We start from the raw sequence: 113,821 nt of genomic DNA, 5'->3' as shown, positions 1-113,821 counted from the left end.
GGCCCACAACCAGACATCCAGCCGCACGGCGGCCACGGGTGTTGCGTCAGTCATTCTGCTTGCCCAGCTCCACGGCGTTGGCCGGTCGTCGATTCAGCGGTTGCGGTGCGTCCGGATTGCCACGGCAACCGGTGCCACCGATCAGTACCGGTACCCCGGCGTCCAGATCGCGGCGCTGGCTGCCAACCTGGCACTCGGGTCGGTCCATCGGCCGTACCTGGGCATCCCCCAGGCGGTCCGTACTCGAACATGCGGCCAGTGCACCGGCAATCAAGAGCGCAGTGCAGGAGCGCGCCCATACAGGCACGGTGGGAAGGGTCCGAAGGCGCGGATGAAACGGGTGTGGCATGGCGATATCCCGCTGACGGGCGTGGTGCTAGTGTGCCGCTCCCAGAGCCTGATCTCCAGAGCACATGGCCAAAGCGCCGCTTGACCTGACCACCGGCCCGATCGGGCGCAACCTGTTCCTGTTCGCCCTGCCGATCCTGGCCGGCAACATCGCCCAGTCACTGAACGGCTCGGTGAACGCGATCTGGGTTGGGCGCTTCCTTGGCGAGGCGGCGCTGACCGCCACCGCGAACGCCAACAGCATCATGTTCTTCCTGATCGGCTCGGTGTTCGGCATCGGCATGGCCGCCACCATCCTGATCGGCCAGGCGATGGGCGCGCGCGACCTGCCGCAGGCGCGCCGGGTGATGGGCACCAGTGCCACGTTCTTCATCGGGCTCTCGGTGGTCATCGCCATCGCCGGCTGGTGGCTGTCGCACCCCCTGCTGGCCGCGATGGGCACGCCCGCCACGTCGCTGCCGCTGGCCGAGGCCTATCTGCGCATCATTTTCCTGGCCATGCCCACGCTGTACGCGTTCGCTTTCCTCAGCTCGGCGCTGCGCGGCGTCGGCGACTCGCGCACGCCCTTCCGTTTCCTGCTGCTGTCGGTGGTGCTGGACATCGGCTTCAACCCGCTGCTGATCTTCGGCATCGGCCCATTCCCGGCACTGGGCATCGCCGGTGCCGCGTGGGCCACGCTGATCGCCCAGACCGTGTCGCTGCTTGGCCTGCTGCTGTACATGCGCAACAAGCGCCACGTGCTGTGGTTGGGCCGCAAGGACATGGCGCTGTTCAGGATCGACCCGGAGATCCTGCGCGCACTGGTGGTCAAGGGCATCCCGATGGGCCTGCAGATGGTGCTCATCTCCCTGTCGATGATCGTCACCGTGAGCATCGTCAACGGCTACGGCACCGATACCGCCGCTGCCTACGGCGCGTCGCTGCAGTTGTGGACGTACGTGCAGATGCCGGCAATGGCGATCGGCGCGGCCTGTTCGTCGATGGCCGCGCAGAACGTGGGCGCCGGCAACTGGAGCCGCGTGCGCGGCACCGCGCGCAGCGGCGTGCTCTACAACTTCCTGCTGACCGGCGCGCTGATCCTGCCGCTGATCCTGCTCGACCGCTACACCCTGGCGCTGTTCCTGCCCAGCGGCAGCGAAGCGCTCGACGTGGCCCGCCACCTCAACCACATCGCGGTGTGGTCGTTCCTGTTCTTCGGCGTGAACTTCGTGATCTCCGGCGTGGTGCGCTCCACCGGTGCGGTGATTCCGCCGCTGTTGATCCTGGCGGTGTCGCTGTGGGGCATCCGCGTGCCGTTCGCCGAGGGCATGCAGCCGTACCTGGGCGCTGACGCGGTGTGGTGGAGCTTCCCGGTCAGTTCGTTCTTCGCGATGCTGCTGTCGCTGGCCTACTACCGCTGGGGCGGCTGGCGCAAGGCGCGCATGCTGCCCGCCCATCGCGGGGAGTTGGCCGCCCCGTCGGAAGTCCCCTCGATGCCGCCGTCGCCGGTGGCCGATCCGGACCCGGCCGCCCCCACCCGCCCGTAACTGGATCGCGAAACGCAGACGGCCACCCGAAGGTGGCCGTCTGTTGGGCAGGTACCGACCCGGAGGCCGGTACACCACGCCGGAATTACTGGGCGGCCTTCGCAGCCAGGCGGGCAGCCTTGGCCTGCGCAGCGGCAGCCAGATCTTCCTTGATGCGGGCAGCCTTGCCTTCCAGGCCACGCAGGTAGTACAGCTTGCCGGCGCGGACCTTGCCGCGACGCTTCACTTCGACCGAGTCGATGATGGCGCTGTGGGTCTGGAAGACGCGCTCGACGCCGTAGCCGTGCGAGATCTTGCGGACGGTGAAGGCCGAGTTCAGGCCGGCGTTCTTGGTGCCGATCACGACGCCTTCGTAAGCCTGCACGCGCTCACGGTTGCCTTCCTTCACCTTCACGTTGACGACGACGGTGTCACCCTGGCTGAACTTCGGCAGTTCACGGGTAATCTGGGCGGATTCGAAATCCGAAAGAATGGTCTTGTTCAGCTTGCTCATGGGTGCACCGATAGTGTTCGGGTGGTCGTGTCGTTCGACAACGTGGGCTCATGCAGTCACCGGACTGTGCTGCACGTTTTTTGTAGGGATTCCGCCAACCAGCCCCCAAGAGGGGCGATGGCAATCCCGCATTCTAATCCAGGAAACGCCGCCACGCTAGGGGGCGGCATCTCCGCTGTGGGCCTGCCGGGCCTGCTCGAGCAGGAGCCGGTCGGCCTTGGACAACCGGCTTTCGTCCAGCAGGTCCGGGCGACGCAACCAGGTCCGCAGCAGCGACTGCTGGCGGCGCCAGCGGGCGATGGCGGCATGGTTGCCCGAGCGCAGCACATCGGGGACCGTGCCCCATTCATGCTGTGCCGGATGACTGTAGTGCGGGCAGTCCAGCAGCCCCTGCGGGCCTTCGAAACTGTCCTGGGCCGCCGATTCGGCATCGCCGAGGGCACCCTCCTGCAACCGGGTGACGGCATCGACGATCACCGCCGCGCCCAGCTCGCCGCCGGACAGCACGTAGTCGCCGATCGAGATTTCCTCGGTGACCTCGGCCGCCAGGAAACGCTCGTCCACGCCTTCATAGCGCCCGCACAGCAGGATCATGCGCGGCAGTGCCGCCAGTTCCCGCACCTTGGCCTGGGTCAGCGGCTGGCCCTGCGGGCTCAGATAGATCACCGGCGCCGGCGCCGGGTCGGCCGCCTTGGCGGCCGCCAGGCAGGCGCGCAGCGGCTCGATCAGCATGACCATGCCGGGGCCGCCGCCGAACGGACGGTCGTCCACCCGGCGGTAGTTGCCCTCGGCGTAATCGCGCGGATTCCAGCCATGCAGGTCGAGCAGGCCGCGTTCGGCGGCACGGCCGACCACGCCCAGCGCGGCCGACTGCGCCATGAACTCGGGGAACAACGTGATGACGTCGATACGCACCGGCGTCAGAACTCCGGATCCCAGTCGACGATGACCAGATTGGCCTCGAAATCCACCGACACCACGAAGTCCGGCTGCACGAACGGAATCATCCGCTCACGGTCGCCCTGCACCACCACCACATCGTTGGAGCCGGTCGAGAACAGGTGCGACACCCGGCCCAGCTCGACGCCCTCGACGGTGCGCACCTGCAGCCCTTCCAGATCGACCCAGTAATACTCGTCGGCCTTCGGGGGCGGCAGCGCGCTGCGCGGCACACAGACTTCGGTCCCGTACATCGACTCGACCACATCGCGATCGGTGACATCGGGGAACACCGCGACCAGATGCTTGCCGGACTGACGTCCGCGCGCCCCGGTCAGGGTGCGTTCCTGGCCGGCGGGCGACCGCAGGATCCAGGGTTGATAGTTGAAGATGGCGGTACGCGGCTCGGTCCAGGACTCGAGCTTGATCTCGCCTCGCACACCAAAAGCGCCGACAATCCTGCCCAGCAGGATGCGGCGCTCGGTATCTTTCATCTGAATAGACCGGTGGGCCGCGGCAGGCGCGGCCCTTCAGGATCAGGCCGCAGAGGCCTGGGCCTTGGTCGCTTCCTTGTACAGGTTGCGGACCTTGTCGGTCATCTGGGCGCCGTTGGCGACCCACTTGTCGACCAGCGGCAGGTCCAGCACGATGCGGGATTCCGCACCCTGGGCCACCGGGTTGTAGTAGCCGACGCGCTCGATGTTGCGGCCGTCACGGGCGCTGCGCGAGTCGGTCACGATGATGTGGTAGAACGGACGCTTCTTGGCGCCGCCGCGGGTCAGTCGAATCTTGACCATGATGTTGCTTCCTCAATTGCCCAGTCGCCAGGATGGCGCGGTAAGCCGGCGATTATAGCGGCGCACCCGGGCCATTCCAAGCCTGCCCCGGCCGGAAAAGCTGAACAGCCCCTTTACCCGGCGGTTACCCGCCCAACGGCTGCCACGGCACCGCCGCCAGGACGGCCCGCGCCCGCGCGCACAGCGCCTCGGAGTCCGGCAGCACCCGCCCATCGATCCGTGAAATCGGCCAGACCCCGACCGAGTTGCAGGCGAACGCGCCGCTGAACCCGGGCAGCGCCGCCAGCTCGACCGGCCGGCGCTGCTGGTCCCCGTTCCATCCCGCCTGCAGCAGGCGCTCATGGGTGCCGCGCAACGCCGGCGCCTGCGGCCACACCAGGGTGTCGCCGGCGGACAGGCCGATGTTCCAGGTGGTGCCCTCGCTGATGACACCCCCGTCGCCGACGAACAGTGCATCGTCGGCTCCGGCCTGCAGGGCCGCACGGCGATGCTCGAACAGTGGAAACGTGCCCACGTGCTTGAGGTGCGGCAGGTCGCGCTGGTAGCGCACCGTGCGCAGACAGCGCGAGGCCGCCGGCAGCGTCACCGGCGCGGCAACCGCGATCAGCACGTCCACCGGTACCGCCTGCAGCGGCTGGCGGAAATCGAAGCAGTGCGAATACACCGTCACCCGCAGCGATGCATCGCGCACGCCCGCAGCGTGCAGCGCGTGCCACATCCAGGCCTGGACCTGGGCGGTATCGAGCGTGCTGGCGAACAGTTCCTGCGTCCCCTGCTGCAGCCGCTGCAGGTGCAGGTCCAGCCCCTGTACGGCCCCGTCGCGTACCTGCAGCGAGGTGAAATGGCCGTAATTGGTCAGTGCGCCGGCCAGGTCGTCGGCACTGGCAGACAGGCCGTTGCAGTACAGCTTCATGCCAGCAGCGCCCGGGCCTGCGCCCACATCTGCGTGAGCACCTCGGCTGCGGGGCGGGCCGGCGCCATCCACGCCGACTGCCCGGCCCAGGCCTGCATCGCGTCGAGGCGGTGCTCCCGGCTGGCCTGCGCGCGCATCGGCGCGGTGAGGCCGCGCTGCACCGGATATGGCCGCGGCGGGGGCGCGCCGGGGGCCGCCGCCGCGCGAACATAGGCAGTGGCCAGACCCCGGCCGAGGCGGCCGCTGAAGGCGCGCGTCGGCCAGGTGTCTTCCGGTTCGGCGGCGGCCAGCGCCTGCGACCAGGCCGGATCGAGCGCGCATTCGGGCGTGCGCAGGAAGGCGGTGCCTACCTGGACCGCGCTGGCGCCCAGCATCAGCGCGGCGGCAACGCCGCGGCCATCGGCAATGCCGCCGGCCGCGATCACCGGCACCTGCAGGTGGTCAACCAGCCGCGGCAGCAGCGCGAACAGTCCCACCTGCTGGCGTTCGGCCGCAGCGGGATCGAACGCACCGCGATGGCCACCGGCTTCACATCCCTGCGCGACCACCGCATCGGCACCGGCGGCCTGCGCCGCCAGCGCCTCGGCCAGCGTCGTCGCACAGGCGAACCAGGCAATGCCCACGTCCTTCAGCCGCTGCACCTGGGCGGCGGAGAACACCCCCATGATGGTGGAGGCAACCGCCGGCCGCGCCTGGATCAGCGCGTCGAACTGGGCATCGATATCGGCCGGGCTGGCGTCACCGGCACTGGCCGGCACCTCCGGGCCCCATTGCGACAGAAACGCCCGGGTCGCCGCCTCGCCGTCCGCATCGCGCGCGGGCAGCGGATCGGGAATCCAGACATTGACCTGCGCAGGCCCGCTGGACCGAGCGCGGAAGTCGTCCATCCACGCCACGATGTCCTGCGGCTGGGACAGCACCGCGCCCATCGCGCCCATGCTGCCGGCCGTGGCCAGCGCCGCCGACAACGGCACCGGGCAGGCACCGGCCATCGGGGCGAGCAGGATCGGCGCCTGCAAGGCAAAACGCCGACAGAAACTGTCGGCGCGTTCGAGGATCGGCGAAAGACTCACGCGCGGCGCACCTGTAGGGTCAGACCCGGCCAGCATACGCCGCACCGCCCTGCCCGGCATGCACGCCGGCAGGAGTCAGCGCGCCGACACCGCGTAGGTGCGGACCAGCTGACTGTCCATTTCTTCGTTGAACGTGAAGGTGACATAGCGCGCGTCGTCGGCGGCGAATTCTTCGTCGACCACGGCCCGGCCGATCTCGGTGCCATCGGCATCCAGCGCGCGCGCCACCAGCCTGCCCTTGAACGGCTTGTCGGCCATCACGTACACCGCTGCGTCCTTGGAGCCCATGCCACGGCTCTTGCCCTGGGTCACGGTCAGGCCGCGTGCGGCCAGACCCGGGTCGGTCTGCAGCGTCACGCTCATGCGCTTGTCCACGCCCTCACCCAGGCCGGCGACGAAATCGGCGGCGGTGCCGCTGATCGCACTGCCTGCCTTCTGCGACATCGACGTGTCGTCCTTGCAGGCGGTCAGCGCCAGGACCAGCGCCACCACCACGATCGACTTGTTCACGGGCATTCCTTTGAGTGATCCAACAGCGGGCTAGTCAAGCACCCCGGCCCAGACGCTGGCAAGAGGCAAAAGCGCACGCGGGTGACGCGTGCGGCCATTTCGTAGAAGCAGAGGCGGCGCGGGGCCCGAAGGCCGGCCGCGCACAGGGCACTCAGCGGAACGGCAGGCCGCCGCGGCCGCCCATCGCGCCCATCATCCCCTTCATGCTGCGCATCATGCCCTTCATGCCGCCGCCGGCCATCTTGCTCATCATCTTTTCCATCTGCTGGAACTGCTTCATGAGCTTGTTGACGTCGGCCGGGGTCAGGCCGGAACCGCGGGCGATGCGGGCGCGGCGCGAGCCGTTGAGCAGGCCCGGATTGCGCCGTTCCTTCTTGGTCATCGAGTTGATGATGGCGATCATGCGCGGCACTTCCTTGCCCTGGCTGACCTGCTGCTTGAGGTGCTCGGGGATCTGGCCCAGGCCCGGCAGCTTGTCCATCAGCCCGCCGATGCCGCCCATGTTCTGCATCTGCTCGAGCTGGTCGCGCATGTCGTTGAGGTCGAACTTCTTGCCCTTGGCGACCTTCTCGGCCAGCTTGGCCGCCTTGTCCTTGTCGACCTGCTGCTCGACCTGTTCCACCAGCGACAGCACATCGCCCATGTCCAGGATGCGGCTGGCCAGACGATCGGGGTGGAACACGTCCAGGCCGTCGGGCTTTTCGCTGACGCCGACGAACTTGATCGGCTTGCCGGTGATGTAGCGCACGCTCAGCGCGGCACCGCCGCGGGCATCGCCATCGGTTTTGGTCAGCACCACGCCGGTCAGCGGCAGCGCTTCGCCGAAGGCCTTGGCGGTGTTGGCCGCGTCCTGGCCGGTCATGGCATCGACCACGAACAGCGTTTCAGCCGGGTTGACCGCTGCGTGCAGGGCCTTGATCTCGGCCATCATCGCGTCGTCGATGGCCAGGCGACCGGCGGTATCGACCAGCAGCACGTCCACGAAGGACTTGCGCGCATCGTCGATGGCGGCACGGACGATGGCCTCCGGCTTCTGGTCGGCGGTGGACGGGAAGAACAGCACGCCGACCTGGTCGGCCAGGGTCTTGAGCTGCTCGATCGCGGCCGGACGGTAGACGTCGGCCGACACCACCATCACCTTCTTCTTGCGCTTTTCCTTCAGGTGCTTGGCAAGCTTGCCCACCGTGGTGGTCTTGCCCGCGCCCTGCAGGCCGGCCATCAGGATGATCGCCGGGGCCGGCACGTTGAGGTTGAGGTCGGAGGCGGCCGAACCCATCACCGTGGTGAGCTCGTCGCGCACCACCTTGATCAGGGCCTGGCCCGGGGTCAGCGACTTGAGCACTTCCTGGCCGACCGCGCGCACCTTGATGCGCTCGATCAGGGCCTGTACGACCGGCAGCGCGACGTCGGCCTCGAGCAGGGCGATGCGGACTTCGCGGGTGGCCTCGCGGATGTTTTCCTCGGTGAGGCGACCGCGGCCGCGCAGCCGCTCGATGGTGCCGGAGAGGCGCTGGGTCAGGGACTCGAACATGGAGGCAACCTGTTCAGAACGAAAGACAAAGAGACCGACAGTATAGCGGGTCCGCTGCGGCCGCCGGATCGCCGCTGCGGCCTGTCGCCGCAGGCATCGCCAGCATCCCGGGGGTATGCGAAACTGACACGATGACAATCGTTCTCATCGCCACCCTGCTCTACCTGACCGCGACCGGCCTGCTGGTGCGCGCGGTGAGCCGCGATGACGGCCCGCGCTCGCCGGCCTGGTTGTGGCCGGCCCTGCCGGCGATGCTGCTGCATGGCAGTTACCACGTTCTGGTGGCCATGCGCACCAGCGGCGGACCAGACATGCACTTCTTCGCGGCGCTGTCGCTGGTCGGGCTGGGCATGGCCTGGCTGACCTCGCTGGTGGCCGCCCGGGGCCGGATGGCCGCACTGGGCGTGCTGGTGTTCCCGATGGCCGCGGCGGTGCTGTGCATCTACCACGGCTACGGCCATGAGCCGAGCCGCCCGCTGGGCTGGCAGCTCGCCACCCATGCCTGGATGGCGCTGCTGGCCTACGCCACGCTGAGCGTGGCCGCGCTGCTGGCGATCATGCTGTGGCTGCAGGAACGCGCCCTGCGCCGGCGCGACTTCCGGCCCTGGCTGCGTGCGCTGCCGCCGCTGGCCGACCTGGAAGCGCTGCTGTTCCGGGTGATCACCGTCGGATTCGCCCTGCTCACCCTGACCCTGGTCACCGGCGTGCTGTTCGTCGACGATCTGCTGGCGCAGAAGCTGGTGCACAAGACCGTGCTCAGCATCCTGTCGTGGATCGTGTTCGGCACGCTGCTGATCGGCCGCCGCCGCTATGGCTGGCGCGGCGCCAAGGCCGTCCACTGGACCCTGACCGCGATGGGCCTGCTGCTGCTGGCGTTCTTCGGCAGCCAGTTCGTGATCGAACTGGTGTTCGGCCACGCGCGCTAGTCGCCTACAGCGGTTCGGTCAGTTGATCGCGCAGGCGGCTGCCGCGCTGGGTGGTCATGTCGTCCACGCCCCAGCACCCATCGCCGCGCTGGCGTAGCGACAGCAGGACGCGGTACGGCTCACCCCATACCGCATAACGCACCTCCACCGTGGCGACGTCGGCGGCGCTGCCCGCCACGCGCGCGAACGCGAACGGCGCGTCGATCTCGCCATCCTGGCCGTCCAGCCACGGATCGCTGTCCAGATGGCAGATGCCCTGCTCGCGCTCCTGGCAGTCGCGCTCCTCGGCGAACAACCTGCCCAGCGCGGGCGTCAACACCTCCGCCGGCGTCGCCAGCAGGCCGTCCATGCTGGCCTGCTGGAACCGGCGCGCCACCACCACCGGGTCGTCGCACACCTGCCCGGCCTGCGCTGTCGGCGCGCAGAGCAGCGCCACTGCCAGGCCACCACACACCCGCGTCCACTGTGACATCCGCATACCTCGTCTCCTTCCCTGTCGATGGGCCGGGCGCCCCGTTGGCGCGCCCGGCCCGGCCATCACAGACCGTAACGCTCGATCACGTCCAGGTGGCGCTGCGCGTCCTGGTCGCAGGCTTCGGCCAGGCGCAGCCAGCACAGCTGGTGCGGCCACTGCGCGGTCGCGTCGAGCAGGAACCGGTGCAGGTCCAGCGACGGCTGTTCCTGCGGCTGCGCCACGGTGAACAGCACGCCCGGCAGTGGCACATCGTCGCCTTCGGCATCGGTGAGCTGGTAGTCGTCCGGACTATGCGTCCACAGCTTCCAGCCACGGGCCTCGACCGCCTCGGCGAAGGCACTCCACGCGTCTTCGCCCGGATGCACGCCATCCACCAGCCAGCTGCCCGCATAGCCACCACTTTCAAGCAGATGGACCTCGGCATAGGTGGGCATGAAGCGCTCGCGCTCCTGCTCGTCCTCCGGCGCCGGATGCACCAGCTCGGCGTCGAACACCACCCAGTCGTCCACGCGCTGGCGGCGGTTGGCCGGCGCGTTCTCGACAATCCGCGCGGTGACCGGGCCGGTGCGGCGCGCATAGTATTCGATCGGCTCGCCACCGTCGGTGCAGCGGATGATCACCCAGCCGAAGGATTCCTCGACCGGGCCGTCGGTGCTGTCCAGCTCCATGCCGATGGCCGCTGCCGAGCCACGCACGGCCGCCCAGTCGCGGGCGGCACTGGCGGCGGTCATGTGATCCCAATGCGCGCTGCGCGGTTCCTCCAGCACCTCGGTGAGGTGGCGGTACTGCACGGCGGCATCCTGGAAGCGCTGCATCGCCATCAAGGCCACGCCCAGCAGGTTGCGCGCACCATGCGACTGCGGCGACAGCGCCAGCAGCGCGCTGCACGCCTGCTCCAGCGTGGCCCAGTCGGACAGCTTGTGTGCCATCTGCGCCTGGCACCACAGTGCGAACACCGGCACCTGCGCCTGGTAATGCTGCATCAGGCGGTCCAGCCCGGCCTGGTCGCCACGCTGCACCAGCAGGCGCAGGAGCGAGTACGCCGGGGCGGCATCCTCATGCGGGTGGCGCTCGACAAACGCCCACAGCAACGCGATGGCCTCTTCCTCCGCACCACAGGCGTTCAGCGCCGAGGCGGCGACATCCAGCATGGCTGCGTCGTCGGGACGCTGCTCCACGCCCTGCAGAAGCCATTGCGCCTCGCGCTCCGGATCACGCCCATCGCCCTGCTCGCCCTGTTCAACCAGCCAGTCGAGCAGGCCTTCGGCAGGAACAGGCAACGCGGCGGTGCTGGGAGCGGCATCGATCCGTGCGGCCATCGCGGCGATCGCATCGCTGGCGCCGCGGTCCTGGCGCAGTTGGCCCACGTGCTGGCGGGCCAGTGCCAGGTGACGGCGCGCGGTCCACACCGCACCGCGCTGCAGCGCCATGTCCACGCACAGCCCGGCGATTTCGATCACGAAGCGATGTGCACCGACCTCGGCGTAATGCGCCAGGGTCGCGTTGAGGCGGCGCCCCAGATCCCAACTGTTGCGCTCGGGCGCATTGCGCACCAGCAGCGCCACGGTGTGCGCCCACATGCGACGGTAATTGGGCGACAGCTGGTTGAACGGTACCAGCGATGCCAGCGCCTCCTCGTCGCGGCCCAGCTGCGCCAGTGCCCACGCGCGCGACAGCTTGCGCGGAACAGTGCAGTTGGCAGGCTCGTAGTCACCTTCGGCGTCCACTTCGGCCTGTCGCACATCGATCAACGCCAGCGCCTCGGCCGCGCGGCCGCTGGCGAGCAGGATCTTGATGCGCATCTCCGGGAAGCTGTCGTATACCTTGCCGCCGTGCGCCAGCACGGTACCGGCCTGCACATCGAGATAATCCAGCGCGCCCTGGCTGTTGCCGTCATCGAGCAGTGCATCGGCCTTCTCGCAGCTCAGGCACTGGAAGCACGCCCAGCTCGGATTGATCCGCGCCAGCGTTTCCTCGCAGACCTCGATGCGCTCGGGCACCCAGCCGGGGCCATCGATGTTGCCGTAACAGGCCGCCAGGTCCTGGGTCACGCAGATCGACTGCGGGCACTCCACCGTATCGGCACGGTGGGCGCGTTCGAACAGCGCCACGGCGTCGCCCAGCGCCGACTCGCCTTCCAGTCGGTTGCCGACGCGGTTGCGCATGTCCCAGTGGCCGACAAACACCTCCAGCCACGGATTGCCCAGCGTTTTGCCCAGCGCACGCGCTTCGGGCAGCAGGGCATCCACGCGGTCCATGCGCAGTTCGCAGACCTCATCGGTCAAGCGCGTCAGCAGCTGCGCGCTCTGCGCCTGCCCGGCTTCGCCGAGATCGTCCTGCAGTTTTTCAACCCAATTCCAGATATCCATGCGGTCGTGCCGTCCTGTGGTGCGTAACGTTGAAGAAAGGGAGGGTCAGCGCGCCTGCAGCATCTGCTGCAGGGCATCGGCGATGTCGCCGAACGCGCGGTTGAGATCGGTGCTGGCCGCGCCGCCGTCCTGTGCGCGGCCCTGCGCGCTGACGATCACCTTCAGCGAGCGCAGCAGGCGTGCAGCGGACGCGGCCTGCGGGTTGCCGGCGCGCATCGCCGCCAGCAGCGCCTGCACGGCGGGGTTGTCCAGGTTGAGGTAAAGGCGCGACGGGGCGCGCGCCACGATCCGGGCGGTGAACTGTCGCGCCAGCCGCAGCGCGGCCATCGACACGCGCTTGTCGTTCTCGTCGTCCTCCAGACGGCGTTTCAGCTCGGCCTCGCGATCGGGCACCACCACCACCGGCAGTTCAGACGGGCTGAAATGCGCCGGCAGCAACTGCTCGCCGTCACCCAGATGGGTCTGCAGCCAGTCCATTTCGGCATCGGGCAGCGTATCGGTGCGGAACAGCGCGCGGTTGCCCTGCTCGGTGCCCAGCTCCACCAGGCGCATGCCCTTGGCCTGGGTCCAGCGGCGAAGGAACGGCACCACCGCGTAACGGTTGCCATGCGCCACCGGCACGCCCATCGCACGGAACAGCATTTCCTCGAACCCGCCGCCGCTGTCCAGGATCACGTGGACCGCACCGCGCGACGGCAGTTCGCTGGCCTTGATGTCACCCTGCGAACTGGGCACGCGCACGTGTTCGAGCAGCAGCTGGAACAGGCGGTCGTCGCAAAGCGACGCCCCGAGCAGCGCTTCGTTGTGCCGCACCAGAATGCGTCGCCATGCTTCGGGCTGCTGGCGTGCGATCTCCACCAGCCCATCGATCAGGGCCTCTCCCAGCGCATGCTGCACGGCGCTGTAGGTTTCATCGCGCTGCAGGTCTTCGCGGCTGGCGGTGGGCGTCAACCGGCTCGATTCGATCACCCCGCCGATGAAACCGGCCCACGGTGGCAGCAGATCGCGTGCGTCGTCGTCGAGCAGCATGCCGCGCACGAACACCGAGAGATTGCGGTTGTCACTGGTGCCGTAAGTGGCACCGTCCTGTACCCAGAGCAGGCCCACCGCATCGCTGCCGCCATCGGCGCGCAACGGCATGCAGGCGATCGGCTCGAAGCTGCGTTCGAAGTGCGCGGCAAACTCCAGGCCACGGCGCTGCGCCTGCAGCGGGTGCATGACCACACCGGCCTGTGGTCGCCACGGCGGCGGCTCGGGATTGATCGCGCGCGCATCCTGGCCAATGTGGATCGGCTCCCCCAGCAACGCGCAGTACCGGCCGAGGATGTCGCGCAGGTTCTGCTCCTGCGCCAGATGCACGTAGCTGCTGTGCAGCTCGAGGATCACCTCGGTCCCCACCGCACGGGCCGGCATCGGTGACACCGTGTACTGCTCGGCATTGCTGGACACGTAGCAGTGGCCCAGCGTCGGCTGCTGGTAGGAGGTGGTGCGCACGGTGACCCGGCGTGCCAGCACGAACGCGGACAGGAAGCCCAGCCCGAACATGCCGATCAGCCCCTCGTCGTCTTCACCCGCCTGGCGCAGGCCACGGGTGTAGCCCACGCCGACCGTGGCCAGGTAATCGTGGATTTCCTGCTGGGTCAGGCCGGCACCGGTATCGATGATGCGCACGATGCCGTTGACGGCATCGCCATGCACTTCAATCCGGCCCGGGTCCTGCCAGTCGGCCTGCTCCAGGCGCCGCCGCACCAGTGAATCGTGCGCGTTCTGCACCAGTTCGCGCAGTGCCACCACCGGGGTGGAATACAGATGCTTGCCAAGGACAGTCATCAATCCGTTGAGGTCGACACCGGCGCGACGGATCTCGCTGGCGCCCTGTACATCCAGGGGAGTCTCTTGCATGTAATCGTTTTCTCTGGCGGGCGCACCCCGGCCGGGATGCGCGCTGGAACGAGGATTTCGGGAAAGGAAACCTAGCACAGCCCGGCCACGCATTGCCTGCGCGGCGCGGGCGTCGGAAACAGCCCGTTCAGATCGCGTCGATGGCCTCGGACAGCCGCTCCACCGCGATCACCTCCATGCCCTTCACGCTTCCGGCCTTGGGCGCATTGGCTTTGGGCACGATGGCGCGCTTGAAGCCATGCGTGGCGGCCTCGCGCAGCCGGTCTTCGCCATTGGGCACCGGGCGGATCTCGCCGGACAGACCCACCTCGCCGAACGCGATGGTCTTTTCGGCCAGCGGGCGGTCCTGCAGCGAGGACAACACCGCCAGCAGCACCGGCAGGTCGACCGCGGTCTCCTGTACGCGGATGCCGCCGACCACATTGACGAACACGTCCTGGTCGCCGACCAGGACGCCGCCGTGACGGTGCAGCACGGCCAGCAACATGGCCAGCCGGTTCTGCTCCAGGCCCACCGCCACCCGGCGCGGGTTGGACAGTGGCGAGGCGTCGACCAGCGCCTGCACTTCCACCAGCAACGGCCGGGTGCCCTCGCGGGTGACCATGACGCAGCTGCCGGGCTGGCGCGTACTGCCACCGGACAGGAAGATCGCCGAGGGATTGGAGACTTCCTTCAGCCCTTTCTCGCCCATCGCGAACACGCCCAGTTCGTTGACCGCACCAAAGCGGTTCTTGAACGCGCGCAGCAGGCGGAAGCGGCTGCCGCTCTCGCCTTCGAAATACAGCACCGCATCGACCATGTGCTCGAGCACGCGCGGGCCGGCAATGCCGCCCTCCTTGGTCACGTGCCCGACCAGGAACACCGCGGTGCCGGTTTCCTTGGCAAATCTGACCAGCCGGGCCGCGCTTTCGCGCACCTGGCTGACCGAGCCAGGTGCGGCGGTCAGCGATTCGGTCCACAGCGTCTGCACCGAGTCGGCAACCATCAGCTTCGGCTTGGCCACGCTGGCATGCCTGAGGATCGCCTCGATCCCGGTCTCGGCCAGCGCATTGACCCCGTCCAGCGGCAGATCCAGACGCACCGCCCGTCCGGCCACCTGCGACAGCGACTCCTCACCGGTGATATACAGCACCGGCAAGGACGCGGCCATCTTCGCCACGGCCTGCAGCAGCAGGGTGGATTTGCCGATGCCCGGATCGCCGCCGACCAGTACCACCGCGCCCTCCACCAGACCACCGCCGAGCACGCGGTCGAACTCGCCGATACCGGTGCTCACCCGCAGGTGTTCGGTCTGCTGCACATCCTTGAGCGCCATGATCTGCGGGGCATCGACCTTGCCGGCCCAGCCCGAGCGTCGCGCCGCCGGCGACTTGGCGGCGGCGGCGCTTTCCAGCACCACCTCGCCAAGCACGTTCCAGACCCCGCATTCGGTGCACTGGCCCTGCCACTTGCTGTATTCCGCGCCGCATTCGCTGCAGACGTAGGCGGTGAGCCTCTTGGCCATGTCCACTTCCACTTCATCGTCAGGCGGTCAGGATAGCCGAGCCGCGTCGCAGCATCCGAGACGCGGCGCGCACGGACCTAAAGAATCCGGCGCCGGTGCCGATACCCCGGCGCACTCCTGCACCCCCTCCGCTCCCCAGGTTTTCTTTCATGTCCGGCACCTACAGCCAGAGTCTTGTCGTGTTCTCGCTGCTGGTCGCCATCCTCGCCTCCTACACGGCGCTGGACATGGCCGGCCGACTGGCCAGCACGCAGGGGCGCGTGGCACGCTGGTGGCTGGCCGGCGGCGCCGTCGCGATGGGCCTGGGCATCTGGTCGATGCACTTCATCGGCATGCTCGCCTTCGACCTGCCGATTCCGGTCGGCTACGACCTGGCGATCACCCTGTACTCGCTGGCCGTCTCGGTCGGCGCCTCGGCCTATGCGCTGTGGCTGGTCTCCCGCCCGCACCTGCCCTGGGCGCGCCTGGGCGCCGGCGCGGTTCTGATGGGCCTGGGCATCGCGGCGATGCACTACCTGGGCATGGCGGCACTGCAGATGCAGCCGGGCATCACCTACGATCCCCTCTGGTTCACCGCCTCCATCGTGATCGCCATCGCGGCCTCCGGCGCGGCATTGTGGATCGCCTTCCGCCTGCGCGGCGAACAGCGCCGCCCGTTCCTGCTGCGCGGCGCCGCCTCGCTGGTGATGGGCCTGGCGATCGTGGGCATGCACTACACCGGCATGGCGGCCGCCAGCTTCCCGCCCGGCAGCATCTGCGGCGCGGCCTATGGCGAGGGCATCGACAGCAAATGGCTGGCGGTGCTGGTGATCGTCACCACACTGGCCACACTGGGTATTGCCCTGATCGCGTCCGTGTTTGATCGCCAGATGCGCACCCGCACCGGCCTGCTCGCGGACTCGCTGGCGCAGGCCAACGAAAAGTTGATCCAGGCTGCCCTGCATGACCCGCTGACCCAGTTGCCGAACCGGATGCTGCTGCAGGACCGTATCGAGCAGGCGATCGAGAAGGCGCGTCGGCGCCAGTTCACCTTCGCGGTGATGTTCTGCGATCTGGACGGTTTCAAGACCATCAATGACGCCTACGGCCACCAACTCGGCGACAAGCTGCTGATCCAGATGAGCCAGCGCGTGGCCGCGCTGCTGCGCGCCCAGGACACCTTCGCGCGTCTGGGCGGCGACGAGTTTGTCATCGTGTTCCAGGTCGACGCGCCGGAAGATGCCGCCGTGGTGGCCGAGCGCATCATCGCCACCATCGCCGAACCCTTCGTGATCGACGCGCTGGAGCTGCAGGTCAGCGCCAGCCTGGGCATCGCGCTGTACCCGGCCGATGCCACCAGCGAACGCGACCTGATGGCGCATGCCGATGCCGCCATGTACCACACCAAGGAATCCGGCCGTAACGGCTATACGTTCTTTACGCAGTCGCTCAACGTCAGCGCCAACCGCCAGCTCAAGCTGCTGCAGGAGCTGCGCAAGGCCGTGATCCGCAACGAACTGGTGCTGCACTACCAGCCCAAGTTCCCGGCCAACGGCCAGGCCCTGACCGGTGCGGAGGCACTGGTGCGCTGGCAGCATCCGGAGCTGGGGCTGCTGTCACCGGATGCCTTCATTCCGTTGGCCGAGCGCAGCGGGCTGATCCTGCAGATCGGCGACTGGGTGCTGGACCGCGCCTGCGCGCAGCTGCGCCAATGGCACGACGCGGGCCACGCGGACTGGTCGATGGCGGTCAATCTCTCGCCCCTGCAGTTTGGCTCCAGCACCCTGCTCGAGACCGTGCGCGGCACGCTGGAGCGCCATGCGCTGGCGCCGCGCTGGCTGACCCTGGAAGTGACCGAAACCACAGCGATGAAGGACGTCGAGGCCAGCCTGCAGATCCTCCACGGGCTGACCGCAATGGGCGTGAACATTTCCATCGACGACTTCGGCACCGGCTATTCCAGCCTGCTGTACCTCAAGCGCATGCCAGCCACCGAGCTGAAGATCGACCGGGCGTTCGTGCATGACCTGGAAGAAAACGCCGAAGACGCGGCGATCGTCTCCTCGATCATCGCCCTCGGCCGCTCGCTGCAGCTGCGGATCGTCGCCGAAGGCGTGGAAACCGACGGCCAGCGCCAGTACCTGAGCGATCTCGGCTGCGATCTGCTGCAGGGCTACCACCTCGGCAAACCCGTGGGTGCCGAGGAGTTCCTGCGGTTGGCGCGCCCCGCGTGAGGGGCTGTGGCGACCGGCGGTCGGCACCTACAGCCGCCACCGGCCTCCCTCGGCGTATGCGACACCCGGGGTAGAGCCGACCGTTGGTCGGCTGCCCTTCGCTCCGGCACCGGCACCGCCCCCTCACCCAACGAACAGAAAGGCCGCCCGGAGGCGGCCTTTCTGCATGCCGGGGTCCGAAGACCTCAATGCATCATATGCACGTTCATGTTGTGCATGACCCACAGCGAACCGGCGACGATGATGCCGATCACCACGACGGTGAAGGCCGCCGCGCTGACGTTCCAGCGCTGTTCGGAGGAGCGGTCCAGGTGCAGGAAGAACACCAGGTGCACCAGAATCTGCAGCACCGCGGTGATCACGATGATGATGCCGGTGGTCAGACGCGGCAGGTCGCCGTGCATGACGGCCCAGAACGGGATGATGGTCAGCACTGCAGCCAGCAGGAAACCGATCAGGTACGACTTGACGCTGCCGTGGCTCTCACCGCCGGCGCTGTGGCCGTGGTCGTGTGCGTGATTGTCATGTGCGGACATTACAGCGCTCCATTCAGATAGACGACGGAGAACACGCCGATCCAGATCAGATCCAGGAAGTGCCAGAACAGGCTCAGGCACGCCATGCGGGTCTTGTTGGTCGGGGTCAGGCCGTTCTGCTTGATCTGGATGAACATGATCAGCAGCCACAGCAGGCCCGCGCTCACGTGCAGACCGTGGGTACCGACCAGCGCGAAGAACGCCGACAGGAACGCACTGTGGTCCGGACCGTAGCCCTGATGGATCAGGTGGTTGAACTCCCACACTTCCATGACCATGAAGCCGAAGCCCAGCAGCCAGGTGATGGCCAGCCACAGGTACATCTGGCCGACCTTGTGCTTGTGCATGGCAATCATGCCCAGACCGAACGTCAGCGAGGACACCAGCAGCAGCGTGGTTTCCCACGCCACGAACGACAGTTCGAACAGGTCCTTCGGACCCGGGCCGCCGTTGGTACCGCCGGACAGCACGATGTAGGTGGCAAACAGCGTGGCGAAGATGAGGCAGTCGCTCATCAGGTACACCCAGAAACCGAAGACGGTATTGCCGCCGGTGTCGTGGTGCTCGTGGTCATCATGGCCGTGGGCCGCCGCATGCGCGGCGTGCCCGTGGTTCATGGTGTTGGGGATAGTGCTGCTCATGCCTTCAGCTCCGATTTCACCAGGCCCTGCGCCACCAAGTGGCGACGGTGCTCATTCTCGATCCGCTCCACTTCGGCGGCCGGCACGTAGTAATCCACGTCCTTGTCGAAGGTGCGCCAGATGAAGGTGCCGATCATGCCGATCATGCCCACGATGGCCAGCCACCAGATGTGCCAGATCATCGCAAAGCCGAACACCAGGCTGAAGGCGCCGATCACCACACCGGTGCCGGTGTTGCGCGGCATGTGGATGTCGGTGTACCTGGCCGGGCGTTCCCACGCCTCACCACGCTGCTTGCGCTCCCAGAACTCGTCCAGTTCGTTGACGCGCGGCAGCGAGCCGAAGTTGTAGAACGACGGCGGCGAAGAGGTTTCCCACTCCAGCGTACGGGCATCCCACGGGTCGCCGGTCAGGTCGGCGGTCTTCTTGCGGTCGCGGATCGACACGGCGATCTGGATGACCTGGCACAGGATGCCGGCACCGATGATGAAGGCACCAAACATGGCGATGATCAGCAGCGGCTGGTACTCCATGTTCGGGTAGCTCTGCATGCGGCGGGTCATGCCCATGAAGCCCAGGATGTACAGCGGCATGAACGCCACATAGAAGCCGATGAACCAGCACCAGAACGCGCGCTTGCCCCAGGTTTCGTTGAGACGGAAGCCGAACATCTTCGGCCACCAGTAGGTGATGCCGGCGAACATGCCGAACACCACGCCGCCGATGATGACGTTGTGGAAGTGGGCGATCAGGAACAGGCTGTTGTGCAGCACGAAGTCGATGGCCGGGATCGCCAGCATCACGCCGGTCATGCCGCCGATGGTGAAGGTGACCATGAAGCCGATGGTCCACAGCACCGGGGTGGTGAACTGCACGCGACCGCGGAACATGGTGAACAGCCAGTTGAAGATCTTCACGCCGGTGGGAATGGAGATGATCATCGTCGTGATGCCGAAGAAGGCATTGACGTTGGCACCCGAGCCCATCGTGAAGAAGTGGTGCAGCCACACGATGAACGACAGGACGCCGATGCACGCCGTCGCGTAGACCATGCCCTTGTAGCCGAACAGCGCCTTGCGCGAGAACGTGGCGATGACTTCGGAGAACACGCCGAATGCCGGCAGAACCAGGATATAGACTTCCGGGTGACCCCAGATCCAGATCAGGTTGATGTACAGCATGGCGTTGCCGCCACCGTCATTGGTGAAGAAGTGCGTGCCCAGGTAACGGTCCAGGGTCAGCAGCACCAGGGTGATGGTCAGCACCGGGAAGGCGGCGATGATCAGCACGTTGGTGACCAGCGCGGTCCAGGTGAACACCGGCATCTGCATCAGCTTCATGCCGGGGGTGCGCATCTTCAGGATGGTAATGAAGAAGTTGATGCCGCTCAGCGTGGTACCCAGGCCGGCGACCTGCAGGCCCCAGATGTAGTAATCGACACCCACCCCTGGACTGTATTCCTTGCCCGACAACGGCGGGAAGGCAAGCCAACCGGTCTGCGCGAACTCACCCACGCCCAGCGAGATCATCACCAGGCCCGCGCCCGCCACGAACAGCCAGAAGCTGAGCGAGTTGACGAACGGGAAGGCGACGTCGCGTGCGCCGATCTGCAGCGGCACCACGACGTTCATCAGGCCGGTGATCAGCGGCATCGCCACGAAGAAGATCATGATCACGCCGTGGGCGGTGAAGATCTGGTCGTAGTGATGCGGCGGCAGAACGCCCTCGGCACCGCCGGCCGCCATCGCCTGCTGCACACGCATCATGATCGCGTCGGCAAAGCCGCGCAGCAGCATGACGAAGGCGACAACGAGATACATCACGCCGATCTTCTTGTGGTCGACCGAGGTGAACCACTCTTTCCAGAGATAGCCCCACAACTTGAACTTGGTGATCAGGGCCAGCAGCAGCAGGCCACCGATGCCCGCGCCGATCAGCGTGGTGATGATGATCGGGTCGTGCGGGATGTCGGCAAATGTCAGTTTACCCAACAGATTCATGCTCATTCTCCCGAGCCGCCGTGGCCGGTGTGACCGGCGGCGGCGTGCTCGTCTGCAGTGTGTTCGGCATGCGCGTCGGCGGCGCCGGCCGCATGGCCGGCGTGCGCGTCGGCAGCGTCATGACCCTCGGCCATGCCCGGCATGGCGTGGCCTTCGTGGCTTTCGCCCTCGGCGCCGTCATGCTTCATGGCCTTGTGGTCGTGCTTCATGCCGTAGTGCTGGTTGTCGCCCATGTGCTTGGCGATCACCCAGTCGAACAGGCCAGCCTCGACGGTGCCGTAGTAGGTCACCGGGTGCCAGTCGTGGTTCTTCTCGGCGCCCAGCGCGTTGAACGCGGCCTTGTCCAGGCTGCCACGCTCGGCACGCACCTTGGTCAGCCACGCCTGGTACTGCGCGTCGGTCACCGAGTGGGCACTGAAATGCATCTTGCTGAAGCCCGCGCCGCTGTAGTGCGAGGACATGCCCGGGAATTCGCCGGTCTCGTTGGCGATCAGATGGAGTTTGGTCTCCATCGCCGTCATCGAGTAGATCATGCTGCCCAGGTGCGGGATGAAGAATGCATTCATCACCGAATCGGACGTGATCTTGAAATTCAGCGGGGTATCGACCGGGAAGGTGATCTCGTTGACCGTGGCGATCTTCTCTTCCGGATAGATGAACAGCCACTTCCAATCCAGCGAAATGGCCTCGATCACCACCGGCTTCTTGTCGGAAACAAGAGGACGGTACGGATCCAGCGCGTGCGAGGAGCGCCAGGTAAGGACCGCCAGCACCAGCACGATCATGCACGGAATCGACCACACCACCACTTCGATCGCGGTGGAGTGCGACCACTTCGGCTCATAGCGGGCCTTGGTGTTGGACGCACGGTACTTCCACGCGAAGGCCAGGGTCATGACGATGACCGGCACGACGACCAGCAGCATCAGCACGGTAGCCGTGATCAGCAGCGTCTTCTCATCGTGGCCGATCTGGCCCTTGGGGTTGAGGATGGCCGAGTTGCAGCCCGTGAGGAACACGGACAACGCAAACAGCAGGCCCGGACGCAAAAAGCGTCCAAGGGGTTTCAACGGAATCATCGGTCGATCCAATTGCGTAGGGAATGCAGGTCAGGCCCGCCCCACCCCGGCCAAAGCCGGTTGTGCCGGTCCAGGGGGACGGGCACAGGGACGTTCTTGTCAGCCCTCTAATTTTAGGCCGTCACGCACCATTTAAGAAAGGCATTGACAATGATCCAGCGCAGAAAAGCCCTGTTTTGGGCTGCGACACGTTGTCGCACCGCGCGCAGAGCGCCCGGATCGGGGGCCGGCACCTCCACTCTGTTCAGGTATAGACACGTTGTCCAGCCCCCTATGAACGGAGTCGATTCTTCCGCCGACTCCCGGCTACAATCTTGACGCTTTGTTAACAGGGGACCCCGATGCACCACCAGGATGCAGCAACCTCCGTTGCTGCCAACGCGCATGGACCATACCGCGCAGACATCGACGGCCTGCGCGCGATCGCAGTCGTGGGCGTGCTGCTGTATCACGCATTTCCGACACTCCTGCCCGGCGGTTTCGTCGGCGTCGATGTCTTCTTCGTCATTTCCGGCTTCCTGATCACCCGGGTGATCCTGGATGGGCTGGACCAGTCCCGCTTCAGCATCGGCGACTTCTACGCCCGTCGCGTGCGCCGCATCTTCCCGGCCCTGCTGCTGGTCCTGGCAGCCTGCTTCGCGTTCGGCTGGAAGACCATGCTGGCCGAGGACCTGGCCCATCTCGGCAAGCAGACCGCCGGGGGCGCCGGGTTCATCGCCAACCTCGTGCTCTGGAGCGAAGCGGGCTACTTCGACATCGCGTCGGCCAGCAAGCCGCTGCTGCATCTGTGGTCGCTGGGCATCGAAGAGCAGTTCTACCTGGCCTGGCCGCTGCTGCTGTGGGCGGCCTGGCGGATGCGCCTGCCGCTGATGCCGGTCATTATTGCCACCGCCGTCGCCTCCTTCCTGGTGAACCTGCACTATCAGAACGGCAATCCGACCGCCGCGTTCTACTCCCCTCTGTCGCGGGCCTGGGAACTGATGATCGGCGGCATGCTGGCGCACTGGAGTTCGGCGCAGGGTGCCCGTGAGCGGACGTGGTGGGCGGCCCGCCTGAGCCGTTCCGGCGTGGCGATGCCGGCCGAGACCGCGGCGCGGGTGCGTGCCTGCGCTGCATGGGTGGGCGTGGCCCTGCTCGTGATCGCGATGCTGAGCATCCGGTCGACCATGCCGTTCCCGGGCGTGCGCGCCCTGCTGCCGACCTTGGGCACCGCACTGCTGATCGGCGCGGGTCCGTCCACCCCGGTAGCGCGCTGGATACTCTCCAGCCGGCCCTTCGTGTGGATCGGCCTGATCAGCTACCCGCTGTATCTCTGGCACTGGCCGCTGCTCACGCTGGCCCGCAATGCCTACGGCGACCTGAGCACGCTGGACCGCGCCGGCCTGCTGCTGGCCAGCGTTGTCCTCGCCTGGCTCACCTGGCGCCTGGTCGAGCGGCCGCTGCGCTCCTCGCGGCGCGGCGGCCTCAAGGTCGCCGCCCTGCTGGTGGGCATGGCCATCATCGGCGTCCTCGGCTACAAGACCTGGAAGAACGCCGGGTATCCGTCGCGCTATCCGGAAATCATCCAGCGCGCCACCGAGTACGACCTGGAGGCGTATCGCGCCGGCCTGCGCAACCACATCTGCTTCATGGAGATGGGCGAGAACGCAGACAAGTACGCGCCCGAATGCGTGGATCAAGGCACCCAGCCGCTCTGGGTGCTGTGGGGTGACTCGTCTGCGGCATCGCTGTACACCGGCATTCGTGGTCTGCAGCAGCGCAGCGGGAAGATGCGCCTGGCGCAGTTCACCTCGTCGGCGTGTCCGCCGATGGCCGGTTTCGCAGGTCCCAATCCGGCCTGCACCTACAACAACGACTGGGCCTTGGCGTCGATCGCGCGGCTCAAGCCCGACACCGTGCTGATGGCGGCCATGTGGCATGAGTATGACAAGGCCAATCTGCCTGCCACGCTCGCCCGCCTGAAGGCGCTTGGTGTGCGCCGCGTGGTCATGCTGGGGCCGCCGCCGTCCTGGAAGGACACCCCGTCGCGGATCGTGTTCAATCTCTGGCGCGATGACCCGCTGCATGCCACCCCGCCGCCGCGACTGGATTACACCAAGTACGGCATGGGCCAGGATGCCGCTGCCGGTGGGGCCGATTACCGCACCGCCACGGCCGAAGTGCTCCTGCGCGATCTCGCCAAGCAGACCGGCGTGGAGTACATCTCGCTGACCGAGGTGCTGTGCAACGAGGATGGCTGCCTGACCCGCTCCGACTCCAAGAGTGGTGAGACGTTCTACCTGGATATCGTGCACCTCACGCCGGCCGGCTCGCGTTTCACCGCAGACCTGATCGCCAAGCAGTTGCTGCAGGACTCGCCCTGACGCCTGACGCACAGGCACCCGTTGTCCCGACGCACGCGGCCGCTCCGTCACTGGAGCGGCCGCGTGCGTTCTGCGGGGCTATCCGGCAGGCGGCGGAACCGCGTTCGGGCATGGCGTGCCTGCCGCGAAATGTCCCAGATTGCGCAGCGTAATCTGCGCGATCTCCTGCAGCGCCTCGGCGGTGAAGAAGCCCTGATGGCCGGTCACCAATACGTTCGGGAAGGTCATCAGGCGCTGGAACACCTCATCGTCAATGATCTCACCGGAGCGATCCTGGAAGAACAGCGCGCTTTCCTGCTCGTATACGTCAATGGCCAAGTGGCCGAGATGGCGCGACTTCAGCGCATTGATCACCGCGTGGGTATCGACCAGCCCGCCGCGCGAGGTGTTGATCAGCATCGCACCAGGCTTCATCGCCGCCAGCGCGGCCGTGTCGATCAGATGATGGGTCTGAGGCGTCACCGGGCAATGCAGTGACACGATGTCCGAGCGCGCCAGCAGCACCTCCAGCGCCACGGACGCACCGATCGCCTCGAAGGCGGTGGACGGACACGGGTCGTGGCCCAGCACCGTGCACCCCATGCCGTGGAAGATCCGCGCGGTGGCCAGGCCGATCTGCCCGGTGCCGACGATACCCACCGTTTTGCCATGCAACGTGCGGCCAAGCAGGCCATCGAGCATGAAATTGCCGTCGCGCACACGGTTGTACGCGCGATGCGTCTGGCGATTGAGCGTCATGACCAGCGCCAGCGTGTATTCGGCCACCGCCTCGGGGGAATACGCCGGCACGCGCGCCACGAACAGGCCCAGCCGCTGCGCCGCAGCCACATCGACGTTGTTGAATCCCGCGCAGCGCAGCAGCAGCGCGCGCACGCCCTGGGCATGCAGCGCCTCCAGTACCGCCGCATCCAGACGATCGTTGACGAACACACAGACTGCTTCGCAGCCCTGCGCCAGCGCCACCGAGCGTACATCCAACGCGGCGTCGAAATACAGAAACGCAAAGCCGGCGTTCCCGCCATCACGTGCGTTGGCGGCATCCAGGAACAGACGGTCGTAGGGGCGTGTGCTGAAAACGGCGATCTTCATCGGGAGCTCGGTGAGTGGGCCCCTGCCACGATAGCGCGGAAGCGCGTGCCCGGGCCGCTCAGATTCCCGTGTTGAAGGTCACCGGGATGCGCAGCGTGATCTCGTCCACGTCCGTCACCGCCCGCGTCGGGGTCACATGCCAGCCGCGCGCGGCCTGCAAGGCTGCGCGATCGAGCTCGGGGTGGCCGCTGCTCTCGGCCACGCGCGCGTCCAGCACCCGCCCGCCGGCGGACATCCTGAGCATCACCACGACCCGTCCATCGGGCCTTTCGCCGCCCTGCATCGTGGGATAACGCGGCGGATGGCGGCGCGCCTGCGCCGACAACTGCGCCCCGAGCGACTGCGCCGGATTCAACTTCGGCGGCGGCGGCGTGGTACCGACCGGGAACGGCGCGACATCCTCCGCAGGAGGCGGCGCCTGCACGGTGACAGGCGCCCTGAACACCACCTCGACGCGCCTGCGCTCGCCGCCCTTGGGCACCTTGGTGGCGCTTCGCCAGCCGCGCGCGCCATATCGGGCCGCCTGGTCCAGGTCCGGGTTGCCGCTGCCGGTCTCTATCAGTACCGACGTCACCTGCCCGTTCTCCCAGACATCGAGCACCAGCACCGCACGCGTGTCCGTGACGATACCCGGCGGGCGCAACGGGATGCCCGGTGGCGTCACCTTGAATCCGGCGGCGGCCAGATCAACCTGCACCTCGCCACGATCGCGGCGCGGCATCGGCGCAGGCGGTTCGGGCGGCGGCCGCAGTGCCAGTCCCGTACGCTCGATCAATAATCCAGCCGGCGGCATCGCCCGCTCGGCATGCACGTCGTGACGCGGCGTGCGCCCGGTCGGCACCTCGATCACCCGCTCGGCGCGCGGCACCGCATCCGGCCCCTGTGCAGGCGCGGGATCGGCGGCGGGCGTCCCGATCAACAAGGCCGCACGCGACGCCAGAATGTCCCGTCGGGTCGACGACCCGCTCCCGGCCAGCGTGGACATGGTCAAGACATCGCTGCCCAGCATCAGCGTGTTCACGTCGAATGCGCCGGCATCGGCGCCGACCATGCGCTCGCGCCCTTCGAGCATGCCGGCGATCACCAGCGCACCCAGCGACAGCTCTTCGTCCTTGTCCAGCACCGTTGCCGCGTAGGCTTCCCACAGCCGCCGGTCCATCGGCGCATAGGCGAACAGCACCTCCTGCAGCGCATGGACCCGCCACAACCGTCGCTCCATCGCGGCATCGGACTCGGCATCGACGGCCGCGTCACGGCCCAACCACCGCGATACCGCCAGCGTCCTGAGATCGATCGCCATCAACCGCAGCGGCACGTTGATGTTCGACGCAGACTGGTCCCACATCTGTTCCAGCAGTTCCACCTGCCGCGCTTCCAGCGTCTGGATCTGCTCGGCGGAGGCCGGATCCGGGGCCGGGGCCGGCACGCGTCGTCCGCGCGCATCCCGACCGCCGACGTTCAGCTTGCCCAGCGCCTCCACGGTGTCGTTGTAGGCCAGCCGCAGGCGCTCATAGGCGGCCGCATCCTCCGCCACCCGGGGCGGGTTGCGCGCCCAACGGTGCAGCTCCTCAAGCAGCGCATCGGCGCCCTGACGATCACCGCGCGCCGCGGCCCGTGCGGTCTCCTGCACCTTGGCCACCATCTCGCGTTCGAAGTGGGCGCGCGAGTACCAGTGCGGCACGCGGCCATGCTGTTCCGGCGCGTCCTCGGCCCGTTCCACCGGCGCGGCGTTGCGGGCGGCCCGTTCCGGCGACAGGCCGGTGGCAAAGAAGATCAGGAAGAACACGAAGCCCAGACCACCGCCGGCGAGCAGATAGCTCAACGCGCGGTCCTGCCACGCCACGCGCAGGAACGACAGCACCGACACCGTGCCGCCCAGCAGCACCGCCGTGCGGAACGCCGCGCGGCCGTCGCCCAGCGGGCCGGTGGCCAGCAGGTGCCCAAGCCATGCGATAGCCCCGTACACCAGCGCGCCAGACCAGCCCCAGAAGGGCGACAGCCCGATGAACACCACCATCGCGATGATCAGGATCGCGATGACCTTCATGGCCGTCTGCTCAGGATCAGCACCGGCACGAACAGGACGAAGACCAGAATCGCGACACCCAGCATCACCAGATGCATCCCCAGCGGCAGGCCGTCGGACATCGACGGCACCGCCAGGTCCGCGTAGCGCCGGAACGCCGGCATGCCCCACCCCATCACCCAGCCCAGCAGCAGGGTGCCGATCACCGCCATCGTCGCCCGCGTGCCGATGCCGGGCAGCGTGCTGGCAGTGGCAGCCTGGCCCGCCTGTCCTGCCGGAACCCGGGCGGCGGCCGTGGCCCCCTGGGCCGCAGGGGCGTTGCCCGCCGGGCGCCGGGCCGGCTGCCGCCGCTTGCCGCCGCTGCCGGCCTTGCGCCGCGACTGCGCCTTGGCCGCGCGCGCAGTGCCGGCCAGCAGCCCCGCGCGCGCGCAGGCCGCACAGGGCATGCCGGCGAAGTGCTGATGCGCGGCATCCTGGCTGCATTCCACCAGGTGCCCTGCACTGCGCCGCGCGTAGTCCAGCAGCAGCGTGGCCCATTCCTGCGCCGACGGCCGGCGGCGCGCCTGGGTCGAGAACGCGCGGTCGAACATCTCGCGCAACGCCGCCGGAAACGCCTCATGGCCGCTTACCGGCGACGGCAGCATCTGCGCATGCGCCTTGCGCCCGTACGGGTACAGGTTCGCGGCGATCCGCCCTGGCAGGTCGCTGGGCAGCGCCGCCCCCTTCGGCCGCCCCGCATAGGGGTGCAGGCCCGAGTTGAGCAGCTGGAACACCATCACCGCCAGCGCAAAGCGGTCCTGCGCCTCTTCGGCACCGGCGCTCACGCCGCGCTGCTGGAACTCGGCGGCCAGGTAGTCCGGCGTGACCTGCCCCGCCGGAAAGCGCTCACCCTTGCCCTGGATGCTGAAGCCATCGCAATCGAGCATCGCGATGTACAGCGCATCTCGGTAGAACCGCACGTTGAGTGGCTTGAGGTCCACGACATAGTGCTGGCGACGGTGCAGCGTGGCCAGCATCGCCGCCAGATTGGCGGCCAGGGTCATCTTCGCACCGAGCCCGGTCGGCAGGCCTTCCGCACGCGCCTGGCGTTCCTGCAGCACATGCTCCAGGTCGCTGGTGGCCGACACATCCAGAATCGGCATGGTGAACCCTATGAACTGCCGCGCGCGGTCGCGCAGCAGGCTCACCGGCCAGGCGATCTGCACCAGCCGCTGACCGTTCTCTTCCACCGCCGGCAATTCCGGCTGCAACTCCAGCATCGCGCGCAGCTTGCGCTCGTACACCGGCGCATCCTTGCTGGAGTGGTACAGCTTGGCCACTTCCTGCGGCCGCTCCTTCAGCAGGAACACGCTGCCGGCGCCACCGCTTTTGAGCAGCCGCCCCAGCGTCAGCGGTGTGCCGCGCTGGTCGTAAATCGTGTCGCCGCTGCGCGTCGGCATCGGCTCAGGCCGGCAGCGCCACGAGCAACGTCTTGTCGTCGCCGGTGATCTGGTCGGTCCGCGGGTCCGCCAGCGTCGCGTGCAACGCGTCGCTGCCGTGTTCGCTGTCCACGCCGGCGAGATAGCGGAGTACTGGTGCAATGAAGGGCGGGAACAGGCTGTCCCCTGCGCGCGTCATCGCAAACGGCTGCACGCCGTCGGACATCAGCACCAGCGCCTGCACATCGCCCTCGAAGCGGGTCAGCCGCAACTGCTCGCGCCAGTTCGCACCGGTCACGAACCAGGTCTCATTGGCGTATTCGCCATTGGCCGGCAGCGAGACCGCATCGGCCATGCCGCCATTGAAGGCGCAGGCCGCCACGCCATCGCCGACGTGGAAGAACCAGCCGCCGCGCGCAGTGGCGATGGCCCCCACCAGCGTGCAGGCGTGGTCGGAGAGCGTCAGCCGCTGCGCCGCCGCCACTGCCGCCAGCTGTTCGCGCGCGTCGTCCACAGCGGCTTCCAGCATCGCCCGCAGTACATCCACCGTCATCGCCAGCGGTTCATCGCCCAGCGTCGGCGCCCGGCACACCGCCTCGACCACGCGGGCGGAAAAATGCCGCGCGCCGACGTCGCTGTGCGCCGCCGAGCCCGCGCCATCGCAGACCACCGCCACCACCATCCCACGCACGCATGCCGATGCGAAGGCATCCTGGCAGGGTTGCCCGCGATCGAGATGGGAACGCCCCGTGGCCGATGCGGCCATCACGCGCCAGGACATGGTCAGACCGGTACTTGCGACCAGCTGTCCGTCGCCGGCAGCTGCACCTGGCCGCCGGGCGTCGAGTTGGACACCACGCGCATGCTCGCGCTGAGCCACAGGAACAGTTCCTTGAACTGCAGCCCCTGCAGGCGCTTCACGCCGCGCTCGCCATTGCGGCTGAACTGGCCGAGCACCCCCATATCGGCGTCACCCACGGCAATGGGGAACACCGCCACCTTGTTCTGCTGCTCGGCATCGCGGCACTGCGCGGCCACCTCTTCCCACGCGTCGGTGGGCTGGCCATCGGACATCAGGAACAGCCACGGCCGCGTGTATGCCACGCCCGCCTGGCGGAAGCGGGACTTCTCGTCCTCGATCTCCTGCAGCGCCAGCTCCACGGCAGCGCCGGTCGGCGTGGTGCCATTGGCCACAAGCTGCGGCGCAACGAAATCCATCGCGTCGCACCAGTCGCCACTGACTGCGGCGTTGTCCATGCCGCCGTACTCGACCAGCAGCACGCGCACGCGCTTGGCCGCGATCACATCGGCCTTCAGCTCCTGCTCGAGCAGCTTCAACCCTGCGTTCAGCTGCTCGATCGGACCACCGCCCATGCTGCCGGAGCAGTCCAGTACCAGGATCAGCGGGGTGCGCTGCTCACTGTTGTCGACCAGCGAAACGTCGGGAATTGCGGCAATGGACATGGCGTCGAGCCTCCGTGCTCTTGGATCTGCGGAATATGTGAGGGGATTATAGGCCGGTCAGCGCCATGCGATAGACCCCGCCCCCACCTCTCCCCTACCATCGGGCACTTGTGCGACGCGATGGGCAGATGTGCTTGAACAGCTTCAGCAGCTTCAACGGCCGCCGCAGCGGCAACGGTAAAGACGTCGTCATCCTCTCGCATGGATTCGGCACCGACCAGACCGCCTGGACCGCCCTGCGGCCCTGGCTGGAGGAGCGGTACGACGTGGTGTCCTTCGACCTGGCCGGGTGCGGTCCACGCGGCGCCGACGTCTACGATCCCGAGCGACATGGCTCGCTGTTCGGCTACGCCGACGACCTGCTCGACATCATGGACGAGCTCGACCTGCGCAACTGCACCTACATCGGGCACTCGATGAGCGGCATGATCGGCGCAGCCGCCTCGGTGGCGCGACCGGATCTGTTCGAACGCATGGTCATCATCGGCGCCTCGCCCCGCTATCTCGACGACGACGGCTACACCGGCGGCTTCCAGCCGGATGACCTGGAACATCTGTTCGAGAGCATGCGCGCCAACTACCAGGCCTGGGTGGCAGGTTTCGCGCCGATGGTGGTCGGTGTGGACGACAGCGCGGTCATCGCCGACTTCTCCAACACCCTGTTCCAGATGCGCCCGGATATCGCACTCAGCACCTCGCGGACAATCTTCACCTCCGACCTGCGGTCGCTGGCACCGCAGGTCTCCACGCCGGTCCACCTGGTCCAGACCGCCCACGACATGGCCGTACCCGTGGCCGTCGGACAGTGGCTGGAGAAGGCCATCGACGGCGCGACCCTGGACGTCATCGACGCGTCGGGCCACCTGCCGCACATGACGGCACCGGAGGAAGTCGTCCGCATCCTGACGCATCGTCTGGGTGGGGCACCACGTTGACCACGACCGACAGCCAGGCACTGGCCGCACTGTGCGACTTCGTCCGCCTCACGACCCAGGCGGACCTGGTCATGGCGATCGAGATCCAGGCAGACGGGCGCGCCAGCTGGGCCACCGCGTCCCCCACCGTGCCGGCGGCCGGCTTCAACATGGCCCGTAGCGGCGTGTTCGACCACGCATGGGACGGCCAGGCGATGGAGGCAAGCGGCTTCCGGCTGCCCAGCGCCTTCATGCATGCCCTCGGCGGCCCCGCCGCACACCTCCTGTTCGTCCCTGCGCCTTCCCACGGGGCGACACTCAGCGGCCTGCTCCTGCTATGGCGGCACCATGCGCCGCCCCTCACAGCGCAGATCCCGCTGCTGGCAGGCAGCGTCGCCCGGCTTCTGTCGGCACGGCGCGAGGCGGTGCGTGAGTCCATCGTGCGCAACCAGTTCATCGACCTCGTGGAGAGCGTGCCCGCAGGCATCGTCCTGATCGACGGCGACGGCCAGAGTGCCGTGGTCAACGAGCGCGCGGCGGACCTGCTGGGCAGCACTCCCGGCAACCACCGCGCCGCCGACCTCGCCGGCCCGATGCGGGCACTGCGGCAGCGCTGCGACAACCATGCCGAACTGGAGCAGGCCTACGCTACCCAGATCGGGGACATGAACTTCGCGGCGAAACTCAACTGGACGCTCGGCGAGCGCACCTACGAAGTGGATACCCACCCGGTGCGCGGCAATGGCGAGCACGGGCGCATCTGGTTGTTCGAGGACGTCACCGCCGACCTGCTGATGGCGGCCGAGCTGCGCCGCCTCGCGGCATCCGACCCGCTCACCGGCATCCCCAACCGCCGCCACTTCGAGGAGCGCTCCGCACAGATCATCGCGGCCCGCGAGGCCCAGGGGCGTGCCGTCGCCGTGCTCATGCTCGACGTGGACCATTTCAAGAAGATCAACGACACCTACGGCCATCCGATCGGCGACGAAGTGCTCAAGGTTGTCGCAAAGCGCTGCCGGGAAGCGCTGCGCGACCGCGACCTGCTCGCCCGCTTCGGCGGTGAGGAGTTCATCGCCCTGCTCGCCGCGCCCACCAACGACGAGGTCCACATCACCGCGGAGCGCCTGCGCCGTGCGATTGCCGCCGAACCGATCAGCGTCGGTGGCGAACGGATTGCGGTATCCATCAGTGTCGGCGGTGCCATCGGTGACGCGCTGCCCGGGTGCGATCAGACACTGCTTGAGGAACTGATCGGGCGCGCCGACGAGGCGCTGTATGAGGCGAAAGCGGGCGGACGGAACCGGGTCAGAATGGCGGAGCCGGTGACGGACTCTGCGTGAAATGAGTGCTGACCTTCGATAACCAAATCCTGCGCGTGATTAGTAACCTTCCAGATCGCGCGCCCTGCTCTGGCCCGTCAGTCTAGACAGCCCACTTCACAGCTCGCACGAGCTGCAGAATGCGATCCGGATACTGACGACCACCCTTGAGCTCGGCAACAGCCCAAGGTTCGAAGTGATCGTTGAGCAGAGTTTCGAGTGTGCAACTGGTGGGCTTGGTCTTCGCGAGCGTCGGCAAGCCCGAATGAACGTATTCGGCTACCGCCTGCCGGGCTTGGTCGCGGGCGTGATCAAGTGACAGGTGATCGACCGAGCCCAAGGTACGACGCTTACCATGCGCCCAGGTGACGATCCATGCTTTATGACCCGAGGGCTGCACTCGCAAGATCAGGCCGCGAACCTGAGCGTCCCTGAGCTCATAGGGGCGATCTCGGGGCTCAGCTGAGACAACGATGCGCTTGGTGAGGGCAGCTGACATCGGGCGGGTTGTCCGCAAGTGGCGATAGAGCCAACTTAGGACAGGATACGAGCCGGTGTTTGGATGCGGATCGTCCGTGATGAACATATCTAGTACTCACGGCAGAGGGGTGAAAGTCGATCCTAACTATCGAGCAGGACTATCTACGACTCAGCGTCATAGGCAGACGCGCCGAGATTCTCGACTCCGCGCTCACCAGCGAATATGAGAAATTCAACAACCATCTCTTCTAAGTTGAAGACGCCCCCACAAGCAATGTAGCGCTGCTGCGAGATCTCAGACTGGATCCAATCTACTTCTGAACGATCAATGCGATTCCGGGGCAGTGAAACTTCACTGAACTCCGTATCAGCCAAGTCGATGGTAAGTATCCACCCCGGATTATCCAGCGTATCTATTTTGATACCGTAGGAATGCTCCCAATCTTCGCCACAGTGCCGCGCATACCATTTTTGCAACAACGAGATAGCGGTGTTCATAGATGATCTCATTTAAGCTTAGGCAGTTCTTCTGGCAGTGCCGGGCGTACACCCTGTCCTGCCTCTTTTACGCGAGGCGTTGCAATTGTAGCTCCATCTGGATTGGTGTGGGCCTTACCGGCTACATCAACACGTTTCACCTCTTGGTAACCGGATGCATTATTCGAATTCGGTTCGCAAGTTGCAGTGTTGCTAATATTGCCATTTAATGACCCACTGTTTTCTGCTCAGGTCATGCGGTTAATGTAGCGGCATGAGCCGCGTCTGGGGTCATCATCTTCAGCGCCTGATGTGGGCGCTGTTGGTTGTAGAAGCCAATCCAGTCGCCAATGATCCGCAGGGCATGGACTTGGCTCTCAAACCGGTGTCGATGCGCGCACTGCTCCTTAAGCGTCCGGATCACGCGCTCCACCATCCCGTTCTGCTGCGGGCAGTGCGGTGTGATGAATTCCTGTTTCAGGCCGTAACTGCGCACCAGGCGCGTGTAGTCACGGCTGGTGAAGACCAGACCGTTATCCGAGCGCAGCAGGAAAGGCTCCGGCACACGTCCCAGCGTGCCAAAGCGGGCGATCAAGGCCTGCTCCAGAGCGGCTGAGGCAGTGCTCGCCTTGCCGGTGCGTGACAGGTGCCAGCCCAGCAGCTGCCGCGTGCTGCAGTCGATCACCAGCGCCAGGCTCAGCCAGCCGTCCTTGCCTCCCCATACACGGCACAGGTCTGTGGCCCATCGCTGGTCGGGCCGTTCGGCACGAGAGACCTTTGCCTCGATCCTGGGCCGTTGCCCAAGTGCGCGCTTGCGCACCTGCCAGACCTTGAGCTGGAAGATCCGCTGGACGGTGTTCTTGTTCATGCCCAGCAATGCAGCCACCGTGCGGTAGCCGAACGACGGCTCCGCCTCGATCATCTCCTTGATCGGCTCGGCAAGCTCCGCTTTGACCTTTGCAGGCGAACGGGTCGGCTTGTAGTACGTCGTCCGCCGCGCCACACCGAACCACTGGCACAGCTTGGTCATCGGTACCGCTACACCTTCGTCCTTCAGGCCCTGCTGCACCGAGAGCATCAGCTCTCGTCCTTTCCCAGCAGGGAGGCCAGCTTTTTTCGGGCGCGGATCTCCAGCATGGCCTCGCCGTAGGCTTCCTGCAGGTCTTTGAGCTGGCGCTCGTACTGCTCGCGCACGTCCTCCGGCTTGGCCCGCAGCGCGTTCTCCATGCCGCGCTTGCCATCTTCGACCCAGCTCTCGATCTCGGCCGGCGTCAGGTCAAACTGGCGGCTGGCCGCAGCCACGGTGGTCTTGCCCTGGATGATCTCAAGGACCAGTGCCGACTTGCGACGGACCGTCCAACGCTTGATCTCTTCTTCCATCACTTCGCTCATCGGTGTCTCCTTCGGGGAAAGTAACGCCTGAGCAGGAAATCAGTGGGTCATTACAGCCAAGCCGAGGGCGATGCCTCGCGAGGGATTGAACGGCTACAGCTGGAGCGCATCGCGGCGCTGCCCAAAGCACAGCAGCGGTTTGTCATGCAGATGTTGGATACGGTGCTGCAGCAGAGCGGTTGATTGGTTTGGCCAAAGCAAACAAAAAGCCCGCCATTGGCGGGCTTTCTATTGCACCGACGGTTAGGAAGCAAACCGGATCCCGCCATTCAGCGACCTGTTTGGTTCGATGCTTCGGCTGCGAACGCTGCGAGCCAACATCAAGAGTCCAAACGAATCAATCGATCGGCAATTGTGGCCGCTCTCCTGCCATCTCTTGCAGCCAATAATGCTGCCCAATAATCTCGATTCGTCCCAACGCACTATTTTTCTCGCCGTATCCGGGGAGGTACAATCCGGCTACAGTCGCTGCAGAATCATTTGCCATTAGTCGTTTAAAGCGATCGACCTCTGACAAGGCAACACCAAGAGCAACCCCGCCTTTTCCTCCAGAATAAACATAAAGATCTTTTGATGCGAACATGTATGGCGAGCCGTCGACATAAGCGATATAGCCCGTAACCTCAATGTAGCCAACATCGTGGCGCGTCCACAATTCTGGAAATAACGACACACAGACGCGAACGGGGCCATCGCCGCGTACACCTTTTGAAACGGCATAACAGCCTCCTTCTTTTTCGGCATTGCCCGCTGTTACGCCACATGAAAAGAGAGAGAGTGCAAGGAAACAAAGCCAAGGCCTAATGATCATTATAGTAACTCTCGTTCAAGTATGACACTCCACCAGAGCCCATATAGCTACTCACTTTCCACTCAACAACTCGCCCGCCCGGCAATGTCACAATAGCACTTTGATCAAATTGTCCGTTGCGGGTCCAGCCGTTAGCCCTCCTGTACTGCCCAATCGCATAATTCAAATCATTGCCACTAAACAAGCTCATTGTCGGATGTGTATGTACGAAACCGGCGGTTATCGAGTAGGGCGTCGGCCCGGATGAAAAGTCGGGATTGACTGAAAACCTAAGTCCATCGCTTGTAGCAGATCCAAGAACAACGCCATCTTTGCTATAGAAAATTCTGGACGCAATCTCGGCGTCAAATTTATCTGCGATCCTACGGACTCGATCATCCCAAGCTCTTGCCGCGCTCCCTGGCGTTTCAAATTCTCTTTCTTGGATTGAACTCAATGCGTTGTTAGCTGCAGTGGTCGCAGCCTTGCCTACTGTCTCAGCTTGCTGCTGGGACCGCTCACTCCTCCCGCCATTCACCATTAGCACGCCGCCGCGAGCGCCCTGTTTCAGGGCGCTCCTTGTATCTTTGCCACAAGCTCGGCGCCCATCTGGATCCGTGAACTTGTAGGGATTGTTGTTGGCATACCAATACCGGTTAAACGCGCCCACCGGGTTGCTATACGCCGTCACCGGATCCACGGACAGGAACCTTCCGATTTGCGGATCGTAGTAGCGCTGCTGCATCTGCACCAGCCCGGTCTCGCCGTCCATCACATGCCCGGTGTAGCCAGGGCCATCCACCACCTTGCCGATGGGCGCGCCATACGGCTCGTAATGAGTACGCTCGATCACGTTACCGGAAGCATCAGTACTGGCAACCGGGCTACCCAGCGAATCGGTGTGCAGGTAGGTGATCTTGGCGTCCACACCTGCGTAGTCCCGGCGAGCGATCAGGCTACCGGCCAGATGGACGTACTCGCGCCCCAGGCCCTTGCGGCCATCACTCTGGAATACCAGCCGGCCGTCCTGCGCGTACTGCGAAAGCACCACTCCGAGTCCTGGGGCTGAGGCAAAGATGCGGCGCCCCAGCGCGTCATAGCGATAGCTCTCCTTTCCGCTGACCTCGCGCAGACGATTGCCATAGTCAAAAACGTGATTGAGGCCATTCTTCAACTTCAGGTTGCCCTGCACGTCATAGCTCAGGCCGATAAGCGTATTGCCCGCACCATCCCGCACATTGGTGAGGCGGTTGTGCGCGTCGTACCAGAAGCGATGGTCTTTGACACCCGGCAACATCCAGCTGGTCAGGTTGTCCAGCGCGTCGTAGCTGAACCGGTGCCAGGAATCGCCGCCAAAGTTGTTGGATCCTGCCGCGATCAGACGATCCAGACCGTCGTAGAGCATGTGCCGGTTGTAGAACGCCCCCAGTGCCAGGTCATAGATGTCGCTGACATTGCCATTCCGATCGAATCGCGTATCAAAGTCGAGAACACCTGAATCCGTGCTTCGCACCGGCAGTTGACGCTCGTTCTGCTGCATCGTGTGCACGATGCCGTTGCCATACCTGCTGCGCCAAGCGCCCGAAGACGTAGGCACGTACAGGTTGCGCGGTGGCTGTATCGAACTCGGTGCGCGATTGCTCGATGCCGTTCACCAGGCTTCTGGCCACCTGGCCCCGCACCCATAGCTGCGGGTTGTCGTAGTACTGGGTCGAGATGCTCCGGCCCTGGCCGTTCGAGTTGGACTCAGCAACCTCGATCTCGCGCACGGAGGGATCGAACGCCTGGACCGTTCGGGTGAACTGCACGCCATCCTGGGTAGTCAGCGTGGACTGGACCGGCCTGTTCAGGTGCTCGCCCAGCTCGGTGGCACCGTACTTCAGGTTGCGTCCTGCCGCGCGTGGGAATGGCGCAGTGGCAAGCTCCGCATCGGGGTAGTAGACGCTGCGATCGGTGCGGACAACGGCGCCGCCGGAACTGGTGGAGGTCGCCAGCAGCAGGCCATCGTTGTAGGCGACCTCCTTGCCGAACTCATAGGTCTTGACCACACCGTCCGGCTGGGTCTCGATCGTGATCTTCGGTTCGGACTGGCCCACCGGCACCATCGGCCATCCCTGCTGACGCACCTCGCGGTTGTACTTCCCACCCAGGTTGGCGTACTGATAGGTCCAACTCGCCCTCGGCACGCCGGGGCCTTCGATGGTCCTGGCGACCAGCGACATCGCGTCTCGATAGATGGGGGTGAGATTCCAACCATCTGCAAGCAACTGGTCATCGCCAGAGGTATTTGAAGTGGCTTTATGAACCAATGCAATCCGAACGGTCGATAGGGCAATCCGTTATCCGCATCGTTCCTGGGGGGGCTGCCCACGCAATCCCCCGGCAGGGGAAGGAATGCACAAACAAAAAGCCCCGACCAAGGCCGGGGCTTTTTGCTGTATCTGGTGCCGGAAATAGGAATCGAACCTACGACCTACGCATTACGAATGCGCCGCTCTACCAACTGAGCTATTCCGGCTGAGCTGGCAATTCTAAGGCCGGGCGTCCGGGCGGTCAATTGCCCGGACGCCCCTGGGCTCAGAAGCGGTAGCCCAGGCCCAGCATCACGCCGTTCTGGTCCTGACCGTCCCGGCGCTCGCCGACGTAGTCGATCATGATCGACAGGCGCTCGCTGGCGCGGCTGGTGACGCCGACGTTCCAGCTCAGGACCTGCTCGCCCACCGACTGGCTGGTCGAACCGAAGACCAGGTCCGGCGCGGCCGCGAAGCCGGTGCTGAACTGGGCCTGGGTGTCGCCCAGCTCCTTCTGCCACAGGACGCGGGCGTGCGGGGTGATGCGCTCGCCCTTGCGGCCTTCGAAGGTCTTGAACAGCTGCAGGCCGGCACCCACGCGGATGCTCTCCAGGCTGTCGCTGCGGCCGGCCAGGGCGCCGGCGCCCTGCCCTTCGTTGAAGCGGACGTTGGACAGGCGGGCGTAATCGACCACCGGCAGCAGCGGCTGGATCACCAGACCGCGGGCGGTGGTGAAGGAGAAGCCGTGCTCCAGGCGGGCCGACAGCGCGTCGCTGTCGTACTTGGCGCGCAGCGGCGCTTCCAGGCCTTCGATACCCACGATGCTGCGGTGGGTGTCATGGCGCAGGTCGGTGTAGCGCAGCGAGGCCGACAGGTAGCCGCGCGAGTACGCGGCATCCAGGTAGCCGCCCACGTCCAGCGCGCGTACGTCACCGCTGAAGCCGGCGCCGTCGCGGCCCTTGGTGGACATCTCCGCTGCGGCCACGCTGACACCCAGGGTGACCTTGTCGTCGGCCAGGCGCGTATCGGCGCCGAGCACGATGCCGCCGGTGGTGTGGGTCATGCCGGCCACGCCGCCGTCGGCGTCGATGCGCCCCTGGCTGCCGAACCCGCGGCCCCACATGCCAACGCCGCGACGCTCGCCAGCGGTGCCGGCGCTGCCGGTGTCGCCGGCCGGCTGCACCAGGTGCATGGCCAGCTGGTTGAACAGGCTGCCATTGCCCATGCCCGGCTGCGCCGAGGCGGCCTGTGCGGCCTGCGCTGCCAGGCCGTCGGCGTCGCCGCCGCTGCTGCGCATGTCGAACTGGTGCTGCTGCACGACGTTGCCGATGCTGCCCACCAGGGCGGTGTCGGCCAGGCGCAGGGTGGCGTGGCTGTCGCCGCGCAGGCCGCCGGCCTGCTGTGCGATCACGTCGCGGTCGGAGAACTGCAGCGAGGCCAGCAGCGGCTTGAGGCCGGCGGCGTTGCCGGTGGCGGCACTGGCGAGCGCGCGGCCCAGGCCGTCGCCGGAGGTGGCGTTGGCGAACAGGCCGAGCTGGTCGAAGCCCGGGTTGGCGGTCAGCGACAGGCCGTTGGCGCTCTGCACGACGTTGAAGCTCAGCAGCGAGTTGTGGCGCGGGCGGAACACCTCGCCCTCGGCGATGCTGGCGGTGTAGCCGGTGTCGCCCAGGCGCACCACATCCTGGAAGCCGTCCTGGTAGATGGGGCCGGTGACCAGGTCGCGACGGTAGCTGCGGTCGTAGTAGCCGCGCGCGACGTTCAGTTCCAGGTGCGCACCGGGCGAGATCACCAGGGCGCCGTCGATCTGCTCGTCGTCGAAGAAGGTGCCGACGCGCAGGCGGCCGTTGGCGGCGCCGCCGTTCTCGGTGACGTCGAACAGGACCTTGCCGCCCGGCATGATGTTGACGTAGCCGTGGGTGACCAGATCGCCGCCGCGCGGCATCAGGGTGCCGTACACGCGCAGACGGTTGAAGCCGTCTTCGCGCCACGACGGGCCGCTGCCCTCGGCCAGTGCGTTGAGGTCCATTGCCGGCGAGGCGATGTCGCCATGACCGACCAGCATGCTGGTCTGCATGACGCGCACTTCAGCCGCGCGCAGAGCGCCGCCTTCCAGGGCGATGGTGCCGTTGTCGACCAGCATGAAGTCCGCGCCGGTGGTGGCGGCGGTGCGCCACACGGCACCGTTGGTGACGCGGATGACGCCCATCGAATCGTCGAGGGTGGATGCGGCGAGATCATTAAGGCGCAGCTTGGACAGCAGCAGGGCCTGGATGCCGGGGTCGCTGAGATAGTCCTGCACCGAGTCCGGACCGATGCCGTTGGGCCCGCGGCTGGACGCGTTGTAGATGGACTGCGCCAGATTGATGTAGGTGGACTGCCAGTCGGTGTTCCAGCGCGCGAAATCGTCATCGACGAACGTCTGCAGCTGGCGGCCGGTGCGCAGGTAGCCGGCGTTGATGTCGCCGGTGACGTTGGCGGTCACGTTGAGCGTGTCGCCCGGGGCGCGGTATTCGGCCGAAGTCATGATGTTGTTGTTGAACATGTCCTCGCCGGCGAAGGTCACGCGCTTGGCGCCGGACCCGTCCGGATCGAAGCTCACCGAGTTGCCGCGGGTGCGCGCCGGATCGGAGAACACCAGCAGGCCGTTGGGCTGCACCACTTCGTACATCGCCTTGCGCAGCAGGCCGGCATCCATGCCACCACCGTAGTTGCCGGTGTAGATCTCGGTCATGCGCGCCGACGGCGTGTAGATCACCTTGCCGCCACTGCTGGCGGCGTGGATCTGCACCGAATCAACGGTCGGCAGGTCGCCGGCCATGTAACGTTCGACGCCACCGGACTGCATGATGGAGCACGAGGAAATGCAGTGGCCGGACACGATGGTGTTCAGGCCGGCCGTGCGGATCACGCCCTGCAGCCACTCACCGGCAATCAGCGCGCCGCCGTTGGAGGTGCGCAGCACCACTTCACGGATCGGACGCCCTTCGGCCTGCGCCTTGGCCAGCAGCGCCGGCAGCGAGACCACGTCGGCGTAGGTCACGCCGCCGCTGAGGAAGATCCGATCGCCCTGTACGTGGTAGCTCATCGCGGCGGCTTCACCCGCCGCGCCCATCGCCGCCACGCCCAGCAGGCCTGCCAACGCCACACTCAACACCGATTGCTTCATGCTTTCTCTCCAGAAAAGGTCCTACCCCGCATCGCGCGGGACCTGTGCAGAACGTGGCGGAACGACGATCTCCCCCAGTCGGGCATCGACATAAAAATGAACGCATTCATTTTCAAAGGGTGGCACTTTCGGCCTTTCACATCCTGTCAACGTCGCGTAATACTCGGGATGCCCGTGATCGTTGCCGTTCGAGGTTCCGTTCTGTCCGCTCCGTCCCCCCTGCTGCGCTACGACCCGGAACCGCTGCCGCGGCCCGAGCGGTTCGCTGCGTTCGTGCGGGACGAGCGCGCGCCGCTGTGCGCCTTCCTGCGCGCGCGGGGGGCCAGTGCAGACGACGCCGAGGACATCGCCCAGGACTGCATGGAACGGCTGATCCGCTACCAGTCGCATGGCAGCGAAGAACTGCGCCTGCTGCTGTACCGGATTGCGCGCAACCGGCTGGCCGACCGCGGGCGGTCACCACACGCGCGCACGCACCTGCCACTGGCCGACGGCGATGGCGCGGCCGAACCGCTCTGCACCGCTCCGGGACCGCTGCGCCAGGCCGAGTCGGGGCAGATGCTGTCCCTGTTGCGGCAGGCGCTGTTCAAGCTGCCCGAGCGCTGCCGCGAGGTGTACCTGCTCAACCGGATCAGCGGCATGAGCTATGCGCAGATCGCCCGCCACCGGGGCATTACCGCCAAGACGGTGGAAAAACACATTGCCCGCGCCCTGCAGGGACTGCGCCAGGAACTGGGCCCCGACACCTTCGGCCAGGACGGAGACACCTGATGCGGGCTGCCACGCACCGCCGCGACGAACCGGCATTCGACCAGGCCGCCCATTGGGTGGCACGACTGGAGGCGCCGGATTGCAGCCGTGCCGAACGCGATGCGTTCGAACACTGGCTGGCCGAAGACCCGGGGCATGTGCGCGCCTGGGTGCAGGCCGAAACGCTGCATCAACAGATGGGCCAGCTGGCCAATGATCCGTGGGTGCGTGCCGGCACGGCGCGGAGTGCGCGCCCGCGCCGTGCGCGATGGCTGCCTGCCGTGGCGATTGCCGCCAGCCTGTGCCTGGCCGTTGGCCTGGTCTGGGCATGGGTGACGGATAGGCAGCCCACGCCGCAGCACTATGCCAACGCCACGCATCTGCCGCAGCAGCGCACGCTGGCCGATGGCAGCCGGGTCACGCTGGATGCCGGCGCGGCGATGACCACCCGGTTCGGGCTGCGGCAGCGCCACATCACGCTGGACCGCGGTCGCATCCAGCTGCAGGTGGCTCCATCGCGCAGGCCGCTGCGGGTGCAGGCGGGCAACAGCACCATTGAGGACATCGGCACCACCTTCCAGGTGGAACGCTGGCAGGACAACCGCATCGACGTGGCGCTGCTGGACGGCGCGGTGGAGGTGCGCAGCGACGGCACGCAGGGCGGACACCTGATGCTGTCGCAGCCGGGCCAGCAGCTGCAGGTGCAGGCATCGGGGCAGATCACGCCCGGCCCCACGCTGCCCCAGGGCACGGCCGATGCCTGGCTGGATGGCCGGCTGGTCTTCGACGCGACGCCGCTGCAGACCGTGGTGGAACGCATGAACCGCTACCACGCCACGCCGATGGTGATCGCCGATCCGGCGATCGCGGCGCTGGCGGTCAGCGGTACGTTCCGTGCGGAGGATCGTGCGGGCCTGCTCGCCGCGCTGGAACAGGGCTGGTCGATCACCGGACAACAGCGCGCCGACGGCGCGCTGGAACTGCGCCGCCGGCACTGACGTCGATGGCCGTACGGGGGGGGCAACGACGGTGGCGGTGGCTGCGATGGCGCGTGTTCGTCGTGGCGATGTCGTGCGCGCTGTCGTGGACACTGATCCCACCGGTGGGCGCGCGCGAACGCGCCGATGTCGGCTACCACATTCCGCGCGGCCCGCTCGCGCCGGCCCTGCAGCAGTGGGCGCGGCAGAGCCAGCGGGTGCTGCTGTTCGATGCCGCCGAGCTGGCCGGCCTGACCACCCCCGGGCTGGACGCCACGCTGGAGGACGATGCGGCGTTGGCCCGCCTGGTCACCGGGTTGCCGGTCCACGTGCTGCAGACGACCCCGGGCGTGTTCGTGGTGCGCCGCGTTGCCGTCGCACCGGCACCGGTGCCCGCGCGACGGCGCCCTGCCCCAGCCCCGTCACCGGTGCTGGGTGCGCAGGTCGAGATGGCGCCGGTGCATGTCACCGGCAGCCGCTTGCCGCGCAGTTCGGTGCAGGCCTCGCTGCCGGTGGTGGTGATCGAGCGCGATGAGATGCTGCGCAGCGGCTACGGCTCGCTGTTCGATCTGCTGCGGCACCTGCCCGGCATGAACGGCCATCCGCCGCTGGCAACCTCGCGCGGGGGCGATTCGCTGTACCTGCCGGTGGGCGCGGCGGCGACCACCAGCCTGGATGGAATGGGGCCGCGTGCGACGCTGTTCCTGGTCAACGGCCGACGTCTGCCGCGCTACCCGATGGTGTCACTGGAACAGGGCGCGCTGACCGACCTGGGCGGCATCCCGCTGAGCTTCGTCGAGCGCATCGAACTGGTGCGCGGCGGGGCGTCGGCCATCTACGGCGCCGACGCGATGTCCGGGGTGGTCAACATCATCCTGCGCGAGCAGGCCGACGGTCCCGAAGCGATGCTGCAGTCGGGCGTGAGCAGCCGTGGCGATGGCGACCAGCAGCGCGTGCAGCTGGCCACCGGCGCCACCCGCGCCAACGGCGACCGCTGGTTTGCCGGCATTGATCTGCAGCGGGTACAGCCGTTGGCCGGCGACAGCCGCGCGTGGCATGTGGAACAGGAGCGCTACCCGATCGGCCTGTTGACCGACAGCGGCCTGTACCTGCCGGCAACGCGCTGTGCGGCGCCGTTGCAGCGCGATGCGGACGGCTGCTGGTTCGACAGTTCGCGTGGCCGCTCGCTGCAGCCGGCGGCCACCACCGTGGCCGCGTACGGACGCTACCGGCATGCGTTCGGCGACGGCCACTACGCGTTTGCCGAAGTGCGCGGCAGCGAGGACCGGCAGCGCTTCGAACTCGGGCCGACCGCGGCCGCGCTGCGCATCGGCGAAGGACTGCTGTTCAACTATGTGTTCCAGGAAGGCGGCAGCGTGCGCCCACGTGTGGAGGCCACTACAGCCGACGTCACCGTGGGCGTGGGCCGCGACCAGGCGGGCCGCAACTGGGACGCCGGGATCAGTCGCCAGCACAGCGCCGTGTCGCTCCACACGGCCGGCACGGTGCGCACCCAGCGCCTGTACGAGGCGGCCCAGCAGGGCTTCCTGCCCGGCTTCAACGCGCTGACCGCGCCGCTGGCCGAGCATCTGTTCCCGGCCATCCGCAACCGCGGCCGCACCGACCAGTGGCAGGCGTGGGCCGGACTGCAGCGCGATCTGGCGCAATGGCCCGGCGGCCCGGTGCAACTGGCCACCGGCCTGGACCTGCGCCACGAGGCCTGGAGCGCGCACCCGGACGCGTTGATCGGCGACGGCGAGCTGGCACTGGGACTGCCGGTGGAGCACCGGCGACTGTCGCGCCTGTCCAACGCCGCCTACGCCGAACTGGGCCTGCCATTCACCGATACCCTGCGCCTGGACGTGGCGGCCCGGCTGGACCGCGATGGCGATGACACCGCGTTCTCGCCGCGTGCCGGGCTGCGCTGGACGCCGTCCGAGCAGTGGTCGCTGCTGTGGTCCAGTGGCCGTGGCTACCGCGCGCCCAGCCTGTTCGAGCGCCGGCGCCCGCCCGGCTACTTCGGCCAGGTGGTGCTGCCCACCTCCAACGCCCTGCCCCGGTGTGCGATCACCGCCGCGCAGGGCTGCGTGGTGGACGTGGGCGTGGTGGAGAACAGCGCCCTCGATCCGGAAACCACACGCAGCCATTCGCTGGGGGTGGTGTGGTCGCCACGCGAGGACCTGTCGCTGTCGCTGACCGGCAATGTGGTCGACCTGCGCAACGAGATCCTGGACCTGCACCCGGCCGATGCGTTCTGGAACCGCGCCACCTGGGTGCTGGATGACGCCGGCCGGCTGCAGGCGCTGCGACTGTCGTTCGACAACATCGGCCGCACGGTGTCGCGCAACTGGGTGTTGCGCGGCGACTACCGGTTCGGCCGGTCGGCCGAGGGGCCGTGGCGGGTATCGCTGGATGCGCTGCGCCAGCAGACGCTGCGCCGCCACCGCGCGCACGGCGAGACGGTCGACCTGCGCGGACATGCCACGCCCACGCTGTCGGCGGTGCTTACCACGCAGTGGCAGAGCGACCGCTGGGACCTCGCGCTGCGCGCCAATTACGTGGGCCGCACCCGCGCATGGCTGCCGGGTGACGCCTGCCCGGCCACGCAGCGCGAGCAGGGCCGTTGCCACAACCCCGACCAGCTGCGCTGGAACCTGCACGTGGGCCGCCAGCTGGGGCCGCGCGTGCTGCTGGCGCTGGATGTGCACAACCTGTGGGACGCGCCGCCGGTCAACTACCTGAGCGGCAACGGCGGGCTGGCGCCGGGGCTGGATGATCCGCTGGGCCGCTACTTCATGATGACGCTGCAGGTGCGCTGAGCGCTGTAACGGACTTTCCCTACCCGCTGCTGAGGCATTCCCTGATTGAATGCGCGAGCCTGTCGTAAAAGGCTCATGCCTTACGTCCGGGGTACCGACCGATCAACCAGGGGATATCCGCTATGGCAGCACGCTATGACCTGAAACGCTCAGGGGATCAGTTCCACTTCACGCTGAAGGCCGGCAACGGCGAAACGCTGCTGTCCAGCGAGCGCTACACCAGCAGACAGAACGCACTGAACGGGATCGAATCGGTGCGCGAGAATGCGCCGCTGGACACGCGTTACACGCGCAGGAACGCCAACAATGGGGCGCCGATGTTCAACCTGAAGGCGGCCAACAGCCAGATCATCGGCACCAGCGAAACGTATTCGTCGGTGACCGCGCGCGAGGCCGGCATCCAGTCGGTGAAGATTAGCGCGCCCGGTGCGACGGTGAACGATCTCACCTGAGCGGGACGGCCCGTCGCCGACGGGCCACCTCATGCGGTGCCGCTAGGCCGAACGCGGCACCGAGCGCGCGATGCAGTACTGCGCGGCGTAGTACGTGGCCAGGATGCACAGCGCCGCGAGCGGCAGGCCGCCGCCGAAGCGGTCCCAGGCCAGGACCGAATCGCTGACCACGAACAGCGCGGCGCCCCACGCCGCCCAGCGTGCGCTGCGCCCCTCCTCACCGGTGGGGCGTGGCCACGCTCCGGCCCGCGCGAGCGCCAGCGTCGCCATCAGCGCCAGCACGGCCACATACACCTCCACCGGCACACGCAGATCGGCAGGCAGCAGCGGCCACAGGCCGTTGAGGTTGGCGCCGGCGAACAGCGCCAGCAGACCCGCGGCGGCCCACAGGCTGCGTCCGCTGCGCCACCCGGCGCGGAAGGCGACGATGTAGCACACGTGCGCGAGCAGGAACGCGAGCAACCCCGGGACGAACGCATCCACCGGCAGCATCAACGCGATGTCGCCGATGCAGGACAGCAGCATGCCGGCCAGCACCGCCCGGCGATAGCCACTGCCGGCCAGCGGTGTCGCACGCCAGACGATGGACGCGATCAGCAGCGTGGTCAGCGGCTTGGCCAGCCAGTGCAGCCAGCGTGCATCGCCCTCCAGTCCGGCGCCGATGATCGCCGCGACCGCCGCGATCAGGATCAGCACATCGCGCAGGCGCGGGCTCATCGCGGCTTCCACAGCTCGGCAAGGCGGTCGGGCCTGCCGCCAATGCGCTCCAGCGACGGATACTTCAGGCCATCGTGGTAGTCCAGCACAACGCTGTCGATGCGGTCCACGCGCTTGACCAGCAACGAGAGCGGCGCCTTGCCGGTGCGTGCGGCGGTGATCGCATCCTTGAGCACCTGGCCGTTGAACACGCGGCCATCCAGGCCCAGCACGGTCATGCCCGGGGCCAGGCCCGCGTTGAACGCGGGGCTGTCCCACAGCACGTCGCTGATGTAGCCGGCGTCGCTGATCGACACGCCGATCGAGTACAGCAGGTTGTTGGTCCTGGCCCGGGATTCCTGCGCCTTGAATGCGTCGTTGGGCGTGTCGGTGTAGACCAGCCTCCAGCCGGCCGCCTCCAGCCCGCCGGTGAGCGGGCCGTGGCCATCCAGACGCTCGCGCAGGAAGGTGGCCCAGTCGAAGGGCGCCACGCCGTTCAAGGTGGTCACCACGTCATCGAAGGTGTACGGATGGACGTTCCAGTCGCCGTCGTTCATGCCGAAGAACGCCTTGGCGAAATCATCCAGTCCGCGTCGGTTGCCGGTAAGCGCGCGCAGCTTGCCCTCCACGTCCAGCCACATCATCTGGCCGCCGGAGTAGTAATCCTCGCTCAACTGGTAGTTGCGGAAGGCCAGTGCGCGGCGCTGGGCGATGGTGGGATCGTTGGTGGTGTCCTGCAGGGTGCGCCAGCCCAGCCCGGGGCGGCCGCGATCGTAGGTGGCGGCGACATTGGCCAGCACGTCGCGGGTCTGCTGCACGCTCCACAGCCCCGAGCGCGCGGCCAGTACCTGGCCCCAGAACTGGGTCTGTCCTTCGTAGAGCCAGAGCAGGCTGTCGCCCATCGGCACGTTGAAGTTCGGCGTGGTCAGGTCCGCGCCACGGCGGTACTTGCCGTTCCAGGAGTGGTTGAACTCGTGCGGCAGCAGGTCGCGTCCCAGCCAGGTCTTGTCCCACTCGGTGAAGTAACCCGGTTCGCCGCTGTTCTCGCTGGAGCGCTGATGCTCCAGGCCGATGCCGCCGAGCTTGTCGGTGAGCGCGAGGAGGAACTCGTAGCGGTCGAAATGACGCGCGCCGTAGAGCTTGTACATCTGCTGCACCAGCGCGCGGTGCGCCTGCAGCTGCTCGGGCTTGGCGACCAGCGATGTGGCCTGGTCGGCAAATACGTTCAGGTGCACCGGTACCTTGGCGCCGGGGTCAAGGTCGAAGCGCTGGAAGTGGCGGCCGGCGAACAGCGGCGAATCGACCAGGTGGTCGTAGCTGATCGGCTTGAACACCACCGTGTCGCCGTCGCGGCGCTCGGTGTCCAACGCGGTGGCGTAGGACCAGCCCGGCGGCAGCGTGACCGTGGCCTGGGCCTGGATGTTGCGGGTGACCACGCCGGCCGGATACAGCGAGTTGGCATTCCACTGCAGGTTGAGCATGTCCGGGGTCATCACCACCCTGCCCTGGGTCCCCCCCTGCGAGGACAGGAACTTGAACTCGGCGACCACCTCGGTGGCGCCCTGCGGCACGTCCACGCGGAAGGCATACACATCGTAGGGGTCGCGCGTCCACGCCAGTGGCGTGCCGTTGGCGGTGACCACCAGGCCAGCGAGCTTGTCGATCGGACCGCTCGGCGAATGGCTGCCGGGCAGCCACTGCGGATACAGCAGGGTCAGCGGACCCGGCCTGGCCGGCACGGTGGCCTTGACCTTGAAGATGCGCCGGCCGATGTCACGTGCGTCCACGTCGATGCGCAGCAGGCCGGGGAAGGCAACGTCCTGCGGCGGCGGCGTCTGCGCATGTACGCCCGAGGCGGACAGGACCAGCAGCACGGAGAGGACGGCGGCACGCAGTTTCATCAGGCTCGGCTTCCAGCATACGAAAGACCCGATGCTAGACCTGCACGTCAGCGAACCACATGGCCAAAGGTCATGCCCCTGGCCGCCGCACCGATCAGGAGATCAGGCGCAGCCGCAGCTCCTTCGGCAGCGCGAACACCATCGACTCGGGCTCGCCATCGAGCTCGCCAATACTGCTGGCGCCCAGTGCCTTGAGCCGCTCGATCACGCCATCGACCAGCACCTGGGGCGCCGACGCGCCGGCGGTGAGACCGATGTGCTGCTTGCCGACAACCCACGCCGGATCGATCTCCTCGGCGCCGTCGATCAGGTAGGACTCCACGCCCTCGCGCCGGGCCAGCTCGCTGAGCCGGTTGGAGTTGGAGCTGTTGGGCGAGCCCACCACCAGCACCAGGTCGCAGCGCTTGGCCAGGTCGCGGACGGCGTCCTGGCGGTTCTGGGTGGCGTAGCAGATGTCGTCATTCTTCGGCCCCTGCATCGCCGGGAAACGGGCGCGCAGTGCGTCGATGATGCTGCGGGTGTCATCCACCGACAGGGTGGTCTGGGTGGTGTAGGCGAAGTTCTCCGGCTGATCCAGCACCAGCGTATCCACGTCCTGGACGTCTTCGACCAGGTAGATCCGACCGTTGCCGCGTTCGCGGTCCCACTGCCCCATCGTGCCTTCCACTTCCGGGTGGCCGGCATGGCCGATCAGCACCACGTCGCGGCCGGCGCGGCAGTGCCGTGCCACTTCCAGGTGCACCTTGGTGACCAGCGGGCAGGTTGCGTCGAACACCTTCAGGCCGCGACGGTCCGCTTCCAGGCGCACGGCCTGGGACACCCCGTGGGCACTGAAGATCACCGTATTGTTGTCCGGCACTTCGTCGAGTTCCTCGACGAAGATGGCGCCGCGGCTTTTGAGGTCGTCGACCACGAAACGGTTGTGCACGACCTCATGGCGCACGTAGATCGGCGCCCCCAGGGTCTCGATCGCGCGCTTGACGATCTCGATCGCACGATCGACACCGGCACAGAACCCACGCGGATTGGCAAGCAACACATCCATCGGTCAGATACTCCGGCCGGCGCGAGCCGGTTATTGCTGAATACAGGGAGGGATTATCCCGCTTTTTTGCTGGCCTTGCCTTCGAACAGCCCGAACACGGCAATGCCCACGGCACCGGCCACGATCGCCGCATCGGCGATGTTGAACGACGGCCAGGCATAACTGCCGATGTACCACTGGATGAAGTCCACCACGTGCCCGTGTACCTGGCGGTCGATGACGTTGCCGATGGCACCGCCGATGACCAGGGCGAAGGGCAGCGCCCGACGCCAGTTGGCGCGGGGGGTTTCCCACAGCCACTTGGCCATCAGGGCGCTGATGGCAACAGCCAGCGCGGTGAAGAACCACAGCTGCCAGCCACCGGCATCGCTCAGGAAACTGAACGCCGCACCGGTGTTGTAGGTGCGGTACCAGTTCCAGACGCCGTCGATGACCGGCACCGGCTGGAACTCGGGCAGGCTGGACAGCACCCAGGCCTTGCTCCACTGGTCCAGGCCGATGACCACCACCGACAGCAGCAGCCACACCAGGGCGTTGGGACGCGGACGCGCGGCGCTCATCAGAACCACCGCCGGTCTTCGCCGGCACCGTCGATGTTGGTCGCGCAGCGACCGCACAGCTCGGGATGGGCGGCCACACTGCCGACATCGGCACGGTAGTGCCAACAACGCACGCACTTCTGCTTGGTGGTCGGCTGGGCGCTGACGAACACCTCGTCAGTGGTTGCCGGACGCACCTGCACATCGCCACTGATCAGCAGGAAGCGCAGTTCCTCGGCCAGCGGCTGCCAGCGCGCGGCGGTTTCCGCATCGGCGGCCACGGTGATCTCCGCTTCCAGCGCGGCACCGATCGCGCCATTGGCGCGCATCGGCTCCAGCACCTTGGCGACCTGCTCGCGCAGGGCCAACAGCTGATCGAAATCGGCGGCGCCCAGCGCGGCATCGGCCGGCAGCGGAGCCAGGCCTTCGTACCAGGTGGCGAACAGCACGTTGTCCTTGCGCTCGCCCGGCAGGTAGCCCCACAGCTCGTCGGCGGTGAAGCTCAGGATCGGCGCGATCCAGCGCGTGAACGCTTCGGCGATGTGATACATCGCGCTCTGCGCCGAACGGCGGCCGCGCGAGTCGGTCGGCATCGTGTACAGGCGATCCTTGGTCACATCCAGGTACAACGAGCCCAGGTCCACGCTGCAGAAGTTCAGCAGCAGCTGCACGATCTCGGCCATGTTGTAGCTGGTGTAGGCGGCCTTGATCTTCTCCTGCACCTCGAAGGCGCGATGCACGATCCAGCGGTCCAGCGCGACCATGTCGGCCGGGGCCACCAGGTGCTGCGCCGGGTCGAAGCCGTCCAGGTTGCCGAGCAGGAAGCGCGCGGTGTTGCGCAGGCGCCGGTAGGCATCGGCGTTGCGCTTGAGGATTTCCTGCGACAGCGACATTTCATTGCTGTAGTCGGCCGAGGCGATCCACAGGCGCAGGATGTCCGCGCCCAGGGTCTTCATGATGTCCTGCGGCTCGATGCCGTTGCCCAGCGACTTGGACATCTTGCGGCCGTGCTCGTCCACGGTGAAGCCGTGGGTGAGGCACTGCTTGTACGGGGCATGCCTGTCGATCGCCACGCCGGTGAGCAGCGAGGACTGGAACCAGCCGCGGTGCTGGTCCGAGCCTTCCAGGTACAGGTCGGCCGGCTTGCCGAAGCCGCGCGCCAGCAGCACGCCTTCATGGGTGACGCCGGAGTCGAACCACACATCAAGGATGTCGGTGACCTTCTCGTAGTGCGGCGCGTCCTCGCCCAGCAGCTCGGCGCTGTCCAGCGAGTACCACACGTCGATGCCCTCGACCTGCACGCGGTCGGCGACCTGCTGCATCAGTTCGACGGTGCGCGGATGCGGCTCGCCGGTTTCGCGGTGGGTGAACAGCGCGATCGGCACGCCCCAGGTGCGCTGGCGGCTGATGCACCAGTCCGGACGGCCATCGACCATGCTGCCGATGCGCGCCTTGCCCCAGCTCGGGAACCAGCCCACGTTCTCGATGGCGGCCATCGCGTCGCGACGCAGGTTGGCCTTGTCCATCGAGATGAACCACTGCGGGGTGGCGCGGAACACCACCGGCGTCTTGTGGCGCCAGCAGTGCGGGTAGCTGTGCTGGATCTCGACGAAGGCCAGCAGCGCGCCGCTGTCGCGCAGCACGTCCACGATCAGCGGCTGTGCCTTCCACAGGTGCACGCCCGCCAGCACCACATCGCCGGCCGGCGGCGTGGAGGGCAGGTACACGCCGCGACCGTCGACCGGATTGATCTGGCCGGCGTTGTACGCGTCCATCAGCCCGTACTGCTGGCTGACCACGAAGTCTTCCTGGCCGTGGCCCGGGGCGGTATGCACCGCGCCGGTACCGTCTTCGTCGGAGACGTGCGCGCCGTTGAGCAGCGGGATGTCGCGCTGGGGGTAGAACGGATGGGCCAGCAGCAGGTTTTCCAGCGCGGCACCGGCGGCGTGGCCGTGCGCCACCACCTCCTGCACGCCGTAGCGGCGCAGCGCGCGCTCGGCGAGGGCGGCGGCGATCACCAGCCAGCGGCGCTTGCCGGCATGCGCCGGGCCTTCGACCAGCGCGTACTGGATATCGGCACCCAGCGACACCGCCAGCGAAGCCGGCAGCGTCCACGGCGTGGTCGTCCAGATCGGCACGGCCACCTCAACATCGGCCGGCAGGCTGACGCCGAAGCGTGTGGCCAGCTGCGCCGGGTCGCGCGCCACGTAGGCGACGTCGATCGCCGGCGAGGTCTTGTCCTGGTACTCGATCTCGGCCTCGGCCAGCGCCGAGCCGCAGTCGAAGCACCAGTGCACCGGCTTGGCGCCGCGCACGATGTGGCCGTTGGCGAATACCTTGGACAGCGCGCGGATCTCGTTGGCCTCGAAGTCGAAACTCAGCGTCTTGTACGGGTTGTCCCAGTCACCGATCACGCCCAGGCGCTTGAAGTCGCGGCGCTGCAGTTCGATCTGCTCTTCGGCGAACTCGCGGCACTTCTGGCGGAACTGTACGGCGTCGAGCTTGGTGCCGACCTTGCCCCACTTCTTCTCGACCGCGATCTCGATCGGCAGGCCGTGGCAGTCCCAGCCCGGCACGTAGGGCGCATCGAAGCCGGCCAGGTAGCGCGACTTGACGATGATGTCCTTGAGGATCTTGTTGACCGCATGGCCCAGGTGGATCTGGCCATTGGCATAGGGCGGGCCGTCGTGCAGCACGAACAGCGGGCGACCCTGCGCGTTCTCGCGCAGGCGGGCGTACAGGCCCTCGTCTTCCCAGCGCGACAGAATGCCCGGCTCGCGCTTGGGCAGGTCGCCGCGCATCGGGAATTCGGTTGCCGGCAGATGAAGGGTGGCTTTGTAGTCCTGGCTCACGCAGTGGCTCGCAATCTGTGTTCGGAAAGGATGTGGCGCGCCTGTTCGGCGTCACGGTGCATCTGGTCGGTCAGCGCCGCCAGGTCATGGAACTTTTCTTCATCGCGCAGCTTGGCCACGAACTCCACTTCGATGTGGCGCCCGTAGAGGTCGCCCTGGAAGTCGAACAGGTGCGCTTCCAGCAGCGGCTCCACCCCGTCCACCGTGGGCCGGGTTCCGAAGCTGGACACCGAGGGCCACGGCTGGTCGAACACGCCATGCACCCAGGTGGCATAGATGCCCGACAGCGCCGGCGTCTTCGGGAAGCGCAGGTTGGCAGTCGGGAAACCGAGGGTACGGCCCAACTGGCGGCCGCGCACCACCCGGCCACCGATCGCATAGGGGCGGCCCAGCAGGTCGGCGGCGTGGCTGAAATCGCCGGCACGCAGCAGCTGGCGGATGCGGGTGCTGGAAATGCGCTCGCCGCGCAGGTCCACCGGTTCGATCTCGCCGGCACTGAAGCCACGGTCGGCACCCATCGCCTGCAGCAGGGCCAGGTCGCCCCTGCGGCGGTTGCCGAAGCAGAACTCCGGTCCGATCCAGACCTCGCGCGCGCTCAGCCGCTGCACCAGCAACTGCTCCACGAACGCCTCGGCCGGCATCGCGGCCATGCGCGCATCGAAGCGCAGCAGGCCGATTCCGTCCACGCCCAGTTCGCGCAGCATCGCCACCTTGTCGCGGGCCAGGGTCAGCCGCGGCGGTGGTTCGCCCTGGGCGAAGTACTCGCGCGGCAACGGCTCGAACGCAACCGCCACGGCGGCCACGCCCATCGCGCGCGCACGCGCTACCGCGTGGCGCACCAGCGCACGATGGCCCAGGTGCAGGCCGTCGAATGCACCGATGCAGACCACGCTTCCGTGCGGGAACAACGGCCCGCCCTCAACGCTTCTAAACAGCCTGCTCATCAACTTGGAATGCGGCCCACCGGGGCCGATGCTTTGCAAGGGATAGCCATGAAGTATAGCCGGGTGCCCGCCGGATCAATGCTCGCGCAGGTGACGCGGGCGGAAGCCCATCGCCACCAGGGCCAGCAGATAGGTCAGACCACCGCCGCCGACCAGCGCGGCCAGGTTGCCGATGCGATGCCACTTGTCCATCCCGGTGAAGTCGGACATCAGCTGCAGCAGGCCCAGCAGCACCGCCACCATCGCCGCGCAGGCCAGGCCCAGCTTCGTCACATAGCCCACCCAGCCCGGCCGCGGCTGGTACACCCGGGTCTTGCCCAGCCAGTACCAGAGCAGGCCAAGGTTCAGGTAACTGGACAGCGCGCTGGCGATGCCCAGGGCCAGGTGCAGGCCGGGCTGCTTGCCCAGTGCCACCCAGACCCCCTGCGCCTTCAGCGCCTCCGGCACCATTACCTGGTACAGCACCGCCAGCAGCGCGAAATTGAAGACCATGTTGGCCACCAGGGCGACCAGGCCGGCACGCACCGGGGTGCTCGTGTCCTGCCGGGCGTAGAACGCCGGCAGCACCACTTTGAGCAGGGCGAACGCCGGCAGGGCCAGGCTCAGTCCGTACACCGACAATGCGGTCATCCGGGTGTCGAACGGGGTGAACTGGCCGTGCTGGAACAGCGTGGCGATCAGCGGTTCGGCCAGCAGCAGCAGGCCAAGCATGGCTGGCACCGCGATCAGCAGCGTGGTGCGCAGGCCCCAGTCCAGGGCATTGGAGAAGCCTACCTTGTCGGTACTGACGTGATGGCGGGCCAGCGCGGGCAGGATCACCGTGCCCAGCGCCACCCCGAACACGCCCAGCGGCAGTTCCAGGAAGCGGTCGGCCAGCGACAGCCAGGACTGCGAACCGTCGGTGAGCTTGGCGGCGATCACGGTGTCCAGCAGCAGGTTGATCTGGGCCACGGAGGAGCCGAACAGGGTCGGCACCATCAGGGTCAGCACCTTGCGCACGCCGGGATGGGTCCAGCCCCAGCGCGGCAGCGTGAGCAGGTTGATGCCCTTCAACGAGGGCAACTGGAACAGCAGCTGCAGCAGACCCGCCGCCAGCACGGCCCAACCCAGGGCCAGAATCTGCTTTTCGGGGGTGCCACCCAGCCGCGGGGCCAGCCACAGCGCGCCGGCGATCATGCACAGGTTGAGGATGACCGGGGTCAGCGCCGGCATCGCGAAGCGCTGGAAGCTGTTCAGCGCCCCGCCGGCCAGGGCCGTCAGCGAGACGAACAGCAGGAACGGGAAGGTCAGCCGGAACAGGTCCACCAGCAGCCCGTGCTTGGCCGGATCGGTCTCGACGCCGCTGGAGAACAGTGTGGCCAGCTGCGGGGCGAAGATCAGCGCCAGCGCAGTCACCAGCAGCAGCACCCCGCCCAGGGTACCGGCCACCCGCGACATCAGCTCGCGCAGCTCGGCATGCGGACGGGTTTCCTTCACCTCCGTGAACACCGGCACGAAGGCGGTGGCGAACGAGCCCTCCGCGAACAGCCGGCGCAGGAAATTGGGCACCCGGAAGGCGACCCAGAAGGCGTCGGTCACCGCATTGGTGCCGAACGTGGTGGTCACGGCCAGGTCGCGTACCAACCCCAGTACGCGCGAAATCATGGTCATGCTGCTGAACGACAGCAGGCCCCGCAACATCTTCGGTGAACTCACCCGTGTTCCCTCTTGACAATTGACTTGACGTACATTTTTCGAGCCATCATACTTTCCAGCTTGCTGTTCCCATTACACCGATTTTTCAGGAAACCACCACTGTGGCCAATATCAAGTCCGCCAAGAAGCGCGCCAAGCAGACCGTCGTGCGCAACGCGCGCAATACGGCTCAGCGTTCGATGCTGCGCACCGCTGTCAAGAAGGTGATCAAGGCTCTGGATGCCAATGACGCCGCCGGCGCCGAGGCAGCCTTTGCCGTCGCCCAGCCGATCCTCGACCGTTTCAGCTCGCGTGGTCTGATCCACAAGAACAAGGCCGCTCGCCACAAGAGCCGCCTGACCGCGCGCATCAAGGCCCTCAAGGCCGCCTGATACGGCGAAGTGACTGCCGGAAGCCCTGCTTTCGGCGGTACAGAAAAGCCCGGCCCTGGCCGGGTTTTTTGTTGGGCGGCATCCACGTGCGGCGTGCGCGCCGCGGACCGCACAGCGCCCGGCAGTGCGGCGCGGGATACCGGCGGCACCACAGAAAAACCCGGCCGAAGCCGGGTTGTTCAGGGGCGCGCGGATGCGCTCAGTACGCATCGCGCGCTTGCGCCTCGTCTTCCTTCTGGCGGTCGAAGAAGGCCATGATGTTGGTCATGATCGGCCAGGTGCCTTCACGACCCAGTGCCGAGACCAGGTACCACGGCTGGGTCCAGCCCAGCTCGGCGATGATCTTCTCGGCGGCGGCCTTGGCCTCGTCCTCGAACATCAGGTCGGCCTTGTTGAGCACCAGCCAGCGCGGCTTCTGCAGCAGCTCCGGATCGTGCTTCTCCAGCTCACGCTCGATCGCGCGCACCTGCTCGATCGGCGACACGCCCTCCACGCCGCCTTCCATCGGGGAGATGTCCACGAGGTGCAGCAGCAGGCGGGTGCGCTGCAGGTGGCGCAGGAACTGCGCACCCAGGCCAGCGCCATCGGCCGCCCCTTCGATCAGGCCGGGAATGTCGGCGATCACGAAGCTGCGGTAATTCTCGACCCGGACCACGCCCAGATTCGGATACAGGGTCGTGAACGGATAGTCCGCCACCTTCGGGGTCGCCGCGGACACCGCACGGATCAGGGTGCTCTTGCCGGCGTTCGGGAAGCCGAGCAGGCCAACGTCGGCCAGCAGCTTCAGCTCCAGCTTGAGCAGACGCTCCTCGCCCTCCTCGCCCGGCAGCGCCTGGCGCGGCGAACGGTTGGTGGAGCTCTTGAAGTGCATGTTGCCCAGGCCGCCCTTGCCCCCCTTGGCCACCAGCAGGCGATCGCCATGCCCGGTCAGATCGCCGATCACTTCGTCGGTGCTGACGTTGATGACCACGGTGCCGACCGGCACGGTGATGACCAGGTCTTCGCCGCCCTTGCCGTAGGCCTGGCGGCCCATCCCGTTCTCGCCGCGCTGCGCCTTGAAGATGCGCTCGTGGCGGAAGTCCACCAGGGTGTTGAGGTTTTCGTCGGCGCGGATCCACACGCTGCCGCCGTTGCCGCCATCACCGCCGTCCGGGCCGCCCAGCGGAATGAACTTCTCGCGACGGAAACCGACGCAGCCGTTGCCGCCATTGCCGGCGGTGACCTGGATTTCTGCTTCGTCTACAAGTTTCATGATTCTGGATGCCAACTGGAGGCGGCGGGCAGCGGATGCGCCCGACCGCAGAGTCTAACGTCCCCGGTACGATCCAGGGACGGCGGCGGGAAGGATCCCGCCCGGTATGCGTTCAACAAAAACAAAAACCCCGCCGAAGCGGGGCTTTCGTCAGCGGCCCCACGCCGAGGCGTGGGCGCCTGCGTGTCGCGAAGATCAGGCTTCGGCGACGACGCTGACGGTACGACGCTTCTTCGGGCCCTTCACCGAGAACTCCACCTTGCCGTCGATCAGCGCGAACAGGGTGTGGTCACGGCCCAGGCCAACGCCGGAACCCGGGTGGAACTGGGTGCCGCGCTGACGCACGATGATGTTGCCGGCATCGATGGCCTGGCCACCGAAGATCTTGACGCCGAGGTACTTCGGGTTGGAGTCGCGACCGTTGCGCGATGAGCCTACGCCCTTTTTATGTGCCATGACTGCTTCTCCTTATTACTTGCTGCCACCGGCGATGCCGGTGATCTCGATTTCGGTGTAGTACTGACGGTGACCCTGGCGCTTCATGTGGTGCTTACGGCGACGGAACTTGATGATCCGGACCTTGTCGGCACGACCCTGGGACACGACCTTGGCGGTGACCGAAGCGCCGCTCAGTGCGTCGCCCAGCTTGATGCCATCGCTGTCGCCCAGCATCAGGATGTTGTCGAACTTGATCTCGTTGCCAACGTCGACATCGAGCTTTTCAACGCGGAGCGTTTCGCCCTGCGCCACGCGGTATTGCTTACCGCCGGTTACCAGTACTGCGTACATGACCAGACTTCCTCTGTAGTTATTGTGGTCTATGGACTGCCGCCATCGAGGGCGGACAGAAGCGGAATTTTAATGACTCACCCCGGCCCGGGTCAACCCACCCCCGGGTCTGGGGCGCAATCGCCTGAACCCCGTTCAGGTTGAGGCCCAGCCGGTCTCAGGGAATGAGACACGGGGCTGGCAATGTCGCCGATTGCCCCCAAATCCCAAGCTCGGTAGGCTGACCGATTGCCGTCTCCGCTTGCCCCACCCGCTTGCCGACCCCCGGGTCGAAGCCCCACAACGGATCCCCCATGGCGATGGATTTCATCCGCATCCGCGGCGCGCGGACGCACAATCTCAAGAACATCGATCTCGACCTGCCCCGCGACAAGCTCATCGTCATCACCGGCCTGTCCGGCTCGGGCAAGTCCTCGCTGGCGTTCGACACGATCTACGCCGAAGGCCAACGCCGCTACGTGGAGTCGTTGTCGGCCTATGCCCGGCAGTTCCTGAGCGTGATGGAGAAGCCGGACCTGGACCACATCGAGGGTCTGTCCCCGGCGATCTCGATCGAGCAGAAGTCGACGTCGCACAACCCGCGTTCGACCGTCGGCACGATCACCGAGATCTACGACTACCTGCGTCTGCTGTACGCCCGTGTCGGCAGCCCGCGCTGCCCCGACCACGGCTACCCGCTGGAAGCGCAGACGGTCAGCCAGATGGTCGATCACGTTCTGACCCTGGACCAGGAACAGCGCTACATGCTGCTGGCCCCGGTGATCCGCGAACGCAAGGGCGAGCATGCCCAGGTGTTCGACCAGCTGCGCGCGCAGGGGTTCGTGCGCGTGCGCGTGGACGGCGTGCTGCATGAAATCGATGCGGTGCCGCCGCTGGCGCTGCGCCAGAAGCACACCATCGAAGCGGTGATCGACCGCTTCCGCCCGCGCGAGGACATCAAGCAGCGCCTGGCCGAGAGCTTTGAAACCGCGCTCAAGCTCGGCGACGGCATGGTCTCGGTGCAGTCGCTGGATGTCGAAGACGCGCCGGCCCATCTGTTCTCGTCCAAGTACAGCTGCCCGGTCTGCGATTACTCGCTGCCGGAGCTGGAACCGCGCCTGTTCTCGTTCAACTCGCCGGTGGGCGCCTGCCCCGGCTGCGACGGCCTGGGCATGGCCGAGTTCTTCGATCCCTCGCGCGTGGTTGTGCACCCGGAGCTGTCGCTGTCGGCCGGCGCCGTGCGCGGCTGGGACCGCCGCAATGCCTATTACTTCCAGCTGATCGCCTCGCTGGCCAAGCACTACAGGTTCGACGTGGACGCGCCGTGGCAGAGCCTGCCCGAGGACGTGCGCCAGGCCGTGCTGTACGGCAGCGGCGAGGAGACCATCACCTTCACCTACTTCACCGAGGCCGGCGGGCGCACCCAGCGCAAGCACCGCTTCGAGGGCATCATTCCCAATCTCGAGCGCCGCTACAAGGAAACCGAATCGGCGGCGGTGCGCGAGGAACTGGCCAAGTACATCAGCGAACGCGACTGCCCCGAGTGCCACGGCGCGCGCCTGAACAAGGCCGCCCGCCATGTGTTCGTGGCCGACCGTGCGCTGCCGGAACTGGTGGTGCTGCCGATCGACGAGGCGCTGAAGTTCTTCAGCGGCATGAGCCTGCCGGGCTGGCGTGGCGAGATCGCCGGCAAGATCGTCAAGGAGATCGGCGAGCGGCTGGGCTTCCTGGTCGATGTGGGCCTGGATTACCTCACCCTGGAGCGCAAGGCTGACACTCTGTCCGGTGGCGAAGCCCAGCGCATCCGGCTGGCCAGCCAGATCGGTGCGGGCCTGGTCGGCGTGATGTACGTGCTCGACGAGCCGTCCATCGGCCTGCACCAGCGCGACAACGAACGCCTGCTCGGCACCCTCACCCGCCTGCGCGACCTGGGCAACACGGTGATCGTGGTCGAGCATGACGAAGACGCCATCCGCCTGGCCGATTACGTGCTGGACATCGGCCCGGGCGCGGGCGTGCACGGCGGCGAGATCGTCGGCCAGGGCACGCTGCAGGACATCCTGGATGCACCGCGCTCGCTCACCGGCCAGTACCTGTCGGGCAAGCGCGCCATCGAGATTCCGGCGCGCCGGCACAAGCCCAACCCGAAGATGACGCTGCACCTGCGCGGTGCCAGCGGCAACAATCTCAAGGGCGTGGACCTGGACATTCCGTCGGGTCTGCTGACCTGCATTACCGGCGTGTCCGGCTCGGGCAAGTCGACGCTGATCAACGACACCCTGTTCTCGCTGGCCGCCAACGAGATCAACGGTGCCTCACACCCGATCGCGCCGTACAAGGAGGTCGACGGGCTGGACCTGTTCGACAAGGTGGTGGACATCGACCAGTCGCCGATCGGCCGCACGCCGCGCTCGAACCCGGCCACCTACACCGGTCTGTTCACCCCGCTGCGCGAGCTGTACGCGCAGGTGCCTGAAGCGCGTGCGCGCGGCTATTCGCCGGGGCGCTTCAGCTTCAACGTCCGCGGCGGCCGCTGCGAAGCCTGCCAGGGCGATGGCCTGATCAAGGTGGAAATGCACTTCCTGCCGGACGTGTACGTGCCCTGCGATGTGTGCCACGGCAAACGCTACAACCGCGAAACGCTGGAGATCCTGTACAAGGGCTACAACATCAACGACGTGCTGCAGATGACCGTCGAAGATGCGCTGAAGCTGTTCGAGCCGGTGCCGTCCATCGCACGCAAGCTGGAAACGCTGGTCGATGTGGGCCTGAGCTACATCAAGCTGGGCCAGAGCGCGACCACCCTCTCCGGCGGTGAAGCGCAGCGCGTGAAGCTGTCCAAGGAACTGTCGCGGCGCGATACCGGCCGCACCCTGTACATCCTCGACGAGCCAACCACCGGCCTGCACTTCCACGACATCGAAGCGCTGCTCGGCGTGCTGCACAAGCTGCGCGACGAGGGCAACACGGTGGTGGTGATCGAGCACAACCTGGATGTGATCAAGACCGCCGACTGGATCGTCGATCTGGGTCCGGAGGGCGGCCACCGCGGTGGCACCATCCTGGTCACCGGCACGCCGGAAGACGTGGCCGCGCACCCGGCTTCGTACACCGGCCAGTTCCTGGCCAAGATGCTGCCCTCGATCACTGCGCGCCCGGAGCGCCCGGCCGCCGTGGCCAACAAGCCTGACGCCCGCCCTCCCCGCAAGGTCAAGCCGGAAAAGCCGGCCAGGAAGGCAGCCGCTGCCAAGAGTACCGGCAAGGCCAGCAAGACCGGCACCACCCGCAAGAAGAAGGACGCCTGATGAGCACCGACCACACCATCCTTGCCCGCGTACCGATCAGCGTGCGCTGGCGCGACATGGACAGCATGGGCCACGTCAACAACGCCAAGTACATCTCCTATCTGGAGGAGGCGCGCGTGCGCTGGATGCTGGGCGTGGACGGCGTATCGATGACCGACCGCATCGCCCCCGTGGTGGCGGCCACCAACGTCAATTACCGCCTGCCGATCGTGTGGCCCAACGACATTGTGGTGGAACTGTTCGTGGAGCGGCTGGGCAACAGCAGCATCACCATCGGACATCGCATCGTGGACCAGCAGGACGACACCCGCCTGTATTCGGACGGCAACGTGGTGGTGGTGTGGATGGACACTCAGACCGGCAAAAGCGCGCCACTGCCGGATGCGATCCGCAACGCCTCGTAGCGCCGGGTTCCACCCGGCTGCGGTTGATCCGCCTATCCGGCCCCGATCAGTACCGCGCGTTGTCAGGGCGTCGCTCTGCGCACCTGCAGGGTGGCGTCCACCTTGCGGCCGTCTTCCAGGCTCAGCCGCAGCGGAACCTGTCCGCCTTCCTTCAGGGCGATGGCAGGCTGCATCAGCATCAAGTGCAGGCCACCGGGTTTCAGGTTCACCGTGGCGCCCGGTGCGATCGGCATCCGCTCGACCTCGCGCATCCGGCTGACGCCATTGACCAGGGTGGTCTCATGCAGCGACACATCGCCGAATGCCCGGCTGCCCGCGCCGACCACCACCACGGCATTCGGGCAGTCATTGCGGATCCGCCCGTAGCCGGCCGCCATCGGCATCGCGCCCGGCGGCAGGCGCACCCAGCCCTCACGCACGGTCACGCACGCAGGTTCGGCCGCCGCGGCCGATGCTGCGAACGCACACAGGCCCAACAATACGCACACGAATGGTTTGGTTATCATCGCCTCAGTTCCCTGTCCGCAACGAGATCGCAGCATGACGACGCTTATCGAGGTGATCAACCACGGCCCCATCCGCGAGCTGCGGCTGGCACGCCCGCCGGTGAACGCACTGGACACCGAGCTGTGCCGTCACCTGATCCATGCGGTCAACCAGGCCATGACCGACGATGTGCACGGCATCGTGCTGTCCGGCAGCGAGCGCATCTTCAGCGCCGGCATGGATGTGCCGCACCTGCTCGGCCACGGTGAGGACAGGCACAAGCTGCTGGACAGCTGGCAGGCGTTCTTCGGCGCAGTGCGCACCCTGGCCGAATGCCGCGTACCGGTGGTGGCGGCACTGACCGGGCATGCGCCGGCCGGCGGTTGCGTGCTGGCCCTGTGCTGCGACTACCGGGTGCTGGCGCGCAGCGCGGACCCGGCCCAGCCGACGGTGATCGGACTGAACGAGGTGCAGGTCGGCCTGGTGGCGCCGGAAGGCATCCAGCGCCTGATGCGTCGCGTGGTGGGCCATCACCGCGCCACCCAGTTGCTGATCGGCGGGGAGATGGTGCCGGCCGAGCGCGCGCTGGCCATCGGCCTGGTGGACGAACTGGCCGACGCGCCGCAGGTGGTGCCGCGCGCGGTGGCCTGGCTGCAGCGCCTGCTGAAGCTGCCGCGCCAGCCGATGCTGCTCACCCGCGCCATCGCACGCACCGATCTGCATGAAGCGCTGCATCCTGACCTGATCCAGCTGGACCGCTTCGTGGAGGCCTGGTACGCCCCGGACGCCCAGCAGGCACTCCAGACCCTGGTCGCCCGGCTGGGCAAGGCCTGACCAGCACGCGGGGGCCGTCATGCCGGCCAGCGGCCGGCGCTGCCCTATAATTCGGGTTCGCCCCCCTCTGCTGGTTGCCTCCCTTGTCCGACACGCACGAACCCGTCGTTTCCGAGCTGATCGACCTGCTCACGCTCGAACGCCTGGAAGACAACCTGTTCCGCGGCCAGAGCCGCGACATCGGCACCAAGTATGTGTTCGGTGGGCAGGTGCTGGGCCAGGCGCTGTCGGCCGCGCAGGCCACGGTGGACAACGGCCGCCACGTGCATTCACTGCACGCCTATTTCCTGCGTGCCGGCAACATCGACCACCCCATCGTCTACGACGTGGACCGCACCCGCGATGGCGGCAGCTTCTCGGTGCGCCGGGTCACCGCGATCCAGCACGGCAAGGTCATTTTCTTCTGCGCGGCCTCGTTCCAGCAGGCCGAGAGCGGTGCCGAGCATCAGCACAAGATGCCGGAAGTGCCGCAACCTGAAGACATCGAACCCAACCGCCCGCTGCCGCCGGAGGTGCTCGAACGCCTGCCGATCAAGGTCCAGCGCTGGCTGTCGCGCGGCGGCCCGTTCGAGTTCCGCCACGTGTACCCGCGCGACGAACTCAACCCGCCCAAGCGGCCGCCCTATCACCAGGTGTGGCTGCGGTTGAACGAAACCGTGGGCGATGCCCCCGAGCTGCATCAGGCCCTGCTGGCCTATGCCTCGGACTTCCACCTGCTCGGCACGGCCACGTTCCCGCACGGCATCAGCTATTACCAGCCACACGTGCAGATGGCCTCGCTTGACCACGCCATCTGGTTCCACCGCCCGTTCCGCGCCGACGACTGGCTGCTGTATTCGCTGGACAGCCCCAGCGCGCAGGATTCGCGCGGCCTGGCCCGTGGCCAGTTCTTCACCCGCGACGGTGTACTGGTCGCCAGCACCGCGCAGGAAGGGCTGATCCGCGTGGTCACCGACAGTGCCGCGGCCGCCGCCGTCCCGGCCAAGGACTAATTCGATATGCGTCAGATTTTCAGCAGCCAGCGCGTGGAAACCGTGGAAGGCGTGGCCCAGCTGCTGCGCGATGCGGGCATCGACGTGCGCATCACCAACGGGCGCTCGTACCACAGCAAGCGCGGCAGCCAGTTCAGCTACCTGGACACCAGCAAGGCGTCCACCCACCCGACCCTGTGGGTGGTGCATGCCGACGATCAGCCGCGCGCGCGTGAGATCCTGCGCGACGCACGCCTGCTGGAAACCACCCGGCGCGACCACCCCACCGCCGAGTTCGCCTTCCGCGACCAGGTAGGCGAGGTGGCGCCGCGCCGCAACTGGGCCTGGCGCATCCGCATCGGCCTGCTGCTGGTCATCGCAGCAGTGGCGATGGTGGTGATGATGCGCCACCGTGGCGCGCCCACGACGGAGCCCGTGCAGACCCGGCAGGCGCCACCGCAGGCACCGGCCACCCAACCGGCACAGGAAGAGGAAGACGTCCGCGTGCGGATCACGCCGGCACAGCAACCGTAAGCCGCGTCCGGCGGTCACATTCCCTGCCCTGCCCCGTCATGATGTCACTCTCCCCAGGGACCGATGCCATGACGCCACACCCGTTGACCGCCACACTGGAGCGCGAACTGCCCGCCGCTGCGGGCGGCTGTCAGCAGTCCTACGGCCGTATCGTGCTGGCCTGCCAGAACACGGTGACCGCGATCGCCCTGGCGATCACCCGCGACGTGCAGGCCAGCGAGGACATCGCGCAGGAGGCCTTCATCAAGGCCTGGCAGCAGCTCAACCAGCTGCACAGCCACGCCAGCTTCCTGCCGTGGCTGCGCCAGATCACCCGCAACCTGGCCCGCGACTGGCTGCGCGCCAACCGCGGCCGGCCACTGTCGGGAGAGGCGGCCGAGATGGCGATCAGCATGGCCGCCGATCCCCGTCCCAGCGCGCCGGAGTACCTGCAACGGGTGGAAGAAGAAGTGGCCGCCGAGGAAATCATTTCAGCGCTGCCCGAAGACAGCCGCGAAACGCTGCTGCTGTATTACCGCGAGGGCCAGCGTTCCCAGCAGGTGGCCGACCTGCTCGGGTTGAGCGATGCCGCCGTGCGCAAACGGCTGTCGCGGGCGCGGGCCACGGTACGCGAGGAGATGCTGCGCCGCTTCGGCGACTTTGCCCGCAGTTCGGCGCCCAGCGCGGCGTTCGCCACCACGGTGGTGTCGATGGCGCTGGTCGCTGCGCCCGGCACGGCCAGTGCGGCGATCCTGATCGGCACCGGCATCGGTACCGGCAAGCTCGGGTTGGGGGGTGCCAGCCTGTCCGGCGGCGCGGCGATGGGCTCGCTGGGCGCCGCCGCCAGCCAGAGCCACCTGTTTGGCAGTGGCTTCGACTGGGGCGCGGCGGTGGGCGGCATGGTGGGCGGCGTAGTCGGCAGCTACCTCGGCGGGCGCTACCTGATGCGCTATGCGGAAACCGACGCCGAGCGCGCGGCCGTGCGCGGGTTCGTGCACTACAGCACCTTCACCGCCATGCTGATGTGCATGGCGGTTTTCGTTCTGACCGCGCTGCAGGCCACGTGGTATTGGCCGCTGATCGCGCTGGTGATCGGGCTGGCCGTCGTCAACTACCAGTGCCTGGTGCCGCTGCAGCGGATCATGGCGCCGATGATCGCCCGCGATGCCGCCCGCCACGGACGCAGCGGGCCAACGTGGACCTACCAGTGGATGTACGGCGGCAAGGCGATGATGGCGGTGAACCTGCTGATGCTCGTGGTGATCGCCGGGGTGATCGCCCGGGGCGTCCGGCTGGGGCATGCCTGAGGCCGGACAGCACACCGCCGGTCGATGACCGGCGGTGTGGGGTGCCGGGCCGGGGCCCGGCGGTGCGTTGCGATGGGCGGACGCTGCGTCAGCGGGCCTTCGGTGCCGGCGGAGCGTCACCCCGGTGACCGCCGCGCGGACCACCGAACGGGCCCTTGGCGGCGTCGAACTCGGCCTTGCTGATCTGGCCGTCCTTGTTGGTGTCGGCGGCAGCGAACCACGCATCGCGGTGCTGCTTCATGCGCAGCTCGCGGTCGGCTTTGTCCAGGTAGCCATCCTTGTTGACGTCCATCTGGTCGAAGCGCGCGGCCAGGCGCGGATCAGCCTTGGCCTCCTCGCGGCTGATACGGCCGTCCTTGTTGGTATCCAGCCTGGCCAGCATGTCGCCGCGGCCACCCGGGCCACGACCGTGCCGCTTGCCATGCCAGCGCGGCAGTTCTTCGCGCGAGAGCTTGCCATCCTTGTTGGCGTCCAGGGTGTCGAACTTGGCGGCAAGACGCGGCGCCTTGGCCGCCTCGGTGCGGTCGATGAAACCGTCGCCGTTGGTGTCCAGCGTGGCGCGGGCCGGCGCACCGGTCGGGGTCGGGGCATCGGCGGCCACCGCCAGACCGGTCGCACCGGTGGTCATCAGCAGGGCCATCAGCAGAAGGGGGTTGCGATTGCGCATGGGTCACTCCGGTTCGTAGGGAAATCCGTGTGCGGTGCGTGGGCACCCACACCGGTAACAACGCGCGGGCGCCGTCGGGGTTGACCGTCCCGGCGGCCGTGTTCATTTGGCAGACAGTCGCGCCGCCTGCGACGGCCGGGCGCTATGCTGGGCGCATGGCAATACACGGCGACCGCGACGACGAGCTGCGACTGTTCCAGACCGGCGACCACCCCTGTGGCTACTGGCCGGACCGGGCCGCGCGCGACCTGGTGCTCGACCCCCACGACGCACGCCTGGGGTCCCTGTACCCGATGGCGCTGAGCTGGGGCTTCCGCCGCTCGGGCGATCTGGTCTACCGCCCGCACTGCGCGCAGTGCCATGCCTGCGTGGCGGTGCGTGTCCCGGTGGCGCGCTTCGCGCCAGACCGCAGCCAGCGCCGCTGCCTGGCACGCAACGCCGACCTTGAGGTGCGGATCGTGGCAGCCGAACAGACCGACGAGCAGTTCGCGCTGTACCACCGCTACCTGACCCATCGCCACGCCCAGGGCGGCATGGACGAACACGGCCCGCACGAGTTCGACCAGTTCCTGATCGGGCAATGGTCGCAGGGCCGCTTCCTGGAGGTGCGCGGGCCGGGCCAGCCGGGGCACCGCGGCGACCTGCTCGGCGTGGCCGTCACCGACGTCACCCCGCAGGGGCTGTCGGCGGTGTACACCTTCTTCGATCCGGACCAGGCCGCGCGCGGCCTGGGCACCTTCGCGATCCTGCAGCAGATCGCCTGGGCCCGTCGCGAACAGTTGCCACACCTGTACCTGGGCTACTGGATCCGCGACCACCGCAAGATGGACTACAAGCGCCGCTTCCGCCCGCTGGAGGCCTACGACGGCCGCCGCTGGCACGATTTCGACGACGACCGGGACGGGCGCTGACGCACCGCTGACATCGCGTCGGGTGCAGAATATGCGCATGAAAGCCCATCCCCTGATCCTTGCCCTGGCCCTGCTGTGCAGCGCCTGCGCCCAGAGCCCCGTCAAGACCGCCGCCATGCCGGACACGTCCTCCGCGCCCCTGCGGATTGCCACCTACAACACCTCGCTGTACAGCGACGAGACCGGCGGGCTGATCGCCGAGCTGGAAGGCGACAGCGAGCACGCACGCAAGATCGCCGCAGTGCTGCAGCAGGTCCGCCCGGACCTGGTGCTGCTCAACGAGTTCGACTACGACGACGCCCACCGCGCCGCCGACCTGTTCCAGCAGCGCTACCTGGGCACCGCCCAGCCCGGCGGCGGCGAGCCGCTGCACTACGCCTACCGCTATCTCGCCCCGGTCAACACCGGCGTACAGAGCGGGCTGGACCTGGACAACAACGGTGAGATCGGCGGCGACGGCCGCGCCCGCGGCAACGATGCCTGGGGCTACGGCCTGCACCCGGGCCAGTACGGCATGCTGGTGCTGTCGCGCTACCCGATCGATGCGGACAAGGTCCGCAGCTTCCAGTTGCTGAAGTGGAGCACGATGCCGGGCGCGCTGCGGCCGATCGATCCGCGGACGGGCACCTCCTTCTACAACGACCACGTGTGGTCGCAGCTGCGCCTGTCCTCCAAATCGCATTGGGACGTGCCGGTGACCACGCCGAACGGCGTGGTCCACGCGCTGGTCTCGCACCCCACCCCGCCGGTGTTCGATGGCCCGGAAAAGCGCAACGCCGCGCGCAACCACGATGAGCTGCGCCTGTGGCAGGAGTACCTGTCGGCCGGCGACAAGCCCTGGCTGTGCGACGACCGCGGCCAGTGCGGCGGCCTGGCGCAGGACGCGCGCTTCGTGATCCTGGGCGACCTCAACAACGACCCGGTCGATGGCGATGGCCGCCACGAGGCGATTGTCGAGCTGATCGAGAACGCACGCGTGCTGCGCTATCCGACCCCGCGCAGTGCAGGCGCCGAACAGACCAGCCTGGCCTATGCGGCCAAGGGCATCGTACGCAAGGGTGCGCCGTTCCATGCCACCGGCGATTTCGGGCCGAAGTCGGGCACGATGCGCCTGGATTACGTGCTGCCCTCGGTCGGTTTCAGCTACGTGGGCAGCGGCGTGTTCTGGCCCGCCAACGAACACCCGGAGGCGAAAATCGCCGATGGCAGCGACCACCACCTGGTGTGGGTGGACGTGCGCTGAGGGACGTACCTACCGCTTCATTGCGCCCCGGTCAGGGGCGCAGTTCAATCCCGATGGCGTCGGCCGCCTCACGCGCGATGCGGCGTGCGTCGTCGATATCGGCGCCGCGCGCCAGGGTCACGCCGACGCGGCGGTGACCATGCACGCTGGGCTTGCCGAACAGGCGCAGCGCCGTGTCGGGATGGACCAGTGCGGCATCCACATTGCTGAAGAAGGGCACGCCTTCGCCGTGCGCCAGCATCGCGCAGGAGGCGGACGGACCGCACTGGCGGATCAGCGGGATCGGCAGGCCGAGAATCGCCCGGGCGTGCAGCGCGAACTCGCTCAGTTCCTGCGAGGCCAGCGTGACCAGGCCGGTGTCATGCGGGCGCGGCGAGACTTCGCTGAACCACACCTCGTCGCCCTTCACGAACAGCTCCACGCCGAACAGGCCCCAGCCGCCGAGATCGTCGGTGATGGCCTGCGAGATTTCCTCGGCACGCGCCAGCGCGCGCGGCGACATCGGCTGCGGCTGCCAGCTTTCGCGGTAGTCGCCGTCCTTCTGCCAGTGGCCGATCGGCGCACAGAACGAGGTGCCGCCGGCATGGCGCACCGTCAGCAGGGTGATTTCGTAGTCGAAATCGATGAAGCCTTCGACGATGCAGCGCCCCGCGCCGGCGCGGCCGCCGGTCTGCGCGTATTCCCAGGCCGGCGCGATGTCGGCCTCGCTGCGCAGGGTGCTCTGGCCCTTGCCCGACGACGACATCACCGGTTTGACCACGCACGGCAGGCCGATCGCCGCCACGGCGGCGCGGTACTCGGCCTCGGTATCGACGAACCGGTACGGCGAGGTCGGCAGCCCCAGGGTTTCGGCGGCCAAGCGACGGATGCCTTCGCGGTCCATCGTCAGGCGCGCGGCGCGCGCGGTGGGCACCACGCGCTGGCCGGTCTCCTGCTCGAGCTGCACCAGCGTTTCGGTGTGGATGGCCTCGATCTCCGGGACGATCAGGTGCGGCTGTTCCTGGGCAATCAGCGCGCGCAGCGCCATCGCATCGAGCATGTCGATCACATGCGCGCGATGCGCCACCTGCATCGCCGGGGCATCGGCATAGCGGTCGGCGGCGATCACCTCCACCCCCAGCCGCTGCAGCTCGATGGCGACCTCCTTGCCCAGTTCGCCCGAGCCCAGCAGAAGGACGCGGGTGGCGGAAGGAGACAGCGGCGTGCCGAGCGTGGTCATGGCGTTTTCCGGGCATCAGGGGCGGGTGGGCATTCTAGAGCGTGGCGGCCGGCGACGGGATGATCCCGGGACAGGAGGCACTTGCATGTTGATATCATTTTGATATCTTTGAGTCCCAACCCTCCCAAGGACGATCCCCGTGAAAGAGAAAACCATCCGTTCGATGTCCGGCCTGGTGCTGCTCGCCCTGGTGCTGCTGGCGTCTCTGCTGGGCGGCGCCCTGTTTGTGGGCGGTGTCATCGAGCAGAAGCAGGCCGGCGGCGCGCTGGCGGTGCTGTCGATCCTCGCGGGGCTGGGCATCGGTGCCCTGGCGCTGTTGGTGCTGGCCGGCGTATACACCGTGCAGCCCAACCAGGCCGTGGTGCTGAGCCTGTTCGGCAAATATGTCGGCACGGTCAAGGACAACGGTCTGCGCTGGAACAACCCCTTCTTCAGCAAGAGAAAGGTCAGCCAGCGCGTGCGCAACTTCGAAAGCGGCAAACTGAAGGTCAATGAACTGGATGGCAGCCCGATCGAGATCGCCGCAGTGATCGTCTGGCAGGTGGTGGACGCCTCCGAGGCGGTCTACAACGTGGACGACTACGAGAGCTTCGTGCACATCCAGTCCGAATCGGCCCTGCGCGCGATGGCCACCAGCTACCCGTACGACCAGCATGAAGACGGCCAGCTCTCCCTGCGCAGTCACGCCGCCGAGATCTCCCAGCACCTCAAGGACGAACTGGCCGAGCGCCTGGCCGATGCCGGCGTACAGGTGCTCGACGCGCGCATCAGCCACCTGGCCTACGCCGCCGAAATCGCCCAGGCGATGCTGCAGCGCCAGCAGGCCAACGCCGTGATCGCCGCACGTACGCGGATCGTGGCCGGTGCGGTGGGCATGGTCGAAATGGCCTTGGCCGAGCTGCAGAAAAACGGCGTCGTGCAGCTGGACGAAGAGCGCAAGGCGCACATGGTCAGCAACCTGCTGACGGTGCTGTGCTCGGACCGTGGCACCCAGCCGATCGTCAACGCCGGCTCGTTGTACTGACGTCATGGCCGAGAAGAAAGCCTATCCGCTGCGCATCAACGCCGACGTGCTGGCGGCCGCGCAGCGCTGGGCCGATGACGAGCTGCGCAGCCTCAACGCACAGATCGAGTACGTGCTGCGCGACGCACTGCGCAAGGCCGGACGCCTTCCCAAACCGGATGCCAACAAGGAGAACAGTGAATGAGCAAGCGTTGGAAGTACCTGACCGTGGAAGTGAAGCCCAGCTGGTCGGGGAAGATGGACACCGAGGAAGTGCAGACGCAACTGAACCGGCATGGGCAGCTTGGCTGGGAGCTGGTCAACATCGTCATGGCCGCACCGATGACCGCAGCGGTCCTGGTCTTCAAACAGGAGGCCTGAGATGCACACGACGCTCCGTCGCGGCGCCGCTCTGATGTTCGCCAGCCTGGCGCTGGCGGCTGCGGCCGCGCCGCCGGAACAGACCGCCACTGCCGTGCTGGACCGACTGCAGGCCGGCGATGCGCAGGCGGCCGAGGCGCTGTTCACGCCGGAACTGGCCCAGGCCGCGCCCGCCGCCACGCTGCAGGCGCTGTGGCAGTCCTTCGGCGAACCGCGCGGCCGCGGCGCGGCGCGGGTGACCGCCCACCAGGGCATGCAGGTTGTCGTGCAGCCCCTGCAGTTCGCCACCGGCACGGTCGATGCGCAGGTGGCCGTGGATGCGGCCGGCCGTGTCGCCGGGCTGATCTTCCGGCCCGCCGCCACGCCTGCGACGCCCGCCCCGGACGTGCCTGCCGGCGCCGGTTATCGCGAGCAGCCGCTGGAGATTCCCACCACCAGAGGCAGCCTTCCCGGCACGCTGGCCATGCCCGCCGGCACGGGGCCGTTCCGCGCGGTGGTGCTGGTGCATGGCTCCGGTCCACAAGACCGCGATGAAACCATCGGCGCCAACCGGCCCTTCCTGGACGTGGCGCGCGGGTTGGCGGCGCAGGGCATCGCGGTCCTGCGTTACGACAAGCGTACCCACGCCCGTCCGCAGGATTTCAGCGGTACCGACTACACCGTGGACGATGAAACCACCGACGATGCGGTGGCCGCCATTGCGGCGCTGGCCGCTACCGCCGGTATCGATCCGCGGCATCTTTATGTGATGGGCCACAGCCAGGGCGGCATGCTGGCCCCGCGCATCGCCAGCCACTCGGGCAAGGTCGCCGGGGTAGTGCTCTGGTCCGCGCCGGCGCGCTCGCTGCTCACCCTGCTGCCCGAACAGAACCGCTACCTGCTGGGCCTGGACGGCCAGATCAGTGCCGATGAGCAGGCCTTCCTGGACAAGCTCGATGCGCAGATCGCCGCCGCGCGCGGCACGACACCGACTGCCGCCACCGACCTGCCGCTGGGCCAGCCGGCACGGTACTGGCAGTCGTTCGAGGCGATCGATCCGGTTGCCGACGCGCGCGCCCTGGCGCAGCCGATCCTGCTGCTGCAGGGCGGGCGCGACTTCCAGGTGGTCGATACCGACTGGCAGCTGTGGAGGCGCGGGCTGGCACGGCAACGTGCGGTCACCTTCCGCGACTACCCGGCACTGAATCACCTCGGCATCGCCGGTGAAGGTCCGGGATCGCCGAAGGAATACACCCGGCCCGGCCACGTGGCCGCGCCGCTGATTGATGATGTGGCGCGATGGATCGGAGCACAGCCGTGAGCGCGGCACTCCCTGCCGCCCGCACCTTCGCGGTGGCACCTGCACCGGTGTGGCGGCTGCTCTGGCTGTGGGTGCCGCTGCTCGGCTGCGCGGCGCTGATCGTGGTCGGCACGCTGCAGTCCGACCAGCGCACCATGCACGAACTGGCGTTGACCGTGCCGTTCCTGGCGCTTCTGCTGGCGGTGCTGACCTGGGCCTTTTTCCGCCGCCGCATCACCCTGCAGGGCAGCACGCTGGACGTCACGGCCGCGTTCTACCGCAGGCAGGTGCCGGTGCAGGCGATGATGCTGGCCAAGGCGCGGGTGGTGGACCTGGCCGGACATGACGCGCTCCGCCCGCGGATGATGCTCAACGGCTACGGCGTGCCCGGCTTCAACGCCGGGCACTACCGGCTGCGCGACGGCAACCGTGCGTACTGCCTGCTCACCGACGCCAGCCGCGTGCTGCACATCCCCCTGCACGACGGCAGCGTGCTCCTGCTCAGTCCCGAGCAGCCCCGCGCCCTGCTGGCGGCACTGCAGGCGCTGGCCGGGCCTGCGGCCACGCACTAAGCTGGGCACATGCGCCGATCCCCTGCCCTGCTGATCAATACCGCCGAGATCGAACTGTGGCCCGGCGGACTGCTGCGCGCACGCGGCAATGCCGATGCGCGTGCCCTGGCGACTGCCCACACGGTATTGCGGCGCAAGCGTGATGGTCGCTACCTGGCGGCGGTATCCACGCACGGCGTACTGCCGCTGGTGCCGCGGCTGATGCGCGAACCCGGCATCGACGCGGCGCTGGATGCGCTCGAACACCACCTCACCGGTCGCGAGCGTGCGCACGATCTGGACGGGGTATTGCCGCTGCACGGCTTGGAGCTGCGCCTGGCGCAGCTCGGGGTCGATGCGCAGGCCTACGAGCACACGACCGGGCTGGCGCTGGAAGCCGAACCGGCACGACTGCAGTTCGCCGGCCGCGACCGCTACCGTCGCCCGTTGTGGCTGCACCATCGCGCGGCACGCAGCTGGCAGCGCATGCGCGCCCAGGCCGCCGCCGACGGGATCGTGCTGGAGGCCATCTCCGGCTATCGCAGCCACGATTACCAGCTCGGCATTTTCGAGCGCAAACGCGCGCGTGGGCTGGCGGTGGCCGATATCCTCACCGTCAACGCGGCACCGGGCTACAGCGAGCATCACGGTGGACGTGCGCTGGACATCGGCAGTCCGGGCGAACCCCCGGCGGAAGCGAGCTTCGAGGCCACCCCCGCCTTTGCCTGGCTGACGGCGCACGCGGCCGACGCCGGCTTCCGGTTGAGCTACCCACGCGACAATCCGCACGGCATCGTCTACGAACCCTGGCACTGGTGCTGGCACCCGGCGGGCGACTAACCTTCGCATTCGAACACGGGAGCGGGATCATGGACGACATCAGCCCGTATCAGGTGGGCACGACGACGCGGCCAGCCGCACCGCGCCGGGCGTGGGATCACGCACCGCGCCCGCTCACCTCACCGATCCGGCAGATGGCCGCACTGGGCGCGATCCTGGCCGTGCTGGCAGTGGGGATGGCCGTGTACCACCTGGGTGATGCGGTCCAGATCAGCATCGAGACATCGGATGGGCGCATCGGCATGTCGCTGGCCGCAGCCGTGTTCCTGGTCGATGCGTGCATCCAGATCGCGCTGTCCTGGGGCGTGCTGCGCGCCAGCCGCGTGGCCGCCTGCCTGCTGATGGCCTACTACCTCGCGGGCAAGGTCCTGCTGCTTGTCGTTGGCGACGGCCCGACGGTGCCGGGCCTGGCCTGGATGGTGGTGGTCTGCGGGGTGATGCTGCGCGGCACGATCGCCACGTTCCGCTACCACGGCCACCTGAAGCAGGAGCAACGCCATCCGCCCCGCCGGCTCAGCGACGACCCGGCCTTCGCGCCGAGGACGCCGGCCCTGGAGTGACCCGCCGCGCTCAGTCCTGCGAACGGTTGGTGGGCGCCTTCGGCGCGTCGGTGAAATCGGCGATCCGCCACAGGTACAGGCTGGCGTAGGTCCGGAACGGGCCCCACGCGGCGCCGCGCGCCTGCAGTTCCTTCGGCGTCGGCATCAGCGCGGCCTTGTCCACGCGCTGGGCACCCTTGCGCACGCCGAGGTCGTCGACCGGCAGGATGTCCGGCCGGCCCAGGCGGAACATCAGCATCATTTCCACGGTCCAGCGGCCGATGCCACGGATCGGCACCAGCGCGGCAATGATCGCATCGTGGTCCATCACCGACATCCGGCGCAGGTCGGGAATCTCGCCGGCCGCCTCGCGCCGCGCCAGGTCACGCAGCGCCAGCGCTTTGTTGCCCGACACCCCGCACGCGCGCAGGCCCGGATCATCGATGCGCGCCAGGGTATCGGCGTGCAGGCGCGGGCTGCCGATCGCCGCTTCCACCCGGCCCACGATGGTGGACGCCGCCTTGCCGCTGAGCTGCTGGAACAGGATCGCCCGCGCCAGCGCATCGACCGGGTCGAACGAGCGGCCCCACCCCGGGGGCGGCTCGATCGGACCGAGCCGTTTCATCCAGGTGCCGAGGCGACGGTCACGCCGGCTCAGCCAGGCGTATGCCTCCTCCACATCGAAGCCGCGGCGGAAGCGCGGCACCTCAACGCCTCAGGGCATTGAAGGCGTACACCACCCACCCCAGCATCAGCGCGCTGCCGCCGACCGGCGCCAGGCCGATGCGGAACTGCCAGACCGCTCCGGCGACCAGGCTGCCCGAGAAAAGCAGCGTGCCCAGCAGCAGCACTGACAGGGCCAGCTTGCCGACCCGGTTCTGCTGGGTGGCCCCCAGTGCGGCCAGCGCCACGCCGTGCCCGAAGGCGAACAGCGCGGCGGTGTTGACGTGCGACTGCGCCAGCGGCTCGGCGATGCCATGCGACGCATAGGCCGACAGACCCACCGCCGCAGCGGCCAGCAGGCCGCCCAGGCAGGCCAGCAGTGAGGGTCTGCGCGCGCGTCGTTCGAGGTTGAGCATCCTTCCATCCTTCCAGACAAGGCTCCGACAACGGAGCGGCAAAAAAAAACGCGCCGCAGGAAGCGGCGCGTTTTCGTCGTGCGTTACATCACGGCAACCGTCGGTTTACTTGACGGCCCAGTAGATGTCGTACGTACCTTCCGGGGTGAAGGACTTGTCCACACCACCGTTCCAGGATTCGTACGGACGGTCGATCACTTCGTTGCCGGCAGTGACAGCCCAGGCACGCAGAGCGTTGCGCGCCACGTCCAGACCCGCCATGTGGCCGGTATAGGCCGCGTGGGCCGAACGGTGCGGCGCGACATGCACGTACTTGACCGGTGCGTCACCGTCGATCTTCACCGTCAGGGCCTCGGCCGAGGCCGCTTCAGCACCCTTCTTCTTGACCGGCTGGGCCACGTCGAAGGCGTACTTCTCCTGACCGAAGTCGGTGGTGATGATGCGCAGCGGACCGGCGGCTTCGAGGTTGTTGGCCTCCATCACGCGCTTGATCCATTCCTGGTTGTCGCGGATCGACTTGGTGATGGTTTCCTGACCGCGGTCGACGTTGCCGGCGTTGACGACCAGCAGGTCTTCGACCGGGACATCGACGATGGCCAGATCGGTCAGCGGGGCTTCGGCAGTGCGGTAGTCAACGTTCGGCACGGTGGCCAGCATGTTGGCCATGCGGCTCAGACCCAGCTTCAGGTCGTCACCGATGTGGCGGCTGACGTACAGACCGGCGTAACGACCGAACAGGTCGAAGCCGTACTTGACGCTGTAGTCCTGCGTGATCTTGACGTTGCGGCCACCCTTGCCGGTCGGCTCGAGGGTGAAGCTGGTGGTCTTGTCGTGGCCCTTGCTCGGGTCCTCGATCGCGATCGCCACGTGCTTGTTCTGCTCGGACTCGGTGATCACCCAGCTGCCCTGGCCCAGGGAGCTTTCCTTGGAGGCGTAGTCCAGGCGGGCACCCACGCCGGCGGCCGGGCCGGAGTGCTTCAGCTCAACGGCGGGATCGCGCAGCAGCAGCGGGTTCCAGTCCTTGAAGCGGCGCAGGCTGTTGACCGTGTCGAACACGATCGTCATCTTGCGGTTGGTCTCGATGCTTTCGGAAATATGGCGCTCGCCCGGCAGACATACGCCAATGATGACGAACAGGCCAGCCACGATCCCCAAGGCGATCAGGAACTCGATAATACGGGTCATTCAGGAGTCTCCGGGGCCGATCCCACGGCCGGGTTGATTGAAGCGAAGCGCCAATCCTAGCAGGCTTCGCGGGTGTTGTTGATCAGGATTGGCGCACCGGTTTCCATGCCGGCAGCGGTTTTGCATAGACAAGGAGCGGAAAGATAGCGCATCGCGGGTGCCAGCACGTAGGGGATGGGCGATATTTCTTTGCCGGATTCGGCGAAAACCCCTCGCCAGCCGCCCGCATCCCTTGTGCCGCAAGCCTTTCGGCCATCGGTGAATGTTTTTGCCGTGGGCCTCAGACCAGTTGGAGTTCGAAGGCCTTCAATACGGCCCGGGTGCGGTCGCGCACGCCCAGCTTGGACAGGATGTTGGACACGTGGTTCTTGATGGTGCCCTCGGCCACGCCCAGCGAATTGGCGATCTCCTTGTTGGAGAACCCGCTGGCCATCAGCCGCAGGATCTCGGTCTCGCGGTCCGTCAACGGATCGGGCCGGTCCAGGCTGACGAATTCGTTGCGCATGTGCTCCAGCCCGGACAGCAGGCGCTGGGTCACGGCCGGCTGGACCAGCGAGCCGCCGTCGGCCACGGTCCGGATCGCCCCGACCAGCTGTTCCAGGGTGACGTCCTTGAGCAGGTAGCCCTTGGCGCCGGCCTTCAACCCGGCCAGCACCAGCTGGTCGTCGTCGAACGTGGTCAGGATGATGGTGGGCGGCAACTGGTTCAATCGCGACAGCATCTGCAGTGCTTCCAGCCCGGACATCACCGGCATGCGCATGTCCATGAGCACCACGTCGGGCCGTACCTGCGGAACCACGTCCACCGCCTGGCGCCCGTCGGCGGCCTCGGCGACCACCTCGATGCCATCGTCGAGTGCCAGCAGCGAGCGGATCCCCTGCCGCACCAGGGTTTGGTCGTCGACCAGGCAGACGCGAATCATCAACGCACTCCTTCCAGGATGGCACCCAGCATCAGCACTGGCACGCCGGGGACCGAGGCGCACAGGCGGAAGCCCTGTCCCCGGCGGGTTTCGATCTGCAGCTCTCCGCCGCATTGTTGCAGGCGTTCGCGCATCCCGCGCAAACCATTGCCAACCACGATGCCGTCGGCCCCCACCCCGTCATCATGCGCCTGCAGCACCACCATGCCCGGCGCCTCGCGGCGCACGCGGATCCAGAGATTGCGGGCGTGCGCGTGGCGCACGGCGTTGGTGATGATTTCCTGGGTGCAGCGCAGCAGGACGTGCGCGCGCTCGGGGTCTTCCACGCTCAGCGGCTCTTCGATGTCCAGGTGGATGTCCAGCGACGGCACCTGTTCGGTCAGCGGGCGCAGGGCGGCGGCCAGGTCGATGGCGCCGCTGTCGCGCAGCTGGCTGACCGCCTCGCGCACGTCGGTGAGCAGCAGTTTGGCCAGGGTGTGGGCCTGGTGCACATGTTCCTGGGCCTGGCCTTCGGTGATGTGGCCGGCCACTTCCAGGTTCAGGCTGAGCGCGGTGAGGTGGTGGCCGAGCAGGTCGTGCAGCTCGCGCGAGATGCGGGTGCGCTCGTTGACGCGCGCGCTCTCGGCCAGCAGCACGCGGGTGGCGCGCAGTTCGGTGTTGAGCCGGCGCTGCTCCTCGCGGGCGTCGGTCTGTTGCCGGGCGACCAGGCTGGTCACGAAGATGAACATGGAGAAGCCGCCGTACAGCAGCGACTGCATTATCGCCTCGAACAGCGAGAACGGCAGGAACAGGTAGTAGACCGGTGCGACGGCCAGCTGGCTCAGCAGCAGCCAGATCACGCCCACCCGTGCCGGCAGCATCCACGGGATCACCCCGGCGGCCACCATCATCAGAATGCTGCCCAGGCCCGAACCGCTGAGGAAGCTCACCCCGAGGGCCGACACGGTCAGCAGAACCAGGATCGCGCGGTCGTACCAGGCCGAGTGGCCGCCGTGGCGCAGACCACGGGTCAGCCACAGGTAGCCCCCGCCGAACGCCAGGTAGGCCACGAACAGCAGCACGGCGAACAGGTCCACCCCACCGCTGTGGCGGATCAGGGCTTCGTACTGGGAGTACACCAGCGGCAGGCCGAGCATGACCCAGGTGAACAGGCCGGCCAGTCGCAGTACTCGGGTTTGGCTGAGGTATCCCAACATGGATGCATCTTAGGCTGAACCTGCGCCCCTGCACCCGGACATAAGTCATGGCCGCCGGGTCGCGGGGGGCCGCCACCCATGCAATAATCCGGCGCAGGGCCCCTTGATGGGCCAACCGCGTTACCCCACGGAGTCACAATGTCGATTGTCATCCGCGACGTGCGCGAGCACGAGCTCGATTCCGTCCTGGCCCTGAACAACAACGCCGGCCTGGCCATCCTGCCGCTGGATGCCGCGCGACTGCGTCTGTTCTACGAAACCGCTGAATATTTCCGCGTCGCCGAGCGCGACGGCAACCTGGCCGGTTTCCTGATCGGCTTCGGCAGCGAGAGCCAGCACGACAGCACCAACTTCGCCTGGTTCAAGCAGCACCTGGGCACCGGCTTCTTCTACATCGACCGCATCGTGGTCGCCAGCCGCCGTCGCGGCGGTGGCGTCGGCCGTGCGTTCTATGCCGATGCACAGAGCTACGCCGAGCTGCGCTACCCGCAGATGACCTGCGAGGTGTTCCTGGACCACGGCGCCGACGCCGCCCTGCTCTTCCACGGCAGCTTCGGCTTCCGCGAGGTCGGGCAGAACACGATGTCGCACGTGGACGTGCGCGCCAGCATGCTGCTCAAGGACCTGTGCAGTTACCAGTGGGTGCACGACACCTACGGCGACCAGCTGCCCGACGTGCCCTGGGTGGGCCACCGTCGCGAGCCGCTGCGCGTACAACGGCCGACGGGGACCTGATTGGTGGCAGCGAACATGGATTTTGAACAGGCCGGGGAACTGAAGATCGGCCAGGTCGGTATCGCCAACCTGCGCATCCGCACCCTCGACGTAGAACGCCTCACCCGTGAAATGCACGACCGCGTGGCACGCGCGCCCAAACTGTTCGGGCGCGCGGCGGTGATTCTGGATTTCGGCGGCCTGAGCCAGATGCCCGACGTGGCCACGGCCCGGGCACTGCTCGATGGCCTGCGTGGTGCCGGCGTGCTGCCGGTGGCGCTGGCCTATGGCACCACCGAGACCGAGCTGCTGTCCCAGCAGCTCGGCCTGCCCCTGCTGGCCAAGTTCCGCGCGCAGTACGAGCGCGCCGAGGCCGAACCCGTCGCCCCGCCACCGGCACCGGAACCGCCGCGCCGCACCCGCGCGGCGGCGGCCACGCCCGCACCGGTTGCAGCGCCCCCGGCCGCTGCAGCGTCGCAGCCCGGCCGCATGCAGACCAGCAACGTGCGGTCGGGCCAGCAGCTGTATGCCGAAAACTGCGACCTGACCGTGATGGCCACGGTGGGCGCCGGCGCGGAAGTTATCGCCGACGGCAGCATCCATATCTACGGTACGCTGCGGGGCCGCGCCCTGGCAGGTGCCCAAGGCAATACCACGGCGCGTATTTTCTGCCGTGATTTCCATGCTGAACTGGTCGCCATTGCCGGCCATTACAAGGTACTGGACGATGTCCCGGACACGCTGCGCGGCAAGGCCGTGCAGGTGTGGCTGGAACAGGACCAGATCAAGATCGCTGCGCTGGACTGATGCAGCCCCCAAAATACAAGAATCAGGAGAAGTCCTTTGGCTGAAATCATCGTAGTCACCTCCGGCAAAGGCGGCGTCGGCAAGACCACCAGCAGCGCCAGCCTGGCCTGCGGGCTGGCACGTCGTGGCAAAAAGGTGGCGGTGATCGACTTCGACGTCGGCCTGCGCAACCTGGACCTGATCATGGGCTGCGAGCGCCGCGTGGTGTACGACTTCGTCAACGTGGTACACGGCGAAGCCACGCTCAAGCAGGCGCTGATCAAGGACAAGCGGTTCGACAACCTGTACGTGCTGGCTGCCTCGCAGACCCGCGACAAGGATGCGCTGACCCAGGAAGGCGTGGGCAAGGTGCTCAAGGACCTGGCCGCCGACGGCTTTGACTACATCATCTGCGACTCGCCGGCCGGTATCGAGAAGGGTGCCTTCCTGGCGATGTACTACGCCGACCGCGCCGTGGTGGTGGTGAACCCGGAAGTGTCGTCGGTGCGCGACTCCGACCGCATCATCGGCCTGCTCGATTCGAAGACGCACAAGGCCGAGTCCGGGCAGAGTGTGCCGGCGTTCCTGCTTCTCACACGCTACAGCCCGGCACGGGTGGAAAGTGGCGAGATGCTGAGCATCACCGACGTCGAGGAAGTGCTGGGCCTGAAGGCGATCGGCGTGGTGCCCGAATCGGGCGACGTGCTGAACGCGTCCAACAAGGGCGAGCCGGTGATCCTGGACCCCGAATCGGCGGCAGGCCAGGCCTACGAAGATGCGGTGGGCCGCATCCTCGGCGAAGAGCGTCCGATGCGCTTCACCACCGTGGAGAAGAAAGGCTTCTTCAGCAAGCTGTTCGGAGGGTAAGCATGGGACTGTTCGATTTCCTGAACCGGAAGAAGACCACTGCCGAAACGGCCAAGAACCGCCTGCAGATCATCATCGCGCAGGAACGCAGCCACCGTGGCGGCCCGGATTATCTGCCGCTGCTGCAGCGCGAGCTGCTGGAAGTGATCAAGAAGTACGTCAATATCGACGCCGACGCGGTCAAGGTGGACCTGGTCAAGGACGGCGAGCACGACGTGCTGGATATCTCCGTGGCGCTGCCGGAAGGTCCGCAGCAGCCCTGACCGACACCGCCCCTTCCCTCCGGAAGGGGCGCACTTTTCGTATTGCATGACCACCGTCGCCACCGACGCCGAGCCGCAGGTCACCTGCGTAGGCGATATTGATTTCGAGGATGCCGCCACACTGCTGGCGGCGCATGCGCTGCGCCTGCATCGGATCGAGGCGGGTGCGCCGATCCCGGGCAGCTACTGGGGCGAGCCGGAGGCGGGCATCATCGGCAGCGATGTGTACGTCCGCGACGACACGCCGGTGCATTCGATGCTGCACGAGGCCTGCCACCTGATCGTGCTGCCGCCGGAGCGGCGCGCACGGGTCCACACGGACGCGACCGATTCGGTCCCCGAGGAAGACGCCACCTGTTACCTGCAGATCGTGCTGGCCGCGCAGCTGCCGGGCGTGGGCAGCGATCGGCTGATGGCCGACATGGACGCGTGGGGGTATACGTATCGCCTGGGGTCGACCAGAGCGTGGTTCGAGCAGGATGCGGAAGACGCGAAAGCGTGGCTGATCGAACGCGGTCTTCTTCCTGCGTAAAGCATCGGTAGTGCCGGCCGTTGGCCGGCACGCGCTCTGTGTGCGTGCAAGTCCCCGGCGCTGCGCGCCGTCGCCCGACCAGCGGTCGGGCGCTACCCGGGTGTGGGCCGGGGGCTAGTGCCCTGCCAGCGAGCGCAGGGTGACGCCGACTATATAGGCCAGATAGGTGCCGGTGGCGTAGCCCATCGTGCCGAGCAGCACGCCGACCGGGGCCAGCGACGGATGGAACGCGCTCGCCACGACCGGTGCCGAGGCCGGGCCACCGATGTTGGATTGCGAACCGATCGCAAAGTAGAAGAACGGCACCTTCAGCACCATCGCCAGCGTCGACAGCAGGACGATGTGCACGGCGATCCAGATCAAGCCGAGCAGGAACAGCCACGGGCGTTCCAGCAGCGCGAGCAGGTCCATCTGCATGCCGATGCACGCGATCAGGAAGTAGAGCAGCAACGAGCCGAGCTTGGAGGCACCGGCGCCTTCGAGATTGCGAGCCCGGGTGAAGCTCAGGGCCAGACCGCAGGTGGTGGAGATGACCACGACCCAGACGAACGGCGCGTCGAGGCTGAACTGCGGGGCCCAGCTGACGTGGCCCTTGAACCAGGCCGATACCGGCCCGGCGATGGCATGCGACAGGCCGACGGTGCCGAAGGCGACCGCGATGATCAGCATCAGGTCGGTCAGGCTGGCCACGCGTTCGTGTTCGGCCTGGAACTTCTCGATGCGCACCTTCAGCGCATCGATCGCCGAGGTATCGGCACCGGTGGCCGCGTCGATCTTCGATGCATGGCCGGCCATGAAGATCAGCACCGCCATCCACACGTAGCCCACGCCGACGTCGACCACGGCGAACTGGCCGAAGGTGGTGGCGTTGACGTCGAACACTTCGCGCATCGCCAGCATGTTGGCGCCGCCACCGATCCAGCTGCCGGCCAGCGCGGCCATGCCGGCCCAGGTATCGCCGGCAACGGTGGACGGATGCATCCACTTCATCACCAGAAAGGCCACCACTGCACCGAGCATGATGCTGAAGGACGCGCCCAGGTACATCGCGATGAGTTTCGGGCCGAGCCGCAGAATGCCCTTGATGTCCACCGCCAGGGTCAGCAGCACCAGCGCGGCGGGCAGCAGGACATCACGGGCGATCGGGTTGTACAGGCGCGTGTTCTGGCCGTCGATCAGCCCGACGGTGTTGTAGATGCCGGGGATCAGATAGCACAGCAGCAGAGCCGGCACGACGGCGTAGAAGTGTTTCCACAGCCCGCGCGGTCGCGAGGCGGTCCAGAACACGGCACCGAGGGTGGCGGCGATCAGGCCGAAGACGACGATGTCGTTCTGGATCAGGGGCATGAGAGCATCCTGGTAGTGCCGGCCGGGGCCGGCAACCTTGCAGAGTCGATGGGGGTGCCGGTCAGCCGCCGGCGCCAATGAAAAGCGCCGCCCCGGAGGGCGGCGCTGCAATCCGGCTTACTGGCCGATGTGCTGCTTCAACCAGCCGTTGACGGTGTCGTGCCACTGCACGCTGTTCTGCGGCTTGAGCACCCAGTGGTTTTCGTCCGGGAAGTACAGGAACTTGGACTCGATGCCCTGGCGCTGTGCAGCGGTGAACGCGGCCAGGCCCTGTTCAACCGGAATGCGGAAGTCGAGCTGGCCGTGGATCACCAGGATCGGCTTCTTCCACTCGGCAACATGGTTGACCGGGTTGAACTTCTCGTAGTTCGCGGCCTTCTGGTACGGCGTGCCGCCCTGCTCCCACTCGGTGAACCACAGTTCCTCGGTGGCGTAGCCCATCATGCGCTGGTCGAACACGCCGTCATGGTTGACCAGGCACTTCCACGGCTCGTTCCAGTTGCCGGCAATCCAGTTGACCATGAAGCCGCCGTAGCTGGCGCCCAGCGCGCACGCCTTGTCGCCGTTGAGGAACGGGTACTGCTTCTGCGCGGCCGCCCAGCCCTTCTGCAGGTCTTCCAGCGGGCGGTCGCCCCAGTGCTGGCTGATCGCGTCGGTGAAGGCCTGGCCGTAGCCGGTGGACCCGTGGAAGTCGATCATCACCACGGCGTAGCCCTGGCCCGCGTAGGTCTGCGGGTTCCAGCGGTAGCTCCAGCCGTTGCCGAAGCTGCCCTGCGGGCCGCCGTGGATCAGGAACGCCACCGGGTAGGTCTTGCCTTCCTGGTAGTTGTACGGCTTGACCACGTAACCGTGCACGGTCTCGTTGTTCCAGCCCTTGAACTGGAACTGCTCGTAGTCGCCAAAAGCCACGTCGGGCAGCATCTGGCCGGCGCTCGGGGTGATCTCGCGCTCGTTGGCACCATCGAAGGCGGCCACCACGATCTGGTCGCCGCTCTTGAGGCTGTTGCGGGTGTAGGCCAGGGTCGTACCGCCACGGGTCGGCGACCCGATGCTGCCACCTTCGGCGATCACCGCCGCCTCGCCGCTGTCGATATCGACCAGGAACAGGCGGTGTTCGCCCATGTCGTCGGCCGAGGTGTAGATGCCCTTGCCGTCGCCGGACAGGACGATCTCGCCGGCCGAGCGGTCCCACTTCGGCGCGATCTCGCGGGTCTTGCCGGTGGCCACGTCCATCGCCATCAGGCCGAAGCGGTCGGCTTCGAAGCCCGGGCGCTTCATCGCGCGGTAGTACAGGGTCTTGCCGTCGTCGCTGAACACCGGACCGGCATCCCAGGCCGGGTTGGCGGCGGTGAGGTTCACCGGTGCCTGCTTGCCGTCTGCATCGAGACGGTACAGGTCGAAGTTGGTCGACCACGGCTCCTGCTTGCCGGCCACGCGGATCGCAGCGACCACGGACGTACCGTCCGGGGACCAGGTGAAGTCGTCATTGCCACCGAACGGCTTGGACGGCGCATCGCCATCGAGCGTGGCGCTGATCGCCGAGGCGCCCTTGACTGCGGCGCCCTTGGCTGCCGGCAGCGGCGCCACGAACAGCGTATTGCGGCGGCCATCGTTCCAGGTGTCCCAATGGCGCACGAACAGGCTGTCGAAGACTTCGCCGGTGTTCTTGCGCGCCTTGTGCGCGTCCAGCTTCCTGCTGGTGCAGGCCAGGTCCGAGCCGCAGGCCTGGAACACGCCGCTGCTGAAGGCCACGCGGTCGCCCTGCGGGGACACGTGGTAGCTGTCCACATCGACCGGGAAATCGGTGAGCTGGCGCGGCGTGCCGCCGGCGGTCGGCATGGCATACAGCTGCTGGCTGCCGCCCTTGGCGCTCAGGAAGTACACGGTCTGGCCGTCACCGGACAGCGCGGCGGAGTTGACGTTCCAGCCGGCCGGGGTCAGCGGCTTGGGCGGTGCGGCGTCACGGGTGCGCAGATCGCGGATGTACAGGCCGGTGCTGGCCTTGCTGTCCGTCCCGACCACGCGCTTGGCGAACACCACCTTGCCGCCGTCGGCGGTCAGCAGCGGGGCCGAAACCCGATCCAGCGCGATCATGTCGCGCACATCCAGGCCGCGCGTGGCCGCCAGCGACGGCATCGCGGTCAGCAGGCACAACGGCAGCAGGGCGTAACGAAGTTTCATCGGGGTCTCCGCGGGACGGCAAAACGCCGATGGTAGGGCGGCACCCGGTCCGAAGCAAAGGCCACAGGTCATGGGCTTGGCCAGATCCGGCAAACCCCGTGGGGGCACGCGTTGCGCGCGCCCCCTGGCGGTGGAGCCGGGCCCTGCCCGGCTCCCTGCGGCGGCTTACACGTTGCCGACGGCGCGCTTGCCGGTGCGGTAGATCAACCAGCCGACCAGGAACAGCACGACCAGGCCGATCCATTGGGCGCCCGGCAGGTGGAACGGCAGGGCCAGCACGTCGGCACGGCTGCTCAGCACGATCGGGACCGCGATGGCGATGCCCATCAGGGCCTCACCGGTGATCAGGCCGGCGGCGAACAGCACGCCCGGCTTGTGCACGCGGTCGCGGCCTTCTTCGTCGTCGGCGCGCACCTTGTGGAAGCGTTCCACCAGATAGGCGATCAGGCCGCCCAGGAAGATCGGCACCATCAGCTCCAGCGGCAGGTAGATACCGATCGCCGCCGCCAGCACCGGCACGCGGAAGCGGGCGTTGCGCGCCTTCAGCCAGCTGTCGAAGGCGATGATCGCCGCGCCGACCACGGCGCCGATGCCGATGAAGGTCCACGGCAGCTCGCCACCGAACAGGCCCTTGGCCACCGAGGCCATCAGGTTCGCCTGCGGCGCCGCCAGTGCATTGGGGTGCAGCTCGGACTTGACGCCGATGCCGTATGCGGTGGCCAGCAGGTTCAGCACCGGGGCCATGATCAGGGCGCAGGAGAACGCACCGATGCCCAGCATCAGCTGCTGCTTCCACGGCGTGGCGCCGACGATGTAACCGGCCTTGAGATCCTGCAGGTTGTCACCGCCGACCGCCGCCGCACAGCACACCACCGCGCCGATCATGATCGCGGCCACGGCACCCAGCGGGGCCCCGCCAACGCCGACCGGCTTGAGGCCGTCGGCCCCCAGCAGCACCACCAGCACCGCCGAGGCGAACAGGATGGTGGAAATGGTGATGCCCGAGACCGGGTTGTTGGACGAACCGATCAGGCCGGCCAGGTAGGCCGAGACCGACACGAACAGGAAGCCCGCAGCGATCATGATCAGGGTCATCGGGATCGACACGTGCCACTGGCCCACGATGGCCTGGTACAGCGCCAGCAGCGGCAGGGTGAACACCACCAGGGCCACCAGCATCCACTTCATCGGCAGGTCGCGCTCGGTGTGTGCCAGCGCCGGTCCGCCGCTCTTGCGCGCGGCGGCAAAGCCGCTCTTGACGCCGTTGAGCAGCGACTTGCGCAGCGAGATCAGGGTCCAGACGCCGCCGATCAGCATTGCGCCCACGCCCAGGTAACGCATTTTCGCGCCCCAGATGGCGAATGCCGCCTCGGTCGAGCTGGCCGTGGCGATCGATGCCGCCAGTGCCGGATCGGTGTTCATGAAGAACGCCTGGTACAGCGGAATGGCGATGTGCCAGGTCAGGATCGAGCCGGACACCACCACGATGCCGACATTCAGGCCGACGATGTACCCCACGCCGAGCAGCGCCGGGGACAGGTTGGTGCCGATGAAGGCGGTGATCTTCGAGCTGCCCACGTAGGCCGAGGTGGCCCAGGCATCCGGGATCAGGCGCAGGCCACTTTCGGCCGCCAGCTTCACGAAGGCGCCGATCACGGCCGACACCGCCAGGATCTTCAGGCCCGGGCCCGGGTTCTCACCGGCCTTGAGCACTTCGGCGGCCGCCTTGCCTTCCGGGAAGGGCAGTGGATCTTCGACGATCATCGACCGGCGCAGCGGCACCGAGAACAGCACGCCCAGCAGGCCGCCCAGACCGGCGATGCCCAGCACCCACCAGTACTTGAAGTCCGGCCAGTAGCCCATGATCACCAGTGCGGGGATGGTGAAGATCACACCGGCGGCGATCGACGAGCCGGCGGAGGCGCCGGTCTGGACGATGTTGTTCTCAAGGATGGTGCCGCCGCCGAGCAGGCGCAGCACGCCCATCGAGATGACGGCCGCGGGAATCGCGGTGGCGATGGTCAGGCCTGCGAACAGACCCAGGTAGGCGTTGGCCGCCGACAGGATCACCGCCAGCACGATGGCAAGCACCACCGCGCGGAAAGTGAGCTGTTTGGGCGCAGCGTCGTTGTTCATGTAAGCCCCTGCTGGCAAAAAATCTGGTCCACGCTAGCGTTCATGTCCGGGCAAGTCCAGTGTGAAACGTGCTGCAGCGCGCGTGACTCACGGTGGTCACGACGATAGGGCGGCAACGCCGCCGCCATGCCGCCCGGATCGGCAAGGCCTGGTCGCCCGGTCACCTGGTCGCGCCAATTAGTTATGTTATATCCTATCGCGCCACATCCTGGCGTTGCCGTGACCACTCCCCTCGCCTCCCGCCTGACCTCCATCGACCAGCTGCGTGGCACGGTGATCGTGCTGATGCTGCTGGACCATGTCCGCGAAACGTTCTACCTGCACCATCAGGTCCCGGACCCGATGGTGGTGGACCAGACCGAGCCGGCGCTGTTCGTCAGCCGCCTGCTCGCCCACCTGTGCGCCCCCGTGTTCGTGCTGCTCACCGGGCTGTCGGCCTGGCTGTATGGCAGCACGAAGGCCGATGGCCGGCGCGCCACCAGCGCGTTCCTGCTCAAGCGGGGCCTGTTCCTGGTGGCGCTGGAGCTGCTGGTGGTCAACTTCGCCTGGACCCTGCAGTTCCCGCCCAGCGTGATCTACCTGCAGGTGATCTGGGCGATTGGCCTGAGCATGATCGTCCTGGCCGGGCTGCTGTGGCTGCCGCGTGGCGCGCTGGCGGCACTGGCACTGGTGCTGATCGCCGGGCACAACCTGCTGGACGGTGTGCGGGTGACGGGCGACGGGCCGCTGGCGATCCTGTGGAAGGTGCTGCACCAGCGCGACTGGATCGCGCTGGGTGACCACCTGCGCCTGCGCACCTCCTACCCGGTGCTGCCGTGGATCGGCGTGATCGCCCTGGGCTACGCGATCGGGCCGTGGTTCGCGCGCGGCGGCGATGCCGCACAACGCCAGCAGCGGCTGGTGCTGGCCGGCGGGGGCGCCCTGCTCGGCTTCGTGCTGCTGCGCGCGGTCAACGTCTACGGCGACAGTCCGTGGCAGACGCTGGGCACCGCCGGTGCGACGCTGATGAGCATGTTCAACGTCACCAAGTACCCGCCTTCGCTGCTGTTCCTGCTGCTGACCCTGGGTGTGGGGTTGTTGCTGCTGCGCCTGTACGAGCGGCCGGCCGTCGCGCGTGTGCTGGCACCGCTGGCCGATATCGGTGCCGCGCCGATGTTCTTCTACCTGCTGCACCTGTACGTGCTGAAGCTGCTGTACGTGCTTGCCGAGGCGTACCGGGGGCCGACCCACGGGGCATACGTCGGGGTGGACCATGTGGCCACCCTGTGGGTCCTGACCGCCGTGCTGGTCCTCGCCCTGTACTGGCCGACCCGGGCGTTCGCGCGGTTGAAGGCACGGCGGCGGGATCTGGCGTGGTTGCGGTATCTGTGAGCAGGGCGTGCCGACCAACGGTCGGCCCCCACCCACCGTAGCAATGGCCCGAACGGGTGCCGGCACCTGCGCAGCACAGGGGGCATAATCGCCGCCTGTCTGTTGCCTGCCCGCCCATGACCGCCATTGCCCTGCCCGCCTCCGACGACTTCCTCGGTCACCCCAAAGGGGTGTACGTCTGCTTCTTCACCGAGATGTGGGAGCGGTTCTCGTTCTACGGCATGAAGGCGCTGCTGCTGCTGTACCTCACCAAGTACCACCTGTTCGGCGACAAGGCCGGGCTCGACCTGCTCGGTGCGTACGGGGGTCTGGTGTATTGCATCCCGGTGTTCGGCGGCCTGCTCGCCGACCGCTGGCTGGGCATGCGCAAGGCGGTGGTGTTCGGCGGCGTGCTGCTCGTGCTCGGCCACCTGGGCATGGCCTTCGAAGGTCACGCCGCCACCCGCATCGACGGCCAGATCGTGCGCGACGAGGCGGCGCTGGGCATCACTTACCTGTCGCTGGCGCTGATCATCATGGGCGTGGGCTTCCTCAAGCCCAACATCTCCACCATCGTCGGCAAGCTCTATCCCGAGAACGACCCGCGCCGCGACTCGGGCTTCTCGCTGTTCTATGCCGGCATCAACCTCGGTGCATTGTTCGCCTCGCTGGTGTGTGGATTTCTCGGCGAAGCCTACGGCTGGAAGTACGGCTTCGGCGCCGCCGGCATCGGCATGGTGATCGGTCTGGTCATGTTCCTGTGGGGCCAGAAGTACCTGCAGGGCCATGCCGAACCGTCCGACGCACCGGCCCTGCGCCACCGCGTGCTCGGCATCCGCCGCGAATGGCTGATCTACGCGGTCGCGGTGCTCGGGGTGATCCCGGTGGCCGCGCTGATGTGGGCCGCCGCCAATGGCGCCTTCGCGCTGGGCGGCGAAATCAGCCTCGCGTTGATGCTGATGATCGTCGTGCTGGGCGGCGTGCTGGTGTGGTTCGCCTGGTTCACCGGCACCCGCTGCACGCCGGTGCAGCGCCAGCAGATGATCGCGTTGATGGCGCTGATCTTCATGGCCCTGGTGTTCTTCACCCTGTACGAGCAGACCTACGGCTCGTGGGTCACCTTTACCGACCGCCTGCTGACCAAGGACCTGGTGCCCGCGCTGGTGATCCAGGGCGGCACCCCGCTGCCGTGGTCGATCGCCTCGCTGCTGCTGGCGCCGCTGGGCTTCGTGGTGGCCGCGCGTCTGTCCGAACGCAACCCGGCCTCGGCCGCGCCGCGCACCCTGTTCATCGCCATCGTCGCGCTGATGCTGGTGATGCTGATCCGCGACTGCCTGGTGATTCCGCAGACCGCCGGCTCGCTGACCTATCTCGGCGGCCTGTTCCTGGTGGTGCTGGCGCCATTGTTCGCGATGCTCTGGGCGTGGCTGGACCGTCGCCGCATGGACCCGTCCAAGCCGGTCAAATCCTCGTTCGGCCTGGTCTTCGCCGCGCTCTCGTTCGTGCCGCTGGCACTGGCCGCGCAGCACGTTGGTGCCACCGGCCAGATGGCCAGCGTGTGGTGGCTGGTACTGGCCTATCTGATCCTGGAGATCGGCGAAATGTGCCTGTCGCCGGTTGGCCTGTCGGCGGTCACCCAGCTGGCCGCGCCGCGCGTGGTCAGCCTGATGATGGGCACCTGGTTCCTGGCCACCGCGTTCTCCGAAACCTTGGCCGCGCTGTTCGGCAAGCTCGCCGCGATCGACGTGCCCGAAGGCGAAGCGATGAACATCGCCGCTGCCGCAGCCAGCTACGAGCATCTGTTCTGGCTGCTGATGTGGATCGGCCTGGGCTGTGCGGCGGTGGCGCTGCTGTGCTCACCGCTGCTGAAAAGGATGATGCACGGGGTGAAGTAGCGCGGCATCGCAACGGACCTGCACAACGGCACCCATGTGGTGCCGTTGTGCGTTTCAGGCGCTGTGATTTAGCAGCAACACATAAACGTTTCCTAACACCATACGACCCGGTCACATTCTGGGATTTTCGTATTTGTTTCAAATACAGCCTCCGGCGTTGTCACGACCATGACGCACCCTCACCGCCTTCGCGCGGTCGGAGCGGTGTCGCGACCCGCACCCGCTCCGTCTTTCCTCGTCCTGTACCCATGACTGGAGCTGCCCATGCGCCGTACCGTTCTCTTCCACCACCCGCTCGCCGCGATGATTGCCCTGACCCTGTGCGGCGTGCCCGCACTGCCTGCCCACGCGGAAACCGCGGCGCAGTGCGATCCGGTCGGCGACACCGACTGCGAAACGGCGCAGGGCAGCGGCCGAGGCGGCCTGTCGGCGTGGTGGATCGGCGGCATTGTCGCGGTGGCAGCAGGTGCGGCGGGCGCTGCCGGCGGCGGCGGTAGCAACGGCGGCGGCAATGGCGGTGGGAACAGCGGCGGCGGTCCCGTCCCCGGCCAGGAAGGCGGCCAGTTCGGCGATCGCCAGACCCTGGTGGCGGCTGGCGGTGAGTCCGTATGGAATCAGCCGGTGGACACCCGCATCATCGGCAACGCACGCAACGACGGCCACCTGGATCTGAATGCCGGCAGCCTCACGGTGCGCGGCAACGGTCATCTGCACAACCACGGTACGCTGCGCGTCGGCGAGGCCGCGCGCCTGGTGATCGAGCGTGATGGCGACCTCGACAACCGTGGCCAGCTCGACCTGCGCGGCAGCCTGCATCTGCAGGCCGATGCCAGCCTGGAGAATTTCGGCCGCCTGTCGGCACAGGGGGCACGCATCACCCTGGATGGCGATGCGGAGATCGACAACCACGGCGACATGCAGCTGCGCGACACACTGGTGGTGCTGCAGGGCGACAGCGATTTCGACAACGGCGAGCGCCAGCGCCCCGCAAGGCTGGTCGTGGACGGCGGCGGGTTCGTGCTGGGCGGTGCCGCCGGGTTCGAGAATCACGGCACCCTCCACGCCAGTGGCGCGCTGAACCAGGGCAGCCTGATCCACGCCACCACCGCGCGCGTCGGCAATGACCGCGACACCATCGACGCGTTCAACAACCACGGCAGCATCGTGCTCGATGCCGATGCCCGGGTGCTCACCCTGCTCGCCGATACCCACGCCAGCACGGGCATCAACCGGGTGGGCGGACAGATCACCAGCCATGCCCGCAACCACGCGGCCCTGCATGCCGAAGGCGCATCGGCGACGCTGCTCAACCAGGGTACCCTCACCGTGACCGGTGATCACGCCGTGGCCATGTCCGGCGCGCGCGGCGCCACCCTGATCAACGACGGCACGATCAACCTCGGTATCGCCGGTGCGGCCAACGGCCAGCACCTGGTGGCGATGCGTTCGGATGGCTCGGCCACGCTCAACAACCGCCGTGGCGGCGTGATCAACATCCACGCCGACCACTCGCATGCCTTCCAGAGTGCGGGGGGCGGGAGCGGCCGGCTGATCAACAACGGCCAGGTCAATGTGTATGGCAGCGGCAGCGGCATCAACGCCGATGCCGCCACCGCTGCGGTCAATCGGCCCGGTGCCGACCTGGGTTGGCAGGCACCGCGCGGCATCAGCGGCTACACCGTGGGCACGAACGCCGATGGCAGCGCCGGGCGCATGGCGCTGCATCAGGGCGGTCACCTGGCCGATGTCGCGGTGGACACCGGCTTCACCCGCGGTACCGCCGCGTCGCAGGTCCACCTGCCGGGTGTGTTTACCGGGGCCGACAGCGGTGAAGACAACATCCGCAGCGCGACGGTGGTGTGGCGCGCGCAGGCCGAGCGCGATGCCAGCGGCAACGTCGATGTGGTGATGACACGCAATGACTACCGCGCGCTGGCCGATGCATCGGTCCAGGGCGTGGCGGCCGCGCTGGAAGCTGGTTATGGCAACTCGGCGCTGTTCCACAGCCTGGAAGTGGCCGACACCGCCGAGTTCAACCGTGCCCTGCACCAGCTGTCCGGTGGGCAGGTGATGGCGGCGAGCCAGCGCCTGGCCGCCAACGGCGAGGCGTTCTGGTCGAGCCTGGCACGCAGCGCGCCGACCGACGGCCACCACCTGCTGGCGTTCGGGCCGGGCGCTGACACCCGCTACGGCGTGCAGGGCGTGGGCAGCGGCCTGCAGTTGGCGGTACCGATGCAGGGCGGCCGCCATCTGCAGATGATGTCCGGCCTGCTCAGCACGGATGTCGCGCACGACGGCGGGCAGACGCGCAGCCAGTCGCGCTTCGCCGGCGTGGGCATCGGCCAGTCGTTGGGTGCGTTCCGCGTGCAGCACACCCTCGGCAACGAGTGGCACCGGATGGACGGTCAACGACAGCTCCAGTGGGGCGCTACGCACACGACGGCGCACAGCCGGCGCGCGCTCTCGCGCACCCGCATCGGCAGCATGCTGAGCCGCGATGTGGTGGCCGCCGCCGTGCACTGGCAACCGCGGCTGGGCGTCACCGCGTTCCACACCCGCGAGGCCGCCTTCCACGAACATGGCGCCGACGCATTCGGGCTCTCGGTGGGCGCGGGCACGCGCCGTGGCGTGCAGTGGGAAGCCGGCACGGGCGCGCAGGCGCGGGTCGGGTCGGCGTGGACAGTGCGTGGCGACGCGGCATTGATCGGCTCCGTCAAGGAGCATGCCCGCGGTCGCCTGGCGTATCTGCACGGGGCGGCGGGCCACGCATTCGAGCTGCCGGGCCGCACGTCGGGCGTGGACTACCGGGTGATGATCGGCGCGGATTACCGTCGCCAGCGCCTGGCGCTGGGCGGGGCGGTGCTGGCGCAACGCCTGCTGGGCACTCCGGACACCCAGGCGCAGATGCACCTCAACTACGTGTTCTGATCCCGCCGGACGATGGCGCGCAGGCGCCATCGTCCGCCGTGCCGGCTCAGGGCTGGGCCGGTGCCGCCGGTGCCGTGGCGGTCGCGCCGCCCAGGGTGCGCGACAGGAAGGCGAGCAGCCTGGTGTAGTACTCGCGCCGGTGGTCGTCGGTGTAGAAGCCGTGGCCTTCGGTGGGGTAGTACAACGACTCCACCGGAACACCGGCCTTCTGCAACGCCGCTTCCATGCGCCTGGTGTGCTGGATGGGGGCGCGTTCGTCCTGGCCCCCGGCCGCCAGGAACACCGGCACCTTGATGCGGTCGGCCAGATTGACCGGCGACACCGCCGCGAGCTCGCTCCGCTCGCCGATCCATTCCTTCAGATAGGTTTCGCCCGAGCGCCGCCCCTGGATGTCGCCGGTGGTATGCATCATCGGCAGATCGTAGACGCCCACATAGCCCGCCGCGCAACGGTACAGCGCCGGTTCCCTGGCCACGCCCATCAGCGCGGCGTAGCCGCCGTAGCTGGCACCGTAGATGCAGATCTTCGAGCCGTCGGCGATGCCCTGTTCCACCGCCCAGCGGGTGGCGTCGGTCACGTCGTCCTGCATCGTGCCGCCCCACTGGCGCGCGCCGGCCTGCTCGTGGGCACGGCCGTAGTTGCCCGAGCCACGGAAATTGACCTGCAGCACCGCATAACCGGCGGCGGCCAGCAACTGGTTCTCGCTGTCGTAACGGCCATCGTCATAGACATCGAACGGACCGCCGTGCGGCACCACCACCATCGGCAGGCGCTTGCCTTCGCTGCCCTTGGGCACGGTCACGTAGCCGTGCAGCGGCAGACCGTCGCGTGCCTTCAGCGCGATCGGGCGCACCACCGCCGCCGCCTCCGGATCGATCCAGTCGCTGCGGCTCAGCAGGTGTTCGGCATGTTTGGCCACAGTGTCGAACAGGAAGAAGTCGCCGGGGTTGCGGCCGGACCAGACTTCCAGCAGCAGGCGCTTGCCGTCGCGGGTGGACGAGGTGACATACACCGCCTCGCCGCCGAAGGCCGCTTCCAGGCTGCGATGCATGCGTGCGTCGGCGGATTTCTCGTCGAAGAAGCGCGTCCGCGGGGTATCGCCCATGAACAGCGCACCGACCGGGATCGAGGTGCCCTGCCGGTAGATCACCCGTGCCGGGTCCACGACGGGATCGGAGAGCACGGGCAGGCGTTCGCCGGTGGCCGGGTTCCACGAGACGAATGCCGCCGGCCCGCGCGGCTGCTCCACGATCAGGTAGGCCAGCGTGCCATCGGAGGAGAAGCCGACCGGCCGTTCGATGTGCCCACTGACGTTCTCATCGTTGACCAGCGTCCAGTCGTTGCCGGCCGCCGCGCGGTAGTACAGCTTGTTGATGTTGTCGCCGCCGGCCCCATAGGCAAAACGCACCTCGCCCTGCGGGTCGGTCGCAAAGCGCGCGCGCTGGACCGGTGCGCGCGCGGCCACCTGGCGATGACCGGTGACCACGTCCAGGCGCTCGGCGCGGGTGAAGGGATCGGCGGAGAACGGCCACGTGGTGACCAGCACGCCGCGCGGATCATTGGGCAGGTCGTCGGCCAGGAACGCAGCCACCGCGTCGCCCTTCTTCGGCTGGATGCGCGATCCCTGCCGCGCGGTCGCGCGGTAGCCGATCAGCAGCTCGCCCCGGCCGCCGTTGGCGTTCATGGCGAACAGCTCGCCGGTGGGGCGCGGCGCATCATGCGAGCCGAACTTCTCGGCCAGGCCGATCACCACACGGTCATCGCTGGCCCAGTGGAAGTCGGACGCATGGTTGTCGCGCGGCGGCACGAACGAGCCGGTCAGTCGACCTTCCACGCGGTGCATGATCGCCAGCGCGGTACGGTCCTCCATCGGCACGGTGGCGGCGAAGTAGTCGCCCGATGGCGAAATCTTGATGCTGGTGAATTTGTCCCGGCGGAGGTAGTGATCCAGATCCACCGCGGCGGCCTGCCCGGCCAGGGTCATGCAGACGGCCAGTGCCGCCAGAGTCAACGTACGCATCCTTCCCCCTTGGCTGCCGGACGGCGTGTCCGGCAGATAACGATGTTCCGGGCCAGGCAGGCCCCGGTGCGGCGCGGCGGCGGGCGATGCCGCCACCGCACGCGGCGCGGTCAGGGCGCCTTGCCCTTGCCAGCAGGTGTAGTGGTGGCCGTGGCACCGCCGAGGCTGCGCGACAGGAACGCCAGCAACCGGGTGTAGTACACGGTGCGATGTTCCTCGGTGTAGAACCCGTGCCCTTCGGTGGGGTAGTACAGCGATTCCACCGGTACGCCGGCCTTCTTGAGGGCGGCTTCCATGCGCTTGGTATGCTCGATCGGCGCGCGCTCGTCCTTGCCGCCGGCAGCCAGGAACACCGGCACCTTGATGCTCTCGGCCAGGTTGACCGGCGAGCGGTCGGCCAGGTCCTTCGGACGGCCCATCCACTCGCGCAGGTAAGTCAGGCCGAATGCGGTCTTCTGCACATCGCCGCGCGCGTACATCAGCGGCAGGTCATACACGCCTACATACCCGGCCGCGCACTGGTACAGGCCGGGCTCGCGCACCGCCCCCATCATCGCCGCGTAGCCGCCATAGCTGGCGCCGTAGATGCAGATGCGCGCCTTGTCGGCCACGCCCTGCGCGATCGCCCAGCGCGTGGCATCGGTGACATCGTCCTGCATCGCCATGCCCCACTGCAGGCGGCCGGCCTCGGTATGTGCGCGCCCATAGTTGGACGAGCCGCGGAAGTTGATCTGCATGACGGCATAACCGGCGGCAGCCAGCAGTTGCGACTCGATGTCGTAATCACCGCGATCGAACACGCCGATCGGCCCGCCGTGCGGCACCACCACCATCGGCAGGTTGCGCCCGTCGCTGCCGTACGGCAGCGTGAGGAACCCATGCAGCGGCAGACCGTCGCGGGCCTTGAAGGCAACCGGCCGTACCTCGGCACTCTTGGTCGCGTCGATCCAGTGGCTGCGGCTGGCCAGGTGCGCGGCGTTCTTGCGGGCGGTATCGAACAGGAAGAAGTCGCCGGGATTGCGCCCGGACCAGGTTTCCAGCAGCAGCTTGCTGCCATCGCGGGTGCTGGAGGTGATGTAGACCGGCCCACCCAGCGCGGCTTCCAGGCTGCGGTACTGCCGCGCCGTGGCCGAGGCGTCATCGAAGAACGCGGTACGGGGCGTATCGCCCAGGTACAGCGCACCAACCGGGATGCGGGTGCCGGGCTGGCGGATGATCCGATGCGGGTCCACGACCGCATCGCGCAACAGCGTCCGGCGCTCGTTGGTCTCCGGGTCCCAGCTGACGATCGCATCCGGCCCGCTGGCCTGTTCGACCTGCAGGTAGGCCAGACGGCCATCGGCCGAGAAGCCCAGCGGTACCTCGGTGCGCCCGCTCACGCTCTGGCTGTTGACCAGCGACCACTCGCCGCCAGGCGCGCGGTAGTACAGCTTGTTGACGCGGTCGTTCGCCGCGCCCAGTGCAAAGCGCACCTCGCCCTGGTTGTCGGTGGTGAAGCTGCCGCGCTGCACCGGCGACCGCACCACCATCGTGCGCCGGCCGCTGAGCACGTCCATGCGTTCGACCTGCGGATAGGGATCGTCGCTGAAGGGCCACACCTCGATCAGCGCATACCGGTCGTCGTCGGGCAGGTCGTCGGCCATGTAGGCGGCCACATCGCCCGCTTTCTTGACCTTGATATAGGTACCCTGACCTTCCTGCACCCGGTAGCCGACGAGCAGCTCGGCGCGCTTGCCATCGGCATTGATGCCGAACAGCTCGCCGGTGGGCTGCGGCGCATCGCGCGCGCCGAGCTTCTGGGCCAGGCCGACCACGATGCGCTCGTTGCTGACCCAGTTGACCGTATGGGCGTGGTTGTTCCTGGGCGGTTTGAAATTGCCCACCATCTGCATGTCCGGCAGACGCAGGATCGCTACCGCGGTTGCATCTTCCAGCGGTATCGTCGCGGCGATGTACTCGCCTCCCGGCGATATCTGGATGTCCTCGAAACTCTGCTGCCGCAGATAGCGGTCCAGATCCACCGTCCCGGCCTGCGCCGGAAGTGCCGCACACACCACCGCCAGCATGGCGGCCCATCTGATCCTGCTCATCCATTCCCCCGGCTATCGGACTTCATGTCCAAGCGCCCGATTCTAGGCGGAAGGCAGGGTCGGGAACCAGTGCGGAAAGCACACAGAAAAATGGCACCGCGAACGGTGCCATTCAAGGCATGCATCGATGGAGAGAGGTATCAATGCATACCGCGGAACGCGAGGGTCAGCGCCAGGATCGACAGGATCACCGCGATGGTGCCATCGAGGATGCGCCAGGTCTTCGGCTTGGTGAACAACGGTGCCAGCAGGCGCGCGCCGAGCCCCTGCGCGGTCAGCCACAGGCAGCTGGCGGTGACCACGCCGGCGGCGAAGGCCATGCGCGACGTACCGAAGTTCTCGGCAATCGAACCGATCACCATCATGTCCAGCCAGAAGTGCGGGTTGATCAGCGAAAAGCCGACGGCCGACATCAGCACCGCGCGGCGCGAGGTGTCGCCGCCGTCGTCCATGTCCATGCCGCCGCCACCGCCGGCCAGCGCGCGGCGCGCCGACTGCCACGCATACCAGGCCAGGAACGCCACGCCGCCCCACAGCACCGCCGTGGTCAGCCACGGCAGCGCCTGCGTCAGGGTGCGCAGGCCGGCGACGCTGGCGAAAATGAAGGCGGCGTCGATCGCCGCGCAGGTCGCCACGACCGGCACGATGTGCTTGCGCAGGATGCCCTGGCGCAGGATGAAGGCGCTCTGCGCGCCGACGACGGCGAACAGACCAATGCCGGTGGCGGCGCCGCTGAACCATGCGGCGAGCCCGGCGCTGCCGGAAATGATGGAGAACATGGGAGACCACCTGTGTTGCGGGGGGCGGTGCCTCGCCAAGGCGTACAGCACCGGATGGCGCGTATTGTCGCGCCGCAGCATGGAAAAGTAGAGCTAAACTTACTTAACCTCCTTTAGCCATACTTAAGATCATGCGGATCGACCACGCCCAGCTCCGCGCCCTTGCCGCCGTCGTCCGCGAAGGCAGTTTCGAGCGCGCCGCCCAGTCGCTCAATGTCACCGCCTCGGCGGTGTCCCAACGGATCAAGGCGCTGGAGGACCGGGTCGGCCGGCTGCTGGTCAAGCGCTCGTCCCCGGCGGTGGCGACCCCGGAAGGCCAGGTGCTGGTGCAGCTGGCCGAGCAGACCGCGCTGCTCGAGCACGACGCCCTGCATCGCATGGGCATCGCCGACGAGGACCTCCCGCACGCCAGCATCCCGGTAGCGGTCAACCACGACAGTCTGGAAACCTGGTTTCCCGAGGCTGCGCGCAGCTTCGCCGCACAGACCGGCACCACCCTGGACCTGCGCCTGGAAGACCAGGACCACACAGTCGCGCTGCTCCGCCAAGGCGCGGTGCTGGGTGCCGTGACCACGCTGGACGAGCCGGTGCAGGGCTGCCAGATCCACGCGCTGGGCAGCATCCGCTACGCCGCCACGTGCACCCCGGCCTTCCATGCCCAGCACTTCGCCAAGGGCGTCAACGCTCAGTCGCTGGCGCAGGCCCCGGTGCTGGTGTTCAACCGCAAGGACGACCTGCAGGCACGCTTCGCCCGGCGCCTGGCCGGTGAGGACCTGCCGCTGACCGCCCCGACCTGGTGGATTCCGTCGACCCGCGCATTCGTGCAGGCCAACCTCGGCGGGCTGGGCTGGACCATGAATCCCCTGCCCCTGGTCAAGCGCCACCTGGAGGCCGGCCGGCTGGTGCTGATGAAGCCGCGCGCCTGGGAAGACGTGCCGCTGTACTGGCAGCACTGGAAGGGCGATGTGCAGACGATGTCGCTGCTGACCCGCGCGGTGCTGGGGGCCTCGGCGGCGCTGGTGCGGAAGAAGCGATAGCCCGCGAGCGCGGCGGTGACGGCGGTCACGCGCCGCTGACCTGCTCGCGGGCAGCATCAGCCCATTCCCGCCACGGGGTCGTCGATGGAAAGCGATCCGCTGTTCCTGCATATCCGGGTGGTGCTCGGCATCATCCTCGGCCTGAGCATCACCACACTGCTGCGCGGGCTGGCGTCGATCATCGAGCACCCCCAGCGCCGGGGACTGTCGTGGGTCCACCTGTGCTGGGTGGCGTGGGCGCTGGTCTCGGTGGTGACGTTCTGGTGGTGGGAGTTCCGGCTCACCGAGGTGCGGCACTGGACCTTCGGCACCTACGTGTTCGTGATCGGCTACTGCGCCGCCTGGTACATGCTGTGCGTGCTGCTGTTCCCCGACGACGTGCGCGAGTTCGGCAGCCTGGAGAACTACCTGCTGCAGCGTCGCAGCGGCTTTTTCGGGGTGCTGGCGCTGATCACCCTGCTGGACCTGGGGGATACGGCGATCAAGGGCCACAGCCGCTGGCAGGCGCTGGGCGAGGCCTATCTGCTGCACACCGCGGCAATGCTGCTGATTGCCGGGCTGGGCGTCGCGCTGCGATCGCGGCGCGCCCATCTGCTGCTGGCCGCGACCGCGCTGGCGTACCAGGCGACCTACTTCCTGCTGGAGTATTTCACGCTGGGCGGGACCTGAGCCCCCCGGCCGCCAGCCGGCTCAGCGCGCGTCGAGCCCGGCGCGGCCGTCCACGATGTGCACCTTCGCGCGCACGATGGTGGCGTCGGCACCCTTGCGTTCGGGGGTGATGTTGAAGCTGAAGACCGCATCCAGATCGACCGGGCGCAGCGCGAAATCGTTGATTTCCTTCGGCACGATCGGCCAGCTGAAACGCACCGACTGGCCCGGTGCCAGGGTCTCCAGGTCCTTCAGCATCAGGCCGTCCACCGGGTTGCGGCGCAACTGCTTTTCCTTGCCCGAATGGCGGTCCACCAGCCGTACCGCCGGGCCGCGCTTGCGCAGGAAGGCGACCGGCAGCGCCACCGCGCTGCGGCCGCCGTTGCGCAGTTCCAGTTCCACCCGGACGTCGTCGCCGGTGAAGCGGCAGTGGGCGTCGTCGATGCAGCGGGCGTGGAGTTCGATCATGGGGGCAGGCTCTGGGTTCTGTGCAGACGAAGGTGAAACGGCAAACAGGGCAATCAGGGGAATCAGGAAACGGTGCATGTCAGCTCCCGGCCGAGCTCGCGACGGAGCAGTTCCTGCACCTCGCGACCGATGTTCCAGGCATGCCTGGGGTGGGTACCGGCGCTATGGTACGTGGACATGATGGTGGCCTGCGGGTCGGTGCTGTCGCGGTAGGCCATCGCCTCCACCCCCACGGGGTCGACAGTGCCGTCGGGGCGGATGTAGCGCACCGTGTCCGAGGCGTCGTCCTCGTTCTCGGAATACTCGTCGGGCAGGCCCAGGGTGTGGGCAAACTCGTGCGCGTAGGTCCAGGGGTCGGTGGTGGTGGCGACATACACCAGCGGCGGATCGACCATTTCGCGGTCGTACTCCTTGTGCAGCTGCAGCGTGTAGTCCTGGCCACCGTCCACCCACTGGATCGCATAGCGGATCGGGAACGTGCGCGTGCCGCACTGCGGGTCGTTGACCGCCAGGGTGAACTTGCCGTTCCAGTAGGTATCCACGCCTTCCATCATGCGCAGCTTGGCCGTGGTGACGTCGCCGGCGGTGACGCCGGCCAGCGGCTGCACGCGGACCTTGATCGACACCACGACATCCCCGCCGGACCTGAGCGGCACGGCGATGCTGTAGGTCACCGGGAACGTCCAGTCGTAGCGGGTGCCCGCCGGGTCGAACGTTTCGGAATAACGCCCGTCGGCGTTCACCGCGATCTTCGCCTCATGGTCACTCACCCAGCATTGCGGGGCCTCCTCGGGCGCGGCCGGTGGCGCATCGGCAGGCTTGCTCGCCTTCAGCACTGCCGCCGCGATGGAGACTGCGGCGGCGAGCACCGCGGCGGCGTTGCCGGACCCACCGCTACCACCACCGCCACCGCCGCCGCCGCCGGCCTCCACGCTCACCGTCGCCTGCTGGCCGGCCAGCAGCGTGCAGCCACAGCTGGCCTTGTCGCCATGCCGGGCGACCGGGTTGCCGTCGATGATCAGGGTGGCGTCGCCGCTGGCTATCACGCCGGGGCCGTGCTTGCTGCACAGCACCGCGTCGTTGACCCGGGCCACTGCGCGTCCGTCGATATCCGTGAAGGGCGAGCCGGCCAGTACCGTGCCGCCCAGATGGAGGTGGTCACCGACCACAACCAGCGTCCTTGCCATTGCGTACCTGTCTCTTTCGTAGCGATCCGTTGCGCATTCAGTTTACCTGCGGGAACCGGCGGGGTCACCCCATCGGATGCTGCGTTGCACCAAATCCGTACCGGAAAGGGCTAGAATCCGCGCCAAGGAACCGCTGTGACCCCTGTTTTCACGGGCGTCCCCGGCAGCGGCGGCATCCTGTTCACGTCTCCTTCCTCTGGGATCCCCATGAGAAAAATAGCGAAGGTCGCCCTCGGCCTGCTCGTGCTGTTGCTGCTGGCATCGGCCCTCTTCCTGTACTGGCCGCTGACGCAGCGCTCGGTCCCCGCCGCCGGCAACGACAAGCCGGTGGACGTGGTCCTGATCGGCGGCGGCATCATGAGCATCACCCTGGCCACGTTCCTGCAGGAACTGCAGCCGGACTGGAACATCCAGCTCTATGAGCGCCTCGACGGCGTCGCGCTGGAAAGCTCGGACGGCTGGAACAACGCCGGCACCGGGCATTCGGCGTTCGCCGAACTCAACTACACCCCGGAACTGCCCGATGGCAGCATCGAGACCAAGCGTGCGGTGGGCATCGCCGAGCAGTTCGAAATCTCGCGCCAGTTCTGGTCGCACCAGGTCAAGGCCGGCCGCCTGAGCCAGCCGTCGGACTTCATCAACCCCACCCCGCACATGAGCTTTGTGTGGGGCGACGACAACATCGCCTATCTGCACAAGCGCCAGCAGGCGCTGGTGAAGAACCCGCTGTTCTACGGCATGCAGTACTCCGAAGATCCCGCGCAGATCCGGCAGTGGGCACCGCTGTTGATGGAAGGCCGCGATCCGAAGCAGAAGGTGGCGGCCACCTGGATGCCGCTGGGCACCGACGTGAACTTCGGCGTGATCACCCGCCAGCTCACCGCCGGCCTGCAGCGCAGCCCGAACTTCCAGCTGCATCTGAAGCATGAAGTCGGCGCGCTGCGCCAGAACGATGACAAGAGCTGGAACGTCACCGTGAAGGACCTCAGCTCGGGCACCGAGTCGACGATCAAGTCGCGCTTTGTGTTCATTGGTGCCGGTGGTGCCGCGTTGAAGCTGCTGCAGCTGTCGGGCATCCCGGAGTCGAAGAACTACGCCGGCTTCCCGGTGGGCGGCCAGTTCCTGGCGTTCCAGTCGCCGGCCATCGCCGGGCGTCACGGGGTGAAGGCATACGGCATGGCCGAGACCGGCTCGCCGCCGATGTCGGTGCCGCACCTGGATGCGCGCAAGCTGGATGGCAAGCCGGTGGTGCTGTTCGGGCCCTTCGCGCTGTACAGCACCAAGTTCCTCAAGCACGGGTCGTGGTTCGATCTGTATTCGTCGGTGAACCACAACAACGTGGCCGGCATGCTCGACGTGGGCGCCGAGAACCTGGACCTGGTGAAGTATCTGATGGGCCAGGCGCGCCTGAACGACGACGACCGCCAGGCCGAACTGGTCAAGTACTTTCCCAGCGCCAAGCGCGAGGACTGGACACTGGTCACCGCCGGGCAGCGGGTGCAGATCATCAAGCGTGATCCGGAGAAGGGCGCGATCCTGCAGTTCGGCACCGAGATCGTGACCGACAAGGACCACACCCTCGCGGCCCTGCTGGGTGCGTCTCCGGGCGCCTCGACCTCGCCGCCGATCATGCTGGAGCTGCTCAGGAAGGCCTTCCCCGAGCAGATGGCGGCCGGGTGGGAAACGCGGCTGAAGCAGATCGTGCCGTCGTACGGGCGAAAGCTCAACGACAGCGCGGCGCTGACCAACGAAGTGCGCCGCCAGACCAGCGAAACCCTGAAGCTGCCCTACCTGGACGTGCCGGTGGACACGTCGCCGGCGGTGATGCTGACCCCGCCGGCCAACGCACCGGCCGAGAAGAAGCGCAACGCCAACGAAGAACTCCAGGCACTGTAAGGCCTGCGGCGCCCGCCACCGGGCGCCTTTGCCGGAGCGGCCCCCGCCGGGGGCCGGCCGGATGCTGCGGCCCGTCGCGGCACCCGTCGACGCGGATACCGGCCGCCAATGTCGTCCCGCACGACCCTCCGCGCCCCTTGGCGTCGCAGTGACTATTTGTAAAGCGAATGCGAACGCTTTACATTTGCACCCCGCTACATCGCCGGTGCGGGTGCTGGACGGTCTCAACGGACTGCCGTCTGCCCCGCTGAACGCTCCACGGCACCCCTGGCGGACGCTTGCCCGCGCCGCCTTCAGAAGGACCTGTCGCCTGGCGCTGTCGCGTCGGGCCGCTGTGCTGCCCCCTCTCCCGAGACCGATTCGAGACCCCTGCATGTCTTTCCGTGACCGTCCGCTCCGCTCCCCCCGCCGTGCGCCGCTGGGCCTGGCCCTGCTCTCCGTGCTGTCGCTGACCCCGTCGCTGGCGCTGGCCGATGCCGCCACCGATGCAGCCGGCACCACCGACGCCAGGACCCTGGACAAGGTCCGCGTAGTCGCCGCCCAGGCCACGCCGTCGAGCAGTACGCGCCTGCCCATCACGCTGCAGGAGACCCCGCAGTCGACCAGCGTGATCGGCCTGGAACGCCTGCAGAGCGAATCGCTGTACAGCATCAACGACGTGATGCGCAACGTCACCGGCGTCAACGTGTCCTTTTACGATACCCAGCGCCCGCTCTACTACGCGCGTGGCTTCACCATCACCGACTTCCAGGTGGATGGCCTGCCCACCTACAGCGGGTCCACCAACCAGGAATATGACACCGCGTTCTACGACCGCATCGAGGTGATCCGCGGCGCCAACGGCCTGCTCAGCGGTGCCGGTATTCCCTCGGCCACGGTCAACCTGCTGCGCAAGCGGCCCGGTCGCGAGTTCGATGCGTCCTTCGCGATCAGCGCCGGCAGCTGGGATTTCCGCCGCATGGAAGCGGACGTCAACGCGCCGCTGACCGCCGATGGCCGTTTCCGCAGCCGCGTGGTCGCCGCCTACCAGGACCGCGACTACTACTACGACCGCTACACCGAAGACAAAATGTCCGGGATGGCGGTGCTGGAAGGCGACCTCACCGACAGCACCACCGTCACCGTGGGCTACCAGCGCCAGGACAACAACCCGGTCGGCTCGACCTGGGGTACCGTGCCGTTCTTCAACAGCGATGGCAGCTTTGCGCACCTCCCGCGCGAAACCAACATGGCCCCGAAGTGGACACGCTGGCAGCGCGAGACCAGCACCGCGTTCGCCAATCTGGAGCAGACATTCGGTGAGAACTGGATGCTGAGGGTCAATGCGGCTCACACCGAAGGCAATGTGCAGAACGTGCGCGTTTACGGCAGCGGCTATCCCGATCCCACCACGGGCAGCGGCGTGACCCTGATGGCCGGTGCCGGTGACGCCGAGGACACCCGCAACGGCGTGGACGTGTTTCTGTCGGGCAGTTTCGCGCTGTTCGGCCGCGAGCACGATGTGGTGGTGGGTGGCAGCTGGTCGGACCTGGAATCGACCACCTGGACGCTCACCCCGGTCAACACCTGGCGCTACGACATCCCGAACCTGTACACCTGGGACGGCGACATCCCCGAGCTGACCGCCAGCCGCACCGGCGCCCGCCGCGTCCAACGCACCACGCAGAGCGGCGTGTACGCCTCCACCCGCCTGCGTCTGGCCGATCCGCTGTCGCTGATCGCCGGCGCGCGCCTGAGCCGCTGGGAAACCCTGACCCGCGCCTACAACACGCGCGGTGCGTATACCGCCACCAGCGGCCAGTACAAGGTCACCGACGAGGTCACGCCGTATGTGGGCCTGGTGTACGAGATCCTGCCGGCGCTGTCGGTCTATGCCAGCTACACCGAGATCTTCAACCCGCAGAATTTCAAGGACAGGAATGAGAACCTGCTCGCGCCGGTGCAGGGCTCCAACCTGGAAGCGGGCATCAAGTCGCAGTGGTTCGATGGCCGCCTGACGGCCAACGCGGCGATCTTCGAGGCCAAGCAGGACAACTACGCGGTGCGCGACATGACCCAGCCGGACGGGTCGCTCAGCGATGGCAGCTCGGCGTACGTGGGCGTGAACGGCACGAAGTCACGTGGCTGGGAAGTGGACGTCAACGGCCAGATTCTGCCGGGCTGGACGGTCAATGCCGGCTACACGCACGTCAAGGTGACCCGTGCGGCGACCGACCTGATCTACGCCAACCTGCCCGAAGACTTCCTGCAGCTCAACACCACCGTGCAGCTGTCCGGCGCGCTGGAGCGGCTGAGCCTGGGCGGCGGGTTCTCATGGCAGAGCAGGGTCCGCGGCTACAACATCCCCTACCCGCTGGGTGGCACCGTCACCGTCAACCAGCCGGCGTACATGCTGGTGAACCTCAACGCCAACTACCGCATCAGCGACAACTGGATGGCCACCCTCAGCGTGCGCAACGCGCTGGACAAAACCTACTGGGCCAACCTGGACTACAACAACTACGGTGAGCCGCGCTTCGTCTCGGCCAGCCTGCGCTGGAAGTTCTGAGGACGCGTCTCGCGCAGCGTCCACATCACCGGCAGCACCAGCACGGCCACCAGCGCGATCATCGCGCCCGGCGCAGCGGACCACCCGCTGTGCCGGACCAGCAGTTCGGCGACCAGCGGCATGGCGCCGCCGAAGAACGCCGTCGCCATCGTCACGCCCAGCGCCAGCCCGCTGAGGCGGCCTTCGCCCGGGAACTGTTCAGCGGTCGCCGGGGCAGCGACCGCACTGACGCCTCCGGCCAGGCAGGCCAGCACCACGGCGGCAACAGCGATCTGCACGGTGCTGCCCGCGGCCATCACCGCGAACATGCCCAACGGCAGCAGCGCCGACAGCAGCGCCAGCGCGATCAGCACCGGGCGTCGACCGATCCGGTCCGACAGCGCGCCGGCCAGCGGCGTCACCCCGATCACGGCCACTGCCGCCACGGTGGACAACCACAACGCCGTCGACTCCCCGACCTTGCCCACCGAGCCGAGAAACGCCGGAACGTAGGTGATGCCCACGTAGTAGGTGATCGAACCGAGCGCGGAAATCGCGAAGGTGCGCGCCACCGCGCTGCGATGATGCCGCCAGGTGTCGCGGATGGGTGACACCGGCACGGTGCCAGCCGCCTGTTGCCGTTCGAACTCCGGCGATTCCTGCATCCGCGAGCGTGCCAGCAGGATCGCACCAGCGAGGGCAGCCCCGACAAAGAACGGAATGCGCCAGCCCCACGCATCCAGCTGCGCCGTGCTCAACAACGCAACGGTCAATGCCGACAGCCCCACCGCCAGCAGCGCGCCCACCTCACTGGCAGCCGACGCCAGCGAAGTGATCAACCCCCGCCGCCGCGGCGGCGCGGATTCCAGCAGGTAGGCGACCACGCCGGTGTACTCGCCACCGACCGAGAACGCCATCAGGCAGCGCAGCAGCAGCAACAGCACCCCGGCAGTGGTGCCCAGCGTGGCGAATGTGGGCAACAGCGCGGTGGCCAACATGGCCACGGTCATCAGCAGCATCGAGGCCAGCATCATCACGCGCCGCCCGAAGCGGTCGCCGAGATGGCCAAAGCACAGCGCCCCCAGCGGGCGCATCAGATAGGACACGGCGAACCCGGCCAGGGTGGCCAGCAACGCATGCTCGCCGCCCCCGAAGAACACCCGCGACACCACCGTGGCCAGGTACAGGTACAGCGTGAAGTCGTACCACTCCACCACCGTGGACAGGCCGGCGATCAGCATCGAGCGCGAGCGTCCGGCAGGCGCTGCGGGCACGCCACTGATCATCGGTTCGGCATCACGCATGCGGTCGGGCTCCACGACAGGGACATGGCTGGCGAGCCTACGGCATCGGGCCTCCACGCCATGTCATCCCGGCTCAGACCACGGCGGTCACACTGCCAGCCTGGCGGGTGTAGCGCAGCAGACGGCCACGCCCCGGGGCATTGCCCTCGTCCTCGAACAGGCCGTACTCCTCGCTGACCGCATACCCCTGCAACGCCATCGCGCGCGAGAAGCCTCCGACATTGCCGCGCCCGGGGTCGGTGAGCAGCAGCTCGGCATCCGGTCGCGCATGGCGCTCCATCATCGCGGCGATCTGCACGCCGTGCCCGCGTTCGTACAGCACATCGCTGCCGATGATCAGGTCGAACCGGCCCAGTGTCGTATCCGGCAGTTCCCAGGGCAGGTCGCGGTAGTGGATCGCCGGAAGATCGTTGAGGCCGGCGTTGTAGGCCAGGAACGACTCGGCCAACGGATGGTGGTCACTGGCCACCACATCGGCCCCGCGATGCGCCAGCACCAGACTGGACAGGCCCAGACCGCACCCCAGCTCGAGGATGCGCTTGCCGGCGATATCGACGCGGCTCATGGTCTCGGCCAGCACCCGCCCGGCTGGCCATATCTGGCCGAACAGGCTCCACAGCGAGGAGTGGATGCCGGCGCGCTGGGCGCGGCCGGTGGGGTCGGCAAACTGCTGCAGATCGCTGAGTGCGCGGATGCGGAAGTCGTGGCCTGCAACCGGAATGGTGAGAATGCGGGTGGTATAGCCCGGCATGTGCGCTCCGTAGGGGTACGGCGACGGCGGCCTCCACGCGGAAAGCGGCAGTCAGGAAGTGGAGCGAAGCGGGCGGTCGGGAACGGACCGCGCAGGACGCGCGTAACGGCGTGGGACCCGCGCATCGTACAGCAGCCGCGCCGCGTACCCTTCACCCCGCGCTGCCCATGCCGGCCAGCATCACCTGCAGCCGTGCCGCATTGGGCACGGCGAAGCCCTGCGCGGTGTTGTCGAAGATGACCCACGCCGGTGCATGCGCAGGCAGATGGCGTTGCACCGCGGCGGCCAGCGCCGCGAGTGCGGCGTCGGGGTAGTCGCTGTAGTACATGCGGGGTGAACCGTGCCAGCGCCAGTAGGCTGGCGTGGGCGCGCCACCGGGAACGGCCGACTGCGGATGCACGACCGGATCAACCGCCGCGCGTGCCACCCCATGTCGCTGCAGCAACGCATCGGCCTGCGGATCGAACCAGCTGGCATGACGCGGCTCGCAGACCACCGGCGCACGCGTACGCCGGCGCAGCGCACGCAGGAAGGCCGATACGCGGCGCGCATCGAAGGTCAGTGACGGCGGCAGCTGCAGCAGCAACGCGCCCAGATGCGGCCCCAGACCGGCCACTTCACCCAGGAAGCGATCCAGCAACGGGCCTGCGCCGACCAGGCCCGCCTCATGCGACACCGCGCGGGGCATCTTCACCGAGAAGCGGAAGTGCGCCGGCACCGTGGCTGCCCAACGCTCGTACGTACGACGCTGATGGGCCCGGTAAAACGAGGAGTTGATCTCGACCACGCTGAATCGCGTCGCGTATCGCGCAAGCAGGCTGTTGCCCGCCCCGAACAGCGCGGCGTCACGGGTCGGGATGGACCAGCCGGCGCATCCGACCTGGACCGGCGGCGTCGGCGGTTGGCGGGACATCGCGGCCGGTCCTCAGCGCAGGATCTCGCCCTCGTCTTCACCGTCCCAGTAATGGATGCGCGTGGCGGCGACATGGATGAGCAGCAGGCCGGGCGTATCCACGCCCTGGTCGAACCAGCGCTCCAGATCCTTCACCCAATGCTGCTGCATCGTCGCCTTGTCGCGCACCAGCGCCGCCCGGCCCTGCACCGCCACGAACAGCGGCGGCTTGCCGAGCAGTGACTTCTTCCCGGTGAAGCTCAGCGCCACCTTGGGGTTGCGCTGGATCTGACGCACCGCATCAGTGTCTTCCAGCGAGAAGAACCAGCTGTCGCCGTCGTAGTCGACGTCGCCGTTGTTGCTCATCGGACGGCCGGCGATGTCGCCGCTGTCGGTATGGGTCTGCAGCAGGGTGAAGTCGATGCCGGCCATCTTCTTGGCCAGGTCGTGCAGGGTCAGGGTGGTCATGGCGGTTCCACTCGGGAAGGGACGGACAGCGTCCGTGCCGGCCGGTGACCCCGCCGTGCACGGACGCTGCCTTGCCCTTCACATCACCGGGCCTGGTGGACCACCCGGTTGGCGTCCACACGCCACGTGCCAATGGCGCGTGAAGTGCGTCGCAGGGCAACGGCTGCAGGTGACCGAGTGGTGCCGACGGGCGCTTGACATCGGCGCGCGGGCGGAACACCATTAATTAACGAATTAGTTAACTTATGGTCATGGACCGCATCTTCGACGCCCTCGCCTCCACTGCCCGCCGCCAGATCCTCGCCTACCTCAATGGCGGCGAGCTGAGTGCCGGCGAACTGGGCGAACGCTTCGATTTCAGCAAGCCGGCCCTGTCCAGCCATCTGCGCATCCTCGAAGACGCCGGCCTGATCGAGCGCGAGAAGCGGGGCCAGTTCGTGTACTTCCGCCAGGTGCCTGACCGGCTGGCCAACACCCTGTTCGCCTGGGCCGCCGAAGTGTGCCCGGTCGGCGGGCCGCTGCAGCGCGAAAGCCGCGCCCGCGCGCGGCGCAGGACCCCCACCGGATAAGGAGCCCGGCATGCTGGACGTGACCCTTCCCAGTCGTTCGTTTCCCAGCATCCACCTGCCCTCCGTCGGCGACGGCAGCCCCGTCGAAGTCACCGTGATCACCCGGCTCGGCATCGGTGCCGGCGACCAGGCCGTGAACGATGCCGGCGCGCGACAGGCCGCCCATCCGCAGTTCGTCGACGCCCTGGATGAGCCCTCCGCCCGCCTCGGCGACATGCATCTGGCGCACGGCGATGCATCGTCGTTGTACTCCTTCGCGGTTGGCCCGCAGGGGCACCCGTTCCACCGCCACGCCGGGCCACGCATGTTCACCGCCATTGCCGGCAGCGGCGGCGCACAGCTGCGCTTCTCGACCGTCACGGACGCACAGTTGGACCGCGCGCCTGCTGCATTCGTGCAGGCATTGCGCTGCGTGGACATTCCGCCGGACTGCCTGTTCACCGTGCGCTTCGGCGGCGGCACCTGGCACCAGTTCGTCAGCCGGCGACCGCCGCACCCGGCATTGTTCGCCCTGTCCTGCCATCCTGACGACCGCGCCGGCGCGCTGTCCGACGCGCAGCGCGCGCGCGTGGCCGATGGCAGCGCCGACCTTCCCACGCTGACCGATACCCTGCCGCCGGTCGTGCAGCGCCTGCTGGACGAACTCGACATGGACAGTGTGCCGCGCGTGACCCTGTCGATGCAGGCCCCGTCGCGCGGGCACGTGCGCCGCCCGGCAGCGCCGATGCCGGTGACGCGCCATCCGGCGCCGCCGGCCGACTCCCTGCTACGGCACGCGTTTCCCGACGGCTGCCACCATCAGGATCATGCCTTCCTCACCCTGCCACCGCGCGCGTCCGGCACGCCCTCTGCACGCCGCCTGCTGGAGGCGGTGCTCGACGGGTTCGTGCGCAATCCGCCGGCGTCGGTGGGTCGCCTGATGGCCCTGCGCAATGTGCTGGTGGCACCGTTGCGGTTGCGCACCTCACCGCTCGGCTGCCCGGTGTCCTCACTGCTGTCGGAGGATAGACGCGAACTGTTCGCTGGCCGCTTCCCCGTGCTGGCCCAGGCGCTGGCAGCCGACGATCGCCGGGCCGAGGTCATGCTCGGTGCCGACGACCGCCATCTGCAGTTCCGCTCCTGCGTGAGCGTGCAGTACCTGGAGGACGGCAGCGCGCGGGTGTCGCTCGGCACACGGGTGCGTACCCTCAACCGGTTCGGCCGGATCTACATGCTGCTGATCGATCATGTGCACCGCCACTACATCGGCCCCACCCTGCTGCGAAGGGCGGTCGAACATGCGCTGGCACCAGCGTCGAGCGGGACCGCGCGGGACACCGCAGTGCAACCGTCGGTCTAGCGGCTCAGTCGCCCCCACCGCCACCGTCACAGCCACCCCCACCATCGCTGCCGCCACCGCTGTCGCCACTGTCACAGCCGCCACTCCAGCCCGTGCCAGCCGCATCGCTGCTGGTGTAGGAATACGGATAGGCACCATCCGCCGGGTCCTGCGTGGTGCTGCCACTGCTGCGCGAGGGCTGGCCCGGCGTACGGTCCATGAAGGTGATCAGCACGCCGAGCAGCGCACCGAACACCGGCAGCAGCCAGACAATGGCCAGCATGCCCACGCGCCGGCGTGCAGACCCTTTCAGCCGGCGCCACGCGTACAGCGACACGACCAGATTGAATACCACCAGCCCGATGGCCACCTGACTCAGCATGCAGTGGATCTCCGCCACGCGGCACCTCGCCGCCGGGGTGGACTATAGCGCGCGTGCCGACCGCGCTGATCTACGGCTGCCGGGCGCTGCGCAGCGTGATCAGGGTGATCTCCGACGGCACGCCGATGCGGGCCGCGAAGCCCGGCCACAAGCCCGCACCGTTGCTGACATACAGCGTCATGCCGTCGACCGCGTAGCGGCCAGACACGAAGCCACCGTTGGCGCGCTTGACCAGCTGGTCCATGCCCACGATATGGCCGCCGTGCGTATGCCCGGACAACTGCAGCGCCACACCGCGGGCGGCATGGGCATGCGCTTGGCGCGGGCGATGATCGAGCAGGATCACTGGCGCCGCCGGATCGGCGCCCGCCAGCGCCGCGTCGAGGTCAGGCATCGGCAGGTCGTAGCGCGTGGCGACCGGGTCGGTCACGCCCGCCACGGTCAAGGTCGCCCCGTTGCGCCGGATCTGCGCATGGCTGTTCTCCAGTACCTGCATGCCCATGCCGCGGAAGGTGTGCATCCAGCCTGCGTAGTCGGCGTAGTACTCATGATTGCCGGTAATGGCGATCACGCCATCGCGTGCGTGCAGCTGGCCGAGCGGACGGATGTCATCGGCGCGCGCCGCGACGGTGCCATCGACCAGATCGCCGGTGATCACCACCAGGTCCGGCGCCACCGCGTTGCTGCGCGCCACCACCTCGGCCACCCAGTCCCCGGTGAGCAGGCGGCTGGCGTGGAGATCGGTCAACTGCAGCACGCGGTAGCCGTCGAACTGTGCCGGGAGACCGACAATGGCGACCTCGATCTGGCGCGTCTTCGGTACGGCGATGCCCTGCTGGATGCCGTAGGCCGACACCAGCAGTGCCACAGCGGCGGCGGCCGGACGCAGCCAGGGACGGCGCAGCGCGGCCACCGCCTGCGGACGCCGCAGGAGCCGGGCACCAAGCAGCAGGCCATCGAGCGCAAGCAGTGCGAGCGCGGACAGCAGCACTGCGATGAAGCCGGTGGCCAGCACGACGATGAGTGGGCCTGGAATCTCCGGGGATGCCATCGTCCCGGCGAAGGTTGCCACGATGCGATGGTGCAGCCCCATCGCCACCACCAGCAGCGCCAGCACACCGCGCGCCCCGCGTGGCACACGCAAGGGCCATACCAACCGCCAGACGACATACAACGACAGCACCAACGCAACCAAACTCAGCACAGGCAATTCCTGGAAAACCGTGGGGACAGGCGCACGGCCGCCGTCGGCGACGCGCATGCAGTCGGACATGGTGGCTGATCCGCCCGACCGGCTCCAGTGCGTTGCGCGCTGCCCTGCCCTCGCCGGGTGTCAGACCTTCCTGGCGACCTTCCGCGCCGGCCGCGCAGCCGCCTTCTTCGCCGGCGCGCGCATCTTCGACGCGTTCAACGCCACCGCCGCGCGGATCAGTGCTTTCAACGCCGTGGCGTTGAGCGTGTCGCCCTCATGCACATCGATGGCGCGGCGCGTGTTGCCGTCCAGGCTGGCATTGAACAGGCCGGCCGGATCCGGCAACGACGCGCCCTTGGCGAAGGTCATCTTCACCGCCGACGTGTAGGTTTCGCCGGTGCACAGGATGCCGTCGTGCTCCCACACCGGCACGC

General features: G+C 67.5%; 105 protein-coding genes and 1 tRNA gene (1 of these 106 cut by a window edge). 41 read left to right on the top strand and 65 right to left on the bottom strand.

The genetic code is table 11. From position 1 onward, the window contains the following. Positions 1-54, bottom strand: the 5' portion of a protein-coding gene (locus OC534_RS12400; protein ID WP_262071872.1) for a S4 domain-containing protein. 351 nt of this gene lie to the left of the window's left edge; 54 of the gene's 405 nt are visible here — the first part of the coding sequence; it begins with the start codon at positions 52-54; its stop codon lies off the left edge, out of view. Further along, positions 47-274 (bottom strand): hypothetical protein, encoded by a 228-nt coding sequence (locus OC534_RS12395; RefSeq protein ID WP_229296448.1) that lies wholly within the window; start codon positions 272-274, stop codon positions 47-49. Before OC534_RS12395 ends, OC534_RS12400 begins: the two co-directional genes overlap by 8 nt. A 139-nt stretch (positions 275-413) precedes the next feature. Between OC534_RS12395 and OC534_RS12390 the strand changes: the two genes are divergently transcribed. After that, a complete protein-coding gene (locus OC534_RS12390; protein WP_262071871.1) occupies positions 414-1,874 on the top strand; it encodes an MATE family efflux transporter in 1,461 nt (486 codons plus the stop codon). Positions 1,875-1,959: 85 nt separating this feature from the next. Here OC534_RS12390 and rplS read toward each other — a convergent pair whose 3' ends face one another. From rplS to ffh, 8 genes are all read right to left on the bottom strand, one after another. Further along, positions 1,960-2,367 (bottom strand): 50S ribosomal protein L19, encoded by a 408-nt coding sequence (rplS, locus tag OC534_RS12385; RefSeq protein ID WP_017356065.1) that lies wholly within the window; start codon positions 2,365-2,367, stop codon positions 1,960-1,962. A 156-nt stretch (positions 2,368-2,523) separates the two neighbouring features. Then, a complete protein-coding gene (gene trmD / locus OC534_RS12380) occupies positions 2,524-3,282 on the bottom strand; it encodes a tRNA (guanosine(37)-N1)-methyltransferase TrmD (RefSeq protein ID WP_017356066.1) in 759 nt (252 codons plus the stop codon). Between the two features lie 5 nt (positions 3,283-3,287). Beyond that, positions 3,288-3,800 carry a ribosome maturation factor RimM gene (gene rimM, locus OC534_RS12375; protein WP_262071870.1) on the bottom strand — a complete coding sequence of 171 codons (513 nt, stop codon included), beginning with the start codon at positions 3,798-3,800 and terminating at the stop codon, positions 3,288-3,290. A gap of 42 nt (positions 3,801-3,842) precedes the next feature. Continuing rightward, complete coding sequence (gene rpsP, locus OC534_RS12370; RefSeq protein ID WP_017356068.1) at positions 3,843-4,103, bottom strand: 30S ribosomal protein S16; 261 nt, start codon at positions 4,101-4,103, stop codon at positions 3,843-3,845. A 124-nt stretch (positions 4,104-4,227) separates the two neighbouring features. After that, positions 4,228-5,016 (bottom strand): aminotransferase class IV family protein, encoded by a 789-nt coding sequence (locus tag OC534_RS12365; protein ID WP_017356069.1) that lies wholly within the window; start codon positions 5,014-5,016, stop codon positions 4,228-4,230. Beyond that, positions 5,013-6,089 carry a nitronate monooxygenase gene (locus tag OC534_RS12360; protein ID WP_166472756.1) on the bottom strand — a complete coding sequence of 359 codons (1,077 nt, stop codon included), beginning with the start codon at positions 6,087-6,089 and terminating at the stop codon, positions 5,013-5,015. The genes OC534_RS12365 and OC534_RS12360 overlap by 4 nt, the downstream gene beginning before the upstream one ends. A 75-nt stretch (positions 6,090-6,164) precedes the next feature. Beyond that, entirely contained in the window at positions 6,165-6,599 is a 435-nt protein-coding gene (locus OC534_RS12355) for a hypothetical protein (protein ID WP_262071869.1), read from the bottom strand. 151 nt (positions 6,600-6,750) lie between these two features. Next, on the bottom strand, positions 6,751-8,130 hold the full coding sequence (ffh, locus tag OC534_RS12350; protein ID WP_017355335.1) for a signal recognition particle protein: 1,380 nt from the start codon (positions 8,128-8,130) through the stop codon (positions 6,751-6,753). A 131-nt stretch (positions 8,131-8,261) separates the two neighbouring features. Between ffh and ccsA the strand changes: the two genes are divergently transcribed. Then, the gene (gene ccsA, locus OC534_RS12345) at positions 8,262-9,056 is read left to right on the top strand and encodes a cytochrome c biogenesis protein CcsA (RefSeq protein ID WP_017355334.1); all 795 of its coding nucleotides are present in this window, start codon (positions 8,262-8,264) and stop codon (positions 9,054-9,056) included. A gap of 4 nt (positions 9,057-9,060) precedes the next feature. Here the strand turns inward: ccsA and OC534_RS12340 are convergent, their stop codons facing one another. The 4 genes from OC534_RS12340 to radA form a co-directional block, all read right to left on the bottom strand. Then, on the bottom strand, positions 9,061-9,534 hold the full coding sequence (locus OC534_RS12340) for a hypothetical protein (protein WP_262071868.1): 474 nt from the start codon (positions 9,532-9,534) through the stop codon (positions 9,061-9,063). 59 nt (positions 9,535-9,593) lie between these two features. After that, positions 9,594-11,900 carry a hypothetical protein gene (locus OC534_RS12335; RefSeq protein WP_262071867.1) on the bottom strand — a complete coding sequence of 769 codons (2,307 nt, stop codon included), beginning with the start codon at positions 11,898-11,900 and terminating at the stop codon, positions 9,594-9,596. Between the two features lie 45 nt (positions 11,901-11,945). Then, entirely contained in the window at positions 11,946-13,802 is a 1,857-nt protein-coding gene (locus OC534_RS12330) for an ATP-binding protein (protein WP_017355331.1), read from the bottom strand. Between the two features lie 127 nt (positions 13,803-13,929). After that, a complete protein-coding gene (radA, locus tag OC534_RS12325) occupies positions 13,930-15,306 on the bottom strand; it encodes a DNA repair protein RadA (RefSeq protein WP_017355330.1) in 1,377 nt (458 codons plus the stop codon). A 149-nt stretch (positions 15,307-15,455) separates the two neighbouring features. On the opposite strand from radA, the gene OC534_RS12320 reads away from it, so the two are divergent. Next, positions 15,456-17,519 carry a bifunctional diguanylate cyclase/phosphodiesterase gene (locus tag OC534_RS12320; RefSeq protein ID WP_262071866.1) on the top strand — a complete coding sequence of 688 codons (2,064 nt, stop codon included), beginning with the start codon at positions 15,456-15,458 and terminating at the stop codon, positions 17,517-17,519. Positions 17,520-17,704: 185 nt separating this feature from the next. On the opposite strand, the gene cyoD is transcribed toward OC534_RS12320, so the two are convergent. The 4 genes from cyoD to cyoA are packed head-to-tail and all read right to left on the bottom strand — an operon-like array spanning position 17,705 to position 21,775. Beyond that, positions 17,705-18,055, bottom strand: a complete 351-nt coding sequence (gene cyoD, locus OC534_RS12315) for a cytochrome o ubiquinol oxidase subunit IV (RefSeq protein ID WP_017355328.1) — start codon at positions 18,053-18,055, stop codon at positions 17,705-17,707. Then, positions 18,055-18,696: a cytochrome o ubiquinol oxidase subunit III gene (gene cyoC, locus OC534_RS12310; protein WP_037590942.1), complete on the bottom strand. Its 642-nt coding sequence runs from the start codon at positions 18,694-18,696 to the stop codon at positions 18,055-18,057. Before cyoC ends, cyoD begins: the two co-directional genes overlap by 1 nt. Next, the gene (cyoB, locus tag OC534_RS12305) at positions 18,693-20,690 is read right to left on the bottom strand and encodes a cytochrome o ubiquinol oxidase subunit I (protein ID WP_026070658.1); all 1,998 of its coding nucleotides are present in this window, start codon (positions 20,688-20,690) and stop codon (positions 18,693-18,695) included. The genes cyoC and cyoB overlap by 4 nt, the downstream gene beginning before the upstream one ends. Positions 20,691-20,698: 8 nt before the next feature. Beyond that, positions 20,699-21,775 (bottom strand): ubiquinol oxidase subunit II, encoded by a 1,077-nt coding sequence (gene cyoA / locus OC534_RS12300; RefSeq protein WP_017355325.1) that lies wholly within the window; start codon positions 21,773-21,775, stop codon positions 20,699-20,701. A gap of 341 nt (positions 21,776-22,116) precedes the next feature. Here cyoA and OC534_RS12295 point away from each other — a divergent pair, with 341 nt between their 5' ends. Beyond that, on the top strand, positions 22,117-24,138 hold the full coding sequence (locus OC534_RS12295; protein ID WP_153164474.1) for an acyltransferase family protein: 2,022 nt from the start codon (positions 22,117-22,119) through the stop codon (positions 24,136-24,138). 78 nt (positions 24,139-24,216) lie between these two features. Here OC534_RS12295 and OC534_RS12290 read toward each other — a convergent pair whose 3' ends face one another. From OC534_RS12290 to OC534_RS12270, 5 genes are read right to left on the bottom strand one after another with little or no spacing between them, the layout of a single operon-like run. Continuing rightward, entirely contained in the window at positions 24,217-25,227 is a 1,011-nt protein-coding gene (locus OC534_RS12290; RefSeq protein WP_262071865.1) for a 2-hydroxyacid dehydrogenase, read from the bottom strand. Between the two features lie 58 nt (positions 25,228-25,285). Next, positions 25,286-27,274 (bottom strand): TonB family protein, encoded by a 1,989-nt coding sequence (locus OC534_RS12285; RefSeq protein WP_262071864.1) that lies wholly within the window; start codon positions 27,272-27,274, stop codon positions 25,286-25,288. Then, a complete protein-coding gene (locus OC534_RS12280; protein WP_262071863.1) occupies positions 27,271-28,692 on the bottom strand; it encodes a hypothetical protein in 1,422 nt (473 codons plus the stop codon). Before OC534_RS12280 ends, OC534_RS12285 begins: the two co-directional genes overlap by 4 nt. 4 nt (positions 28,693-28,696) lie before the next feature. Next, complete coding sequence (locus tag OC534_RS12275; RefSeq protein WP_262071874.1) at positions 28,697-29,437, bottom strand: PP2C family serine/threonine-protein phosphatase; 741 nt, start codon at positions 29,435-29,437, stop codon at positions 28,697-28,699. A 17-nt stretch (positions 29,438-29,454) separates the two neighbouring features. Next, positions 29,455-30,135: a VWA domain-containing protein gene (locus OC534_RS12270; protein WP_136004396.1), complete on the bottom strand. Its 681-nt coding sequence runs from the start codon at positions 30,133-30,135 to the stop codon at positions 29,455-29,457. Positions 30,136-30,263: 128 nt separating this feature from the next. On the opposite strand from OC534_RS12270, the gene OC534_RS12265 reads away from it, so the two are divergent. Together OC534_RS12265 and OC534_RS12260 are read left to right on the top strand one after the other, a co-directional pair. Next, the gene (locus tag OC534_RS12265) at positions 30,264-31,070 is read left to right on the top strand and encodes an alpha/beta hydrolase (RefSeq protein ID WP_262071862.1); all 807 of its coding nucleotides are present in this window, start codon (positions 30,264-30,266) and stop codon (positions 31,068-31,070) included. Beyond that, positions 31,067-32,389: a GGDEF domain-containing protein gene (locus tag OC534_RS12260; RefSeq protein WP_262071861.1), complete on the top strand. Its 1,323-nt coding sequence runs from the start codon at positions 31,067-31,069 to the stop codon at positions 32,387-32,389. The genes OC534_RS12265 and OC534_RS12260 overlap by 4 nt, the downstream gene beginning before the upstream one ends. Before the next feature lie 82 nt (positions 32,390-32,471). On the opposite strand, the gene OC534_RS12255 is transcribed toward OC534_RS12260, so the two are convergent. The 4 genes from OC534_RS12255 to OC534_RS12240 all read right to left on the bottom strand — a co-directional run bounded on the left by OC534_RS12255 (position 32,472) and on the right by OC534_RS12240 (position 34,717). Next, positions 32,472-32,867 (bottom strand): Arm DNA-binding domain-containing protein, encoded by a 396-nt coding sequence (locus OC534_RS12255; RefSeq protein ID WP_262071860.1) that lies wholly within the window; start codon positions 32,865-32,867, stop codon positions 32,472-32,474. Positions 32,868-33,010: 143 nt separating this feature from the next. Continuing rightward, positions 33,011-33,346 carry an immunity 53 family protein gene (locus OC534_RS12250; protein ID WP_262071859.1) on the bottom strand — a complete coding sequence of 112 codons (336 nt, stop codon included), beginning with the start codon at positions 33,344-33,346 and terminating at the stop codon, positions 33,011-33,013. Positions 33,347-33,578: 232 nt separating this feature from the next. Continuing rightward, positions 33,579-34,403 carry an IS3 family transposase gene (locus tag OC534_RS12245; RefSeq protein WP_262071858.1) on the bottom strand — a complete coding sequence of 275 codons (825 nt, stop codon included), beginning with the start codon at positions 34,401-34,403 and terminating at the stop codon, positions 33,579-33,581. After that, positions 34,403-34,717, bottom strand: coding sequence for a DUF1153 domain-containing protein (locus OC534_RS12240; RefSeq protein WP_262071857.1), 315 nt, complete (start codon positions 34,715-34,717; stop codon positions 34,403-34,405). The genes OC534_RS12245 and OC534_RS12240 overlap by 1 nt, the downstream gene beginning before the upstream one ends. A 42-nt stretch (positions 34,718-34,759) precedes the next feature. Here OC534_RS12240 and OC534_RS12235 point away from each other — a divergent pair, with 42 nt between their 5' ends. Next, on the top strand, positions 34,760-34,900 hold the full coding sequence (locus tag OC534_RS12235; RefSeq protein WP_153164478.1) for a hypothetical protein: 141 nt from the start codon (positions 34,760-34,762) through the stop codon (positions 34,898-34,900). Between the two features lie 154 nt (positions 34,901-35,054). Here OC534_RS12235 and OC534_RS12230 read toward each other — a convergent pair whose 3' ends face one another. The 5 genes from OC534_RS12230 to OC534_RS12210 all read right to left on the bottom strand — a co-directional run bounded on the left by OC534_RS12230 (position 35,055) and on the right by OC534_RS12210 (position 40,964). After that, entirely contained in the window at positions 35,055-35,528 is a 474-nt protein-coding gene (locus OC534_RS12230) for a hypothetical protein (protein WP_166472750.1), read from the bottom strand. Next, a complete protein-coding gene (locus OC534_RS12225; RefSeq protein WP_262071856.1) occupies positions 35,518-37,047 on the bottom strand; it encodes an RHS repeat-associated core domain-containing protein in 1,530 nt (509 codons plus the stop codon). The genes OC534_RS12230 and OC534_RS12225 overlap by 11 nt, the downstream gene beginning before the upstream one ends. After that, positions 36,986-37,729 carry a hypothetical protein gene (locus tag OC534_RS12220; protein WP_262071855.1) on the bottom strand — a complete coding sequence of 248 codons (744 nt, stop codon included), beginning with the start codon at positions 37,727-37,729 and terminating at the stop codon, positions 36,986-36,988. Before OC534_RS12220 ends, OC534_RS12225 begins: the two co-directional genes overlap by 62 nt. A gap of 220 nt (positions 37,730-37,949) precedes the next feature. Continuing rightward, positions 37,950-38,025 (bottom strand) — tRNA-Thr (locus tag OC534_RS12215). A gap of 59 nt (positions 38,026-38,084) precedes the next feature. After that, a complete protein-coding gene (locus OC534_RS12210) occupies positions 38,085-40,964 on the bottom strand; it encodes an autotransporter outer membrane beta-barrel domain-containing protein (RefSeq protein WP_262071854.1) in 2,880 nt (959 codons plus the stop codon). A gap of 243 nt (positions 40,965-41,207) precedes the next feature. On the opposite strand from OC534_RS12210, the gene OC534_RS12205 reads away from it, so the two are divergent. The 4 genes from OC534_RS12205 (at position 41,208) to OC534_RS12190 (ending at position 45,962) form a co-directional block, all read left to right on the top strand. Further along, positions 41,208-41,735, top strand: coding sequence for a sigma-70 family RNA polymerase sigma factor (locus OC534_RS12205; protein ID WP_136006219.1), 528 nt, complete (start codon positions 41,208-41,210; stop codon positions 41,733-41,735). Then, on the top strand, positions 41,735-42,712 hold the full coding sequence (locus tag OC534_RS12200; RefSeq protein WP_262071853.1) for a FecR domain-containing protein: 978 nt from the start codon (positions 41,735-41,737) through the stop codon (positions 42,710-42,712). The genes OC534_RS12205 and OC534_RS12200 overlap by 1 nt, the downstream gene beginning before the upstream one ends. A gap of 5 nt (positions 42,713-42,717) precedes the next feature. Continuing rightward, entirely contained in the window at positions 42,718-45,510 is a 2,793-nt protein-coding gene (locus tag OC534_RS12195) for a TonB-dependent receptor (protein ID WP_262071852.1), read from the top strand. A gap of 122 nt (positions 45,511-45,632) precedes the next feature. Further along, positions 45,633-45,962 carry a YegP family protein gene (locus tag OC534_RS12190; RefSeq protein ID WP_262071851.1) on the top strand — a complete coding sequence of 110 codons (330 nt, stop codon included), beginning with the start codon at positions 45,633-45,635 and terminating at the stop codon, positions 45,960-45,962. Between the two features lie 42 nt (positions 45,963-46,004). On the opposite strand, the gene OC534_RS12185 is transcribed toward OC534_RS12190, so the two are convergent. From OC534_RS12185 to murJ, 7 genes are all read right to left on the bottom strand, one after another. Then, complete coding sequence (locus OC534_RS12185) at positions 46,005-46,679, bottom strand: lysoplasmalogenase (protein ID WP_262071850.1); 675 nt, start codon at positions 46,677-46,679, stop codon at positions 46,005-46,007. Beyond that, entirely contained in the window at positions 46,676-48,559 is a 1,884-nt protein-coding gene (locus tag OC534_RS12180) for a peptidase M61 (protein ID WP_262071849.1), read from the bottom strand. Before OC534_RS12180 ends, OC534_RS12185 begins: the two co-directional genes overlap by 4 nt. Before the next feature lie 94 nt (positions 48,560-48,653). After that, a complete protein-coding gene (ispH, locus tag OC534_RS12175) occupies positions 48,654-49,604 on the bottom strand; it encodes a 4-hydroxy-3-methylbut-2-enyl diphosphate reductase (protein ID WP_017354917.1) in 951 nt (316 codons plus the stop codon). Positions 49,605-49,657: 53 nt separating this feature from the next. Beyond that, on the bottom strand, positions 49,658-50,164 hold the full coding sequence (lspA, locus tag OC534_RS12170; RefSeq protein ID WP_017354918.1) for a signal peptidase II: 507 nt from the start codon (positions 50,162-50,164) through the stop codon (positions 49,658-49,660). Beyond that, complete coding sequence (gene ileS, locus OC534_RS12165; RefSeq protein WP_262071848.1) at positions 50,164-52,995, bottom strand: isoleucine--tRNA ligase; 2,832 nt, start codon at positions 52,993-52,995, stop codon at positions 50,164-50,166. The genes lspA and ileS overlap by 1 nt, the downstream gene beginning before the upstream one ends. Next, entirely contained in the window at positions 52,992-53,939 is a 948-nt protein-coding gene (locus OC534_RS12160) for a bifunctional riboflavin kinase/FAD synthetase (RefSeq protein WP_017354920.1), read from the bottom strand. The genes ileS and OC534_RS12160 overlap by 4 nt, the downstream gene beginning before the upstream one ends. 75 nt (positions 53,940-54,014) lie before the next feature. After that, positions 54,015-55,619, bottom strand: coding sequence for a murein biosynthesis integral membrane protein MurJ (murJ, locus tag OC534_RS12155; RefSeq protein WP_136006214.1), 1,605 nt, complete (start codon positions 55,617-55,619; stop codon positions 54,015-54,017). A gap of 116 nt (positions 55,620-55,735) precedes the next feature. Here murJ and rpsT point away from each other — a divergent pair, with 116 nt between their 5' ends. Then, positions 55,736-56,005: a 30S ribosomal protein S20 gene (gene rpsT, locus OC534_RS12150; RefSeq protein WP_017354922.1), complete on the top strand. Its 270-nt coding sequence runs from the start codon at positions 55,736-55,738 to the stop codon at positions 56,003-56,005. A gap of 199 nt (positions 56,006-56,204) precedes the next feature. Here the strand turns inward: rpsT and obgE are convergent, their stop codons facing one another. The 3 genes from obgE to rplU form a co-directional block, all read right to left on the bottom strand. Further along, positions 56,205-57,257, bottom strand: a complete 1,053-nt coding sequence (gene obgE / locus OC534_RS12145; protein WP_017354923.1) for a GTPase ObgE — start codon at positions 57,255-57,257, stop codon at positions 56,205-56,207. 195 nt (positions 57,258-57,452) lie between these two features. Then, on the bottom strand, positions 57,453-57,713 hold the full coding sequence (rpmA, locus tag OC534_RS12140; RefSeq protein WP_017354924.1) for a 50S ribosomal protein L27: 261 nt from the start codon (positions 57,711-57,713) through the stop codon (positions 57,453-57,455). 15 nt (positions 57,714-57,728) lie between these two features. Continuing rightward, positions 57,729-58,046 (bottom strand): 50S ribosomal protein L21, encoded by a 318-nt coding sequence (gene rplU, locus OC534_RS12135; RefSeq protein ID WP_017354925.1) that lies wholly within the window; start codon positions 58,044-58,046, stop codon positions 57,729-57,731. A 293-nt stretch (positions 58,047-58,339) separates the two neighbouring features. On the opposite strand from rplU, the gene uvrA reads away from it, so the two are divergent. Continuing rightward, positions 58,340-61,330: an excinuclease ABC subunit UvrA gene (uvrA, locus tag OC534_RS12130; protein WP_153164486.1), complete on the top strand. Its 2,991-nt coding sequence runs from the start codon at positions 58,340-58,342 to the stop codon at positions 61,328-61,330. After that, on the top strand, positions 61,330-61,734 hold the full coding sequence (locus OC534_RS12125; RefSeq protein WP_017354927.1) for a thioesterase family protein: 405 nt from the start codon (positions 61,330-61,332) through the stop codon (positions 61,732-61,734). Before uvrA ends, OC534_RS12125 begins: the two co-directional genes overlap by 1 nt. A gap of 62 nt (positions 61,735-61,796) precedes the next feature. Here OC534_RS12125 and OC534_RS12120 read toward each other — a convergent pair whose 3' ends face one another. After that, the gene (locus tag OC534_RS12120) at positions 61,797-62,240 is read right to left on the bottom strand and encodes a copper chaperone PCu(A)C (protein ID WP_262071847.1); all 444 of its coding nucleotides are present in this window, start codon (positions 62,238-62,240) and stop codon (positions 61,797-61,799) included. 34 nt (positions 62,241-62,274) lie between these two features. Between OC534_RS12120 and OC534_RS12115 the strand changes: the two genes are divergently transcribed. From OC534_RS12115 to OC534_RS12100, 4 genes are all read left to right on the top strand, one after another. Beyond that, positions 62,275-63,054: an enoyl-CoA hydratase/isomerase family protein gene (locus tag OC534_RS12115; RefSeq protein WP_017354929.1), complete on the top strand. Its 780-nt coding sequence runs from the start codon at positions 62,275-62,277 to the stop codon at positions 63,052-63,054. Positions 63,055-63,137: 83 nt separating this feature from the next. After that, positions 63,138-64,046, top strand: a complete 909-nt coding sequence (gene tesB, locus OC534_RS12110; protein ID WP_026070594.1) for an acyl-CoA thioesterase II — start codon at positions 63,138-63,140, stop codon at positions 64,044-64,046. 6 nt (positions 64,047-64,052) lie between these two features. Next, on the top strand, positions 64,053-64,559 hold the full coding sequence (locus OC534_RS12105) for a DUF2007 domain-containing protein (RefSeq protein WP_262071846.1): 507 nt from the start codon (positions 64,053-64,055) through the stop codon (positions 64,557-64,559). A gap of 68 nt (positions 64,560-64,627) precedes the next feature. After that, complete coding sequence (locus OC534_RS12100; RefSeq protein ID WP_026070595.1) at positions 64,628-65,845, top strand: RNA polymerase sigma factor; 1,218 nt, start codon at positions 64,628-64,630, stop codon at positions 65,843-65,845. 88 nt (positions 65,846-65,933) lie between these two features. On the opposite strand, the gene OC534_RS12095 is transcribed toward OC534_RS12100, so the two are convergent. After that, complete coding sequence (locus OC534_RS12095) at positions 65,934-66,512, bottom strand: EF-hand domain-containing protein (RefSeq protein ID WP_136006181.1); 579 nt, start codon at positions 66,510-66,512, stop codon at positions 65,934-65,936. Between the two features lie 155 nt (positions 66,513-66,667). Between OC534_RS12095 and OC534_RS12090 the strand changes: the two genes are divergently transcribed. Together OC534_RS12090 and OC534_RS12085 are read left to right on the top strand one after the other, a co-directional pair. Further along, positions 66,668-67,423 (top strand): arginyltransferase, encoded by a 756-nt coding sequence (locus OC534_RS12090; RefSeq protein ID WP_262071845.1) that lies wholly within the window; start codon positions 66,668-66,670, stop codon positions 67,421-67,423. Between the two features lie 37 nt (positions 67,424-67,460). Next, positions 67,461-68,666, top strand: coding sequence for an endonuclease/exonuclease/phosphatase family protein (locus tag OC534_RS12085; protein WP_017354935.1), 1,206 nt, complete (start codon positions 67,461-67,463; stop codon positions 68,664-68,666). Positions 68,667-68,697: 31 nt separating this feature from the next. Here OC534_RS12085 and purT read toward each other — a convergent pair whose 3' ends face one another. Beyond that, a complete protein-coding gene (gene purT / locus OC534_RS12080) occupies positions 68,698-69,885 on the bottom strand; it encodes a formate-dependent phosphoribosylglycinamide formyltransferase (protein ID WP_262071844.1) in 1,188 nt (395 codons plus the stop codon). A 139-nt stretch (positions 69,886-70,024) separates the two neighbouring features. On the opposite strand from purT, the gene OC534_RS12075 reads away from it, so the two are divergent. Genes OC534_RS12075 through OC534_RS12045 form a run of 7 tightly spaced genes read left to right on the top strand, consistent with a single transcriptional unit; the run spans position 70,025 to position 74,499 of the window. After that, positions 70,025-70,909 (top strand): SPFH domain-containing protein, encoded by an 885-nt coding sequence (locus OC534_RS12075; RefSeq protein ID WP_136006176.1) that lies wholly within the window; start codon positions 70,025-70,027, stop codon positions 70,907-70,909. Between the two features lie 4 nt (positions 70,910-70,913). Continuing rightward, positions 70,914-71,093 (top strand): hypothetical protein, encoded by a 180-nt coding sequence (locus OC534_RS12070; protein WP_017354938.1) that lies wholly within the window; start codon positions 70,914-70,916, stop codon positions 71,091-71,093. Next, on the top strand, positions 71,090-71,269 hold the full coding sequence (locus OC534_RS12065; RefSeq protein WP_017354939.1) for a DUF4177 domain-containing protein: 180 nt from the start codon (positions 71,090-71,092) through the stop codon (positions 71,267-71,269). The genes OC534_RS12070 and OC534_RS12065 overlap by 4 nt, the downstream gene beginning before the upstream one ends. Before the next feature lies 1 nt (position 71,270). Continuing rightward, positions 71,271-72,569, top strand: a complete 1,299-nt coding sequence (locus tag OC534_RS12060; RefSeq protein WP_262071843.1) for an alpha/beta fold hydrolase — start codon at positions 71,271-71,273, stop codon at positions 72,567-72,569. Next, a complete protein-coding gene (locus OC534_RS12055; protein WP_262071842.1) occupies positions 72,566-73,120 on the top strand; it encodes a PH domain-containing protein in 555 nt (184 codons plus the stop codon). The genes OC534_RS12060 and OC534_RS12055 overlap by 4 nt, the downstream gene beginning before the upstream one ends. Before the next feature lie 9 nt (positions 73,121-73,129). After that, complete coding sequence (locus OC534_RS12050) at positions 73,130-73,939, top strand: M15 family metallopeptidase (protein WP_136006170.1); 810 nt, start codon at positions 73,130-73,132, stop codon at positions 73,937-73,939. A 29-nt stretch (positions 73,940-73,968) separates the two neighbouring features. Then, positions 73,969-74,499: a hypothetical protein gene (locus OC534_RS12045; RefSeq protein ID WP_153164493.1), complete on the top strand. Its 531-nt coding sequence runs from the start codon at positions 73,969-73,971 to the stop codon at positions 74,497-74,499. 10 nt (positions 74,500-74,509) lie between these two features. On the opposite strand, the gene OC534_RS12040 is transcribed toward OC534_RS12045, so the two are convergent. The 5 genes from OC534_RS12040 to OC534_RS12020 form a co-directional block, all read right to left on the bottom strand. Further along, positions 74,510-75,184: a DNA-3-methyladenine glycosylase gene (locus tag OC534_RS12040; protein WP_136006166.1), complete on the bottom strand. Its 675-nt coding sequence runs from the start codon at positions 75,182-75,184 to the stop codon at positions 74,510-74,512. A gap of 1 nt (position 75,185) precedes the next feature. Further along, positions 75,186-75,557, bottom strand: a complete 372-nt coding sequence (locus tag OC534_RS12035) for a DUF423 domain-containing protein (protein WP_262071841.1) — start codon at positions 75,555-75,557, stop codon at positions 75,186-75,188. Between the two features lie 105 nt (positions 75,558-75,662). After that, entirely contained in the window at positions 75,663-76,742 is a 1,080-nt protein-coding gene (locus OC534_RS12030) for an SRPBCC family protein (RefSeq protein ID WP_017356777.1), read from the bottom strand. Positions 76,743-77,022: 280 nt separating this feature from the next. Further along, positions 77,023-77,664 carry a response regulator transcription factor gene (locus OC534_RS12025; protein ID WP_017356778.1) on the bottom strand — a complete coding sequence of 214 codons (642 nt, stop codon included), beginning with the start codon at positions 77,662-77,664 and terminating at the stop codon, positions 77,023-77,025. After that, positions 77,664-78,860, bottom strand: a complete 1,197-nt coding sequence (locus OC534_RS12020) for a sensor histidine kinase (RefSeq protein WP_017356779.1) — start codon at positions 78,858-78,860, stop codon at positions 77,664-77,666. The genes OC534_RS12025 and OC534_RS12020 overlap by 1 nt, the downstream gene beginning before the upstream one ends. 138 nt (positions 78,861-78,998) lie before the next feature. On the opposite strand from OC534_RS12020, the gene OC534_RS12015 reads away from it, so the two are divergent. Genes OC534_RS12015 through OC534_RS11995 form a run of 5 tightly spaced genes read left to right on the top strand, consistent with a single transcriptional unit; the run spans position 78,999 to position 82,022 of the window. Next, on the top strand, positions 78,999-79,595 hold the full coding sequence (locus OC534_RS12015; protein ID WP_017356780.1) for a GNAT family N-acetyltransferase: 597 nt from the start codon (positions 78,999-79,001) through the stop codon (positions 79,593-79,595). Next, positions 79,596-80,381: a septum site-determining protein MinC gene (minC, locus tag OC534_RS12010; protein WP_136006164.1), complete on the top strand. Its 786-nt coding sequence runs from the start codon at positions 79,596-79,598 to the stop codon at positions 80,379-80,381. A 36-nt stretch (positions 80,382-80,417) separates the two neighbouring features. Continuing rightward, positions 80,418-81,227 (top strand): septum site-determining protein MinD, encoded by an 810-nt coding sequence (minD, locus tag OC534_RS12005; RefSeq protein ID WP_136006162.1) that lies wholly within the window; start codon positions 80,418-80,420, stop codon positions 81,225-81,227. Positions 81,228-81,229: 2 nt separating this feature from the next. Beyond that, positions 81,230-81,490, top strand: a complete 261-nt coding sequence (minE, locus tag OC534_RS12000) for a cell division topological specificity factor MinE (protein WP_017355894.1) — start codon at positions 81,230-81,232, stop codon at positions 81,488-81,490. Between the two features lie 46 nt (positions 81,491-81,536). Continuing rightward, positions 81,537-82,022 carry a hypothetical protein gene (locus tag OC534_RS11995; RefSeq protein ID WP_017355895.1) on the top strand — a complete coding sequence of 162 codons (486 nt, stop codon included), beginning with the start codon at positions 81,537-81,539 and terminating at the stop codon, positions 82,020-82,022. Between the two features lie 114 nt (positions 82,023-82,136). On the opposite strand, the gene OC534_RS11990 is transcribed toward OC534_RS11995, so the two are convergent. The 3 genes from OC534_RS11990 to OC534_RS11980 all read right to left on the bottom strand — a co-directional run bounded on the left by OC534_RS11990 (position 82,137) and on the right by OC534_RS11980 (position 87,686). Further along, complete coding sequence (locus OC534_RS11990; RefSeq protein WP_017355896.1) at positions 82,137-83,369, bottom strand: DUF819 family protein; 1,233 nt, start codon at positions 83,367-83,369, stop codon at positions 82,137-82,139. Between the two features lie 117 nt (positions 83,370-83,486). Continuing rightward, positions 83,487-85,550, bottom strand: a complete 2,064-nt coding sequence (locus tag OC534_RS11985) for a S9 family peptidase (protein ID WP_136006161.1) — start codon at positions 85,548-85,550, stop codon at positions 83,487-83,489. A 165-nt stretch (positions 85,551-85,715) separates the two neighbouring features. Continuing rightward, positions 85,716-87,686, bottom strand: coding sequence for an oligopeptide transporter, OPT family (locus OC534_RS11980; RefSeq protein WP_017355898.1), 1,971 nt, complete (start codon positions 87,684-87,686; stop codon positions 85,716-85,718). A 219-nt stretch (positions 87,687-87,905) separates the two neighbouring features. Between OC534_RS11980 and OC534_RS11975 the strand changes: the two genes are divergently transcribed. From OC534_RS11975 to OC534_RS11965, 3 genes are all read left to right on the top strand, one after another. Then, the gene (locus OC534_RS11975) at positions 87,906-89,057 is read left to right on the top strand and encodes a heparan-alpha-glucosaminide N-acetyltransferase domain-containing protein (protein ID WP_017355899.1); all 1,152 of its coding nucleotides are present in this window, start codon (positions 87,906-87,908) and stop codon (positions 89,055-89,057) included. A gap of 116 nt (positions 89,058-89,173) precedes the next feature. Then, a complete protein-coding gene (locus OC534_RS11970; protein ID WP_166472733.1) occupies positions 89,174-90,931 on the top strand; it encodes an oligopeptide:H+ symporter in 1,758 nt (585 codons plus the stop codon). A gap of 264 nt (positions 90,932-91,195) precedes the next feature. Beyond that, positions 91,196-93,859 (top strand): hypothetical protein, encoded by a 2,664-nt coding sequence (locus OC534_RS11965; protein WP_262071840.1) that lies wholly within the window; start codon positions 91,196-91,198, stop codon positions 93,857-93,859. Positions 93,860-93,905: 46 nt separating this feature from the next. Here the strand turns inward: OC534_RS11965 and OC534_RS11960 are convergent, their stop codons facing one another. The 3 genes from OC534_RS11960 to OC534_RS11950 form a co-directional block, all read right to left on the bottom strand. Further along, entirely contained in the window at positions 93,906-95,879 is a 1,974-nt protein-coding gene (locus tag OC534_RS11960) for a S9 family peptidase (RefSeq protein ID WP_166472731.1), read from the bottom strand. A gap of 110 nt (positions 95,880-95,989) precedes the next feature. Further along, the gene (locus OC534_RS11955; RefSeq protein ID WP_026070734.1) at positions 95,990-97,969 is read right to left on the bottom strand and encodes a S9 family peptidase; all 1,980 of its coding nucleotides are present in this window, start codon (positions 97,967-97,969) and stop codon (positions 95,990-95,992) included. 140 nt (positions 97,970-98,109) lie between these two features. Next, on the bottom strand, positions 98,110-98,748 hold the full coding sequence (locus tag OC534_RS11950) for a LysE family transporter (protein ID WP_136006149.1): 639 nt from the start codon (positions 98,746-98,748) through the stop codon (positions 98,110-98,112). Positions 98,749-98,879: 131 nt separating this feature from the next. On the opposite strand from OC534_RS11950, the gene OC534_RS11945 reads away from it, so the two are divergent. Then, positions 98,880-99,785, top strand: coding sequence for a LysR family transcriptional regulator ArgP (locus tag OC534_RS11945; RefSeq protein WP_153164499.1), 906 nt, complete (start codon positions 98,880-98,882; stop codon positions 99,783-99,785). An 84-nt stretch (positions 99,786-99,869) separates the two neighbouring features. Next, entirely contained in the window at positions 99,870-100,454 is a 585-nt protein-coding gene (locus OC534_RS11940; protein WP_017355772.1) for a hypothetical protein, read from the top strand. A gap of 21 nt (positions 100,455-100,475) precedes the next feature. On the opposite strand, the gene OC534_RS11935 is transcribed toward OC534_RS11940, so the two are convergent. Then, on the bottom strand, positions 100,476-100,901 hold the full coding sequence (locus tag OC534_RS11935; protein ID WP_017355771.1) for a hypothetical protein: 426 nt from the start codon (positions 100,899-100,901) through the stop codon (positions 100,476-100,478). Between the two features lie 62 nt (positions 100,902-100,963). Beyond that, positions 100,964-102,088, bottom strand: coding sequence for a PAAR domain-containing protein (locus OC534_RS11930; protein ID WP_262071839.1), 1,125 nt, complete (start codon positions 102,086-102,088; stop codon positions 100,964-100,966). Positions 102,089-102,295: 207 nt separating this feature from the next. On the opposite strand from OC534_RS11930, the gene mqo reads away from it, so the two are divergent. Together mqo and OC534_RS11920 are read left to right on the top strand one after the other, a co-directional pair. Beyond that, complete coding sequence (gene mqo, locus OC534_RS11925; protein WP_262071838.1) at positions 102,296-103,984, top strand: malate dehydrogenase (quinone); 1,689 nt, start codon at positions 102,296-102,298, stop codon at positions 103,982-103,984. A gap of 373 nt (positions 103,985-104,357) precedes the next feature. Beyond that, positions 104,358-106,532 (top strand): TonB-dependent siderophore receptor, encoded by a 2,175-nt coding sequence (locus tag OC534_RS11920; RefSeq protein WP_166472726.1) that lies wholly within the window; start codon positions 104,358-104,360, stop codon positions 106,530-106,532. Here the strand turns inward: OC534_RS11920 and OC534_RS11915 are convergent. The 4 genes from OC534_RS11915 to OC534_RS11900 all read right to left on the bottom strand — a co-directional run bounded on the left by OC534_RS11915 (position 106,484) and on the right by OC534_RS11900 (position 109,926). Then, complete coding sequence (locus tag OC534_RS11915) at positions 106,484-107,815, bottom strand: MFS transporter (protein WP_262071837.1); 1,332 nt, start codon at positions 107,813-107,815, stop codon at positions 106,484-106,486. The genes OC534_RS11920 and OC534_RS11915 overlap by 49 nt on opposite strands. A 73-nt stretch (positions 107,816-107,888) precedes the next feature. After that, a complete protein-coding gene (locus OC534_RS11910) occupies positions 107,889-108,566 on the bottom strand; it encodes a methyltransferase domain-containing protein (RefSeq protein ID WP_166472725.1) in 678 nt (225 codons plus the stop codon). Positions 108,567-108,717: 151 nt separating this feature from the next. After that, a complete protein-coding gene (locus OC534_RS11905; protein WP_153164504.1) occupies positions 108,718-109,479 on the bottom strand; it encodes a DUF72 domain-containing protein in 762 nt (253 codons plus the stop codon). Positions 109,480-109,491: 12 nt separating this feature from the next. Next, positions 109,492-109,926: a pyridoxamine 5'-phosphate oxidase family protein gene (locus OC534_RS11900; RefSeq protein ID WP_136006136.1), complete on the bottom strand. Its 435-nt coding sequence runs from the start codon at positions 109,924-109,926 to the stop codon at positions 109,492-109,494. A 245-nt stretch (positions 109,927-110,171) separates the two neighbouring features. Here OC534_RS11900 and OC534_RS11895 point away from each other — a divergent pair, with 245 nt between their 5' ends. Together OC534_RS11895 and OC534_RS11890 are read left to right on the top strand one after the other, a co-directional pair. Then, complete coding sequence (locus OC534_RS11895; RefSeq protein ID WP_017355763.1) at positions 110,172-110,495, top strand: metalloregulator ArsR/SmtB family transcription factor; 324 nt, start codon at positions 110,172-110,174, stop codon at positions 110,493-110,495. 10 nt (positions 110,496-110,505) lie between these two features. Further along, positions 110,506-111,834, top strand: coding sequence for a DUF2867 domain-containing protein (locus tag OC534_RS11890; protein WP_262071836.1), 1,329 nt, complete (start codon positions 110,506-110,508; stop codon positions 111,832-111,834). Between the two features lie 4 nt (positions 111,835-111,838). Here the strand turns inward: OC534_RS11890 and OC534_RS11885 are convergent, their stop codons facing one another. From OC534_RS11885 to OC534_RS11875, 3 genes are all read right to left on the bottom strand, one after another. After that, positions 111,839-112,195 carry a hypothetical protein gene (locus OC534_RS11885; RefSeq protein ID WP_017355761.1) on the bottom strand — a complete coding sequence of 119 codons (357 nt, stop codon included), beginning with the start codon at positions 112,193-112,195 and terminating at the stop codon, positions 111,839-111,841. A gap of 70 nt (positions 112,196-112,265) precedes the next feature. After that, positions 112,266-113,456, bottom strand: coding sequence for a metallophosphoesterase (locus tag OC534_RS11880; RefSeq protein WP_208020034.1), 1,191 nt, complete (start codon positions 113,454-113,456; stop codon positions 112,266-112,268). A 72-nt stretch (positions 113,457-113,528) separates the two neighbouring features. Next, positions 113,529-113,821, bottom strand: a 293-nt coding sequence (locus tag OC534_RS11875; protein WP_262071835.1) for a DUF1801 domain-containing protein, incomplete at its 5' end; no start/stop codon positions are given.

It is taken from the genome of Stenotrophomonas sp. Marseille-Q5258, from assembly GCF_946900935.1.
Classification (GTDB): Bacteria; Pseudomonadota; Gammaproteobacteria; order Xanthomonadales; family Xanthomonadaceae; genus Stenotrophomonas; species Stenotrophomonas nematodicola.
The sequence above is the reverse complement of the archived record's forward strand: the minus strand, read 5'-3'. Positions and strand labels throughout refer to the sequence as shown.

Excerpts from the sequence above, each read along its gene's own strand:
- OC534_RS12390 (WP_262071871.1), top strand. The coding sequence starts at position 414 with ATGGCCAAAGCGCCGCTTGACCTGACCACCGGCCCGATCGGGCGCAAC.
- rplS (WP_017356065.1), bottom strand. The coding sequence starts at position 2,367 with ATGAGCAAGCTGAACAAGACCATTCTTTCGGATTTCGAATCCGCCCAG.
- rimM (WP_262071870.1), bottom strand. The coding sequence starts at position 3,800 with ATGAAAGATACCGAGCGCCGCATCCTGCTGGGCAGGATTGTCGGCGCT.
- rpsP (WP_017356068.1), bottom strand. The coding sequence starts at position 4,103 with ATGGTCAAGATTCGACTGACCCGCGGCGGCGCCAAGAAGCGTCCGTTC.
- OC534_RS12365 (WP_017356069.1), bottom strand. The coding sequence starts at position 5,016 with ATGAAGCTGTACTGCAACGGCCTGTCTGCCAGTGCCGACGACCTGGCC.
- ffh (WP_017355335.1), bottom strand. The coding sequence starts at position 8,130 with ATGTTCGAGTCCCTGACCCAGCGCCTCTCCGGCACCATCGAGCGGCTG.
- ccsA (WP_017355334.1), top strand. The coding sequence starts at position 8,262 with ATGACAATCGTTCTCATCGCCACCCTGCTCTACCTGACCGCGACCGGC.
- OC534_RS12340 (WP_262071868.1), bottom strand. The coding sequence starts at position 9,534 with ATGCGGATGTCACAGTGGACGCGGGTGTGTGGTGGCCTGGCAGTGGCG.
- OC534_RS12335 (WP_262071867.1), bottom strand. The coding sequence starts at position 11,900 with ATGGATATCTGGAATTGGGTTGAAAAACTGCAGGACGATCTCGGCGAA.
- OC534_RS12330 (WP_017355331.1), bottom strand. The coding sequence starts at position 13,802 with ATGCAAGAGACTCCCCTGGATGTACAGGGCGCCAGCGAGATCCGTCGC.
- radA (WP_017355330.1), bottom strand. The coding sequence starts at position 15,306 with ATGGCCAAGAGGCTCACCGCCTACGTCTGCAGCGAATGCGGCGCGGAA.
- OC534_RS12320 (WP_262071866.1), top strand. The coding sequence starts at position 15,456 with ATGTCCGGCACCTACAGCCAGAGTCTTGTCGTGTTCTCGCTGCTGGTC.
- cyoD (WP_017355328.1), bottom strand. The coding sequence starts at position 18,055 with ATGTCCGCACATGACAATCACGCACACGACCACGGCCACAGCGCCGGC.
- cyoC (WP_037590942.1), bottom strand. The coding sequence starts at position 18,696 with ATGAGCAGCACTATCCCCAACACCATGAACCACGGGCACGCCGCGCAT.
- cyoA (WP_017355325.1), bottom strand. The coding sequence starts at position 21,775 with ATGATTCCGTTGAAACCCCTTGGACGCTTTTTGCGTCCGGGCCTGCTG.
- OC534_RS12295 (WP_153164474.1), top strand. The coding sequence starts at position 22,117 with ATGCACCACCAGGATGCAGCAACCTCCGTTGCTGCCAACGCGCATGGA.
- OC534_RS12290 (WP_262071865.1), bottom strand. The coding sequence starts at position 25,227 with ATGAAGATCGCCGTTTTCAGCACACGCCCCTACGACCGTCTGTTCCTG.
- OC534_RS12285 (WP_262071864.1), bottom strand. The coding sequence starts at position 27,274 with ATGAAGGTCATCGCGATCCTGATCATCGCGATGGTGGTGTTCATCGGG.
- OC534_RS12280 (WP_262071863.1), bottom strand. The coding sequence starts at position 28,692 with ATGCCGACGCGCAGCGGCGACACGATTTACGACCAGCGCGGCACACCG.
- OC534_RS12275 (WP_262071874.1), bottom strand. The coding sequence starts at position 29,437 with ATGGCCGCATCGGCCACGGGGCGTTCCCATCTCGATCGCGGGCAACCC.
- OC534_RS12270 (WP_136004396.1), bottom strand. The coding sequence starts at position 30,135 with ATGTCCATTGCCGCAATTCCCGACGTTTCGCTGGTCGACAACAGTGAG.
- OC534_RS12265 (WP_262071862.1), top strand. The coding sequence starts at position 30,264 with ATGTGCTTGAACAGCTTCAGCAGCTTCAACGGCCGCCGCAGCGGCAAC.
- OC534_RS12255 (WP_262071860.1), bottom strand. The coding sequence starts at position 32,867 with ATGTCAGCTGCCCTCACCAAGCGCATCGTTGTCTCAGCTGAGCCCCGA.
- OC534_RS12250 (WP_262071859.1), bottom strand. The coding sequence starts at position 33,346 with ATGAACACCGCTATCTCGTTGTTGCAAAAATGGTATGCGCGGCACTGT.
- OC534_RS12245 (WP_262071858.1), bottom strand. The coding sequence starts at position 34,403 with ATGCTCTCGGTGCAGCAGGGCCTGAAGGACGAAGGTGTAGCGGTACCG.
- OC534_RS12240 (WP_262071857.1), bottom strand. The coding sequence starts at position 34,717 with ATGAGCGAAGTGATGGAAGAAGAGATCAAGCGTTGGACGGTCCGTCGC.
- OC534_RS12230 (WP_166472750.1), bottom strand. The coding sequence starts at position 35,528 with ATGATCATTAGGCCTTGGCTTTGTTTCCTTGCACTCTCTCTCTTTTCA.
- OC534_RS12225 (WP_262071856.1), bottom strand. The coding sequence starts at position 37,047 with ATGCAGCAGAACGAGCGTCAACTGCCGGTGCGAAGCACGGATTCAGGT.
- OC534_RS12220 (WP_262071855.1), bottom strand. The coding sequence starts at position 37,729 with ATGTCGCTGGTCGCCAGGACCATCGAAGGCCCCGGCGTGCCGAGGGCG.
- OC534_RS12210 (WP_262071854.1), bottom strand. The coding sequence starts at position 40,964 with ATGAAGCAATCGGTGTTGAGTGTGGCGTTGGCAGGCCTGCTGGGCGTG.
- OC534_RS12200 (WP_262071853.1), top strand. The coding sequence starts at position 41,735 with ATGCGGGCTGCCACGCACCGCCGCGACGAACCGGCATTCGACCAGGCC.
- OC534_RS12195 (WP_262071852.1), top strand. The coding sequence starts at position 42,718 with ATGGCCGTACGGGGGGGGCAACGACGGTGGCGGTGGCTGCGATGGCGC.
- OC534_RS12190 (WP_262071851.1), top strand. The coding sequence starts at position 45,633 with ATGGCAGCACGCTATGACCTGAAACGCTCAGGGGATCAGTTCCACTTC.
- OC534_RS12185 (WP_262071850.1), bottom strand. The coding sequence starts at position 46,679 with ATGAGCCCGCGCCTGCGCGATGTGCTGATCCTGATCGCGGCGGTCGCG.
- OC534_RS12180 (WP_262071849.1), bottom strand. The coding sequence starts at position 48,559 with ATGAAACTGCGTGCCGCCGTCCTCTCCGTGCTGCTGGTCCTGTCCGCC.
- ispH (WP_017354917.1), bottom strand. The coding sequence starts at position 49,604 with ATGGATGTGTTGCTTGCCAATCCGCGTGGGTTCTGTGCCGGTGTCGAT.
- lspA (WP_017354918.1), bottom strand. The coding sequence starts at position 50,164 with ATGAGCGCCGCGCGTCCGCGTCCCAACGCCCTGGTGTGGCTGCTGCTG.
- OC534_RS12160 (WP_017354920.1), bottom strand. The coding sequence starts at position 53,939 with ATGAGCAGGCTGTTTAGAAGCGTTGAGGGCGGGCCGTTGTTCCCGCAC.
- murJ (WP_136006214.1), bottom strand. The coding sequence starts at position 55,619 with ATGTTGCGGGGCCTGCTGTCGTTCAGCAGCATGACCATGATTTCGCGC.
- obgE (WP_017354923.1), bottom strand. The coding sequence starts at position 57,257 with ATGAAACTTGTAGACGAAGCAGAAATCCAGGTCACCGCCGGCAATGGC.
- rpmA (WP_017354924.1), bottom strand. The coding sequence starts at position 57,713 with ATGGCACATAAAAAGGGCGTAGGCTCATCGCGCAACGGTCGCGACTCC.
- rplU (WP_017354925.1), bottom strand. The coding sequence starts at position 58,046 with ATGTACGCAGTACTGGTAACCGGCGGTAAGCAATACCGCGTGGCGCAG.
- uvrA (WP_153164486.1), top strand. The coding sequence starts at position 58,340 with ATGGCGATGGATTTCATCCGCATCCGCGGCGCGCGGACGCACAATCTC.
- OC534_RS12125 (WP_017354927.1), top strand. The coding sequence starts at position 61,330 with ATGAGCACCGACCACACCATCCTTGCCCGCGTACCGATCAGCGTGCGC.
- OC534_RS12120 (WP_262071847.1), bottom strand. The coding sequence starts at position 62,240 with ATGATAACCAAACCATTCGTGTGCGTATTGTTGGGCCTGTGTGCGTTC.
- OC534_RS12115 (WP_017354929.1), top strand. The coding sequence starts at position 62,275 with ATGACGACGCTTATCGAGGTGATCAACCACGGCCCCATCCGCGAGCTG.
- OC534_RS12105 (WP_262071846.1), top strand. The coding sequence starts at position 64,053 with ATGCGTCAGATTTTCAGCAGCCAGCGCGTGGAAACCGTGGAAGGCGTG.
- OC534_RS12100 (WP_026070595.1), top strand. The coding sequence starts at position 64,628 with ATGACGCCACACCCGTTGACCGCCACACTGGAGCGCGAACTGCCCGCC.
- OC534_RS12095 (WP_136006181.1), bottom strand. The coding sequence starts at position 66,512 with ATGCGCAATCGCAACCCCCTTCTGCTGATGGCCCTGCTGATGACCACC.
- OC534_RS12090 (WP_262071845.1), top strand. The coding sequence starts at position 66,668 with ATGGCAATACACGGCGACCGCGACGACGAGCTGCGACTGTTCCAGACC.
- OC534_RS12085 (WP_017354935.1), top strand. The coding sequence starts at position 67,461 with ATGAAAGCCCATCCCCTGATCCTTGCCCTGGCCCTGCTGTGCAGCGCC.
- purT (WP_262071844.1), bottom strand. The coding sequence starts at position 69,885 with ATGACCACGCTCGGCACGCCGCTGTCTCCTTCCGCCACCCGCGTCCTT.
- OC534_RS12070 (WP_017354938.1), top strand. The coding sequence starts at position 70,914 with ATGGCCGAGAAGAAAGCCTATCCGCTGCGCATCAACGCCGACGTGCTG.
- OC534_RS12065 (WP_017354939.1), top strand. The coding sequence starts at position 71,090 with ATGAGCAAGCGTTGGAAGTACCTGACCGTGGAAGTGAAGCCCAGCTGG.
- OC534_RS12060 (WP_262071843.1), top strand. The coding sequence starts at position 71,271 with ATGCACACGACGCTCCGTCGCGGCGCCGCTCTGATGTTCGCCAGCCTG.
- OC534_RS12050 (WP_136006170.1), top strand. The coding sequence starts at position 73,130 with ATGCGCCGATCCCCTGCCCTGCTGATCAATACCGCCGAGATCGAACTG.
- OC534_RS12045 (WP_153164493.1), top strand. The coding sequence starts at position 73,969 with ATGGACGACATCAGCCCGTATCAGGTGGGCACGACGACGCGGCCAGCC.
- OC534_RS12035 (WP_262071841.1), bottom strand. The coding sequence starts at position 75,557 with ATGCTCAACCTCGAACGACGCGCGCGCAGACCCTCACTGCTGGCCTGC.
- OC534_RS12030 (WP_017356777.1), bottom strand. The coding sequence starts at position 76,742 with ATGACCCGTATTATCGAGTTCCTGATCGCCTTGGGGATCGTGGCTGGC.
- OC534_RS12025 (WP_017356778.1), bottom strand. The coding sequence starts at position 77,664 with ATGATTCGCGTCTGCCTGGTCGACGACCAAACCCTGGTGCGGCAGGGG.
- OC534_RS12020 (WP_017356779.1), bottom strand. The coding sequence starts at position 78,860 with ATGTTGGGATACCTCAGCCAAACCCGAGTACTGCGACTGGCCGGCCTG.
- OC534_RS12015 (WP_017356780.1), top strand. The coding sequence starts at position 78,999 with ATGTCGATTGTCATCCGCGACGTGCGCGAGCACGAGCTCGATTCCGTC.
- minE (WP_017355894.1), top strand. The coding sequence starts at position 81,230 with ATGGGACTGTTCGATTTCCTGAACCGGAAGAAGACCACTGCCGAAACG.
- OC534_RS11995 (WP_017355895.1), top strand. The coding sequence starts at position 81,537 with ATGACCACCGTCGCCACCGACGCCGAGCCGCAGGTCACCTGCGTAGGC.
- OC534_RS11990 (WP_017355896.1), bottom strand. The coding sequence starts at position 83,369 with ATGCCCCTGATCCAGAACGACATCGTCGTCTTCGGCCTGATCGCCGCC.
- OC534_RS11985 (WP_136006161.1), bottom strand. The coding sequence starts at position 85,550 with ATGAAACTTCGTTACGCCCTGCTGCCGTTGTGCCTGCTGACCGCGATG.
- OC534_RS11980 (WP_017355898.1), bottom strand. The coding sequence starts at position 87,686 with ATGAACAACGACGCTGCGCCCAAACAGCTCACTTTCCGCGCGGTGGTG.
- OC534_RS11970 (WP_166472733.1), top strand. The coding sequence starts at position 89,174 with ATGACCGCCATTGCCCTGCCCGCCTCCGACGACTTCCTCGGTCACCCC.
- OC534_RS11965 (WP_262071840.1), top strand. The coding sequence starts at position 91,196 with ATGCGCCGTACCGTTCTCTTCCACCACCCGCTCGCCGCGATGATTGCC.
- OC534_RS11960 (WP_166472731.1), bottom strand. The coding sequence starts at position 95,879 with ATGCGTACGTTGACTCTGGCGGCACTGGCCGTCTGCATGACCCTGGCC.
- OC534_RS11955 (WP_026070734.1), bottom strand. The coding sequence starts at position 97,969 with ATGAGCAGGATCAGATGGGCCGCCATGCTGGCGGTGGTGTGTGCGGCA.
- OC534_RS11950 (WP_136006149.1), bottom strand. The coding sequence starts at position 98,748 with ATGTTCTCCATCATTTCCGGCAGCGCCGGGCTCGCCGCATGGTTCAGC.
- OC534_RS11945 (WP_153164499.1), top strand. The coding sequence starts at position 98,880 with ATGCGGATCGACCACGCCCAGCTCCGCGCCCTTGCCGCCGTCGTCCGC.
- OC534_RS11940 (WP_017355772.1), top strand. The coding sequence starts at position 99,870 with ATGGAAAGCGATCCGCTGTTCCTGCATATCCGGGTGGTGCTCGGCATC.
- OC534_RS11935 (WP_017355771.1), bottom strand. The coding sequence starts at position 100,901 with ATGATCGAACTCCACGCCCGCTGCATCGACGACGCCCACTGCCGCTTC.
- OC534_RS11930 (WP_262071839.1), bottom strand. The coding sequence starts at position 102,088 with ATGGCAAGGACGCTGGTTGTGGTCGGTGACCACCTCCATCTGGGCGGC.
- mqo (WP_262071838.1), top strand. The coding sequence starts at position 102,296 with ATGAGAAAAATAGCGAAGGTCGCCCTCGGCCTGCTCGTGCTGTTGCTG.
- OC534_RS11920 (WP_166472726.1), top strand. The coding sequence starts at position 104,358 with ATGTCTTTCCGTGACCGTCCGCTCCGCTCCCCCCGCCGTGCGCCGCTG.
- OC534_RS11915 (WP_262071837.1), bottom strand. The coding sequence starts at position 107,815 with ATGCGTGATGCCGAACCGATGATCAGTGGCGTGCCCGCAGCGCCTGCC.
- OC534_RS11910 (WP_166472725.1), bottom strand. The coding sequence starts at position 108,566 with ATGCCGGGCTATACCACCCGCATTCTCACCATTCCGGTTGCAGGCCAC.
- OC534_RS11905 (WP_153164504.1), bottom strand. The coding sequence starts at position 109,479 with ATGTCCCGCCAACCGCCGACGCCGCCGGTCCAGGTCGGATGCGCCGGC.
- OC534_RS11900 (WP_136006136.1), bottom strand. The coding sequence starts at position 109,926 with ATGACCACCCTGACCCTGCACGACCTGGCCAAGAAGATGGCCGGCATC.
- OC534_RS11895 (WP_017355763.1), top strand. The coding sequence starts at position 110,172 with ATGGTCATGGACCGCATCTTCGACGCCCTCGCCTCCACTGCCCGCCGC.
- OC534_RS11890 (WP_262071836.1), top strand. The coding sequence starts at position 110,506 with ATGCTGGACGTGACCCTTCCCAGTCGTTCGTTTCCCAGCATCCACCTG.
- OC534_RS11885 (WP_017355761.1), bottom strand. The coding sequence starts at position 112,195 with ATGCTGAGTCAGGTGGCCATCGGGCTGGTGGTATTCAATCTGGTCGTG.
- OC534_RS11880 (WP_208020034.1), bottom strand. The coding sequence starts at position 113,456 with ATGCGCGTCGCCGACGGCGGCCGTGCGCCTGTCCCCACGGTTTTCCAG.